The sequence below is a fragment of the Candidatus Palauibacter polyketidifaciens genome (assembly GCF_947581785.1).
Taxonomy (GTDB): Bacteria; Gemmatimonadota; Gemmatimonadetes; order Palauibacterales; family Palauibacteraceae; genus Palauibacter; species Palauibacter polyketidifaciens.
On sequence record NZ_CANPVO010000039.1, the window covers coordinates 1 to 115,343 of the forward strand.

Below are 115,343 nucleotides of genomic sequence, written 5' to 3' on the forward strand. Positions count from 1 at the left end.
TACGACGCCGTCACCCCGCCCGTGGTCGGGTTCGTGAGGACGCTCACGTAGGGGATGCCGGCCCTCGCGAGTTGCTCGAGCGCGGCCGCCGTCTTTCCCATCTGCATGAGGGAGAGGATCCCTTCCTGCATCCGCGCTCCGCCCGAAGCGGAGATGATGATGAGCGGGACTCGCCGCTCGAGGGATCGGTCGGCGAGGCGACGGATCTTCTCACCCACCACCGAACCCATCGACCCGCCGATGAAGCGGAAATCCATGGTCCCGAGGTGGACTTCCCTGCCCCCGATCTCACCCCGCCCGGTCCGAATGGCATCCTGGTCGCCGCCTCGCTGCTCCGCCTGCACGATGCGTTCGGCATAGCTGCGGGAATCGACGAACCCGAGCGGGTCGGCGGAGCGCAGGTGCCCATCGTGGAGTTCGGTGAGACCTTCGCCGTCGAGCAGCATCGCCTCGTAGGACTCCGCAGTAATGCGAAAATGATGGCCGCAGTGAGGACAGACGTGGAGATTCTCCTCCAGCCGTCCGCTGTAGAGGATCTCGCCGCATCCCGCGCACCGATCCCACACGTCGCCCGGAAGCTCACGCTTCTGTGAGACCAGCTTGCGCTTTGGTTTGCTGAACCAGGACACTCAGGCCTCCCAGGCCACGCGCTGTACGATCCCGAAGCCCGCGTAAAGCACGAGCAGGAAGCTCCCCCCGTAGCTCAGGAGCGGCAAGGGCAGTCCGATCACCGGCATCATGCCGACCGCCATCCCCAGGTTCACCACGATGTGCGTCAGAAGGACCGCAAAGAGGCAGAATGCGATGAGGCTTCCGAACCGGTCGTCCATCGAGGCTGCGACCTGAAGCACGCGCCAGAGGAGGAAGGCGAAGAGCACCAGGAACAGCGTCACGCCGATGAATCCGAACTCCTCGCCCACGACGGAGAAGATGAAGTCCGTATGCTGCTCCGGGAGGAAGGCGAGCCGCTTCTGGGGGCCGTTTGCGAAGCCGGCGCCGATGAATCCGCCGGAGCCGATCGCGACCTTCGACTGGATGAGGTGCCAGCCGGCGCCGAGGGGATCGATATCCGGATCCAGGAAGACGAGGAGCCGGTTCCGCTGATAGTCGGCGAGCGAATCCCATATGCGGAGCGTGAGCGCGCCCGTGAAGACGTTCGCGAGGAGCACGCCCACCGCCTCCAGGATGAAGAGGCGGTGCACGTACAGGCCGGCGGCGACGACGAGGAACCCGAGACCCCACGCGATCCAGTTGAAGCCGAGCAGGAGACTGAGTCCCGGCGACGCGAGCAGGAAGATCTTGAACAGCGGGATGCCGCTCCAGTACAGCGCGGCGAGCAGGAGCGCTCCGAAGATCATCGCACTCCCGAGGTCCGGTTGCAGCAGCACGAGCGCGAACGGGACGAGCGTGATGACGGCGGGCTTCAGAAGTTCCAACAGCCGCTCGTACGGTCCCGGCGCCCCCCCCATCACGCGCGCCAGCATGAGGATCGTCCCCAGTTTCGCGACCTCCGCCGGCTGCAGCCGCCCGGGGCCGAGTTCGAGCCAGCTCCCGTTCGGACCCGTCCCGATGAACAGCACGAGGATGAGGAGGAGTACGCTGATCCCGTAGGCCCACGGCGCCAGCCACTCGAGGAAACGGAGCGAGAAGCGGGAGGTCACGGCGAGCGCGACGATCGCCACACCGAACCAGTAGAGCTGGCGAACCCAGATCCCGGTGGCCAGCGACGGCACGTCGACGAGGCCGGCCGAGTAGATCATCGCGATCCCGAGTCCGGTCATGAACAGCACCAGCGCGAGGAGCGTCGGGTCTCCCACGCCCGGGATTCGCAGCCGGGCGATCATCCGCCCGCCCGCGTCGGAAGCGCTTCCGCCGGACGGACGCCGGGCGAGTCCTCCGGCGGCAGCCCGAGCGTCTGGAGGTGACGGTCCACGATCCCGGCCGCGAGAGGCACGGCGAGCGACGGGGCCCCGTCGGGGTGCCCGTGCTCCACGACCGCCGCGATGACGATTCGCGGGTCGTAGGCCGGTGCGAACCCCACGAACCAGGAATGGGGCTCGCCGTGCGGGTTCTGGGCCGTGCCGGTCTTCCCGGCCAGGGTCCAGCGGGCCAGGCGGTTGCCGTACGCGGTGCCGCCGGGCTCGTTCACGACCCGCGCCAGCGCGTCGACGAGCTCGCGCCGCTGGACCTCCGGGAGATCGAGCGTCCAGTCCGCGCGCTGCTGCGCGAGCATCTCATCCCGTACGAGGTGGGGTATGACGGGCGCCCTCCCCGTCGCCAGCGCCGCGTAGAACTGGGCCATGGCGAGCAGCGTCTGCTCGTTTTCTCCCTGCCCGATCGAGAGGTTCCACACGACGGCTTCGGTCCACCTGCCGCGCCCCAGCCGGTCGTCGTACCACTGTCGGGAGTCGGGGAAGAGGCCCGACCTTTCGGAAGGAAGGTCGATCCCCGTCGTGCGCCCGAAACCGAACTCCCCCACCCCCGCGAGGAGCGGGTCGAGGCCGATCCGCTGCCCCGCCTGGTAGAACCAGACGTTGCACGAGTGCTTGATCGCTTCGGAGAGGTTCAGGCGACCGTGTCCCCTCGACAGCCAGCAACGGAAGTAGCGGGTGTGATACCAGAGCCCGCCATCGCATGTGTCGGCGTGGTAGGTCTCGATCGCGAGGTCGGCCGTCTTCATCCCGATGGTCGACATGACGAGCTTCCATGTGGATCCCGGAGGGTAGGAAGCCATGGAGACCCGGTCCAGCAGTGGCTCGTCCGGGTGTTCGCGAAGCGCGTTCCACAGGTCCAGGGGGATGCCGCCGATGAACGCGTTGGGGTCGAAGGTGGGGTGGCTGTAGAGCAGGAGCACCTCTCCGGTGACCGGGTCCAGCGCCACGACGCCGCCCCGCATCCCTTCGGGAAACACCGAATCCGCGTACATCTGCAGGTCGAGATCGATGCCGAGATGCAGGTCATCTCCGGGCACCGGAGGCTGCGCCTGCGCGACCCCCAGATCCCGCACGACGGAACCCAGGGCGTTCACTTCCGCGTAGCGGATCCCGTCACGCCCGGCCAGCCTGTGCTCGTACTGCTGCTCGAGCCCCGCCTTTCCGACCGACTGGCCGGATTCGTAGCCGGCGTACTCGGTTCGAGCCAGCTCTTCCTGACTGATCTCCCCCACGTAACCGATCATGTGCGCGACCGCGGGCCCCGCCGGATAGCGCCGGTGCGGCCTCTGATCCACCACGACGCGCCGAAACCGGGGTCGGCGCTCCTCGATGAACGCGACCTGCTCGAAGTTCGCGTTCTCGCGCACGACGAGCGCCTCGCCCGGACGGTCCCGATTGCGCGACAGCAACGCGGCGCGCCGCTCGGGCGACAGTTCCAGCCGCTCCGCGAGGCGATCGAGTCCGGCGGAGATGGAATCGCGGGGACCGGGCAGCATCGACACATCGTACCCGGGCACGTTGTCCGCGATGGCCCGTCCGTGGCGGTCGTAGATGGTCCCGCGCGGCGCCGGAACCGTGATGGTCCGCAGCCGGTTCTCGCTCGAACGGAGCGTGTACAGATCGCTGCTGAAGATCTGGAGATTGATGAACCCGGCGGCGACGATCGAAAGGCAGAAGAAGATCGCGCGCGCCGCCCAGCGGCCTCGCTGTTTTCGGATCGAGCGGTGTTCGTTGTCCCCCTTCACATCCTCCCCTTCACCTCGTGGCGGCCGAAACCAGCCTTTCCGCGACCCAGCACCCCGCCGTTGTCAGCGCGGCCGATCCGACACTGTCGACGAGCAGGGCGCCTGCCGACCAGTCTCCGACGACGATGATCGCGACCGCAGACCGCAGGAGCCACGTCCCGACGAAGACGAAGACCGGCGTGACCCTGTCCGAGTCCGAATAGATCAGGTGTCGCACCCAGCCGACGAGCGCCCCGGTCAACGAGAAGAGTAACATCGTGAGGCCCATCGGTCCCAGCGAGATCGATGCTTCCATGAGGCCGATCACGCACCCGAAACCCGCGGCCCGTCCCCATCGGAGTTGCAACGAGCCCAGTATCAGGCCGCCGGCGACGAGGTCGGGCACCACCGGCCAGCGGCTCCAGAGCGGATGCAGGGCGAAGTGCAGAAGCAGCAGGAGCGCGGCGACAAACCACTTTCCGGCCGGACTCATCGACGGACCGAAGCGGTGTCGGTTGGCGCGGGCTCGGGTTCCGTCGGCGCAGAGTCGAGCTCGGTCAGTGCAGACGCCGTGTCCGCCTCGACGTTGGCCGGCAATGCCGGCCGATTCCACACGAACACGTCCCTGACCTCTTCCGGACGCACGGAGGGCTCCACGAAATAGCGCTTCATCCAACCCGCTTCCGCCTCCGCGGGTTCGCGGATGTGCCCGACAGGCACGCCCGGCGGATAGACGCCGGAGAGCCCCGTCGTGACGAGCAGGGTCCCCGCCGGGATGTCCGCCTGGAAGGGCGCCCCCTCGAGGAGGAGCACCGGCTGCCCCCCGTCCGCGCGCTCCGGCCGCACGAGCCCCGTTACGCCTTCGCCTTCGGCCAGAACGCTGACCCGGAAGTCGGGATGGCTCCAGAACTCGCCCCGCCCCCCGCGGCCGTGAGGGGCCCTGACGACGCCGACCAGCCCGATCCCGGTGAAGACGGCGACAGGAAACTCGCGACCTCGAAAATCAGGTCCCGACAACACGAACAGGTCCGGATTGCCGACGTTGGGGCGTCCCGGGTAGACGACCGCCGCCTCGACCGAGCCCGCGGGAAGCGCCGCGAGAACCTGCGCCGAAGACTCTTCCCCGACCGGCGCCGCCCGGTCCCGGTAGCGCAGCAGGAGTTCCGTGAGGGAGTCCCGCTCCGCCAGCAGGCCCTCGACGCGGCGCTCCATCTGTCCCCGCTCGGCGGCGAGGCGATGGAGCAAAAGGAACGGGTAAAGAGCGGTAGCGCGGACTGCGGATTCCACCTGGCTCTCGAGTGCGCTGGACAAACCCGCGGCGATGCCGCTGAGGCTGAGGGCGAGGGAGAAGAAGACCACATCGAGCAGCTTGCGGCCCCGCGGCCGGACGCCCTGGTAACTCACAGGGGGCGATTCAGAACGGGCTCGGCGTCAACTCGTGAGAACTCCACGATACCGTCCAAATTCCTCGAGGATTTTCCCGCAACCCCGAACGACACACGTAAGCGGTTCCGCATCGACGTGGATGGGGAGTCCCGTCTCCTCGCCCAGCAACGTATCCAGCCCCCGCACGAGGGCGCCCCCCCCCGTCATGACGACCCCCCGATCCACGATATCGGAGGCGAGTTCCGGCGGCGTGATCTCCAGCGCCCGCCGCACCGCCGCCACGATCTGCTGGATCGGCTCCTGCAGACACTCGCGGACTTCGGCCGAATGGATCCGCACGGTCTTCGGAATGCCGGAGACGAGATCCCGCCCCTTGACCAGCATCTCCTTGTCGTCGTCCGTGGGATAGGCCGAGCCGATCTGGATCTTCACGGCTTCCGCCGTCGGCTCGCCTATGAGGAGGTTGTAGTTCTTGCGGAGGAAGGAGACGATCGTCGAGTCCAGTTCGTCCCCGCCGACCCGGATCGACGTGTCCGCGACCGATCCCGAAAGCGCGATCACGGCGATTTCGCTCGTCCCGCCGCCGACATCGATGATCATGTTGCCCGTCGGCGTCTCCACCGGCAGTCCGACGCCGACGGCCGCCGCCATCGGTTCCGCCACCATGTAGACTTCCTTGGCGCCGGCGGCGTGCGCGCTGGACCGGACGGCCCGGCGTTCGAGTTCCGTGATCCCGGACGGTACGCCGACCACGACGAGCGGTCGAATCTTGAAGAACCGCGTGGTTATCACTTCCTTGAGGAAGTAGCGGATCATCATTTCCGTGATGTCCACGTCGGCAATGACGCCGTCCTTCAGCGGTCGGACCGCTTCGATCCCGCTCGGCGTGCGGCCGAGCATGCGCTTGGCCGCGAGGCCGATCCCTTCAATGCGTCCGGTTTCCTTTCGAACCGCGACGACCGACGGTTCGTTGAGGACGATACCCTCGCCTTCAACGTGAACGAGGGTGTTCGCGGTCCCCAGATCCACTCCGATCTTGCTGATCGGCAGGAAGTTACCCCGCAGCGACCACGTTGCCATCTAGAAGGCCGCCCTTCCGGGCCGGCGCAAGATCGGTGGGCTGAAGGACACGGGTGGGACCCCTCCAAAGCGGCGAATCTTCCCGGAGACAGCCAGTCCGGGTGAAGGACGCCGAAATGTAAACGGACTTTCGAATGCAGGAAAGTCGCCGCGCGGCTCCTCAGGCGGCCCGTGGCACAACCTGGCGCCGGCGCCGGGAGCGGTGCGGGGTTCGCCCGATAAGCCCCCCCGGCGGACGGGACTCACGCGGCGGGCACCTCGAGGGGCGTGTATTCGAGATCGAACGCCTGCGCGACCGCCTCGTACGTGACCCGCCCTCCCGCGATATTGACTCCCAGGGCAAGGTCCGGGTCCTCGTCGCATGCAGCCTTCCACCCGCGATTCGCCAGGTTCAGCACGTAGGGGAACGTCGCGTTCGTCAGGGCCAGAGTGGAGGTTCTCGGGACGGCCCCCGGCATGTTCGCCACGCAGTAATGGATGACTCCGTGGACGGTGTAGATGGGGTCGTTGTGGGTCGTCGGGCGGGCGGATTCGACACAGCCGCCCTGATCCACGGCCACGTCGACGATGACGGAACCGTCCTTCATCCGCCGCAGGTCGTCGTGTCGCACGAGCTTCGGCGCCTTTCCGCCCGGGACGAGCACGGCGCCGATCACGACATCCGCGCGTTCGATCTGCTCCAGGATCGAGTGGCGATTCGAGTACAGCGTGTCCACGTTGGCCGGCATGACCTCCGCCAGGTATCTGAGGCGCGGGAGATTGACGTCGAGAACCGTCACGTGGGCGCCGAAACCCGCCGCGATCGTCGCTGCGTTCGCGCCGACGACGCCTCCTCCGAGGATGACGACTTCGGCCGGGAGGACCCCCGGCACGCCGCCGAGAAGGATCCCGTACCCGCCCGCGATCCGCTCCAGGTTCTTGGCTGCCTGCTGGATCGCCATGCGCCCCGCCACCTCGGACATCGGCGTGAGAAGGGGGAGTTCGCCGGTCGGAAGCTGGACCGTCTCGTAGGCGATCGCGACGCAGCCGCTCTCCAGCGTACGGTGCGTAAGGCGTTCGTCCGCCGCGAAGTGGAAGTAGGTGAAGATGACCTGGCCGACCCGCATCCGGTCGTATTCGGATTCGATGGGCTCCTTGACCTTCACGACGAGTTCGGCCCGGTTCCATACCTCGTCCGCCGTCCCCAGCACCTGCGCCCCCGCGGCGACGTACATGTCGTCCGGAAAGCCGCTGCGCAGCCCCGCGTCACGTTCGACGCACACCTCGTGGCCGGCCGCGACGAGGGCGGTCGCGCCGGCCGGAACGAGGGCGACGCGGTTTTCGTCCGTCTTTATCTCCTTTGGTACGCCAACAATCATCTTCGCTCCCTCCCAGGCGCCAACTCGAGCGTCGCGAGCCGTTCGGGTGAAAAATATGCGGCGGCCTCGAGACATTGCGCACGGTCCACCGCGTCGATTCTCGCCGCCACCTCGTCCAGGGTGCGATACTCGTGGCCGTACAGGGCAACCCCGGCAAGCCGGTTCATTCGGCTTGCCGGCGATTCGAGCGAGATCAGGACCTGTCCCTTCAGCTGACTGCGGGTGTCGTCCAGCTCCTGACGCGTCAATCCCTCCCGCGCGAGAAGGGCCAGTTCCTCATCCAGCGCCTCGCGCGCATCCTTCGCGGTCTCGGGCCGGGTCCCGACGTAGGCGCCGACGTGGCCCGCCTGCTCGTGGAAGCCGTGGAAGCTGTACACGGCGTAGGCGAGGCCGCGCGTTTCCCGGATTCTCTGGAAGAGCCGCGAACTCATTCCGCCGCCGAGAGCGGTCGCCGTCACATGGATGGCGTAGCGAAGAGGATCGCGGTACGGCACCGAGAGTCCTCCCGTCACGATGTGCGTCTGTCGGCCGCCCTCGCGCCGCATGCGCCGGAAGCCCGATTCGCCGACCGGCGACGGCGGGTCGGGCGGTCCGGGGGCGGCGGCGCGGTCGGGGACCCAGCGGGCGAGTCCCTCCACGAGATCCTCGTGCTCCACCGCTCCCGCCGCCGCCACGACGACGTTCCCCGGCCGGTACGCGCGTTCGTGCACCTCGGCCACCGCGGACACGGTGAGTCCCCCCACCGACTCGCGGGTGCCGAGGATCGGTTCGCCATACGGATGTCCGCCATAGAGAGAGCGCGCGTGCGCCTCGAAGGCGATGTCCTCAGGCACCTCCGCCGCGGAGGCGATCTCTTCCAGCACGACCTCCCGCTCCACGTCCAGGTCCCGTTCCGAGAGCCGTGGAAAGAAGCAGAGATCGCACAGCACGTCGAGCGCGGCATGGAGAGCCCCCGCGGGCACGCGCGCCTGGAATGCGGTGAACTCGTGGGTCGTATAGGCGTCGAGCGCGCCGCCGAGGCGTTCCAGCTCCCAGGCAAGATCGCGCGCGGACCGCCGGCGCGTCCCCTTGAAGACCATGTGCTCCAGCAGATGGGACACGCCGCCGTGCGCGGCCCCCTCGTGAACGCGACCCTGTCGCACCCAGAGGCCGATGGCGACGGAGCGCACGGAATCCATGCGCTCGCTGAGCACGACAGGGCCATCCGGGAGACAGGTTCGGTACACCTCCCGGTCGAGCCGCCCTCCCGTGCCGGCGAGCAGTCGCAGTTCCCGAGCCGGCCCGCGCGCAGGCGGGCCGGGACGTGACGTGGTCAGGCCTACTCGGCGGGGGCGAGGGCCGCGCGCCGGGAGAGCTTGAGACGGCCGCGGTCATCCACGGCGAGCAGCTTCACCTTCACCTCGTCGCCGGGGCTCACCACATCCTCCGTTTTGGCGGTGCGACCCTCCTCGAGTTCCGAGATGTGGCACAGACCCTCGACACCGGGGATGATCTCGACGAAGGCGCCGAAGTCCGTGGTGTTCTTTACGACGCCTCGGTAGACCCGCCCGACCTCCGGCTCCTGAACGATGCCCTCCACCATCTCGCGCGCATGCTGCGCACCCGCGCCCGAGGGCGCCGCGATGGTGACCGTGCCCGAGTCGTCGATGTTGACCTCGGTCCCCGTCTCCTCCTGGATCATCCGGATCGTCTTCCCCTTCGGCCCGATGACCTCGCCGATCTTCTGCGGGTTGATCTGCAGGGTGACGATCCGCGGCGCGTGCGGCGACATCTCTTCGCGGGCCGCCTCGAGCGTCTCGTTCATCGCCTCGAGGATCCGCAGCCGGGCTTCGCGCGCCCGGGCCAACGCCTCCCGCAGCGTGTCGACGGAGAGCCCGTCGGCCTTGATGTCCATCTGGACGGCCGTGATCCCGCGCTGGGTGCCGGCGATCTTGAAGTCCATGTCGCCGAGGGCATCCTCCACGCCGAGGATGTCGGTCAGCACCTCGACCTTGTCACCCTCCTTGACGAGCCCCATCGCGATCCCCGCGCACGGAGCCCGCATCGGAACGCCGGCGTCCATGAGGGAGAGCGATCCGCCGCAGACCGAAGCCATCGAACTCGACCCGTTCGACTCCAGGATATCGGAGACGACCCTGATCGTGTACGGAAAGTCCTCGTACGCCGGAAGCAGGGCCTGGAGCGCGCGCTCGGCGAGCATGCCGTGGCCCGTCTCGCGGCGGCTCGTGCCCCGGAACATCCGCACTTCGCCGGTGGAAAAGCCGGGGAAGTTGTAGTGGAGCATGAAGGACTTCGACGTCTCTTCGCGCACATCGACGGAATCGATCCGCTGCTCGTCCCTCACCGTTCCGAGCGTCGTCACTGCAAGCGCCTGCGTCTGGCCGCGCGTGAAGAGCGCCGAACCGTGCGTTCGCGGCAGGAGGCCGACGTCGCAGGTGATGTCGCGGACGTCGTTCATGCCGCGACCGTCGATCCGTTCGCCGTCTTCGAGAATGCGGCGGCGCATGATCCCCTTCTCCAGCTTGCGCAGGGCTGCGCCGACATCGCCGGAGCAGTCGGGGTGGTCCGCCTCGAGCCGCTCGGTGAGAGCCTGGCGCAGCGCCGACAGGACGCGCCCGCGCTCTTCCTTGTCCGCGATCCTCAGCGCATCCCCGACCTGTCCGGCCGCCTGCTCCGTGACCTTGCTCACGACCTCCGGATCGGGTCCGACGGGCTCGTACTCGAACGTGTCCGGGGCTCCGGCCATCCGAACCAGCTCGCGCTGAAGCCCGATCAGCTCGACGATCGCCTTCTGCCCCACCTGCATCGCCTCGAGGAATTCGTCCTCGGTGGCTTCGAGGCAGGCGCCCTCGACCATCACGATCGAGTCCTCGGATCCGGCGACCACGATCTCCAGGTCGCACATCTCGAGGTCGTCGAAGGTCGGGTTGACGAGCCAGTCGCCGTCGCGGCGCGCGACGCGGACGCCGGCGATGGGCCCGCCCCACGGGATCGGAGACAGGAGGAGCGCGGTCGAGGCGCCCAGCATGCCGATGACATCGGCGTCGTTCTCCTGGTCGGCCGAGATGATGAAACAGACGACCTGCGTGTCGTTCCGGTAATCCTCCGGGAAGAGCGGCCTGAGCGGCCGGTCGATCTGCCGTGCCGAGATCGTTTCCTTCTCGCCGGGCCGGGTTTCCCGCTTGATGAACCCGCCGGGGAACTTGCCCGCGGCGTAAGTCTTCTCGCGGTACTCGACCGTGAGGGGGAAGAAGGGGAGATGCGTCGGCTTGCGGTCCGCCGTGGCGGTGACGAGCACTGCGGTCTCCCCGTACTGCACATAGACGGCGCCATCGGCCTGCCGGGCCATTCTGCCCGTCTCCAGGATCAGGGGCCGTCCGTGGAATTCAGTTTCGATTCGGTGTGTCATTCTGTTCTTCTCTTCTTCTTTCGAGTGTGGCGCCGCGGGATTCCGCGCGCCGCGCCGGCCTCTCATCGGACCGGACGTTCATGGTTTCTTTTCGACTCTGGCTTCTTCGATTCAGCACCCCGGCTGGGGGGATCCGGCGCGGTACGAGGGAAGGAAAGCGGGGGCCCGACGATGCGGGCCGGCGGAAGCGGAGGCGGAAGTCTGCGGAGCGGGCCGGCGCCTCAATGGCGTAGCCCGAGCTCCTCGATGACCGCTCGGTAGCGGTCGAGATCCGTCCGGCGGAGGTAATTCAGCAATCGACGGCGCCGGCCTACCATCTTCAGTAGTCCGCGACGGCTGTGATGATCCTTCGGATGATCCCGGAAATGCCCGGTCAACTCCTCGATGCGAGCCGTGAGCAGTGCGATCTGCACCGGAGCCGACCCCTGGTCGTTCTCGCGCCGCGAGAACCCTTCTATGATTTCCTGCTTCTTTGTCTTTTCCACGTCTCTCTATTATCCCTCGATCCGCCGCTCCGCTTTAGCCCGCGGAGCGACCGGCAAGATGGCGGTGCTCCGCCGTGCCGCTTCACATACAGTCCATAAAACTAGAATCTACACGCGTCTCTGTAAAGGTAAGCTCGTGCGCTCACCTGCCGGACGGGTTCGTCACCGGGCAATCGGGACCGGCGAGGGCGGGCTCGAAGATCACGGCGCGGGCGATCCCGCCTTCTTCCCGCACACCGAACAGGAGCTGATCATCTCCCGAGCCCCTGAGCGCCTCATCACGCCGGGTACGCGCGATGAGTGCACCGCTCGCGGGATCGATCACATCCAGGATGGTGTCGAGGAGCCGGTCGAGGTCGAGCGGCGACGGCGCGGCGGCGGCGTTCGCCTCCCGGTTCTCGTCGGCGACCCAGGTGCCCGCCCACAGCAGGCCGCGGTCGACACGAAGACTGATGACGATGGAGGGGGCCGGCGCCGTCACGGGCGCCCCGGGCTGCGGCGGTCCGGGGTCGAACCACTGCGGGTCCCCGCCCAGACGTATGACCGGCTCGCTCCCGCCTTCCGGATCCCACGCCTCGAACCCGTATTCCCCGGCCCGGGTCGTCCACACCCTGCCCTGCCCGTCCAGGGCGATGGGGGCGCGAAAGAAGTTCACGACCCACGACGCGACGGGCACGGCACCGAGGCTCGCAAGTCGGACTCCATCGCTGCCGACGATTTCCGTCGTCGCACTCAGTCGATCGTCGATCTGGCCGAACCCCGAGATGGCGTGACGTTCCCCGGCTGCGAGGGCCACGAAATCGAGCCCGTGAAGGCTTCGGATATCCGTCGTTTCGAGCAGTCCCCCCTCCTGGGACACCTGCGTGATGCGGCGGTTGACGAGGTCCAGAACCCACAGGCTTCCGTCCGGCCCGACACGGATCCGGCCGGGCACGCGGAATTCGCCCGGACCATCGCCTCCCCGGCCGAAACGATCGCGGAACCCACCCTCCTCGTCGAACACAAGCAGTTGTCCGCGGTTCTCGACGCTCGCCACGATGTATTCGCCCGCCGCTGTGCGCGTGATTTCCGGACGGCTGCCGATCGTTCCCGGATCGCCGGGTCCGCCGAGTCGAAGGACTTCGCGGAGTTCAACGGCACATGCCCCCGGACCTTCGACCATCGGGATGAGCGACTGGGCAAGCGTCGGCGACGGCATGGCCGCGCAGGCCGCGAGCGCCAGGCGCCACGGGTTTCCCGGTCGAACCATCGGCGTCCGCCTCATGACCGCCGCCTCCTGAAGTACTCGAGGCCGTCCGCGAGGTCCCGGCGCATCTGCGCGGCGAGATCGTCTCCCGACGCGAAGGTCCGCACCTCGCGCAGCCGGTGTAGGACGTCGACGATCACGCACTCTCCGTAGATGTCACGCTCGAAATCGATGAGAAAGAGTTCGATGGCCGGTGGAGAGCCCGCAAAGGTCGGCCGGGCGCCGAGGTGCAGCAGTCCATCGGCGACTCCGGAGCCGAGCGTGGCGCGCACCGTGTAGATGCCCTCGGCAGGAAGGAGTTTGTCGGGAGGGGGATGCGTGAGATTGGCGGTCGGAAAACCGAGCGTCCTGCCCCGTCCCAACCCCCGGATCACGGTGCCGCGGAACGAATACGGACGACCGAGGCCCGCGGCCGCGCCCTCCATGTCGCCCGCCGACACCGCCTCCCGAACCCGGGTGGATGAGGCGGGGGATCCGCCCGCCTCGACGCCTCCGACGACGGAGACCTCGAACCCGTGGACTCTACCCAGCCGCTCGAGCACGGAGACGTCCCCGGCGCGCCCGCGCCCGAACCCGTGGTCGTACCCGATCACGATCTCCGCCGGGCGAAACCGCGGCACGATGAGGTCCTCCACGAACGCTTCGGGAGAGTAACGGGAGAACTCGCGCGTGAAGGAGATGAAGGCGGCGTAGTCGAGGCCGAGCTGGGCGAGAATGTCCTTCTTCTCGTCCGGTAGCGTGAGGAGGGCAGGGGCGACTTCGGGACGCACGATGCTCAATGGGTGCGGGTCGAACGTGAGGAGCACGGCATGACCATTTCGTGCGCGTGCGCGCCTCCGAACGTCGCTCAGGATCGCCTGGTGTCCGAGATGGACCCCGTCGAAGGTCCCCACGGAGACGACGGTGCCCCGAACGTACGGAGGGAGCCCGCTCACGCGGGGAACACCTTCTTCGGATGGAGGCGACCGCCGCGCTCCTCGGCGATGGCCAGGAGGTCGTCGGAGGCGTACAGCGCGACCGGGTTCGCGGTGCCCTCTCCCGAGTTGCGCGCGCTCCCCGGCGGGGGCAGCACCTCTCCGCGCTCGACCGATCGTCCGTGCCGGACCTCGTCCCGCTCTCCGCCGTTCAATTCGCGCCGCCACAGCCACGGCAGCGCGGCCATCCCGGAGCGCCAGGCCGTGGACGCCGCGGCCACGGCTTCCGCCGCCGCATTGGGAGAGGTCGCCTCGCCCACCCCGAAGGGGCCGATCGCGGTGCGGCGCAACTCCGTCAGGTGCGCCCCCGGCCCGAGATCTCTCCCGATGTCGCGGGCCAGCGCACGCACGTAGGTGCCGGTGGACACGCTCGCGCGGAAGCGAACCCGGGGCAGATCGATCTCCGTCACCGCGATCTCGTGGACCGTCACCTCGCGTGCTTCGAGCCGGGGACGCTCCCCGCGGCGGGCCACCGCGTAGGCGCGCTCACCACCCGCACGGCGCGCGGAGTAGGCCGAGGGCACCTGTCGTCCGACGCCCTCGCGAGCCGCCAGGGAAGCCAGGATCGCCTCCGCATCCAGCTCCTGCCAGGCGGCGTCTTCCGATACGGTTTTTCCCGTGAGATCGTCCGTGTCCGTCTCCCGCCCGAGCGCCATCGTCGCATCGTAGGACTTCGGGAGTTCGTGGTAGAGATCGGCGAGTCGAGTGAAGGATCCGACGAGCGACAGGAGGAGCCCCGTCGCGAAGGGGTCGAGCGTCCCGGTGTGGCCGACCCGGCGCACGCCCAGCCTCCGGCGGACCCGAAGGACGATGTCGTGTGAGGTAGCTCCCGCCGGCTTGTCGACGAGGAGCAGACCGGCTTCATTCGTCACGCGATCCCTCGTCCCCGCGAGCCTGGCGCAGCAGTTCCTCGATCCGGCTCGCGTGCTCGGGCGTTTCGTCGGGCAGGAAGCGAAATTCGGGGATCTTCCGCAACCGGAGCGACCGGCCGAGTTCCCGTCGTATGAACCCCACCGCGTGTTCCAGACCCTCGATGCCTTCCGATACGTCCTCGTCGGAGCGAATGTAGACGGTGGCGAAAGAGAGATCCTTCGTCGCCCGCACATCGGTCACGACCACGCCGTCGAGACGCGGGTCCTTGAGCGACCCGAGAAGGAGGCGCGTGAGTTCTCGCCGGAACAGTTCGCCCAGCCGTTCGCTCCGGTGACGATGGGTCACGCGCTCCCCCGCGCCGGGCAGCCGGCCTTCACAGGAACTCTGTCTCGGACTCGACGACGTGCGCCCGCGGGTCGGACCTCAGAAAAAGGTCGACGCGTCCGAGAACGGACTCGGCGTGCCGACGTTCGCCCGATACGACGCAGGCCGTGATCTCGGCCATCGAGGCCCGGTCGCGAAGCCCGGTCTCGGCGGCGGAAACCCGGAACTTCAGGATCGTGCGCTCACGCAGACCGCGGATCACCGAACGCTTCGCCTTGAGCGACCGGCAGCCCGGGAGGTGAAATACCCAGCGGCGCACCCCGATGACGGCCATAACGCCCCGCGGAAGGTCAGCCCGCCGGTGCTCCGGAGAGGGTGCGCGCGACCTCCACCACCTCGTAGCACTCGATCACATCGCCGACCTTGATGTCGTTGTAGTTCTCGATCGAGATGCCGCACTCGTACCCGTCCTTCACCTCGCGCACATCCTCCTTGAACCGCCGCAGGCTGTCGATCCGACCCTGGTAGATCTGGATCTGGTCGCGCAGGAGGCGGATCGGAAGGTTGCGGCGCATCGTGCCGGACTGGACGTAGCAGCCGGCGATCGTCCCCGCCTTCGGGACGCGGAAGAGCTCACGGATCTCGGCCATGCCGACCGTGATCTCGCGCTGCTCGGGCGCGAGCAGGCCTTCGAGCGCGAGACGGATCTCCTCGACTGCTTCGTAGATCACGTTATAGATCCGGATCTCGATCGACTCCCGTTCCGCGGCGACCACCGCTCCGGCGTCGGGCCGGACGTGGAAGCCGACGATGATCGCCTCCGAAGTCGAGGCCAGAAGAATGTCGGACTCGTTGATGCCGCCGACCGCCCGGTGGATGACCTCGACCGAAACCTCGTCGGTGGACAGCCGCTCGAGGCTGTCGGAGAGCGCCTGGACCGACCCATCCGTATCGCCCTTGATGACGACGTTCAGGCGCGCGCCCTTGCCCGCCTTGACCGCGGCGAAGACATCCTCGAGCCGCGTCCCGGTCGCCCGGCGGCGGATGTCCTTCTCCCGCTCGAGTTGCTGGCGCCGCGAGACGATCTCGCGAACTCTCGCCGCGGAAAGGGCGACGAGCGAATCCCCAGCCTGCGGTACGCCCTCCATCCCGAGCACCCGCACGGGGATCCCCGGGCCGGCGCTCGTGACTTTTCGGCCCCGCTCATCGAGGAGCGCGCGGACACGCCCGCCGTAGAGTCCGCAGACGAAGTCGGCGCCGACCTCCAGCGTCCCCCGCTCCACGAGCACGGTCGCAACCGGACCCATGCCGCGGTCGAGCTGCGCCTCGACGACGGTCCCGCGGGCCTCTCTCTCCGGGTTCGCCTTCAGCTCGAGGATCTCCGCCTGCAGAAGGACCTTCTCCAGAAGGTCGTCCAGCCCTTCGCCCGTCTTCGCCGAGACCTCCGCGCCGAGGATCTCGCCGCCGAAGTCCTCGAGGACGACTTCGCGCGCCAGGAGTTCCCGCTTGACGCGATCGACGTCCGCCGACGGGAGGTCGACCTTGTTCACCGCGACGACGATCGGCACCGACGCGTTCCGGGCGTGGCTGATCGCTTCGATCGTCTGAGGCATCACGGAGTCGTCGGCAGCCACCACGAGGATCACGATGTCCGTGACTTCCGCGCCGCGCGCCCGCATCGCCGTGAACGCCTCGTGGCCTGGCGTGTCGAGGAAGGTGATCGTCCGGCCCCCGGCGAGGACCACGTGGTACGCGCCGATGTGCTGGGTGATGCCTCCCGCCTCTCCCGCGATCACGTTCGTGCTCCGGATACGGTCGAGCAGCGAGGTCTTTCCATGGTCGACGTGGCCCATCACGGTCACGATCGGCGGCCGGGACACCAACTGGCTCTCGTCCTCGGGCACGTCTTCGTCGTCGCTCGCGAGGTCCGCCTCGAAGCCCTCCTCCCGGATCGCCGTGAAGCCGGCCTCTTCGCAGATCAGTTCGATCTGGCCGAAGTCGAGCCGCTGATTGATCGTCACCATGAGGCCGAGGTTCTTGAACGCCGAAGTGATGATGGCCTGCGGCGGGACCTCGATCAGGTCGGCGAGTTCGGACACGGTGAGGAACTCGTTGACCCGAACCGTCGCCTTCTCCGTGCGCTGTTCGAGTTCGCGCTGCTCGCGCTCCGCCTCGCGCTGCTGTTGCTGCGTTTCGCGCCGCCGCTTCCGCGGCGAGGACTGCCCCATCGCGGCGAGCGTCTTGCGGAAATTCTGCTGGACGGCGTTTCGATCCACGCGCCGCCGCTTCTTCCCGTCTCCGCCGCGCGATTTCTTGCGACCGTCGACGGTGTAGCCTTCGGCCGAGATTCGCACCTTGCCGCCGGGACCCGCCGAAGCTCTTGGGCCGGAGGGCGCGGAGGGAGCCGCGGGCGACGGCATGTCACGGCGGACCGGCTTCGGCCGACGCGCGGGGCGCGCCGGAGCGTCCGGCTCCTCCGCTGCCGCTTCCGTCTCCGCCGGTTCCGCTTCGGGTTCGGCGATTTCCGTCTCCGCCGACTCCGCCGTCTCGACGGGCGCTTCGGCCGCCGCCGGCTCGTCCGCCTCCGGAGCCGGCGCCTCGGGTTCATCGGCGAGCTCCCGAGCGATTTCGGCTTCAGGCTCGACTTCGGGCTCAGGCTGCGGCGTCTCGGTCACAACATCGGGCTCGGGCCCGATCTCGGTCCCGACCGCGGTCTCGGCCTCCGCCGGAGATTCGATTTCCGGCACATCGGTGGCCGCAGCAGCCTCCTCTTCCGCAATCTCGGGGGGCGGCTGGACCTCTTCTTCAGCCTCGATCTCCGTGGTCGCGGTCGTGAGCGACGCGGGAGCGGCCCTCCGCCGGCGACGGCGTCGCCGCACGGGAGCCGCGGTACCGGTAACGGCCTCACCCCGCCGCTCGCGCTCGAGCCGCGCATGGAGACGCGCCACACTCGCGGAGTCCACGCTCGACATGTGGCTTCGCACGGGCACATCCATCTCACGCAGCAACTGGATGAGGTGACTCGTATCGAGTCTCAGTTCCTCTGCGACCTCGAAGACACGCTTCATTGTCCAGGCACCTGCCCTTCCGGATCTCCTTGCGACCCGGAGCTCTCGTCACGCCGCGAGGGCGCGCGCTCCCCTTCGAGAATCCGCTGCGCCAGCGCCGAATCCGTGACGCCGACCACAGCTACGTCGTTCCGTCCGAGCGCCCGTCCGAGCGCTCTGCGGCTCGCGACCGTTACACGCGACGCCCGCCGCGCCTGTGGAGTCAGGCGGCCCAGCGCATGCCTCGATGCGTCGCCCGCAACCACGAGCAGGGCGAGCCTTCCCCTGCGCGCCGCGATATCCACGGCCCGCGTTCCGAGAGCGACCCGGCCCGCGCGCGTCGCGATCCCGAGCAGGCTCAGCGTACCCCCGGCCCGAGCCCGACCTCCGCCGCGCTTCAGGAGGTCCCCTCGCCCGAGGCCGCCGCGCTCATCGCGTCGGCCGCTTCCGCGGATGCCGCCTCCGCAGGCGCGTCCGGTACCGCCGCCTCCGAGGGTGCATCCGGCGCCTCCGCCTCCGCGGACGCCTCGACAGCCGTCTTCGCAGCCGCGGCGACCTCGGCCTGCGCCTCGTCCACGACGGTGAGTTCGTCGATGAGCGATTCCAGTGTGTCCGCCTCATCGGGCCCGATCCCCGGGACCTGAAGGAAATCGCTTCGATCCATGTCGAGGAGTCCGTAAAAGCTGCTGACCCCGGCCGCCTCGAGCGCCGCGAGCGTCGCCGGGGCGATCCCCTCGAGCTCGGAGAGCGGGAAGTCGGACATTTCGTACTCGTCGTCGCCTCCGAACAGGCCGGCCTCTCCGCCGCGCTCCATCCAGTCACGGCTGGAATACAGATCGATCTGCCAACCGATGAGCTGTGACGCCAACCGCACGTTCTGCCCGTTCCGTCCGATCGCCAGCGACAGCTGGTCCTCGTCCACGATCGCCGTAATGACGTGCCGCTCCTGATCCGAGATCACCTTGGCGACCCGGGCCGGAGCCAGGGCTCGGCGCGCGAAGATCTCAGGGTCCGGGTGCCACGGCACGATGTCGATGCGTTCCCCGCTCAACTCCGACACGACCGCCTGCACGCGCGACCCTTTGAGACCGACGCAGGCCCCGACCGGGTCGACCGACTCATCGCGGGATGCGACGGCCACCTTGGTGCGTCCGCCCGCTTCACGGACGATCTCCTTGATGTCAACGATATTCTGGTAGATCTCCGGCACTTCGAGCGCGAACAACGAAGCGACGAACTGGGGATCCGCCCGCGACAGGATGAGCCGCGGGCCGCGCGGCGTCTCCTCCAGCAGCTTCAACACGGCGCGGATCGGCTCGCCCTGGCGGAAGCGTTCCCGCGGGTTCTGTTCCCGCCACGGGATGATCGCCTCGGCCTCACGGGACCGGTTCAGCATGACGACGAGTTTTCCGCGCTCGCTCGCCTGCACTTCGCCGGAAACGAGGTCTCCCACCCGGTCGTTGAATTCCATGCGGATCCGGTCGCGTTCCCCCTCGCGGATGCGCTGGATGATCCTCTGCTTCGCGGCCATGACCGCGCTGCGCCCGAAATCCCTGAAGTCGACGGGGATCTCCATGAGGTCGCCCACCTGGAAATCGGGGTCATCCCAGCGGGCCTGCTCGAGCGTCACTTCCCGGGCCGGATCCTCGACTTCCTCGACGACTTCCTTGAGGACGACGATCGAGATGTCGCCCTCCTCGGTGACGTCGATTTCCGCTTCGACCGGACCGCCGAAACGACGGGCGAGCGCCGCATGGATCCCTTCGCGGATGAGATCATGCAACTCCAGCTCCGTCAGCGACTTGTTCGCCGCCATCATGCGGAATGCTTCAACGATCGGGATCTGATCGCTCATTGCGTCTCTCTATCTCCCACCCACGCCCCGAGCCGCGTCCCAGTCGTAGACCAGGCGGGCGGAGGCCACGAGCTCCAGCGGGATCTCCACACGATCCCCTTCGATCTCCAGCGCGAACGTCCCGGGAAGTCCGTCCACCGTCCCGAGCAGCGTCCCTTCCAGTTTTCGGCCGCGATCGGCCAGGGGGCCGTAACCCCTGACGCGGATCCGCGCCCCGGCGAAGCGGTCGTAGTCCGCGGCCCTGACCAGCGGCCGGTCCACTCCGGGCGACGACACTTCGAGCACCCAGTCGTCGGCCGCCCCATCTTCAAGTGCGCCACGCAGTTCCCTCGTCACCGCGACGCAATCGTCGACGGTGACGCCCGACCGCGCGGACGACGGACCCGGCCGATCGATCCGGAGCCTGAGCAACGGCCGGCGACGGCCTCCGCCCCGCTCCATCTGCACGACCTCGAAGCCGAGGGCTTCGACGGCGCGTTCGATGTCCGCCGAGTCCAGCATGACCGACCCTTTCGGCGAATCCGGTTCGCCCTACTGCAAAAAAAAGTGGGGCCCGTACAGCTTCCCCACTTCGAGTAACGCAATCGCCCGCCGGCCCGCGCGGACGTATGTGGACATGCGACCCGGAACATACGGCGGGGGCCGACCGGCGGCAACAGCCCGGACCGCTTGTCGACACCTCGGGCTCAGCCGCTCCGCAGCCCGAGGAAGGCGGCCATCCGTCCCGCCGCCCCGCCGCTCGCGCGGTGCGAATGGAGGTCGCCGGGACCGCAGGAGGTGCAGTAGCGGGAACTCGAGAGGGCGTCGGGTGCGACGCCAGCCGTCGCGGCCTGGGCGGCGAGGATCTCCCTCAGATCGAGCCGCGCGCGCGTGCCGCCGAGGCCGAAAGCGGAAAGCACTGGGGTGTCGACCTCGTAGCAGCGCCCGCAGATCGCGGGCCCGAGATGGACGCGGAGATCCCCGATGGCGCCGGATGGACGGCGGTCGAGGCCGCGAACGAGCCGGGAGATCGCGCGCGGCAGGATGCCGGCCGCGGCCCCGCGCCACCCGGCGTGGATCAGCCCGATGCGCCCGAGTTCGCGCGACCACAGGTAGACGGGCACGCAATCGGCGGCCGTCGCGGCGAGGAGCCAGCCGGGCCCGTCGACGAGCTGGCCGTCCACGCGACCCGGCCGGTCGACGGTGCAGACCGCCGGGTCCGCGGCGGGCGCGCCTCTGATCTCCCGGAGATCCGTGCCGTGGACCTGAGTCGGTACCGATACCCGGCGGAAGCCGAGTTCCCGGGCGAGATCCGCGTAGACCGCGGCCACGCGCTCCGGTGGGACATCCGCGACCGCGAGATCCCCGCGCTCCGCCGTCGTGATCCCGCACACGACGGTCGGATCGAGCGATTCCCACTGCGACAACCGCAGCAGGCCATCCTTCGGGGTCTCCGCGACCTCCGTCATGCCCCTTCCGGCCCGACGCGTTCGATGCGGGCCCCCAGCGACGCGAGACGCTCGTGGATGCGCTCGTAGCCACGCTCGATCTGCCCGATGTTGTGCACGCGACTCGTGCCTTCCGCCGCAAGCGCCGCGATGAGGAGCGCCATGCCGGCCCGGATGTCGGGGCTCTCGAGGATGGCCGCGCGGAGCGGCGAAGGCCCCACGACGACGGCCCTGTGCGGATCGCAGAGGACGATGCGTGCGCCCATCGCGATCACCTTGTCGACGAAGAACATCCGCGACTCGAACATCTTCTCGTGGATGAGGACGGTGCCGCGGCACTGGGTCGCGGCCACCAGCGCGATGCTGATCAGATCCGCGGGGAACGCCGGCCAGGGCCCGTCGTCGATCTTCGGGATCTGGCCGCCGAGGTCGGGCTGGATCTCGAGTTCTCCCGCTCCGCGCACGACGAGCCGGTCATCGCGCCACGCGAATTCGAGACCGAGGCGCTGGAATCCGACGCGCAGCGGGTCGAAGTGGATCTGGTCCACTCCGGCGATCCCGAGCGTCGAGCCCGTCGCCGCCGTCAGGCCGATCACGCTTCCGATCTCGATGTGATCCGGTCCGATCCGGAACGTCCCGCCTCCAAGATCCTCCACGCCTTCGATGACGAGCCGCGAGGTCCCGATGCCGTCGATGCGGGCGCCGAGCGCGACGAGAAAGCGGCACAGATCCTGCACGTGGGGTTCCGTGGCGGCGTTGCGGAGCTCCGTCGTCCCCATCGCCGTCGCCGCCGCGAGCACGGCGTTCTCCGTACCCGTCACGGACGGCTCATCCAGAAAGATGGAAGCGCCGCGGAGACGCGGAGCGCGCAGGAAGTAGCGGTCTCCGACGTCGACGGTCGCGCCGAGCGCCCGCAATGCGAGCATGTGGGTGTCCAGACGGCGGCGCCCGATGAAATCCCCTCCGGGGTGCGGGAGTTGGCACGTCCCCAGCCGGGCGAGCATGGGGCCCGCGAGCAGTACCGATCCGCGGATCCGGCCGGCCAGATCCGCGTCCGGGTTCGCCTCCGGGTTCACGCCGGCGGCGTCGAGTTCGAGCACGCCCGGCGACGTCCAGCCGCCCTCAACGCCGAGACTGCGGAGGAGGTCGAGCAACGTCTCCACATCGGTGATGCGCGGGACGTTCTCGAGTCGCACCGGCTCGCGCGCGAGGAGCGTGGCGGCGAGGATCGGGAGGGCGGCGTTCTTGTTTCCGGCCGGCGTGAACACGCCGCTCAGCTCGTTTCCACCCTCGATCCGATAGTGCATCGCGCCTCCTCCCGCCCGTTCCCGCATCCGGCCTTGCAGCCCGTGGCAAACCCGCTGCTGCGTTCGAGCGGCGGTGACGCAGGGTTTTGCCACGGACTGCCAGCCGGCACCGCGCGCCAAAGTAGCCGGCGGGCCGAGGGCGGCAAACGTCGCGGCAAACGCGGTTGAGCCCCACGGGAACCAGACCTATACTCTCCTCCCGTAGTCCTTCCGACCGTCCTCCGAAGGAGCCGCAGTGACCACATTCGAGATCGCGGTCGTCGCCGGGATGGCGGTCTGGCTCGTCGTCGCGCTGGCGATTCTCATCGTCCTTCTGCACGCGATCCGCCTGTTGCGGGAGACCCGGCAGCCGCTGGGACAGATCTCGGGCACGGTCAGCGACCTGAGCGACCGCCTCAAACCGGTGCTGCACAACGTCGAACAGGCGAGCGACCAGGCTCGACGCATCGCGAGCCGGCTCCGGGACGACGCGGACGGCGTGGGAGAGGCGCTGAAGAGCGCGAGCGAAGCCACCGGCCGCATGGTGGATCTGGTCGAGGAGCGGGTCGTGGAGGTCGCGGCGCTGCTCGCGGTCGTCCAGGAGGAGGCCGAGGAGACCTTCCTCACGACGGCCTCTCTGCTGCGCGGATTCCGGCGCGGCAAGGACAACGTCTCGACGGCGAAGCGGGTGGCTCGAGCCCTGGGAGACCGCGGCGGAGAGTGACCTAGGCCGGGCGCAACCCGGCGTACGCCACGACGACCTTCTTCCGGCCGACCTCCTCGAAGGCGATGTCGGCCTTGGCCTCTCTCCCGAAGCCGTAGACCTGCAGCACCTCGCCGGCCCCGAAGCGCGGATGTATCACACGCACACCCGGCGTGAGCGCGAGCGGCACCTGTGAATCTTCGTAGTCATACTCGAGTTCGCCCGGAGGTGCCGACCTTCCATCCCCGGCGGAGCCCCCGGGACCGCCGACGCGGCCGGATCCACGCTCCACCCTCCTCTGCCAGGCGAAGGTCCGGTCGGGTTCCACCGCGCCCGCCCGGCGGGCGCGACGCCGCCTCCAATGCGGCGCGGCGAGGCGCGGGAGTACGTGTTCCTCCGGGAGTTCATCGATGAAGCTCGATGGGGCCGAGCGGCTCGCCATCCCCGCGCGCCAGCGGTGGTCCGCGTACGTCAGGCTCAGCCGGTCCATCGCGCGCGTGACTCCGACGTAGAACAGACGCCGTTCCTCCTCCAGCCCGCCCGGCGCCTCCATTGCCCGCGAGAGGGGAAAGAGCCCCTCCTCCAGCCCGCCCAGGAAGATCACGGGGAACTCGAGTCCCTTCGCGTTGTGCAGCGTGATCATCGTCACCGCTTCGCCATCGAAGTCGGCCTCATCCAGATCGGAACGCAGCGAAACGGATTGCAGAAACAACTCGAGATCCGTGGCCTCGTCATCGGGGTCCTCCACATCGTCGCGCTCGAACGCCTCCGCCGCCGCGAACAGCTCGCTCACGTTCTCGAGCCGGTCTGCGCCGTCCTCCTCCTCCGCCAGCGCCGTGGCCAGGCCGAAGGTCGCGACGCACGCCTCGAGCGCTTCCCGGGCGCTGCAGGCGGGGAGCGAGGCCCGCACGGCGGCGAGCCCGTCGGCGAACCGCCTCAGGCCGCGCGCCGCCATCTTCGGGATGCCGTCTTCGTGCCGCGCCCGCGCCGCGACGAGTGCAAGGGGTTCGACGGTCTCTCCCGCGTCGCCGGCCGAGCGGGCGAGTTCCTCCAGCCGCTCCAGACTCTTCGCCCCGACCCCGCGCCTCGGCCACCCCACGGTACGCAGGAAGGCGACGTCGTCCGCCGGATTCACGAGAAGGCGCAGGTAGGCGATGACATCCTTCACCTCGCGACGTTCGTAGAACGGGACGCCTCCGACGATCCGGTACGGAATGCCGGACCGCCGGAACGCCTCCTCGAACGCCCGCGACTGGGCGTTGGTCCGGTAGAGCACCGCGAACTCGTTCAGGCCGCGCGTGCCGCGGCCGGCCTCGATCTGCGACGACACCCACGCCGCCTCGGCCCGCTCGTCATCGCAGCGGACGACCTCGATCGGATCGCCGGCCTCCCGCTCCGTGTGCAGCCGCTTCGGTTTCCTCGCGAGGTTCCGGGAGATGACGGAGTTCGCGACCTCGAGGATCGACGCCGTCGAACGATAGTTGCGCTCCAGCCGCACGACGTGCGCGCCCTGGAAGTCGGCCTCGAAGTCGAGGATGTTCCGGATGTCCGCTCCGCGCCATCCGTACACCGCCTGATCGTCATCCCCCACGACGCACAGGTTCCCGTGTTTCGAGGCCAGCGCCTTCACCATCCGGTACTGGGCGTGGTTCGTGTCCTGGTATTCGTCCACGAGCACGTACGCGAAGCGGGCGGCGTAGCGATCCCGCACGCCGTCCACGGTCTCGAGCAGGCGCACCGTCTCGAAGAGGAGGTCGTCGAAGTCGTAGGCGTTGCGCCGCGCAAGTTCGCGCTGGTACGCGGGATAGACCTTCGCCACGACCTCGGCGAGCAGGTCGAAGGCCTCGGACTCGTACTCGGCGGGCCCCATGAGCGCGTTCTTCGCGCCGGAGATCCGGCCGCGCAGGGCTCGGGGCGCCCAACGTTTGGGGTCGTAGCCCGCCGACTCCATCACGTCCTTCAGCGTGCGGATGGAATCATCCTCATCATAGATCGTGAAGGCGCGCGTGCGCGACGTGTGCGGAGCCTCGATGCGAAGGATGCGGGCGGCGACCGAGTGGAAGGTGCCGATCCACAGGCCCCGCGTGGAACGGCCGATGAGCCCCTCGATCCGCTCCCGCATCTCGCCGGCGGCCTTGTTCGTGAAGGTGACGGCGAGAAGGCGCGTCGGCTCCAGCCCTTCCTCGATGAGGCGGGCGGCCCGGGCCGTGAGCACCCGCGTCTTGCCGGAGCCCGCGCCGGCGAGGACGAGCAGCGGCCCTTCGCCGTGTTCGACCGCGTCCCGCTGCTCCGGGTTGAGGCGGAGTCCCCTCACGTCCCCCGTTTCCCGGGACGGTAGCGCGGGAGTTCGATTCGGAAGCTCGCGCCCCGCCCCGTGTCCTCAAGGCGGATGGAGCCATCGTGCATGTCTTCGATGATGCGCCGCACGAGGGAGAGGCCGACGCCCCAGCCACGCTTCTTCGTCGTGACGCCGATGTTGAAGATCTTGTCCCGGAGCGCGGGAGGGATCCCCGGCCCGGTGTCGAGCACCCGGAACACGGAACGCTTGCCGTTCGGTCCGAGATGGGAGATCACGATCCGGCCGCCCTCCGGGGCCAGCGCGTCGATCGCGTTCTTGATCAGATTCTCGAACGCCCACTCCAGGAGCGTCGCGTTGCCCAGCACCTCCGGCGGTTCGGGTTCCATCTCCACCGCGATCTCGATCTTGCCGGTGCGGGAGAGCGTGGGCAGGCGGGCCTCGAAGTACTGTCGGAGATGGACGACCGTGGCGCGCACGGACATGGGCTCCAGCTTCGGCTTGTGGCCGATGAGTTCGAAGCGGCGCGAGACCTTCTGCAGGCGTGTCACATCCGCCGCCATCTCGTCGATGAGGTCGGGCTCCCCGACTTCCGATCCGCGGGGGCGCGGCCGGGCCTCGAGCACCTCCAGCCAGCCGACAAGCGAGCTGAGCGGGGTCCCCATCTGATGGGCCGATTCCCTGGCCATGGCGGACCAGATGCGCTCCCGCTCGCTCCGGAAGGAGAGGAAGAGGAGCCAGCCACCGCTGCCGAGGATCGCGAGGAGCGACGCCGCCTGCAGCCAGGGGATCAGACGGAGGCGGCTCGTGAATTCGGGATCGCCGAAGTGGACCTGGAGGCCGGACGCCTCGAAGGGCGGCCTCAACGCGTCGAGTTCGGCCACGAATTCGCGCAGCGCCTGGTCGTCCGGGTCGCCGGTCGGGCCGAGCGGGAAGTCGTCGGGCAGGTGCGCGGAGCTGCTCGGATTGCCGAGGGTGTCCGTGATCACGATGGGGATGCGCAGGCGCCGGACCTGGGCGCCCACCTGCTGCGAGGCCTGATTCCAGAGCTCGTTCTGTTCCTCGACCGTGAGATTGCCCGCCGCGGCCGCCGTGCTCACCGCCATCAACTGCCCGAGGACCGCAGCGTCGAGGCGGCGCTCCTCGGCCTGCTGACGCGAGAAGATGGCGGACCAGACGAGGACACCCGTGGACAGCACCGCGAGCAGAAGCGCGCCGCCGCGCCGGTTCCAGAGCCGGATCACCGGCAGAACTCGAGCCGCTCGAACCCGAGGTAGGGGTGGAGAACCTCCGGCAGCAGGATCCCCTCGCCGTCGCGGAAGCCGGTCTCGAGCAGCACCACGATGAGCCGGGCGAGGGCAAGCGCCGAACCGTTCAGCGTATGCACGTGGGCGGGGCGTCCGCCGCCCTCTGGCCGGAAGCGGATATCGGCGCGGCGCGCCTGAAAGTCCCCGTACGATGAACAGCTGGACACCTCGAGCCATGCCTCGACGCCGGGAGCCCAGATCTCCAGGTCGTACGTGATCGCGTTCGCGAAGCCGAGATCCCCCAGCGGAAGCAGGACCCGCCGGTACGGGACCTCCAGCAGCTCGAGCACGCGCTCCGCATGGCGGGTCAGGAGTTCCAGCTGCGCCTCCGACTCCTCGGGCCGACAGATGCGGACGACCTCGACCTTGTCGAACTGATGGACCCGCAGGAGCCCGCGCGTATCGCGGCCCGCCGCCCCGGCTTCCCGCCGGAAGCAGGGGGTGTGCGCGACGTACGCGAGCGGCAGGTCGCCCGCGGCCAGCATCTCTCCGCGGTGCAGATTCGTGAGTGGCACCTCGGCCGTGGGCACGAGGAAGAGGTCGTCGGGGTCCGTCCGGTAGGCGTCGTCCTCGAACTTCGGGATGTGCCCCGTCCCCGTCATCGAATCCCGGGAGACGACGAAGGGGGGCAGGACCTCCAGGTATCCGTGCTCGCGCACGTGAAGGTCCAGCATGAACTGGACGAGCGCGCGGCTGAGCCGGGCGCCGCCCCCGACGAGGAGGGGAAAGCCGGAGCCCGCGATCTTCGCCCCACGCTCGATATCCAGCGCCGGCGTCCGCCCTCCGGGGAGTGCGGAACCGCCGGGTTCCGAATGGCCGTGCGTCGCCCCGAGGTCCCAGTGCGGCGGCACTTCGTCCTTCTGCGGGGTGCCCCATTCCGCGACCGTCGGCCCTTCCCCTTCCTCGCCGGGCGGGACGCGGGGATCCGGGATGTTCGGGATCTGCAGGAGGTGATCGCGCAGCTCCGCCTCGGTGCGCGCGAGGTCGGCGTCGAGGACCTTGATCCGCGCGGCCACGCGGCGCATCGCGTCGATCTCCGCCGACGCGTCCTCGCCCCTGCCCTTCGCGGCGCCGATCGCCTTCGATGCGGTGTTCCGCTCGGCCTTGAGGACTTCCACTTCCCGGATCAGGCGGCGGCGGACTTCATCCGCCCTCAACGTCTCCTCGACGAGACCCGCCGCGTGCTCGTCGCCACGTTTCCGCATGGCATCGCGGACGAGGTCGGCGTCGTCGCGGAGGGTTCTGAGGTCAAGCATGTCGCTGCGGGGCGTAACCGGCCGGACAGGACGTCACAGGGAACCGTGCGTTCCCGCTTCGAGAACGATGTCTCCGCAGTTCGGGTTGACCAGATGGCGGAAGGTGATCGTTCCCGCTTCGGGATCGATGGAGAGAACCTGCAGCTTCGCATAGCGGCTGCAGGCGAGAAAATTGTTCGGGTCGACGCGACTGCGGGCGATGAGCACGTCCCCCGGCTGGACGGCGAGGGGCGCGTTCAGGGTGTACCCGTCCTCCGGAGCTTCGAGCACGGCGTCGAAGCGCTCGCCGGTGAGCTGCAGGCCTGAGTCCGTCACGCTGTCCGCGACCGCCGAGAACGGGACGAGTTCCGGCGCTCCGTCCCGGATCTGGAAGAGGAAGTCCCAGTTCAGCGTCTGGTCCACCCGGGCCGGAACCGCGAGTACGATATCGAAAGCCGGAGGATCTTCGAGGCGAGCCGTGACGTAGTCATACAGCGTGACCTCCGTCGGCGTGAGCGGAACATCGCCGAGGAAGGCATCGAACGGATCGTCGCAGGCGGTCGCCGCGAGCGCGAGGATCAGCGCTCCGAGCCGTGCGGGCGTACGGATTCGGTGTCGGGAGAGCATGGCGCGAAAACTGTCGCCCGAGCGGGACTCGGGCAAGAAAAAACACCCGGACGAAGGGGGATCGAGCGGCCGGAGCGGCAACGTGGCGCGGCACCCGCGGCGTCCGTAGCTTGGCCGCGTCGCGGCCGGCCCGCGGCGGGAAGATCCCGCGCATGCAACGGGCGGTTCGGAGGACGGGAGGGAGGCTCTGTCGGTGCACCTCGAGGCGTACTGCGCGGTCCTCGCAGGCGGGATCGGCCGCCGGTTCTGGCCCGCTTCGACCCCGGCCCGTCCCAAGCAACTCCTGCCCCTCGCGGGCCCGGACCCGCTCATCGACGATACGCTCGCCCGTGCCGTCGCGCTGGTGGGCGCCCCGCGCGTCCGGGTCGTCGCAGCCGAACCCCTGGTGGAACTCATGCGCCCGAGTCTGGATGCGGCGGGTGTCGATGCGCTTGTCGAACCGAAGGCGCGGGGAACGGGCCCGGCCCTCGTCTGGGCGGCCTCCGAGATCGAGCGGGCTCAGCCGGGGGCCCTGATGATCTCCATGCACGCGGACCACCGCATCGAGCCCGTGGAGGCCCTCGAAGAGACGCTGCAGCCAGCGCTCCGGGCGGCCCGGGAAGGATACCTGTGCTGCGTCGGCGTGCGGCCGGACCGCGCGGAGACCGGATTCGGATACCTGGAGACCGGGCGAGAGGCGACCTCCGGCGCACGGGAGGTGCGGCGTTTCGTGGAGAAGCCGGGACCCGCGCGAGCCCGGGAATACCTGAAATCGGGACGCTTCCTGTGGAACTCCGGCATCTTCGCGTGGCGGGCGACCGATCTGATCGAGGCCGCCCGACGCTGCGCGCGCGAACTCGCGGGGGCGTGGCCGGCCCTCGAGCGCGGCGATGCGGAGGAGTTCTTCGCGCGTGCCGAGCCGGTCGCGATCGACGTCTGCGTAATGGAGCGAGCCGAACACGTGGCCGCCGTCGAGGCCCGGTTCGCCTGGGACGATCTCGGCGTGTGGAGCGCGCTCCTGCGCGCCCGGCAGGTGGACGAGGCCGGGAACGCCTCGGTCGGCTCTACGCGTCTCCTCGACGCGGCGAACAACGTCGTGTGGACGGAGTCCCGCCGGGCCACGGTCATCGGGGTGTCGGGCCTCGTCATCGTGGAGGCGAACGGAGAACTCCTCGTGATGCCGCGCGAAGAGGCCGCGGGACTCGACGCTCGCCTGCGAAAGATCGACACGGACGCATCCTCCGCCGAACCGCCGCGTTGACGACGCTGGTCATGTTCGACGACGAGCGGGCGAACGGATGGGCTCCTTTCGCGCTCACCCGGCCGTGCGGCGAACTCGTCTTCGGCCGCTGGACGTTGCGCGAGCGGCTGGAGCGGGTCGCGCGAATGCGCGTCGCCGGTCACGTGACGCGCCCCTGGCTGCGCCGGTATGCGGAGCCCGGAGCGCCGGGTTGCCTGGACGCGGGCGGGCTGGACGCGCCGTGCACCGTATGGAACGCCCGGGCCGTGCCGTCACTCGAAACGGCGTGGAACGACGCGCCCGCGAACCTCTGGGTCGCCGGCGAACTGGCGGGCGTCCGCTTGGGCTCCGGCGCGGAGCCGCCGCGAGCGGACTGGTTCGCCGCTCCGCGCCCGCGGCCCGGGCTGCCGGACCGCGAGGTGCCCGGCGGGTGGCTGCGGAACCCGTGGGACCTCGTGTCGGCGGGGCCCGACCGGCTGGCCGCCGACCTGGCGGCCGGCTCGGGCCCGGAAGCGGCGGCGCTACCGAGCGGTTGCTGGCGCCTTGGCGACGCCCCGATCCGCCTCGGCAAGGGGGCGCTCGTCGAACCCGGCGTGCTATTCGATGCGCGCGAAGGCCCGGTCGAACTCGGTCCCGGAGTCGAGGTCCGCGCCGGCACCCGCCTCGGCGGGCCGCTCTACGCGGGGGCCGACTCACAGCTCCTCGGCGGCCACATCTCGCGCTTTTGGGGGGGACCCGCCTCCCGCGTGCGGGGCGAAGTCGACCGCGTGACGATGCTGGGCCACTCGAACAAGGCGCACGACGGGTTCCTCGGACATGCGTACCTCGGCTCCTGGGTCAACCTCGGCGCGGCCACGGTAAACAGCGATCTCAAACACACCTACGGCTCGATCCGGGTGGGACCGCCGGGCGCACGGCGGGATACCGGACTCATGAAGTTCGGCTGTCTGCTCGGCGATCACGTGAAGACCGGCATCGGCACTCGACTCGAGACCGGCACGGTCGTCGGCGCCGGCTCGAGCCTGTTCGGAGCGGAGCCGCCACCTCGGTGGGTGGAACCCTTCTCGTGGGGAGGAGGCCGGAGCCCCGAGCTCCACCGCCGCGGCGATTTCCTCTCCACCGCCGTCCGGGTTGTCGAGCGCCGGGGCCTCGAAGGGACCCCGGAACTCCGGGACTGGCTGGGCGACGTCTGGGACGAGGCCCGCCGCTCGTGAGCCTGACCGTCGCGTCGCTGGGCTCGGGGAGCCGCGGCAACGCTTTTCTCGTGGAGAGCGACCGCGCCCGCGTGCTCGTCGATGCGGGGTTCTCCGGGGTTCAACTTGCCCGCCGACTCGCCGAACTCGATGTGGAGCCGGAAGCCGTCGACCTCGTCGTGGTCACGCACGAGCACCGGGATCACTCCGCGGGCGCCGGCATCGGAGCACGCCGCTGGGGCTGGCGTCTCGCCATGAACGCGCCTACCCGCCGCGCCTGCGCTCCGCTACTGCGCGGGCAGGAGCAATGCGAGGACCTGCCGCGCACGGGACTCGAGGTCGGCGACCTCGCGATCGAGGCCGCCCCCACCGCGCACGACGCCGCGAAACCCGTCGCCGTCACGGTGCTGCACGGAGCCACGGGCCTGCGGGTGGGGATCGCGACGGACCTCGGGAGACCGACGACACCCGTCCGCGCGGCGCTCCAGGAGTGCGCCTTTCTCGTCATGGAAGCGAACCACGATGAACACCGTCTTCGGGCGGCGTCCTATCCCTGGCGGGTCAAGCAGCGGATCGGAGGCAGTCGAGGACACCTCTCCAACCGCCACGCGGCCGAGTTCGCGCGCGAACTCGCGCACCCCGGGCTGGGCGGGATTCTGCTTGCCCACCTGAGCCAGGAGTGCAACGACCGGGAACTCGCTCTGGAAAGAGTCGCGGAAGGCCTCGCGCCGACGGCGTACGATGGGCTGTTGGACGTCGCCGCGCAGGAGGAGCCCGGCCCCCGCTATGACGTCGTCGCGCTCGCGAGGACCCGCGCCGCCGCCGAACAACTCTCTCTCCCCATCTGATCCCGGCCCGGCACGCGGTCCGCGCGTCGCCACTCTCGGCGCTGACGCAGGGTCTTGCCACGGACTGCTATCTGAGGATCACCCTGAGCACGTCGTTTCCCACGGCCCACACCATGAGGGCGAGGACAAAAACCATCCCCACCGTCGTGAACCGCATGCGCGCCTGGACGCTGAGCGCCCGGCCGCGGACCGCCTCGATCCCCAGGAAGAGGAGGTGTCCCCCATCGAGGACGGGAATCGGCAGCAGATTGAAGATGGCGAGATTGATGCTGATGATCGCCATGAAACTCAGGAGTTCCCAGAATCCCGCACGCGCCGCGCGTCCGGAGATCTCCCCGATCAGAATCGGGCCGCCGACCTCTCGCGCCGAACTCCGTCCCGTGACGAGGTCTCCGAGGAACTGAAGGACGGCGCCGCCCCAGTAGGCCGCGTTCGACCAGCCGCGCCCCAGGGCGGCGATGGGGTCCGCTCGACCTCCATCGGCGCCGACGGAGATCCCGATGCGCCCGACCGTCCTCGATTCTCCCGTGAGATCCGAGTATTGCTCGACCGCGTCGGGCGTCGCGACGAAGGTGAGCTGCTCCCCTCCCCGCTCCACGACGATGTCGACGGGCTCGCCGGCCCGGCGCTCGATCCGCATCGTCACCTGGGCGGGGTCGTGCACCGCGCCGCCGTCCACGCGCAGGACCAGATCGTCGCTCCGAAGTCCCGCCTCCGCAGCGGGTGACCCGGGCGCGACCTCGGCGATCCGCGGCTCGAACACGCCGCGCCCCATCGCGATCGCGGCGAAGGCGACGACCGCGAACATCCAGTTCATGATGACGCCGGCCGAGATGGCGAAGAAGCGGGCCCAGAGCGGCTTCCCGTCGAAGTCTCCGGGCCCCGGACGCGCTTCGCTCCGTGCCGTGTGCTCGGGGGCACGCCCGCCGCCGCCCTCGAGCGTCGACGTCACCTCCTCGTCCGCCATCCCGGCCATCTTGACGTAGCCGCCGAGGGGGATCCAAGAGAGGACATACTCCGTTTCACCGCGCCGAAACCCCACCATCTTCGGGCCCAGGCCGATCGAAAACCGCGGCACGTCGATCCCGACGCTCTTCGCGGCAGCAAAATGCCCCAGCTCGTGCACGAAGATGAGCACGCCCAGGACAATGAGGGTTACCAGAATCGTTACGATCACTCAGCGTCTCCCGACTTGGACTCCCCGTATGGACCGCGGGCGATGGCGCGCGCCCCCGCGTCGACGCGCCGCGCATCCTCCACCGATTCGATGGCGCGCGACGAGAACCGTTCAAGTGTACGAAGCACGACGTCGGCGAGTTCCCTGAAGCCGACGCCCCCGGAGAGAAACCTCTCGACGGCGACCTCGTTGGCCGCGTTGAAGGCCACCGGAAACTCGCCTCCCGCCCTTCCCGCCGCGACCCCCGCGCGGAAGAGGGGAAAATCGTCCTCCCGCACCGGTTCGAACTCCAGAGGACCATCCCGCACAGGGTCGAACCCCGCCTCCTGCCGCTGGTCGTCCAGCCGGTCGGGGTAGCCGAGAGCCCACAGGATCGGGATCTCCATCGAGGGTCGGCCCAATTGCGCAAGCGAGGAGCCGTCCCTGAATTCGACGAGGGAATGAACGATCGATGTGGGATGCACGACGACCTCGATCCGCTCGTAGGGGAGGTCGAACAGCGTGTGCGCCTCGATGACCTCGAGCGCCTTGTTCGCCAGCGTGGCGGAGTCAATTGTGATCTTGGCTCCCATCGACCACGTGGGATGACGCAGGGCATCGGCCGGCTTGACGGTGGCGAGCCGATCCGCCGGCCACTCGCGGAAGGGACCGCCCGAGGCCGTGAGGGTGACGCGCGCCACCTCCGACACCGGACGCCCGGCCAGACACTGGTGGACCGCGGAGTGCTCGCTGTCCACCGGCAGGAGTTCACCGCCTCCACGGCGCAGCGCACGCATCACGAGCTCTCCGCCCGCCACGAGCGACTCCTTGTTGGCGAGTGCCAGCCGCTTCCCCGCTCCAAGCGCCGCCAGCGTCGCATCGAGCCCTGCGAACCCGACGATCGCATTGAGAACGACGTCGATCCCCGGCGATCCGGCCGCCTCCGCGAGCGCATCGGCGCCAAACCGCCACTCGCCGGCCCATCGCGGCGCGAAGTCGTCCGGGGGCGGGGTCCCGAGCACGACGAAATCGGGATCCCGGTCGAGCGCGAGCGCGTCGAGCGCCTCCCAGCTGCGGTTCGCCGTCAGGACGGCCGCACGAAACTGCGCCGGGTGGCGGCGGATCACTTCGAGCGTGCCCGCGCCGACGGATCCCGTGGCGCCGAGGACGGCGACGCGCTTCACGCGAAGAGGAAGAGGAAGAGGAACGCGGCCGGGACCGCCCACAGGATGGAATCGAGCCGATCCAGCATCCCGCCGTGCCCCGGAAGCAGACGCGATGAGTCCTTTACGCCGCACTCGCGCTTGAGGGCGGATTCCACGAGATCGCCGACGATCGCCAATGCCGTCACGACGAATCCGAAGGCCAGCGTGGGCGCCAGCTCCAGCGTCCAGAGCTCCCGAAGGAGGAATCGCGGATAGAGGACAGCGGTGGCGAGGCCCGCCAGCAGCGCACTCACGGCGCCCGCTACCGTCTTGTTCGGGCTTATGCGCGGGGCGAGCGGGCGCTTCCCGAGAGTGCGTCCGCCGAGGTACGCCGCGGTGTCGGCGAGCCAGGTGATGACGACCGGGAAGAAGAAGAGGAGCGTACCGGCCATCCGCCCGGCGCTCGCATCGGCGCCGGCCGGCAGCAGGAGTTCGCCTTCGCGCAGGGGGAGCCCCAGGGCGAGCAGCCCCCCGACGTAGAAGACTCCGAACGCCGTGCAGGCGGCGGCCCGGATCGGCCGCTCCGAGAGGTCCGCGGTCGTGAGCGCGAGCACGGGGAAGAGGAGCATCAGGCCCACCGCATAGAATCCACCGCTCTCGAGACCGCCCGCGAAGACGGCGAAGGGGAAGAGAAACGCGGCCACCGCTCCCGACAGGCCGAGGACCCGTGTCCCGGTACCGCGCATCATCGCGGCGAATTCCCGGTAACCGAGCGCGGCCGCAACCCCCAGCCCGGTGACGAAGACCACCCCGCCGGCGTAGGTCGCCAGCGCGCAGAGGGGGACTCCGACACCCGCGACCGCGAGTCTCTTGTGGAGGTTGGAACTCATGTCGGACCCGGTCCCCTCACGTCTTCACCAGCCCGAATCTCCGCTCGCGGCGCCGGTAGTCGACGAGCGCGCCGAAGAGGTGCTCCCGGGTGAAGTCGGGCCACAGGACGTCCGTCACGAAGAGTTCCGCGTACGCTAGCTGCCAGAGGAGGAAGTTGGAGATGCGCTGCTCCCCCGAGGTCCGGATCAGGAGGTCGGGATCCGGCCAGTCCCTCGTCAGGAGTTCCGACGCGAAGAGTTCGGCGTCGATCTCCTCCGGAGCCAGGTCGCCTTCCAGGCAACGCTGTGCGAGCGTTCGCGCCACACCCGCGAGCTCCGCCCGCGATCCGTAGCTGATCGCGAGGTGCACTTCCAGTGCCGTTCCGCCCTCCGTCGAGGCCTCGAGTTCGGAGATCGCCCGGCGGGCCTCGCCGGGAAGCCGCAGCCGGTCACCGAACACGGTGACGCGGACTCCGTGCCTGACCAGAGCTTCGCGCTGACTACGCACATACTCCTGGAGGAGCGTCATCAACGCTTCCACCTCCATCGAAGGCCGGAACCAGTTTTCGTCCGAGAAGGCGTACAGGGTGAGGTGGGCCACGCCGGCCTCCACCGACCCTTCGATGATCTCGCGCACCGCCGTCATGCCCGCGCGGTGCCCCTCCCATCTCGGCAGGCCACGCAGTCTCGCCCAGCGGCCGTTCCCGTCCATGATGACGGCGACATGGGTCGGCACTTCCCCCTGCCGGACGGTTTCCAGGGCCGCCGTCATGCCGTTCTTCTCCCCGCTCATGCGGCCCAAGCTCGCCCCGCACGGGCGAGGGTGTCAAAACGGGCGGCGATCAGTCGATCTCCGCCCCGCCTCGCGCGACGCGCCGCATGCGGGGCGCCCCACCGAGGAAGGAATAGGCCTCGTATCCCGCGCGCTGCATGACCTCGGCCAGGTAGGCCGTTCGCACACCCTCCGTACAGCAGAGCACGTAGGTCGCGTCGCGATCGAGTTCGCCGAAATCCCGCTCGAGTTGCGGGAGATCGCGGCGGGTCGCGCCCGGCCAGTGCCAGGCCTCGAAGGCGTCGCAGGCGCGGGTGTCGAGGATGACCGCGCCGTCGGGCACCTCGACCACGTACAGGGACGCTCCGACCATGGACTCCGGACGCAGGGCCCGCACATCGTGCACGGACGCGCCGGCGACCGCCTCGCCCAGTTCCTCGAAACCCACGGCCGACTCCTGCGCCTCGGCGGCCTCCGGCGACGATGCGGTGACCGGCCGCTGCGGCACGAGGTCGCAGTACTCGCGCACACGGGCGGACAGATCGTACGTGCCGATCTCCCGCGCCCGGTCGAGAATCTCCTCCTTGTGGAATCCGAGCAGGGGTCGGAGCACCGGGAGCGACGAGGCATTCTCGATCGCGCGGAGATTGCGGAGCGTCTGCGAGGAGACCTGCCCGACCGACTCGCCCGTGACGATCGCGTCGGCACCGATGCGTTCCCCGATCCTCGCGGCGGCGCGGTACATCATCCGCTTGAGGACGACCTGCAGGTATGCGGGCTTGGCGCGGGCCCGCATGGCCTCGACGACCGGACCGAACTCGAGGACGTGCAGCCGGGGCCGCGTTCCGTAGCTCCAGCGATCCGCCAGCACCTTCGTCACCTCCACGACCATCCGCTCGTACGCGCTTCCGCCGAGGTTGCAGAAGGCGTAGTCGAGGCGAATCCCCCGGCGCAGCGCCATCCAGGCGGCCACGGCCGAATCGAAACCGCCGGAGATGAGGGCGAGCGCATGTCCTTGAACTCCGAGCGGCAGGCCGGACGGTCCCCGCACCCTGTCCTCGTGAAAGAACACCCGGTCATCGCGGACCTCGACGAACACGGTGATGTCCGGATCCCCGAGGTCCACGGTGGCGCCGGGATTGAGGGCCGCCCCGAGACGCTGCTGGATATCCGAGGACGAGAAGCCATGTGAACCGGAACGGCGCGCCCGCACCGCATAGCTCCGGCCCCGCACGGACTCGGAGAAGAGGGCCGTGCCCGTGGCAACGATCATGTCGAGATCCGCCTCGCACTCGCCGGCAAGCAGGGAACAACTGGACACGCCGAAGGTGCGCAGCAGGGGGTCGAGAAAGGCCGTGTTCGGGCCTTCAATATGGAAACGGCTCCAGCCTGGCTCGAGGACGGCGTCGATCCCTTCGGACTCGAACGCGTCACGCAGGTTCGTCGCGAGCCGGTTCTGGAAGCGCGACCGCGTCCGGCGCGCCTTCGTCGAGAGCTCGCCGGAGAATCGTACGAGGACCCGAACGGGCCCGTCTCCGAGTTCGTGTTGCGCCGCCATAACGAGTGGCAGGGGGGGGATTTGAACCCCCGACCCAGGGCTTATGAGTCCCTTGCTCTACCAGGCTGAGCTACCCTGCCGGTGTCGTGTCCCGGAAATTCGCGAGCTACCGAGAGTGCCGAGGCGCCGGATTCCGCAAGGCGCTCCGACGAGTAATGGTAGCGCCATTTCGAGGAGGAGCAACGTCGCGGAGCCGGATGCACCGGCGCTCGAATAGCCGTGGTATTTCCGGGAAACGACCCAAATAGGTCCGCTATCCTACACGTCGTGGCGCGCGGGGCAAGCCGCCGGCCCCGGGTGCGTCCGGGCGTTACGGGTCTTGCCACATCTCAGGGTACGTTCACATGCGGGGGCGTCGCGGAGCCGGGGGGCTCCCGGTCTCCGAGGTCGACGAACCGCACCAGGATCTCTTGCGGCCGGACGAAGCCGTACCGTTCCCGAGCGACGCGCTCGATCGCCCAGGCGTTCGACACGAGACTGTCGGCCCAGGCTCGGATCGACGCGAGTTCATCGTTGCGGGCCGTCATCTCCGCTTCCCTCGACTCGATTTCACCCTCCAGTCGGACCAGATCGGCTCTCGTGTATTCTCCACCCACCATCCAGTAGTACCCCGCTCCGATGAGGGCGATGAAGGTGATGGCGCGCGTGAGCCGACGGTTGGCCGCCTCCGCCATCACCGGCCTCCGTACACGGCGGCCCCCGGATAGGTCGCCCTCGGGCCGAGCTGTTCCTCGATCCGCAGCAGCTGGTTGTACTTCGCGACGCGTTCCGACCGGCACGCGCTTCCCGTCTTGATCTGCCCGGCGTTCGTCGCCACCGCGAGGTCCGCGATGAACGTGTCGGCGGTTTCCCCGGAGCGGTGCGAAATGACGATGCCGAAGTTCGCCTCCGCAGCCATCCCGATCGCGTCCAGCGTCTCGCTCACGGTCCCGATCTGATTGAGCTTGATGAGGATCGCGTTCCCGATTCCGGCCTCGATACCGCGCGCCAGACGATCGACGCTGGTTACGAAGAGGTCGTCCCCGACGAGCTGAACGCGACCTCCGACCCGGGACGTGAGGGTCGCCCACCCCTCCCAGTCGTCTTCGTGGAGTCCGTCTTCGATCGAGACGATGGGGTATGCGTCCAGCCAGTCCTCGTAGAGCGACACGAGGTCCCGCGCGCCGAGTTCTCCGGCTTCACCGGCGCTCTCGAGCCGGTACGCTCCGGCCCGTGCGTCGTAGAACTCCGATGCGGCACAGTCGAGAGAGAGCGCGACCTCGGAGCCGGGCTCGTAACCCGCGTCGACGATCGCGGCCATGATGAGGTCCAGGGCTTCACGGTTCGAAGACAGGTCCGGAGCCACCCCGCCCTCGTCCCCAACGGCGGTCGCATACCCTGCGTCCGAGAGCCGGCGTTTCAGCGTGTGGAACACCTCCACACCAACCCGGAGACCCTCGGAAAAACTCGGCGCGCCAAGCGGCAGAATCATGAACTCCTGTATGTCGACCGTGTTGTTCGCGTGGGCGCCGCCATTGAGAATATTCAGCATCGGGACCGGGAGGACGCGCGGATCACCGGCACCGAGGTGTCGGAACAGAGGCGTCCCCGCCGAGGCGGCGGCCGCGCGCGCCGTCGCCATGGAGACGGCAAGGATCGCATTCGCTCCGAGGCGGCCCTTGTTCGGCGTGCCGTCGAGCGCGATGAGCGTGGAGTCGAGCCCGCGCTGGTCCGAGGCGTCGCGTCCTCGCACGGCTGACGCAATCTCCCCGTTGACGTGCGCGACCGCACGTTGCACGCCCTTGCCCTTGTAGCGCGCGGGGTCACGGTCGCGCAGCTCCACCGATTCGTGGTCCCCCGTCGATGCGCCGCTGGGGACGGCGGCGCGGCCGATTGCGCCGTCTTCGAGATGCACGTCGGCCTCGACCGTAGGATTGCCCCGCGAATCGACGATCTCGCGGCCGACGACCCGGACGATGGCCGTCACGGGACGCTTCGGCGTCGGTGATGTATGGGGCGGTTCATGCAGGCGAGTCCCCTCCCCCCCGGCGATCCGGACGATCGCGTCTTCCTCCACCCGTGCCGGAAGATAGGGCCCCGCGGCCCCGGAACAAGTCGCGCGCGGACCCACCTGCAGGCTATTCGGACGCGCCGCCGCCCGATCCTGCCTCCGGGAGCATCCCCTCGATGGCGGCGCGGGTCTTCCGCACCAACGTCTTCCGGTCGGCCGGCTCCGCTCCTTCCCGCCGAATCGCCGGCCCCAGCCGCACCGTGATGGATCCCGGCCGTACCCGCTTCGCGCCGGGCGGATAGATGTGCTGGCCCCCATCGAGCGCCGCGGGCACCAGGGGCGCCGGCGTCGCCAGGGCAAGGGCGAAGGAGCCGCGCCGGAAACGCCCCAGTTGGCCGTCACGCGACCGGGTCCCCTCCGGAAACAGCACGAGAGTCAGCTGCTCGGCCTGCATCCGGTCGCCTGCCTCCCGAAGCGTTTCCCTCGCGCTGCGGGCCCGGTCGCGGTCGATGAGCACGTGCCCCGCGGAACGCATCCCCACCGAGAGCATCGGAATGTTCCCCAACTCACGCTTCGCGATGAAGCGCACGGACGCGGGGAGGCACGCGATGAGCGCCCAGATGTCGAAGTACGACTGGTGGTTCGCGACGATGATCTGGGTTCCGGAAGGATGGAGATGCTCGAGACCGTGCACCTTGACGCGCACGCCGGCGGCCACGAGCGCCGAGCGAGCCCAGCCGCGATTGGCACGATCCATCCAGGCCCGACCGCCGCCGACGAGGGCAACCACCGCCGCCATGGCCCCGAAGAAGATCGTCGCTAGCACGAGCGCGACGTAGAAGATCGTCGTCCTGATCAACGCCCGGCCCCGAAATGATCGAACCCCGCGGGCAGCGTCGGATTCAACCGCCCGCTCACGGTCAGCCCCTCCCCTTCGCGCGCCCTCCCGACCCGCGTGAGCGGGTGGTCGAAGGCGACGGCGAACGCCCGCTCCGTCCCCCGCATGGCGCCAGCCGGCACGGCGAAGAGCAGTTCGTAGTCCTCACCGCCGGCAAGGAGGAGTTGTTCCGCCGCCGGCGTCTGACGAAATCCCTCGAGGGCGGGGGCGGACGGGAGGCGATCCGCCTCGATTTCCAGGGCGACGCCGGAAGCCGCCGCGAGGTTGCGCGCATCCCGCATCATACCGTCCGAAAGATCGATCGCCGCGTGGATCCGGACCCGGTCCCGCAGCCACAGCATTTCCTCGATCCTGGGGCGGGGGCGGTCGAAGGCCCGGCGGGCCCGTGGGTCCGGCTCCAGCCCCCGCTCCAGATCGCGCAGGGCGGCCGCGGCCGCCCCGAGTTCGCCGGTCACCCATAACTCGTCGCCCGGGCGCACCCCGCCCCGCGTCGTCGGTGCCGCCGCACAGCCGAGGACGGTGATGTCGAGAAAGGCGGGGCCCGGCGACGCGACCAGGTCGCCGCCGAGGATCTGCGCGCCGACGCGCCCGACGATCTCTCCCACGCCTCGTCCCAGGGCCGCGGCGATCCCGACGTCCAGTTCGGGGGGCAGCGCCGCCGCCACGACGAGGCCGATGGGAGTCGCGGCCATGGCCGCGAGATCGCTCAGCGCCGACGCAGCCGCACGGTACCCGATCGTCTCCCACGTCATCCATTCGCGGCGAAAGTGGACCCCCTCCACGCTCGCGTCGCAGCTCACCACGACCTGAGTATCATCCGGAGGACGAAAGGCCGCGGCGTCATCCCCCACCGGCAACGTGATGGTGACCGCGGGGTCCCCGCGGGCGGCAGGCGCGCCCGCTCCGTCCAGGAAGGCCCGAATGCGCGCGGTTTCGGGCCCCTCGGCGAGCGCCGGACCGGTGACGTTCATCCGACCCGGTCCCCGGTCGCAACCGAGGGCAACGCGGGGAGGGCGAGGTTGACGCCCGGCCAGGCTCCGGATCGCAATCTTCCCAGCACCCGGCGCGCCTCCGGCAGCGCCTCCGGCACGTCCGCCGCGGACCCGCCGATCTCGTCCACGCCGCGCAGAATGGCAAGCGCCGTGAGCGTCAGGGCGGCAGACGCCGCGTCGGCGGGGCCGAGGCCCGACGCGAGGCAGGCGCCGCAGACGCCGGTCAGCACGTCCCCCATGCCGCCGCTCGCGAACGCCGGACTCACGAGCGTCGTCGCACGCAGTTCACCGCCGGGCCGCGCCACCCAGGTCGGGGCGCCCTTGAGCAGCACGGTCGCCTGCGTCGCGTCGGCCAGCCGCCGGGACGCAGCCGGCGCATCCTCGCGTACCTCTTCGACGGATGTTCCGAGCAAGCGGGCCATCTCGCCGGGATGCGGCGTCAGGAGGACGGATCGCAGCGGAGCCGGCGGACCGAGCGGCGCCCCTGTCTCCGCCGCCTCAGCCGAAAGCACGTTCAGAGCGTCCGCATCGATGACCAGCGGAACGGACCCTTCCTCCAGCACGCGTTGCATCAACTCCGTGCGCTCCGGCCCCGTTCCCAGACCCGGTCCGACCGCGACCGCGCCGGCCCAGCTCAGCGCCGACCGCACCGCCTCGGACGCGGACCAGTCCACGAATACGGCCTCCGGCACGCTGGTCTGCACGACCTCCCGGTTCTCCGGGGCGCTCACGACGCGCACAATGCCGACTCCCCCCCGGATCGCCGCGCGGGCCGCGAGCACCACGGCCCCGGCCATGCCCCGCTCCCCGCCCACGATCGCGAGATAGCCCGCGTCGCCCTTGTGGCCGTCCGCGGGCCGCACTCCGAGCAGGCCGGCCACCCACGCCGCCGTCACTGCCCGCGCCGTCGGCGCCGCCGCGGGTGGCGGAAAGCCGATTTCCACGGAGACCAGGTCGCCGATGCGTTCGCGAGCCGGGAACCTCAGGAGACCCATCTTCGGCCACCCGAAGGTGACGGTCAGGTCGGCCCGGATCGCGGCACCCGGCACGCGGCCCGTGGTAAAGTCCACGCCGCTGGGACCATCCGCGGAGACCACGGCGGCCCGGGCGGCGTTCACGCGCTCGATCATCCTCGCCTGGGGCGGGCGGGGCGCCGTCGTCAGGCCCGTCCCCAGGATGCCATCGATGACGATGTCCGCTGCCGCGAGTTCCCGCTCCAGCGCTTCCGACGGCTCGAGCGTCAGCTTCCAGCCCGCGAGGACATCCGGATCCGGGGCGCGGCTCCCGCATTGGACGAACCCGACGGATCGCCCCCAGGCGGAAAGAGTCCGTCCGGCCACGAGGGCGTCCGCGCCGTTGTGGCCGCTTCCCGCAAGCACCGCGACCCGGCCGGCCGGGAACCGTTCGTGCACGTGCCGCGCCAGGGCTCGACCCGCGTTTTCGATCAGCGCGCGTTCGGGTATCGCCCCCGATTCGACGGCGACGCGATCGATCTCCGCCATCTCGACCGCGGTGGGCAGCCACACCTCGCGCGCGGCAAAGCGCCACCAGTCCGCTGGCGAGAAGGTGGGAACCCGGCTGGCGGAACTCCGCGCGATATCGACGGAGCTTTCGCCGGGGAGGTTACTTGTAGGACTGCTGGACGTTGCGCCCGAAGCTGATCTCACCGTTGTCGATCCGGATGTTGAACCCGCAGTCGGGGTTCGAGCAGACCCATGCCTTGTACCGGATCGGCGCCCCGTCGCGTCCGTAGTCCGAAAGCGGGAGCAGGACCCCCTTCGTGCAACTCAAGCACTCCGTGAACGACCCCGAATCGGCCACGCGTTCACCCCCTCCCCTTCCAGTTCCTCCCCTACGCGCTCCAGGGGTAGCTGTCCTCAAAAGCTTCGTCGAAGCTGAAGAGCCCCTCGAAGTCCTCTCGCGAATCGTCGGGTTGTTTGATCAGCACTCCACATTCAACCAGCGCGAAGACGATCTCGCCGATGTCCGTTGTGCCGTGCACACCCCAGTGTTCGAGTACGGTCCGCGCCAGAGGGCCGAACCGCTCCAGGGCGAGTTCCCGGACCGCGTCGGCCACTTCGGCGCCGCTGATGTGACGAGGCAGCTCGAGGCTGGACAGCCGGCGCTGGAGAGCGGAGAGCAAAAACAGGTATGCGGCTTCCGTATACCTGGGGTTGCCCTTCCTGATGCCCGTCAGAACCCCCGCTGTGTCCACCTCGTCTCACCTCGTCACAGGCCCCTTTTTCCGGCCCTGGTGCGCACTGCCCGCAAGGACATGAAGGGCAAAGTTAGACGGGGGAAAAAGTTGGCGTCAAGCTAGGCTCTCGCCGCGAACGCGGTCATCCTGCGGATAAAGCGGGAAATCCGCGCACAACGCGCGGACCTCGGAGTCCACCGCCGAAAGCGTCGCATCATCACCTTCGGAGCGCAGCGCGCGGTGCATGAGGTCGGCGATTCTCTCCATTTCGTTCTCGCCCATGGAGCGGGTCGACACCGCCGCCGTCCCGATCCTTATGCCGGACGCCACGAAGGGCGACCGGGTCTCGAACGGCACGGTGTTCTTGTTGACGGTGATGCCCGCCCGACCCAGGAGAGCCTCCGCATCCCTGCCGGTGAGATCCGTCGTCCGGAGGTCCACGAGGAGGAGGTGCGTGTCCGTCCCTCCCGCCACGAGGTCATAGCCGTGTTCAGCGAGCCGCCGTCCCAGAGCGCGGGCGTTGCGCACGACGAGATCCGAGTACTCGCCGAACTCGGGACGCAAGGCCTCCCCGAGAGCGACCGCCTTTGCGGCGATCACATGCATCAGGGGACCGCCCTGGAGTCCGGGGAACACGGCCTTGTCGACCGCCTTCGCGTGCTCCTCGCGGCACAGGATGAGTCCGCCCCGCGGCCCGCGCAGCGTCTTGTGCGTCGTCGTCGTCACGACATCCGCGTGCGGCACCGGGGACGGATGGTGTCCCGTCGCCACGAGACCCGCGATGTGCGCCATGTCCACGAGGACGCGGGCGCCGCATTCCTCGGCGATTTCCGCGAAACGCCCGAAATCGATCCGTCGCGGGTAGGCGCTGGCGCCCGCAATGATGACGGAAGGACGCACCTCCAGCGCGGTCGCCCGGAGCGCGTCGTAGTCGATCGTCCGATCCGAGGCGCGCACTCCATAGGGGACGACGCGGTACCAGAGACCCGAGAAGTTGACGTGCGAACCGTGCGTCAGGTGCCCCCCGTGCGAGAGATCCATCCCGAGGAGCGTCGCCCCGGGTTCGGTGAGCGCCTGAAGCGCCGTCATGTTCGCACCGGAGCCGCTGTGCGTCTGGACGTTGCTGTGGTCCGCCCCGAACAGCCGGTGCGCTCGCTCGCGGGCGAGATTCTCGACCTCGTCCACGAACTCGCAGCCGCCGTAGTAGCGGCGCCCGGGATAGCCCTCCGCGTACTTGTTCGTCAGCACGCAGCCGGTCGCCTCGAGCACCCCCCGGGACACGAAGTTCTCGCTCGCGATCAACTCGAGACCCGTGCGCTGTCTCTCGAGCTCCCGGTCGATCGAAGCGGCCACCGCGGGGTCCGTCTCGCGGAGCGGGCGTGGGTCCAGGGCGCCGATGGCTCTGCGTTCGGCCGTCGCACTCACACGTATCCCCTCTCTCTGTAGAGTTGCCGCGCGATCAGGCTGCGGTGCATTTCGTTGGCTCCCTCGTAGATCTCGGTGACCTTCGCGTCCCGGAAGAGACGTTCCACGGGGTATTCCCGCGAGTATCCGTAGCCCCCGAACACCTGGACGGCGTCGCGGGCGTTCGTCATCGCGGTCTCGCTCGCGAACAATTTGGCCACGCTGGAGAGACGGCGCGCCCGCGGGTCGCCCAATGTGTGCGCGGCGGCCGCACGCTCGAGCAGCCCCCGCGCGGCCTCGAGCCGGGTCACCATGTCGCCGAGCTTGAACTCCATCCCCTGAAACTCCCGCAGTGAGCGCCCGAACTGGCGTCGAGTATCCGCGTATTCGAACGCCGCGTCCACCGCGGCCGAGGCGATCCCGAGCGCCTGTGCCGCGATCCCGAGCCGGCCCGCCTCGAGGCCTTCGAGCGCGTAGCTGAAGCCCCGGTTTACCTCTCCAACCATAAGGTCTTGCGACAAAAAGACATCCTTCAGCGACAAAGCGACCGTTTCCGAACCTCGCTGTCCCATCTTTCGCTCTTTCCTGCCGACGGACAATCCCTCCGTCCCGGCCGGCAGGAGAAAGGCGCTGATGCCGCGCGATCCACGCCGGTCATTCACCGTATCCGTCCTCGCGAAGATCAACACGACATCCGCGGACGCGCCGTTCGTCACCCACATCTTCTCGCCGTTGATGATCCAGCCGCCGTCGACGGGCGTGGCCTGCGTCCGAAGCGCCGCGGCATCCGTACCGGCGCCGGCTTCGGAGAGAGAGAAGGCGCCGAGCACCTGCCCGCTGGCCATCCTGGGGAGCCACTCCTCCCGCTGTGTCTCGCTCCCGTGGCGCAGCAGAATCGCAGCGGCGAGCGAATTGTGAATGCTGACGGAGACCGCGACCCCGGCATCGCCCCACGCGAGTTCCTCCAGCACGTAGAGGTACGTGACGAGATCGAGCCCGAGACCGTCGTACCGCTTCGGCACCCGCATGGCGAGGAAGCCGAGCTCGCCCAGTTCCCGATGGATCGCGGCATCGAAGCGGTCCTCGTTCGCGTCCCGGGCTTCCGCCGTGGGCTGAAGCCGCTCTTCGGCGAACTGGCGAGCGAGCGTGAGAATCTGTTCCGCCTCGGAGGAGAGTTCGAGGGCAGACCAGGAGCGGCGGCCGGTCATCATGCCGCGGTGTAGTCGTAGAAGCCGCGACCGGACTTCCGGCCCAGCCGTCCGGCGGCGACGTACTTCGCGAGCAGCGGACAGGGGCGGTACTTGGAGTCGCCGAGTTCCGCGTGCAGGACCCGCATGATCGCGAGGCACGTGTCCAGTCCGATGAGGTCGGCGAGCGCAAGCGGTCCCATGGGATGGTTCATGCCGAGCTTCATCACGGTGTCCACCGCCTCGGCCTCCGCCACTCCCTCCATGAGACAGTACACGGCTTCGTTGATCATCGGCATCAGAATCCGGTTCGCGACGAAACCGGGATAGTCGTTCACCAGGACCGCCGTCTTCGAGAGCCGCGCACAGAGGCCGAGGGTGAGGTCGGCCGTGTCGTCGGTGGTCTCGAGCCCCCGAATGACCTCGACGAGGCGCATGACGGGCACGGGGTTCATGAAGTGCATCCCGATCACGCGCCCCGGGTCGGCGGCGTGCGAGGCGATGAGGGTGATGGAGATCGAACTCGTGTTCGACGCGAGCAGCGTTTCCGGACTCACGACGGCGGACAACTCCTCGAAGAGCCTGAACTTGAGCGTCGGGTCCTCACTGGCGGCCTCCACGACGACTTCCGCGTCCTCGAGCGCCGTCAGCGACCGCTCCGTCGCGACCCGGTCGAGCGCCGCTTCGGCCTCTTCCGTGGAGATTCGCTCCCGGCGGGTCTGGCGCGCGAGGTCTCGCTCGATGGAGGCCCGCGCCCGGCCGAGCGCTTCCGGCGCCACGTCCACGAGGCGGACCTCGATGCCGGCGAGCGCGAAGACGTGGGCGATGCCGCTTCCCATCGTCCCCGCACCGACGACGCCGACCCGCGACACCTCACCCGCTCGCATCGAGGCTCCCATCATTATCGTCGGGGCTTCCCGTCGTCGTCGACAACCGGGAACCGGATGGGCTTCGCGACCCCGCGACCCGCCACAGCCACGCGGTCCCGAGTACGGTCACGAAGGTGATCATCAGCGCCCCCTCCGGCCCGAAGGCACCGCCCGTCCACAGTACCGGGCCCGTGACGGCGGCTTCGAGGCCGGAGACCGACACGTCGAGCCCGCTCACGGGCAGACCGCTCGCGGCCATCACCCAATTCCAGCCGAAGTGGAGCCCCGTGACGAACCACAGGCTGCCCGAACGCCAGTACGCCACGCCGAGCAACACGCCTGCAAGCGTCAGGTTGACGAGCGCGAGCGGCGTCACCCCCGGGTTGGCGCCGTGCACGAGGCCGAACGCCACCGAGGTCGCGACCACGGCGGGAACGGGCCCGAACCGGACGTGGAGGACGCGGAAGGGATACCCCCGAAAAAGGAGTTCCTCCGTGAACGCAGCCACCAGCAGGAGGGCCGAGACCTGCACCCCCTCGAGGACCGGTGCGGGCGACACGGTCCACGAGACCCAGCCCGGTGCGACCAGAGCGAGAATGGCGGCGCCGATGATCGCAACTCCCGCCAGCACGCCGGAACCGAGTTCCGCGAGGCCCGGAGGTCCGGGCCTCAACCCGAGCGCGGACAGCGGACGCCTGTCGACGCCGACCGCCAGCAGCCAAGTGGCCGCACACGCCGCGAGCAGCACGGGCGTGACGGTCCGCCAGTCGACGGACTCCGCCGCCTCGGCACCCGGAAGGCCCGCGATGAGCGCGGTCGCGAACCCGAACACGAGTCCGAAGGCGATGAAGAAACCGGCGAATGCCGCCAGCCGTCCGGCCCAGGCCCAGCCTTCGGGCTTCACGTTCATCGCCGCTCCACGCTCAGCGCGACGGCGTTGCCTCCGCCAAGACACAGGGTGGCCATCCCCTGCTCGATGTCGCGGTCCCGCATCGCATGGAGGAGCGTCGTGAGGATCTTCGCGCCCGAAGCCCCGATCGGGTGGCCGAGGGCGATCGCCCCGCCGCGGACGTTCACGCGATCGAGATCCAGCCCCAGTTCGCGGGCGTCCGCGAGACACTGCACGGCGAACGCCTCGTTCATCTCCACGAGTCCGTAATCGGCGACCACCGTCCCATCGAGGGTCATGAGCCTCCGCACGGCATCGACGGGCGCGAAGAAGAGGTCGCGGGGCGCCATCGCACCCACGGAGTAGGCCCGGATCCGCCCGAGAACCGGAAGGCCGTGCGCCGCGGCGTACGCCTCGGACGTGACGAGCGTGGCCGCCCCCCCGTCGTTGAGGCCGGGCGCGTTTCCGGCCGTGACGCTGGGCTCGGTGACCTCCGGTGGAGCATCGCCCGCGAAGGCGGGCTTCAGCTTTGCGAGCGCCTCGAGCGACGTGCCGCGACGCGGAGGCTCGTCCGTCTCGATCGTCACGGTCCCCTTGCGCGTCTCGATGTGGACGGGGACGACTTCTTCGGCGAATTCCCCCCCATCGATCGCGCGGATGGCCTTCTCGTGGCTACCGAGCGCGAAGGCGTCCTGGTCCTCGCGGTTCACGCCCGCCTTGTGGGCCGTGTACTCGGCGTGGCCGCCCATGTGACAGGTACCGAAGGCGCACCACAGACCGTCGTGTATGAGACCATCGACGAGCGACCGGTCCCCGAACTTCACTCCCTCGCGGTGTCCCCGGAGGAGATAGGGGGCGTTCGACATCGACTCCATCCCCCCGGCGACGACGACCCGGGCGTCGCCGGCCTTTATCGCCTGCGCCGCCAGCATGACGGCTTTCAGGCCGGAACCGCAGACCTTGTTCACGGTCACCGCCGGAACCGTCACGGGTACTCCGCCCCGGATCGCCGCCTGGCGGGCGGGCGCCTGTCCGACCCCCGCCTGCACGACATTCCCCATGATCACGTCGTCGATCTCCTCCGGGTCGACTCCGGCCCGATCGACCGCCGCCGAGATCGCGAGACCGCCGAGGTCCGGGGCCGCGAGGGACGAGAGTCCGCCCATGAAGCGACCCGTGGGGAGCCGCGCGGCGGAGACGATCACCGGGGTTCTTTCGCTATCGCTCATTGTTCCATCACTCATGCAGTCGTTCGTGTGGTTCAACCCGTTCGGAAGGCCGATCCCGCCGCCTGGCGCGCCCGCGTCGCGGAACCGGCCCGAGAGCTTTTCGGAGCGCGGACCACGTCGTCCAGCCCCGCCGTTCCGCATCCTCGAGCATGCGGACGAGGATACGCGCCGTCGCGACCGCGTCGCCCCGAGCCCGGTGCCGTTCGCGGATCTCGATCCCATAATAGTCGGCGACCGAGTCCAGGCCTCGACGCTCGAGTCCCGGCAGCAGTCGGCGCGCCATGTGAACCGTGCACAGCCGAGGTCCCCTTGGGAGGCCGGCCCCTGCCCGCCGCATCTCGGCACGCACGAAGCCCCAATCGTAGGCCGCGTTATGTGCGACGAAAACCCGGCCGCGGAGGTGCTCGCGCACCGGATCGCAGATCTGGGAGAAGCTCGGTGCTCCGTGCGTCATCTCCGTGCGGATGCCGGTGAGGCGCGTGATCCACGGCGGAATCGCCACGCCGGCATCCACGAGCGTCGAATAGCATCCGCCGATGGCGCCACGATCCACGTTCACGATCGCGATCTCCACCACCCGGCCGTGCCCCCCCGCGACACCGCCGTTGGTCTCGACGTCCACGACCGCGTATCGGAGGTCCCGGAGCCCCCTGGCCGCCGGATTGCGGGTCCGCCGGCTTCCCCCGGCAAGCCGCCAGGCATCGCCGTCCTCCCCGTCGCGGGCGACCTCGGGAATCCCTTCGAGCAACTGTGCGACGAGCCGCCCGGCCATGGTCGGCGGACACCCGTGCATGCCGAAAACCTCGGCGGCGAGATCCACGGACGAGCGGGGACCGTCCTCGAGCCGGCGCAGCGCCTTGCGCACCAGCACCCCGTCGGGCGCGAAGTGCATGCCCGTCATGCATCGCTCCCGGTACGCCGACCCGCCTCGGACATCAGATAGCTCAAGCCTTCCAGTTCGAGCACGATGTCCACGGTCCGGATCGGCACGCCGTTCACCTCGGAGAGTTCGATCGGCGCGAAGTTGAGGATCGCGCCCACGCCCGAGCGCTCGAGTTCCGCGGCGACCTCGGCGGCGACCTCCGTGGGGGTCGCGACGACCCCGATCTCCGCTCCGCACTCGGCGATGACCGGCCGGAGTTCCCTCATGGGGCGAATCCTGAGCCCGTGCGCCCGCGTCCCGATCTTCGCCTCGTCGACGTCGAAGGCCGCGACGACATCGAATCCGCGCGCCGCAAGCCCGCCATACCCGAGGAGCGCGGACCCGATCTTGCCGACACCCACCAGCGCGAGCCGCCAACTGCGTGAAAGCCCGAGGATGTTCTCCAGCGCCCGCACGAGCCCGTCGACCGAGTATCCGCGCCCGCGTTTGCCGAACGAGCCGAAGTGGCTCAGATCCTTCCGGACCTGGGCCGAGGTGGCCCCTGAAGGTTCGGCAAGCTGCGAACTGGACACGAACTCCACGCCGGCTCGCTCGAGGTCGCGCAACATGCGGAGATACAGGGAGAGGCGCCGAACCGTCGAATCGGAAATTCTGCCGCTCATGCCTGCCCTTGTGAAAGGTTTCACAAACCAAGATAGGGCCGGCCCGTGCTCAACTCAACGCGACGCGCCCCCTTCCTTTCCCGCCCGAAGCGCCGCCGCGAGGCGCACGAAAGTCGGAGGATCCAGCATCTCGGGCCGCACCGCGGGATCGATCGAGAGTCGCCCCAATACCGCCTCCACATCTCCGGCGAAACTCAGCTCCGGAGCCGTGCGCAGCGTCTTCTGCAGTTGCTTCCGGCGGCGGTTGAAGCACGCCCGCGTCAGCGTCCTGAGCGACGCGCGGTCCACGCCGGCGGCGTCCGGCCGCGGCTCCAGCCGAACCACCGCCGAATCGACCGCGGGGACGGGACGGAACGCCTGGCGGCCCACGCGGAAGGCAACCGAGGCGACGGCGATCGCCTGCACCCCGACGGAGAGCGCGCCGTACGCCTTGATGCCCGGCGGCGCGACGATGCGTTCCGCCACCTCTCTCTGCACCGTGAGCACGATCCGGCTGGCCGCCGGCTCGAGTTCGAGAAAGGCGAAGACGAGGGGCGACGTGATGTTGTAGGGGACGTTCGACACCACGCGCACCGTAGCGGCATCCCGCACGAACTCCGAGAGTCCGATGCGAAGTGCGTCGCCCTCCACGACATCCACATCCGCCCGGTCCCCCCAGCGGGCGCGGAGCCCACCCGCAAGATCGCGATCCTTCTCGACGAGGACGAGGCGACGGCAACGGCCGACGAGGTATTGGCTGAGCTCTCCGTGCCCCGGTCCAACCTCGAGCACGACATCCCTGGGCCGCGGGTCGAGTTCCCGCACGATCTTGCGCTGGATGTTCGGGTCGACCAGGAAGTTCTGGCCGAGCGCACGCTTCGGCCGGGTGCGTTCGGCCTTCCCGGCGCTCACAGGGAAGCCGCGACGGCCGTCCGATCGTCCAGCCTCATCTCGTCATCGCTATCCGCGAAGAGAGCCGTCACGAGGAGTTCGGGGTCGAGGTCCCCGCGGTCGATACACCTCCGCACCCGGGCATCCGGCGTCTCGAGAGGATCGCTGAGCTCGGCGAGGCCATCGGTGAACGCCAGCAGCGTTTCTCCGGCAGACGGCACCCGTGCCTGCCGGTACGACCGGACCGTGGCCACGCCGACAGGGGGATCCAGGGCGGCGAGACGGCGCGTCCCGTCCGATCCGAGCAGGTACGCATACGGGTGACCGGCGTTCGCGTAGCGCAGTTCTCCGCGCTCGGGATCGATGACTCCGTAGAAGAGCGTCATGTACATCTCGGTCGCGTCGAGCGCCGCCCGGAGCTGCCCGTGCATGGCGTCCAGGACGGCCGCGGGTTCGGCCTCCACGCGCGTCGCCAGGACCACGGCACTCAGCGTACGGGCCATGATGAGCGCGGCGGAGGGGCCGTGCGAGCTCACGTCGCCGAGCATGACTCCCAGGCAGCCGTCCGCGAGGCGGACGAGATAGTAGAAGTCGCCGCCCAGAGAGAGCGCCGGATCGCAGCGGGCCGCTATCCGTCCGAGATCGCGAAAGTCCTCGGGGGGCGGCAGGAGTTTCAGTTGCAGATCCCGGGCGATCTCCAATTCGGCCAGCACGCGCTCCCGGCGCAACCGTCGTGCGAGGAGCCGCTCCCGCGAATGTTCGCCCTCGGCCACGGCGCCGATCCAGCCCGCGAGCAGCGTCGCGGCAGCATCGCCGCTGCTCGCCGGATCGTGGACGAGCCGCAGCCGTCCCGCATCGCCCAGCGGCCACGCCTCCCGAACCTCACGCGGGCCGTTCGACTCCTCGTCGTTCGCCCAGCTGTCGAACAGCACCTGCGAGCCGTCCTCGAACCGCCGGTCGAGGCGAAATCTGAGACCGGTGACATCGGCGAAACGCCGCAGGAGAGGTTCGATCCTCACAAGGGGATCCGGCGCGCCCCGGAACGAGAGCGTGACCCTGTTTCCGGTCTCGTTGAACGTCACGTCGTCGGCCAGCTGCCTCAGAAGAAAGAGGCCGCGCCCGCGGGGCCGCCCGATGCCCTCCGCCGAGATCGGGTCCGGCACGGCATCGGGATCGAAACCGCTCCCCTCGTCCGAGACCTTCACGCGCAGGCCGTCCGCGTGTGTTTTCGCGGAAACCCGCACGACGGCGCCGGGACGGTCGCCGCCCCCCCACAGGATCGCGTTGGCCACGGCCTCGCCGAGCGCGACCCGGAGTCGGAACGCCGTCTCGCCATCCAGATCGGCGAGGTGCCGGCATGCCACGACGACCCGCTCCACCACGGCGCGCTGGTAGCGCACGCTCGAGGGAAACACGACGCGTATGTGCCCCGACTCATCGACGTCCAGGTTCAGGTCGGGCGCCTCCGCGGGCGAGGTGTGTTTCTGCCACACGAGCCCGAGTTCGGCCGCGTTGAGCGGATAGAAGAGGTAGTCCGTCCAGTCTTCTGCCAGCGCCGAGCCCAGACGGTCGATCCATGCGCCATCGACGAGCGCCACGAGGGCCGACGCAGCGCCGAAGCGGCGGTGCAGGTACGGCATCGTCGCGCGCGGTTCGGCGATGTCCACCAGGATGAGATCCGTCGGGAGCACCGTCAGAGGGCGCCCGAAGAGCCCTCTCACTTCGGGAGGCGGATCGATCTCGGCGGCGGCGTCCGCGACGGCCTGGAGGATGTCCGGCCGGCTGGAGAGGACCAGGATGCGGGCCGCGTCTCCGTCCTTCATTCCGGAGCTGGGGCTCCGGTCAGGATTCGCCGAGCGCCGCTGCCCGGGATTCGGCGATCTCGAACAGCGAGTCCAGCCTGGTCAGGGCGAAGAGCCGCTGAAGATCCTCGTTCAGCCCGGCCAGCGTCAGGCGGCCGCCCGCGTCGCGGATGTGCTTGGAGAGGCTGACGAGTACCCCGAGGCCGGAGGAGTCGATGTAGTCGGCCTCGGTGAAATCGATGACGAAATCGGCGTCCCCGTCCGCCAGGCGCGCGAGCACGCGCTCCTTGAATTCGCCGCGGTTGTTGATCGTGAGCTGTCCGCCCACGGCGACGAGGGTAGTGGCTCCCGCCGTTTCGATCGAAAACGTCATCCTTCGCTCCCGGGTGACATGAGGGCTGTAATGCAAGCGACATCCACGATATCGGAGACGGAGGCGCCGCGGGAGAGGTCGTTCAGCGGTCGCCGCAGCCCCTGAAGGATCGGCCCCAGCGCGCGCGCCCCGGCGAGTCGCTCGAGCAGTTTGTACGCGATGTTCGCGGCGTCGAGGCCGGGGAAGACGAGCAGGTTCGCGCGCCCGGCCACCGGAGACCCGGGAGCCTTCAGCGCGGCGACGTCCGATACGAGCGCCGCGTCGGCCTGCAGTTCACCGTCCGCCGCGACTTCGGGGCGAAGGCGGCGGAAGATGTCCAGCGCCTCCCGCACACGCTCGACCGCCGGCCCCGCGGCCGAGCCAAGCGTGGAATACGAGAGAAACGCAACGACCGGTTCTTCCCCCGCAACGGCTCTGTGCGCGTCGCAGGCCGCCGAAGCACTCTCCGCCATCTGGGCCGGGGTCGGCGCCGGGACGACCGCGGCGTCCGTAAGCGTGAGCACCCGCTCGGCGGGAGCGGGAAAGATCATGTGGAAGGCGGCCGAGACGGTCTCCACGCCATCGGCGAGACCGACGACCCGCAGACCGGCCCGGATGACGTCCGCCGTCGCATGCACGGCCCCCGCCACGACCCCGTCCAGTTCCCCGGCCGCGAGGCGTTGCGCGGCCTTCGCGAGGCCATCCGCGCCGGCGCGGATCTCGACGGGGCGTACCCACTCTTCCTCCCGCAACCGGCGAATCGCCCGCGCGGTGCGGGTCTCGTCCGCCTCCGGAAAACCGATGCGCCGCTCGAGGGCGCCGGCCCGCGTCCTCAGTCGGTCGATGAAGCCGGATGGGATCGGCTGAGACGTCACCTTGCAGTCCCGGTTGCTAGCGCTCGAACGCGAGGTCCATGCGGGCCTTCACGACCGGGCTCACGAAGTCCGTCACATCTCCGCCCAGACGTCCGACTTCGCGCACGAGCGAGGAGCTCAGGAACGTGTGACGCGTGGCGGGCGCCATGAAGAGAACCTCGACTTCGGGCCAGAGGGAGCGGTTCATGAGCGCCATCTGAAACTCGTACTCGAAGTCGCTCACGGCCCGCAGCCCGCGGACGATGATCCGGGCCTCGCGCGACCGCGCGAAGTTCACGAGCAGGCCGGAGAACGACGTCGCCTCGACCCTCGGTTCGTCCGCAAACACCTCGCGGATCAGATCGACGCGATCGTCGATCCCGAACAGTCCCGACTTCGCCTGCGTGGCCGTCTCCGCCACGGCGACGATCAGCCGGTCCACGATCCGCAGGCTCCTGCGTACGATGTCCTCGTGTCCGACCGTCAACGGGTCGAAGGACCCGGGATACACGGCGACGGCGTTGTTCATCGAGTTCCCCGTCAGAGTGTTCGGGTTGACGCGTCGGCCGGAGCCCGGAACCGGCTGACGCAGGTGTCACCGTATTCCCTCGTCCAGTCGGCCGCCGTCGCCCACTCGGCGTCCGGGCGGTGCTCGACCCACAGTTGTGAGGCGAACGGACGGATCCGGAAGCGCTCGACGAGCTGCGCGCCGCCGGCGGACGCGTACGGTGGATCCGCGAAGACCAGATCGAAGAGCGCGCCCGGACCGGCCATATCGTGCGGTGCGTCCTGACCGTCGACCCATGCGATGGCATCGTCCCGCACCACCCGCGATCGGTCTTCGAGATCGAGCATGGCGACATTGCGGCGCAGCAGCGCAACCGCCCGGCGATCCGACTCGACAAAATGGACGTGCGCCGCGCCCCGCGACAGCGCTTCGATCCCCAGCGCTCCGGAGCCGGCGTAGAGATCGGCGACCCTGGCGCCGTCGACATCCCCCGCGAGCGCGGAAAACCAGGCCTCCCGCACCCGCCCCGCCGTCGGACGCGTGCGCCGTCCACGGGGGGCCTCGATGAAGCGGCCGCCCAGGTCCCCGGCGATGATGCGAAGCCTGCGCGTCAGGCGAGAGATCCCGGGTAGAGGATGATCCCGCAACCCTCGCAGATGGCGAGATGCCGCCGCGCCCGAATCTCGGTCTGCTGCTGCTTCGGTATCGCCGTATAGCAGCGGCCGCATACCCCATCGACGGTGAGTTCGGCGAGCGCGGCCTGACGCCCACCTCCGCCCGCCGTGCGGTACAACTGCAGCGCCCGGCGGTCCAGCCGGCTCTCCTGCGTCCTCCGACTCACGCCGCAGTGCTGGAGATCCCCCTCGAGCGTCGCCCGCAGCCCTTCCACGGCGGTGCTCCGCTCCGCCAATTGCGCGGTCGCCTCCCCGAGCTCCGCTTCCGCGGCCTTCAACGCCCCGCGCGCGGTCTCCACATCCTGCATCGCGTCGAGCTGGTCATCTTCCGCCGCACGCAGGTTGCGCCGGGCCGTGTCCGTTTCGCTCCGAACCGCGAGATGCTGCTGCATGTTCGCGACTGCGACGGATCGCGCCTCCAGACGTTTGAGCGTCGCTCTGCCCGCCTCCACGGCTCGATGGAACTGCCTGACGCGCCCTTCCGCCTCCTCCACCTCCGCCCGGATCCGCGCGACCCGGGCTTCCAGCGTCTCCACGGTTTCCCGGAGTCCGGCCACCTCTCCGCCGAGACTCTCGAGTTCATCTTCTATCTTCAGGATCCTGTGATCGATTTCCTGAAGGGTGAGTAACTCCTCGACGATATCAGTCCCTTGCATACTCTCCCCGGCTGTCATCGCTGCGTGGCCGTAGTCCGCCCTGCTTCAGCGGCCGGCATGAACGCTCCCGACTCGCCCGCGGCCCGAAGTTCGCGCACGAGTTCCTGTTTCTCGTCCAACAATCGACGTTGCTGCTCCGGCTCCGCAAGCTCGATCGCGCGGCCGATCTCCTCGATCCGTTCACGATGCCGCCGGTAGAGGAGGCGACGCACCACGGCGTCGAAGACCCGGGCGGCGTCCGGGAGCTCCCGATCGGACTCTCGCAGCGTCTTCGCCAGTTCCCCGGCGGCGGCGGAGGCGGACGCCCAGTCGGGAGAATCGACCCCCTCGTCCGATGCCGCCGCCAGGATCTCGAACAGCTCGCGCGACCGCGGGTCGGACATGTGACCGGGCGCGAGCCCGACGCGCACGGCCTGCCGCGTGAGCGTCGGGTCACGAACGAGCAGGAGGAGGAAATCGTACTCCGTGCGCGAGGCCGGCGAGGGTCCACGCCGGGCGCGTCCCGGTTCGGCGGCCGGGGAACGGCGTCGAGGTGGGGAACGCTCGAGGCGCGCGATCTCGTCCACGAGCGTCTCGCGCCGTATCCCCAGGCCTTCCACCGCCCGGTCCACGTAAATGTCGCGGAGCGCCGGATCGGAGACCGCCCGCAGCGTACTGAGCAGGCCATCCACCGCCCGACGCCGTCCCTCCACCCGATCCAGGTATCCCTCGCGGCGAAGGATCTGGAGCTTGCGCTCGAGAAGATCCACCGCATCGTCCAGAAGCTGCCGGATGGCGGACGGACCGTCCCGGCGGATGAGGGAGTCGGGATCTTCCCCGGACGGGAGCGACACGACCATCGGGTGAACCCCCGCGGCCAACAGGATGTCCCCGGTCCTGAACGTCGCGCGCAGCCCGGCGAGATCGCTGTCGTAGAGCAGGTAGGCCCGTTTCGTGTATCGGCCGATGCGGCGAGCCTGGTCCGCCGTGAAGGATGTCCCCAGCCCGGCGACCGCAAAGCCGAGGCCGGCCCGGTGCAGTGCGATGACATCGGTGAACCCCTCCGCGACCGCGGCGTGGCCCTCGCGTCGCATGGCGTGCCGCGCCCGGTTGAGTCCGTACAGCTCTTTTCCCTTGTGGAAGACGGGCGATTCGGGCGAATTGATGTATTTGGGCGCATCGGAGGCGGCATCGAGGATGCGGCCACCGAAGCCGATCGGGCGGTCGCGCAGATCATGGATCGTGAACATGAGACGCCCGCGAAAACGGTCGTACGGCTCTTCCGCTCTCTCGCTCGTCGCAAGAAGCCCGAGCTCGAGCAGCGCCCGCTCCTCGATCCCGTGCCGGGCCGCGGCGGTGCGGAGCGCACGCCATTCGTCGTCTGCGTAGCCCAGCCCGAAGTCGAGCGCCTCCTCCAGCGAAAGTCCGCGCCCCTGGAGATAGGCGCGTGCGCCGGCGCCGGCCGGTTCGCGCAGCCGGTCCCGGAACCACTCGGCCGCGAAGGCGAGCACTCCGCGAAGCGGCGCATACGGATCCTCGCGTCGCTCCTCCCGGTCGGGAACCTCGATCCCGACTCTCGCGCCCACGAAGCGCACCGCCTCCGGGAAATCGAACCCGAGGTGCTTCATGATGAAGCCGAAGACGTCCCCGCCCTCCCCGCAGACGAAGCACTTGAAGATCTGGCGCTGCGGGTCGACGGCGAAGTTCGGACCGTCTCCGCCGTGCAGCGGGCAGGGTCCGCGATAGCTCTTCCCCGATCGTCGAAGCTGAACGTACTCTCCCACGATCTCGAGGATGTCGGCCCGTGCGCGGATGTCCTCTACGAGGCTGTCGCTCACCACGATTCCACCCCTACCGCCCGCAAGTCTCGCTCACTCGAACTCCACGACCGTGACGCCTGTTCCCCCTTCGTTCGATTCGCCGGCCCTGAGGATCCGGATCCGGGGATCCCCGGCGAGCAGCTGCCCGACCCGCTCCCTCAGCGCGCCCGTTCCCTTGCCGTGAATGATTTTTAGCCACGGGAGATCGCCGACCACCGCCGCATCGACGGCCGGGTTGAGCATTCCCTCGACCTCGTCGACGCGCAGGCCCCTCAGGTCGACCTCCGTGGCGGCGGTGAAATCCGGTCGGCGCTGCGCGGAGCCCGCGGCTTCGTGCAGCCGGGCCGGGCCGGACGAACGGGTCTCCGGTGCAGAATGGGGAGTCAGGTCCCGCAGCGGTACCGTCAGCCGCAGTTCACCGACCTCGATGACGCCGCGATCCTGCCGGATTTCAACGAGGCGCGCCGGCCGGTCGGACGCGTTCCACCGCACGGCATCGCCGACTCGCACCGCTCGCGCCACCGATGGAGGCTCGGACTCGCCCAGGGCACGAAGAGCGCGGGAAGACGTCCGGAGCGCCCGCTCCACCTCCCCCCGCGCGGCCCGCTTCGACTCCCGGCGGCGCACCTCATCCCCCGTGGCGAATTCGGACTCGAGGCGTGAGATCGCCGCTTCCACCTGCTTTCGCGCCTCGCGAAGAACCGCAAGCCGCTCCGCCTCCCGTTCAAGAGCGGCGGCGCGCTCCGAGTCGGCCAGGGCAGTCTCCCGGGACGCGAGATCGCGTTCACGGTCGGCCGTCTCTCCGGCCCGGCGCTCAAGCTGCGTACGAAGGTCTTCGACCTCGCTCCGTTCGGTCTCGAGCCGGGCGAGGAGCGTGTCCAGCGACACGTGCTCGGGTCCGAGCCGGTCGCGCGCAGCGGCGAGTACGTCTTCGGGGACGCCCAGCCGCGCCGCGATCACCAGCGCGTAACTGCGTCCGGGCCGGTCCCTTACGAGACGGTACGTCGGTTCGAGCCGTGTTCCATCGAATTCCAGCGAGGCGTTCACGGCAGCGGCCTTCTCGTCGCCGAGGCGCTTGAGGTCGCCGAGGTGCGTCGTGGCGACCGTGAGACGTGCCTGTCGAGCCAGCCGCCGCAACGATGCCGCCGCAAGCGCGCCCCCCTCGGCCGGGTCCGTGGCGCTGCCGATCTCGTCGAAGAGGACGATGTCCCGGTCGCCGGCCTCGTGCAGGATCTCGGCCAGGTTGCGCGCCTGCGCACCGAAGGTGGAGAGCGAAGCCTCGATCGACTGTTCGTCCCCGATGACCGCGAAGAAGCGACGGAAGAAGGGGATCCGGCTCCCGTCGCCGAGCGGCGGCAGGACCCCGCTCTGCGCGAGCGCGGACAGCAGGCCGAGCGTCTTGAGAAACACCGTCTTCCCCCCCGCGTTCGGGCCCGAAACGAGGAGGACGCGCTCGCCCGCCGAGAGATCGAGGTCGAACGGGACCGCTCCGCCGGCATCGAGGACGAGGAGAGGATGACGGGCGCCGCGGATGCGGATCCCCTCCGAAGGCCCCTCGCTGAAGGCCGGGGGCGATGCGTCCATCTCGCCCGCAAAGAGCGCGCGGGCGCGAAGCGAGTCCAGTTCTACTAGGGCGGTGTACGAGACGGCGAGTTCCGACGCGCGAGCGCGCGCGGCAGAGGACAGGTCGCGCAGAATCCGGTCCACCTCGCGGGCCTCGCGGAGTTCCAGCTCGCGGATCTCGTTCATCGCCTCGATCGCGCGCGATGGCTCGACAAACAGGGTCCGGCGGCTGGCGGAAGCGTCGTGCACGAGACCGCCCGCGATTCCCTTCCCCTCGCGGCGTACCGGGATGCAGTAGCGGCCGTTTCGGACGGTGACCGAGGCGTCGGGCACGCGAACGCGCTCCGGAAGCTCGCGGGCGTAGCGCGTAAGCTCGTCGACGAGCCGGCCACGTCGCGTCGCGAGCGCGCGACGGATGCGCCCAAGTTCCGGAGAGGCCCCATCCGCGACCGCTCCCGTCGCGTCGAAGGTGCGCGCAATCCGTTTCTCGAGGGCCGCCTCACCCCACAACCGGCTCACATGCTCCGCGGGGAGGCCGTCGGGATCGAGACGCGCGTCCAGTCGCCGCACGGCGCGTGCGACCGCCATGACCTGCGCGCATGCAAGCAACTGAGGCGGCTCCAGCGGCGCGTCTTCGATCGCGAGCCGCCGGAGGGCCCCGTCCAGCGGCGCGATCGTGTCCAGCGCCCAACCATCTCCGCTCTCGATGAGCCGCCGAAGCTCGTGCACCGCCGCGAGCGAGCGGACCGCGGAAGACGCGTCCGCAAGCGGCCGGAGTGCGTGTACCGCGGCGCAGCCCGCTTCCGACACGGCGCGTTCGCCGATCGCCGCCAGCACGCGGTCGAACTCGATGACTCGGAGCGCGTGATCCACGGCGGCTACCCCGGCGGCCAACCCATGCGGCGGGCACCCAGCACGTGGAAGTGCAGGTGAGGCACGGCCTGGCCACCGTCTTCGCCGACATTCGTGACAACGCGGTATCCGTCCTCCAGCCCCTCCGAGCCGGCGACGGCTGCGCACGCGAGAAGGAGTTGCGTTCCGAGCGGCCCGTCCGACAGAGCCGAGAGGCTCGACACGTGCGCCCGCGGAATGACGAGCACATGCACCGGCGCCTGGGGTTCGAGATCCCGGAACGCCACCCAGTCGCTCGTCTCGGCAACCACGTCCGCCGGGATCGCCCCCGAAGCAATGCCGCAGAACACGCAGTCCGTCATGTCGACCTCTCGTCGTCCGCCTCGTTTTCGTCGTCCGCCAGAAGGGCCGCGGCCGCGGCGACGACGACCACTGCCGCCGTTTCGAACCTCAGTGTCGCCGAGTTCAGGGAAACGAGCCTGAAGCCCGCTTCCAGGCAGCGACGCCGCTCGGGACCCGTCAGGCCGCCCTCCGGCCCGACCGCGACGGTCAACGGGCGTCCGGCACCTCCGCCCTCCGAGCCACGGGGGATCGCGCCACGGAGCCCTTGCCGCCCCTCCGCGTCCGCGAGCCACCCGTCCCCCCCATGGCGCCGGAAGGCCTCCCGGGGTTCCACGGGGCCTTCCAGCCGAGTGAGCCAACCTCGGCCCGATTGCTTCAGCGCAGCCCTCGCGCGGGCCTCCGCCCGCCGCAGAAAGCCCTCGGCGCGGCCGGCATCGGCCACGGAGCGCGACCGCTCCCACTCGATCCACGTGATCGTGGCGGCGCCGAGTTCCACGACCTTCTCCACGAGCCAGAGGGAGCGATCGCGATTCGCCACGGGAGCCCAGAGGTGAAGCGGGAGTGCGGGTACAGGCGGGCGCGGGGCGAGCAGCCGGCAGCTTGCGCCGCGCCGGTCCAGTGTAACGAGTTCCGCCTCCCAGCGGCGTCCGGCGCCGTCGATGACCTGGAGACGGCAGCCGGGGCGAATCCGGGCGGCGCGGAGATGGCCCACCTCGTCGCTCGCGAGTTCGGCCCGCGCGCCGACCGCCAGGCCCGCAAGACCGTCGGCGAAGAACGTTGGATCGCTCACGAAGGGCAACGTATCCGCCGCCGACGGGCCATCGCCACCAGCCCTCGCGCGCTTCCGCGACGGAGCCTTTTCCGGTGGCGCCTCGAACCCTTATGTTCGCTCCGCCGAAGCGGCCCGCCCAGCACGAGTTGTCTCGCGCGGCCTCCGGCTTCCCGGCGTTGGGCCAGCTAGCAGCCCGTGGCAGGACCCTGCGTCAGCGGCGAGAGCGGTGAAGCGCTTGCCTGACAAGGAGCGACGAGAGAGCATAGCCGTTGCTATGTGATCGAGGAGCGCCGCTCGAACGCAGCAGGGCTTTTGCCACTGGCTGCCCAGGGCGATTCAAACTCGTGCGAGGGGGCGATTGAACGAGACAAGGACCGCCGAAGCCAATTACGGGTCCGCTGCTCCGAGCGCGGATCCCCTCGTAGAATCCCAGTCCATCGACACGATCCGCACGCTCGCCATGGACGCTGTCCAGCGAGCCCGCTCCGGGCATCCCGGCACGGCGATGGCGCTCGCCCCCGTGGCATACGCCCTCTGGATGCGCCACATGCGGTACAGCCCGCGAGACCCCGCCTGGTTCGGCCGGGACCGGTTCGTGCTCTCCGCCGGCCACGCGGCGATCCTCCAGTACGCCGTCCTCCACCTCACCGGGTTCGACCTGCCCCTGCGGGAGATCCGCAACTTCCGGCGAGCGGGGAGCTGCACGGCGGGGCACCCCGAGTACGGCCACGTCCCGGGCGTCGAGACGACGACCGGTCCCCTGGGCCAGGGCGTCGCGAACTCCGTGGGGATGGCGATCGCCGAAGCGCATCTCGCGGCGGTGTTCAATCGGCCGGGCCACTCGATCGTCGATCACCGGACCTACGTCATCTGCAGCGACGGCGACCTCATGGAGGGCGTCTCCTACGAAGCCGCCTCGCTGGCCGGACACCTGGGACTCGGCAAGCTCGCCTGGCTCTACGACGACAACAGGATCACGATCGATGGCGACGTCAACCTCGCCTTTTCCGAGGACGTGAGCGGGCGATTCGAGTCTTTGGGGTGGCACGTGCAGTCCGTCGGGGACGCGAACGACCTGGCGGCGCTCGACGCGGCCCTCGAAGGCGCGCGGAGCGTGGAGGACCGCCCGTCCCTGATCATCGTCCGCTCGCACATCGGCTACGGCGCCCCCAACAAGCAGGACACGGCCGCGGCGCACGGCGCGCCGCTGGGCGAGGAGGAGGTCCGGCTCACCAAGGCCGTGTACGGCTGGCCGACCGAGCCGCCGTTCCTCGTGCCGGACGCCGTCCGGAGCCACATGGGTGGGCAGGTCGCACGCGGCGAAGCGCTCGCCGCCGAATGGAGGGAGCGCTTCGAACGATACCGCGCGGAGCACCCGAAGCTTGCGACGGAACTCGAACGCCGCATCCGGTCGGAACTGCCGGCGGCGTGGGATGAGGAACTGCCGGATTTCGGCCCCGACGACGATCCGATCGCTACGAGGGCCGCCTCCGGCCGGGCTCTGACCGCGCTCGCGCCGCGCCTCCCCGAACTCATCGGCGGAAGCGCCGACCTGTCGGGCTCGAACAACACGTTGATCGACTCGCCGAACTTTTCCAGGGACGCGCCCGAGGGCCGCAACCTCCGGTGGGGCATCCGCGAGCACGCGATGGCTTCCATCGCGAACGGACTTGTCCTCCACGGAGGCATCCGGCCATACATCGCCACCTTCTTCACGTTCACGGACTACGCCCGGCCGTCGATGCGGCTCGCCGCCCTGATGGGACTGCCCAACATCTACGTGATGACGCACGACTCCATCGGCCTCGGGGCCGACGGGCCGACGCACCAGCCGATCGAGCACCTCGCCTCCTTCCGCGCGATGCCCGGCGTCGTCGTGCTGCGCCCCGCAGACCCGGAGGAGACCGCTCAGGCGTGGCGCGTGGCGATCGAGCGAGGCTCGGGGCCCACGATTCTCGTGCTCACGCGCCAGAAGGTTCCCCATCTCGCCCGCACCGCCGGCGCTGCCCGCGAGGGGGTGGGGCGCGGCGCCTACGTCCTCAGACCGGAGCCGGGCCCCCTTCAGGTCGTCCTCATCGGTACCGGTTCTGAACTGCAGGTGGCGGTCGAAGCGGCGGAAGCCCTCGAGGCCCGTAGCATATCGGCGCGTGTGGTCTCGTTTCCGAGTTGGGAACTGTTCCGGGCGCAGCCGCCGGCCTACCGGGAAGAGGTCCTTCCCCCCGGGATTCCGCGGGTCGCGATCGAAGCCGGCGCCACCCTCGGGTGGACGGAATGGGTGGGGCGGGATGGCGCCGTGATCGGAATCGACCGCTTCGGACAGTCCGCGTCGGCGGCGGACAACTTTGCCCGCTTCGGATTCACTGCAGAGGCCCTCGTCACGCAGGTTCTGGAGGCGCTCGCGGCGGAGCGACCGGCGTGAGGCTCGCGGTCGGGGCGGATCACGCGGGCGTAGGCTACAAGGATATTCTCGCCGCGGAGCTTCGCGATGCGGGCCACGAAGTCGTCGACATCGGCACGCACGGGACGGACTCCGTCGACTACCCCGACTTCGCCTTCGCCGTCGCCGAGCGGGTGGCTCGCGGCGACGTGGAGCGGGGGATCGTCATCTGCGGATCCGCCGTCGGCGTCTGTATCGCTGCAAACAAGGTGCCGGGGGTACGCGCGGGCGTCTGCCACGACACGTATTCGGCGGCGCAGGGCGTCGATCACGACGACATGAACGTCCTCTGCATGGGGGAGCGCGTGATCGGGATCGCCCTCGCACGCGCGATCGCGGACGCCTTCCTGGCCGCGGATTTTTCGGCCGACCCGAGGCATCGACGCCGGCTCGAGAAGGTACTGGACATCGAAGCCCGACACCTGAAATCGGGCACCTGAGACACATGATGGGGAGGGGAGAGAGATGAGCGCGCTGCTTCAGCTTCAGGAGCACGGCCAGAGCTATTGGCTCGACAACCTGACGCGCGGGATGCTGGTCGACGGAGGGCTGGCTCGCCGGGTCGAGACGGAAGGGTTGAGGGGGGTCACGTCGAACCCCGCGATCTTCCACAACGCCATCACGGGCAGCGCGCAGTACGATGCGGACATCGCCCGCTTCACCGCCGCGGGTCTCGGCGTCGAGGACGTCTACGACCGGCTCACGATCGCCGACGTCCAGGGCGCGTGCGACATCCTGCGGGGCGTGTGGCAGAGTTCCGGCGGCGTCGACGGATATGTTTCCCTCGAAGTGTCTCCCCACCTCGCGAACGACACGGAGGGCACGGTACGGGAGGCGCGCCGCCTCCACGATGAGGTGGCCCGCGAGAACGTCCTCATCAAGATCCCCGGCACGCCGGCCGGAGTCCCGGCCATCCGGCAGGCACTGTTCGAGGGCGTGAACGTGAACGTCACGCTCCTCTTCTCCATCGCCGCGTACGAGGCGGTGGCGGACGCCCACACGGAGGCGCTGGAGCAGCGGCTCGAAGCGGGCCGGTCGGTTGACCATGTCGCCTCGGTAGCCAGCTTCTTCGTGAGCCGGATCGACGGGCTGACCGACCGGAGGATCGAGGCGCTGGCCGACCAGGCCGAGGGCGACGCCGCTCGCTGCGAGGCCCTGCTCGGCAAGGCGGCGATCGCCAACGCGAAACTCGCCTACGTCGGCTTCCAGCAGCGGCTGGCCACGGATCGCTGGGCCCGTCTCGCACGGCTCGGCGCCCGTCCGCAACGCATGCTGTGGGCGAGCACGAGCACGAAGAACCCTGCGTATTCCGACGTGATGTATGTCGAGCCGCTCATCGGCGACCTGACCGTCAACACGCTGCCGGAGAAGACGATCGACGCCTTCAGAGATCACGGACGCGTAGCCGGCACCCTGACCGAGGGGGTCGACGAGGCCCGTCGCACGATGGTGGAGTTGGCGGCCGTCGGGATCGAGTTGGACGAGGTCACGGACCAGCTTCTGGCAGAGGGCGTCGAGAAGTTCGCCGTCCCCTTCGATCAACTCCTCGCGAGCCTCGCGGAGCGGATGGCACGGCAGCCGGCCGCGGCCGTGGCATCAGGGTCCGCTACGCCGTAAACGCCGCCTTTACTCGCTCCCAGAAGCTCTGATCCTCGCCCCGGCGCGGCTCGGGCGGCGCATCTTCGACCTCTCGCAGCGACTCCAGGATCTCGCGCTGACGCCGGGACAGTTCGCTCGGCGTCCAGGTGTGTACCCGCACCAACTGGTCCCCGTTGCCCGCGGCCCGCAAACGCGGCATCCCCTGGCCACGGAGCCTCAGGACCTGTCCCGCCTGGATTCCGGCGGGCACCTTCAAGCGGGCCTGTCCGAGGATCGTCGGCACGTCGAGTTCGTCGCCCAGCGCCGCCTGCGAGAAGGTGACGGGCAGGTCGAGGACGAGGTCATCGCCCCTGCGCTCGAAGCGGTCGTGGGGCTCGACCTCCACCTGCACGATGAGGTCCCCCGGCGGTCCGCCGCGCGGCCCCGCATTGCCGCGCCCGCGCAGCTTCAGGTAGTCGTCGGACGAAATCCCCGCGGGAATCTCGATGTCGACGGACCGGTCGACCCGCACGCGCCCGGTTCGCCCGCAGTCGCGGCATTCATCCGCGATCCAGGTGCCCTCGCCGCCGCAGGCGGAGCAGGGACGCACCGAGACGAACTGTCCCAGCATCGAGCGCTGGACCATGCGAATCTCGCCCGTGCCCTGGCACGTCCCGCATGTGGAGGCCGTGCTCCCCGGTTCGGCGCCCGTCCCATCGCAGGGCTCGCACCGATCCAGGGCGGAGACGCGGAGGGAGCGCCGGGCCCCCTCGGCCGCCTCTTCAAGCGTGATCGTGACGGCGACCTTGAGGGTGGAGCCGCGGCGCGGCTGGTTCGGGGACCGCGCATCTCCGAAGAGGTCGCCGAAGCCGCCGCCCCCGAAGCCGGCCCCGCCGAACTCCCGCATGAAGACGTCGAACGCGTCCGAGAAGTTGTTGAACCCCGAGAACGGCGCCTCGCCTCCGCCGCCGCGCCGTACGCCGGCCTCGCCGTATTGATCGTACAGCTCCCGCTTTCCCGGGTCCCGGAGCACTTCCCACGCCTCCGTCACCTCCTTGAACCGCTCCTCCGCGTCGGACGCGGAATTGCGGTCCGGATGGTATTCCATGGCGAGGCGGCGGTACGCCCGCTTCAGTTCGTCCGCATCCGCATCGCGGGCGACCCCGAGCAGATCGTAGTAGTCGCGGTTCACGGAGTCAGCCGCGTGAGAAGATCGGAGGTCCAGTCGACGATGGAGACGACCTTGTCATAGGGCATGCGCGTCGGCCCGATCACGCCGACCGTGCCCTGCAGACTGCCGACGGCATAGTTGGCCGTGACGATGGTCAGATCATCGAGTTCGGGCTGGCCGTGCTCGGCGCCGATCGTGACGTGAGGGCCATCCGAGCTGCCGCGATCCCCCAGCACCGAGGCGAGCAACTCCCGGCGCTCCGTAAGGAGCAGGAGTTCGCGCAGGCGCTGGCTCGTCGTGAATTCCGGCTGCTCGGTCAGCGCCGCGGCGCTCCCGAGGTGGATCTCGCGCTCGCGGCGAGCCCACTCGAAGATGTCCGGACCGCTGTGCACGAAGATGTTCATCAGTTCCTGCGCCCCGCGGTTGTGGAAGCTCAGGTCGCCGAGTCGCTCGCGCAGCGTCGCCTGGATCTCGGAGATGGCGCTGCCCGCCAACCGCTCGTTCAGCGCCTGCGACACCGCCTGGAGCGTCGCCCGCGGCACTCGCGCCGTCACGTCCACGTACACGGTGCGAACCACGCCGGACTCGATCGTGAACACGAGGAGTACCTTCTCGCTCGAGAGCGGTACGAGTTCGAGACGCTCGAGCGTGGCCGTGGCGAGCGTCGGACCGACCGCGAGGCCGAGTTCTCCGGTCAGGAGGCTGAGGACGCGTGCCGCCTTGCCCATGAGATCCTCGACGCCGCCGGTGTCGGCGTCCCCCAACTCGCGTTCGATCTTCGCCCGGTCCCGCTTCCGGATGCTGCCCCATCGCATGAGCGCATCGACGTAGTACCGGTAGGCGAGGTCCGTGGGAAGCCGTCCGGCGGAGGTGTAGGGGTGGGTGAGCAGACCCTTGCTCTCGAGGTCCGCCATCGTGTTTCGAATCGTCGCGGGCGACACGCCGAGCGCGTACTCCTTCCCGATCCTTCGCGAGCCGGCCGGGGCGGCCGTGCGGACGAAGGAGTCGATGACCGCGGCGAGGACAGCCCGTTCGCGCTCTGTCAGAGTTGGCAGGGTCATGCTCTCTCAGCCCCGGCGAGTTCGGCGGCGATCGCATCCAGGCGGAGCCAGCCTTCGATCGTTGCCATCCAGCGTCCGTTCCGCTCCTCCAGCCACCCGGCCTCGGCCCAATCGTCCAGGCGGAGGCCCTCCGACGAGACCTTCCGCACGAAATCGGGCGTCAATCCGCGATTCGTACGAAGGCCCAGCCAGATCCGTTCCAGTTCCTCCTCTTCAGGCCCCACGCGTTCCCAGCCTTCGAGCGGGCCCTGGCCCGTCTGTAGCGCGCGTTCATACCGGTCCCAGCGAAAGACGTTCCAACTGCGGATCGGTGGAAGAAATCCATGCGCGGACGGGCCGAGGGCAAGATACGATGTTCGGTTCCAGTACGACCAGTTGTGGCGGCACTGCGCGCCCGGCCGGGCGAAGTTGGACACCTCGTACTGCTCATACCCGGCCGCGCGCAGGTCGCGCGACAGGAGTCGGTACTCGTCGGCGTAGTGCTCCTCGTCCGGCGCTCCCACCCGGCCCAGGCGAATCCATTCGGCCAACGGCGTGCGAGGTTCCACGGTGAGGCCGTAGAGACTCAGGTGAGACACGTCGAGCGCGGCCGCCGCCTCCACCTCCGCCCCGAGATCCCGCTTCACTTCCGGGGGCAGGCCGAAGATGAGGTCCACGCTCACACGTTCGAATCCGGCGTCCATCGCCTCCGTGACGGCCTCCGTGGCCCGGCGCCGGTCGTGAAGCCGACCCAGCCAGGTCAGGACGGCATCGTCCAGAGCCTGCACACCGAGACTCAGCCGGTTCACGCCCGTCGCCCGCCAGCTGGAACCGAGATGCGCATCGAAGGACGCCGGGTTCGCCTCGGCCGTCCATTCCGTGCGCGCGGGGTCGATTCGGAACCAGGCGGAGATTCGCGAGGCCAGCCCCTCCATCCCGGCAGGCCCCATGAGTGAAGGCGTCCCGCCTCCCACGAAGATCGTGTCGAGCGTGTCTCCCGGATCCCATCCGTTGCGCTCGAACCACCAGGCGAGTTCGACCTCGATAGCGGCGAGCCAGCGGGAGACCGGCGGGTCCGACGCGCGCTGGACGGAGAAATCGCAGTAGTGGCAGCGATGCGCGCAGAACGGGAAGTGCACATAGAGGGAGCGGGGGGGGCGCTCGGCGGACATCAGCGGCCGCCCCGCCGCCGGACGGCGGCGAAGTTCCCTCCCGGCCGACGCTCGACCCACCCTTCGAGTTCCAGCCGCCCCAGCCCGCCAAGCACCTTCGTGACGGGCATCTCGAGACCCACGGCCAATTCATCCGGCGAGCGGGGTCCCCGGGAGAGCGCTCCAAGCAGACGCCTGTCGCCGGATGATCCGTCGACCGCCGGCGCGGATCCTTTTTCCGATGGTGGCGCCTGCGGCTCGAGGCGCAGCCAGCCCAGGGCATCGAAGACGTCCTGCACGCCGGCCACGAGCCCCGCGCCCTGACGCAGGAGGCGAAGACACCCGGCCGCGCCCGGATCATCGATCCGCCCGGGCACGGCGAGGACTTCGCGCCCCAGGTCCAGGGCATGGTCCGCCGTGTTCAGGGCCCCGCTCTTTCCGCCCGCCTCCACGACGATGATGCCACGGGCGAGGGCGGCGATGACCCGGTTGCGGCGCGGGAACGCCGAACGCGTCGGCGGCGCCCCCGGCTCGAACTCGCTCAGCAGGATGCCGTGCGAACGCATCCTCCGGTACAGGTCCCGGTTGTCCGCGGGGTATTCGCGATCGTGTCCGGTTCCGAGAACCCCGACGGTCCGCCCGCCGACATCGAGGGCCCCGGCGTGGGCCGCCGCATCGATGCCGCGGGCCATGCCGCTGACCACCGTCCAGCCCCAGCGTCCGAGTTCCCTCCCCAGCGTGTATGCCGTGCGCAGCCCGTAGGACGACGCGGCACGCGTGCCCACGACGGCGATCGTCCGCTCGGAGTCCAGCGCCCCGGCGCCGCGCTTGAAGAGAATGGGGGGCGGATCGAGGAGATCGCGCAGCCCCTCGGGATATGCGGCCTCTCCACAGTCGGTGTACCCCGCCACGGAGAGCCCCTTCGCGCCCGCTTCGCGCAGCAATGACCGCGCCGCCCTCTCGCCGTCGGCGCCGAGGGCCCGGACCGTCCTTGCGCTCGGAACCCGCCGGCCCCGGCCGAGCGCGCGCAGTTCGTCCGGCGCGGCGCGCTTCGCCACCGCGAGCGCCACCGACGCCCCGCCATGGCGGTCGATGAGACGCCGGACGCCGCGCGGCCCGATGCCGGGAGCCCGGGCCAGCACGACGAGCGCCACCAGCTCCCTCTCCATCGCGCGCCCCGCCCCGGAACGTCTCCCGGTCACGGCCGCCACGCTTCGCTGCTCCCGAACGGGTCCGCTTCGGCCTCCTCCGCCGCAGCCTCCTTCTCCCTCTGCACGCGCGTCCAGAGACCCTCGAGCGCGCGGTCGAGACCGGCCCCGGTCACGGCCGAGATCGTGAACTGGCCCCAGCTCCCGGGAGCAGCGACCGACACCGGCGGTTCCGCCGCGGCGGGATTCAAATCGGCCTTCGTCAGCAGAACGCAGTGCGATATTCCGGCCAGCGCCGCGTCGTGCGCACGCAGTTCCTCGCGCAGCAGGTCGTACGTCGCCTGCGGATCTTCGTCGTCCAGCGGCACCAGGAGCGCGAGGGTGCGCGTCCGTTCGATGTGCCGAAGGAACTGCGTGCCCAGGCCGCGCCCCTCGTGCGCTCCTTCGATGATGCCCGGGATGTCCGCCATCACGAACGAACGATGCCCGCTCAGCCCCACGACCCCCAGGTTCGGCGTCAGCGTGGAGAAGGGGTAGTCGGCGATCCGCGGTTTCGCCGCCGTTACACGGGCGAGGAGCGTCGATTTTCCCGCGTTGGGCTCCCCCACCAGACCCACATCGGCGATGAGCTTGAGTTCGAGTTCGATGTGCCGCTCCTCCCCCCACTCCCCGGGCTCCCATTCGCGCGGCGTCTGGCGCGTGGGCGAGGCGAAGCTCGCGTTGCCCCTTCCCCCGCGACCGCCCCGGGCGACGACGAGTTCATCGCCCTCCTCGAGCAGTTCGCCGATCCCCTCACCCGTCTCGACATCGCGCACGAGCGTCCCGAGAGGCACCGGCAGCCGCAGGTCCTCTCCCGAGGCGCCGTCCCGCCTCTTCCCCTCCCCGTGTCCGGCGCGGCCGGCCTTGTAGTGCGCTCGGTACGAGTAGTCGAGCAACGTGTCGAGTCGCCGATCCGCAACGAGGATCACGCCGCCGCCGTTTCCGCCCCGACCGCCGGCGGGCCCTCCGCGGGGCACCCCCTTCTCGCGCCGGAAGGCAACGGCGCCCGCGCCACCCGCCCCTCCGGTTACGTGTATCCTGGCTACGTCGACGAACAAGATTCCTCCTCCACGTTCCGCCCCCCCTCTCGTCCCGCGCGACCCACGACCTTCCCCCAGGTCGCGAGCAGCCTTGCAGGGTCCGTCCCCGCAGACCCCTCCGACCCGGTGGGCGCCCGCGCGGCCGCGCGGACTCCGACGCGCAGCGCCGCCTCCACCCGCCCCGGCGGGGTGCCGACGTTCAGCGCGCCGTGCAGGTGGGCGCGGAGCTGCCGCTCGTGCCCGGCCGCGGCCAGCAGCGCCACGATGCACAGCTCGCGCGTCTCCACCGGGAGCCCGGCGCGCGACAGCGTGCGCCCATACCCGTGCTCGACCATCCAGCCGTCCAGCGCCGGGTGCAGCCGACGAACATGGTCGCGAAGCCGGTCGTACACATCCCCATACACGGCCCGGCAGAGCGCCTCCCCGGCTCCGGGCCGATCCACCGCCGCCACGGTACCGGCAGTCTCGCCGCCCGCGATTTCCCTCCACGCGATGAAGGCATCGAGCACCGTGGGGAAACCCACGAACAGGTGCGCCTGCAGGAGCGCCTCCTCGACCTCGGCGCGAGCCGCGTGCGCGGCGGCCGCCTCGAGCGCCGAGCGCCATCCCTCCACGTCCGGGCGCGCCAGGGCCGCCGAAAGCTCGACGAGCGCCCCTGTCCGTGCGTCGAGTCCCACCTCAGCCTCCATGACCTTGCACCGACAGCACGCCGACCTCCTCCCCGCACGTGTTCCGGACTACGGGCTGCGCGAAGCCCTCCAGCCGCTCGATCTCCGCGGGCGCGAGCAACGACAGCGTGGCAAGCCCGTGCACGACCGCCGGCCCCAGCGGCCGCGTGGCCCCATCCAGCACCTTGAAGGCCGCACCCCACCCTTCCTCGGCGCTCGCAAGGCAGAAAACGCCTTCCGCCCCTTCCTTGGCGAGAATCCGGCCCGAACTCGCCCGCATCAGGTTCGCGGAGAGCGCCGTGGGACCCGACACCAATGTCGGGTGCGTCGTCATCGCGGTCACAACCGATCGCACGGCCGCCTCCGACGAGGCACCGAACGCCGCGAACACCCGCGCCATATCCCGCAGAGAAAGGGCCGGGGTCGGCAGGCCGCAGCCATCCGTGCCCCACGGCAGACGCTCGCAGTCTTCACCCAGCCACGCCGAGAGTTCGCGGCGGATCGTCCGCTGCAGAGGGTGCTCCGGTTCGTGGTAGCCCGCCACGGGCCAGCCGCGAGCGACACAGAGCGCCAGCAGCGCCGCATGCTGACCTGAACAGTTGTTGTGGATCCGTCCCGGAAGGCGCCCTTCCCGATCCATCCCCCGGGCCGCCCCATCGTCGAACGGCCGATGCGGTCCGCATGCGAACATTTCCGGCGTCAGCTTCACCGCGTCGATCACCGACTGCACGACCCCCAGGTGTCGCGGGGTGCCGTGATGGGAAGCGCACGCCAGCGCAAGCGCCTCCGCCCCGAGCCCGAGGCGTCCGAGCACGCCGTCCCGGACGACCGGAAGGATCTGGAGCGGTTTCATCGAAGAACGCCAGAAGGCCGTCAGCCGAGGATCGCCGAAGGCGTGGCGGCTACCCGGCGAACCGGATTCGTGGACGATGCCGTACACGAGATGCGACGATTCCCGCGTTCCGGCCCGATCCAACGTGACGCGGATCGGTTCCATCACCCCTCCGGTGCCGCGGTCGGCGGCGCGAGCCGGGCCCAGGCTCCGGCGGTCGCGCTACCTTCGATCAGGTCGCCGGTCATGCGGGCCAGGTCCGCCGGACGGTCCACATCGTACCAGGACGGCAGTTCTGCACAATCGAGCCGCAGCGACGCGGCGCGCGCGCGCGTCCAGGAGCACAGCCCGGACGTCGACCACGGCGCTCCGGCGAAGAGACCGCGGGCCCGCGGCCACGCCGACCCGCGCAGTCCGACCGCGTAGTATCCGCCGTCCAGGCTCGGGCCAAGGGCCACCGGGCTGCCCGCCAGCGCGTCGAAGGCCCGCACGACGAAGTCGAGCGGGAGGGTCGGATGGTCGCTTCCGACCGCAACGGCGCAATCCGCCCCCTCGTCGAAGGCGCGGTTGAACGCGATCTCAAGCCGATCACCCAGCGAACCTTCGGGTTGCAGCCGGATTCGAGCCGCGGGATATCTCGAGCCCAGCCGCTCCATCGCTCCCGGACGATCGGGCACCCACAACTCCACGGCGATCCCGTCCGGCGCGAGCTTCATGGCGTCGTCGAGGAACGCCTCGTACAGGAGGGCGCTCTCCTCCCTCGTCAGTACGGGCTGGAGGCGCGTCTTGACGTGGCCCGGCTCGGGCAGGCGGCCGAAGACGAGGAGTCTTCGACACAAACGTTTCCGGTTCAAGGCAGGGGGTTCAGGCGCACCGACCCGCCGTCTAGCGGGTGTTGACCTCGATTACCCCGCCCTCGGCGCCCGGCCGGCGATAGCGGGCCGGAACCATGCTCTGGTGGTACAACCGGATCGACACGATTTCCTCGGCTGGAATCCGACGAAGTGTCGTGACGGCATCGTTCTGGTTGAAGTCGCCGTCCACAACGAGGAGCGGAATGTGGTACGACTGCGACATGCGCGGCCGGGGTTGCACCCTGCCGCTTCCGTCCCGCGTCCACGGGTTGTCGTTGCCACCCCGGAAGCCGATCCGGTCTTCGAATATGATCAGCTCCCGGTGATGCGTGAGCGCCTCGTAGGCCGACCGATATCCGGCCTCGCGGATCTCGCTGCCGGTGATGATGAGCCGCGTGTACGTTCCGGGGCGAGGGTTGCTGGCGCACGCCATTGCCGCCATCAGGGCCATCGTCGTTGCAATCACGGCCGATCGTCGCGTGCGCTCTCTCATCACTCGTCTCCTCGCCTCTTGAATCGCCCTGCCGCCTACTGGTGATCCCCGTCGGACTGCCCGCTCTCCGCGCCGTCCCCACCCCGCTCCTCAGCGACACGCGCCGCGACGGTGAGCAGCGCGTCCGGCGAATCGGCCTCCATCAGAAGGTCCATTGCGACCTTGATCTGCGCGTCACGCACGGCCCGGCTGCGGAGCTGCGGCACCTCCCCGAACTCCGCGCCCGCCAGCTCATCCGCGATGAGCCAGTCGACGTAGGTCCGGGACTGGTCGAAGAGTTCCCTCTCGATCTCGGCTCCCGCGTCGACCAGCGCCGCCCAGACTTCGTCCCGCATCCCCTGCGTGACGGAGAAACCCTCGTTGAAATCGTGCTCGTTCGAATACTCGACCGCCCACCGGAAGACGACGTTCCGCGGGATCGCCCCCGAGCGCGTCGCGAGGCGCCGCAGTTCCTGCTCCTCGGTGGACAGCGTGTCGCGGTAGACGATCAGGTCCGGCGTGATCCCGCCGCCCCCGTACACCGTCCGGCCGCCCGTCGTCGTGAACTCCTCCCGGTCTTCCGCCTCCGGTCGCGATGCGATCGGTTCGCCGGAAATCGCCACGGCGCTCGCAGCCAGGTCGCGAAGCGCGCTCGCCCGGTCGAAATCCTTCGTGATGGAGCGCCCCGCCGGAGTGTACCAGCGGGCCGTCGTGACCTTCATGCTGTTGTCCCCGGAGAGCCGATACAGGGTCTGCACGGAACCTTTGCCGAACGTCGTCGTGCCCACGACGACCGCACGGTCGTGGTCCTGCAGAGCACCGGCAACGATCTCGGAAGCGCTCGCGCTCAGGCCATCCACGACGACGACGATGGGAATATCGGCGTAGCGGTCCTCGGTGGAGGCGCGGAACAGGTAATTCTGCTCGTCCAGCCGGGAACGCGTTTCCACCACGGACCGGCCGCGCTCCAGGAAGAGATCCGTGACATCGATTCCCGCAGGCAGCAGGCCGCCGGGATTCCGTCGCAGGTCCAGGATCAATCCGCCCGCCCCTTCATCGACGAGGCGGTCCAGCGTCGCGACGAGCTCTTCCTTCGCCTCGCGGCTGAACCCGCGCAGCGTCACGTAGCCGATATCGCCGTCCAGGACGAAACCCTGCGCCTGCGCCACCTGAATGACGTCGCGCACGATTCGGATCGCGAGCGGCCGGTCCACGCCTACCCGCGCGATCGTGATGTCGACCGGCGCCCCCTTCTCGCCCCGCAGCGTGTCCACGGCCTTGTCCACCGACCAGCCCTCGGCCGATTCGCCCTCGACCTCGATGATGCGGTCGCCGACTTCGAGTCCCTCGCGCAGGGCCGGTGAGTTCGGGAGCACCTGAACGACCGTGATCCAGTCATCCTTCACGTCGATCCGGACGCCGAGTCCACCGTAGTTGCCCGTCGTGGTGAGACGGAGATCCTCGGAATCCCGGGGTTCCAGGAAGGTCGTGTACGGGTCGCCCAGGTTCTCAAGCATCCCGTCGATCGCCATGCGATACAGATCCTCCGGCGGGACCTCGTCGACGAAACGGGCGGAGATCAGGCGGTGGATTTCTTCCAGCAGGCGACGGCTATCCCCGCCGCTCGCGGCTCCGCCCTGATTTATCAGCCAGCCGCCGGTCGCGAGGGCGATGGCGCCGACCAGCACTCCGGTCGTCCAGGATCGCTCCAGTCTCATGCATCCTCCGTGGTGGCAGCCCCGCATCGCATCGGGCCGCGTTCGAGCGGCACTCCGCCGCTACCGTCAATGTCACACGACAGGGTCAACGAGGAAAGTTCGCCCCCCGGAGCCGGTGCGGGAATCGCTCCTCCAGAAGCCCCAGAACCCGGCCTTCCACCTCATCCGGAGTCCCCGAGCCGTCGACGACCACGATCCGCTCCTCCGCCGCCGCGAACTCCCGGTACCCTTCACGCACGCGCTCGCGGAACGATCGTTTCTCGAGCTCGATTCGGTCGGGAGCGGGCCCGAAGAAGGCCAGTTGGCCAGGATCTTGCTGATCCTGCCCCTGGCGACCCAATCCCACCTTCACCGGTACGTCGAGCACGAGGTAGAGATCCGGAAGGAGACCGCCCGTCGCGGCGCGGGTGACCCGTTCGATCGTCTGCGCGGCGACTCCGCGCGCCCACCCCTGGTAGACCCGCGTGGAAAGCTCGAAGCGGTCACAGAGGACGACCTCCCCGCGCTCCAGCGCGGGCCGGATCACCTCCTCGACGTGGACACGGCGGGACGCCGAAAAGAGCAGGAGTTCGGCGATCCCGTCGAGCCGCAGTTCCGGCCGGTCGAGGAGCACGCTCCGAATCGCTTCCGCCGCCGCCGTGCCTCCGGGTTCCCGCGTCACCAGGTGGGGCACGCCGGACGCGGACAGCCGTTCGGCCAGCCGGCCGATCTGGAGCGACTTTCCCGCCCCCTCCGGTCCCTCGAATACGAGGAAGCACCCCTTCATTCAGTCGTAATACTCCACTCCGAGGTGCGTGATCTGCTCCTCCCCCTTCAGCCATCGCAACGTGTTCTTGAGCTTCCAGTGCTGGATGAAAATGTCGTGTTCCGGATACAGGTCCGGTGCCGTCTGCGGCGCCTTGAAGTAGAAGGACAGCCATTCCTGGACTCCCGACAGTCCGGAGCGCGCCGCGAGGTCGAGAAAGAGCGCCAGGTCGAGCACGATGGGCGCCGCCAGAATGGAGTCGCGGCACAGAAAATCGATCTTGATCTGCATGCCGTACCCCATCCAGCCGAATATGTCGAGATTATCCCAGCCTTCCTTGTTATCGCCGCGCGGCGGATAGTAGTTGATGCGGACCTTGTGATACATCTCTCCATAGAGGTCCGGATACATGTCCGGCTGCAGGATATATTCGAGAGCCCCGAGTTTCGATTCTTCCTTCGTCTTGAAACTCTCCGGGTCGTCGAGCACCTCGCCGTCCCGGTTGCCGAGGATATTCGTCGAGAACCAGCCGTTGAGACCGAGCATGCGCGCCTTGAGACCCGGAGCCAGGATCGTCTTCATCAGCGTCTGGCCGGTCTTGAAGTCCTTCCCTGCGATCGCGACGCCCCGTTCGGCGGCGAGCGCGAGAAGCGCGGGAATGTCGCAGGTCAGATTCGGCGCCCCGTTCGCGAACGGCACCCCCTCCATGAGCGCGGCCCACGCATAGAGCATCGAGGGCGCGATGTCGGGGTGGTTCTCCTCCATCGCGCGCTCGAAGGAGGCCGGGCTGTCGTGCACCGGGCTCGCCCTCATGAAGATCTCGGTCGAAGCCGCCCACACCATCACGAGGCGGTCGCAGCCGTTCTCCGCCTTGAACCGGCGGATGTCCTCGCGGAGCTGCTCGGCGAGTTCCCGCTTGTTCGCGCCCGTCTTCACGTTCGAGCCGTCGAGCTTCTTCACGTAGGCGCGGTCGAAGGCGGCCGGCATCGGTTCGATTCCCCGCATGAAGTCCGCAAGCGGATCGATGTCCTCCGGCCGGAGGACGCCGCACACCTTGGCGGACTCGTAGGCGTTGTCGGGAATCGGATCCCAGGCGCCGAAGACGAGATCGTCCAGCTCCGCCAGCGGCACGAAATCGCGGATGAACGGGGTGCGGTTCTCCGTCCGCTTCCCGAGCCGGATCGTGTTCATCTGCGTGAGCGATCCGATGGGTCGGTTCCGTCCCCGGCGCGCCGCCTCCACGCCCGCGATGAAGGTGGTCGAGACCGCTCCGAGCCCTACGAGGAGAACGCCGAGCGTCCCTTCGGCGGAGGCAATGGTTGCAGGTGATCTATCCGATTCCACGATGCTGGTTCACTCCGTATCTGGTTCAGTTCGATTCCCGGGGCGGCTCGCCATCGGGCCGCGTATTCCGGTACACCCACCAGATCCGCTGGAAGGCGGTCAGGTTGGTGAGAATCGCGAGGACGATGATCACGACCCTGAGTACGAGGCCCTGGTGACCGAACATGGTCGTCTCGCCGAAGATGAGCGCGGCGAAGCCGATCAGGATGACCCGTTCCGGGCGCTGCATGAGCCCGACGTAGCAGGCGATGCCGAGCGCCTCGGCCCGGGCGCGGGTGTAGCTGATCATCAGCGAACCGGCGAGCGCGAGCACGATCCAGTAGATCATCCCCACGTCGCCCAGTTCGAGACGGTAGTCGTTGTACAGGGATAGGAGACCCAGGTACACGACGATCTCGGACAGCCGGTCGAGCGTCGAATCGTAGAAGGCGCCGAAGGACGAGGCGAGTCCCGTGCGGCGCGCGACCGTGCCATCGAACAGGTCGAACACGCCGCCGAGGAGGACGAGGAAGCCGGCCGTGCTCACATGATGCTGATGAAAGAAGTAGCCGGAACTGCAGGTGATGACGAAACCGAGCGTGCTGATGACGTTGGGGTGGACACGGCGTCTCGTGAGCCACGCCATGGCCGGCTCGAAGACCGCGCGCAGCGCGCGTTCCCCCAGATCGCGAGCCGCCTTCATGTCGGGAGGATGATCCGGCTTTCCTCGCCCTTCCGGACCCCCTCGCCGATCGCTCGATCCACCCGCTCCATGAGCTTCTCGAAGTTCGCCTGAGAGGAGATGAGCGCCTGGTAGCGGGTGTTCGTCTGGACCTTCTCCTGCAGTTCGGCGAACTCCCGTTCCTGCTCCTCGCTCGGCTGCTCGCCGCGGCCGACCGCCTCCACGAGCGTGCTCTGCAGGTCGCGCAGACGGTTGAGCAGTTCCGTCGCGTCCCGATCCTCGTCGATCTCGCGTCGGGCCGCGCGCAGGTAGGCGTATTCGGGCAACTGCGAGATGATGCGCCCCACCTCCTGCGCCTTCTCCAGCATGCGGTCTCGCTCGTCCATGTCTCCGGCTCGAAACGGAATCAGGAAGCACCCCGGGCCGACACGTCGGGTCGGCAGCGGGCGGAGGCGCGAATCGTCCGTCCCTTCCCCGCTCGCCATACACGGGCCCGGGCCGACGATTCGATGCCCGAGTATAACCCGGCCCCGACCCCCACGCGACTTGAACGACCGGGGGGTGGCGCTAGCAGGAGTCGGTCTTCCGCGCGCTTGCAAAGCGGGGGCGGCCGGCGAGGTCGGTCCCGATCCGACTGTCGGAAAGCGCGGCTTCGGCCTTCAGAAGCCGGAGGACGGAGGAGCCCTGCGACATCCCGATCTCGAGGAAGAGCGCGCCGCCTTCGCGGAGCCGGCCCGGGGCGCCGGCCACAACGGTTCGAATGACCTCCAGTCCGTCTTCCCCGGCGTCCAGTGCGACGCGAGGCTCGTGTTCCCGGACCAGGGGGTCGAGGTCGGTCCATTCCGAGGTCGTGACGTAGGGCGGGTTGGAGATGATGAGGTCGAAGCGCTCTTCGGGGACGAGGGCGGACCAGATGTCGGGAGGACAGGCGCGCAGTTCGAGGTTCTCGACGTTTGCACGGCGGGCGTTCTCGCGGGCGAGTTCGAGTGCGTCCTCGGACACGTCGAGTCCGATAACGCGGTCGGCGATCCCCTCGTCCAGGAGCGCGATCGCGATGGCGCCCGATCCGACGCCGATATCGAGCGCATCGACGGCTGCGCCACGGTCGCGGCACCAAGTGGCGACGAGGTCGAGGAGCTGCTCGGTCTCCGGGCGCGGGATGAGAGCGCGGCCGTCCGACACGAGGCGTACGCGCCGGAAATCGACCGTGCCCTCGATGTGCTGGAGCGGCTGACCCTCCAGACGGCGGGAGACTGCGCGCGCCACGGACGCCGCGCCGGCCGGATCGACCCGCTCTCCGCCGGAGACGGCGAGTTCGCTCCGAGACAGGCCGAGCGCCGCGGCCACGAGCCGCTCGGCTTCGACCCGCGGGGCCTCCAGCCCGGCCAGCTCGAGTTCGCGCCGCACGCCCTGAACGATCTCGCGGCGCGTCGGACCCGCCGGACGGCGCCCGGCCCCACCCGGGCGCGGTTCCGTCACGCGCCCGCCGCCGCCATCCGCTCCTCCGTCCCGGCCAGTCGCAGCGCCTCCACAACCTCTCCCAGGTCGCCGGCGAGGATGGCCTCCAGCCGGTGGCTCGTGAAGTGGATTCGGTGATCCGTCACGCGGTTCTGCGGGAAGTTGTAGGTGCGGATCTTCATCGAGCGGTCACCCGTCCCCACCTGCGTGCGCCGCTCGCGGGCCCGCTCCGCCTCCTGCTCGGCGACCAGCCGGTCCAGCAACCGGCTCCGAAGCACCTTCAGCGCCCGCGCCTTGTTCTTGTGCTGCGACTTCTCGTCCTGGCACGACACCACGAGCCCGGTCGGCCGGTGCGTGATCCGAACGGCGGAGTCGGTGGTGTTCACGGACTGTCCACCGGGCCCCGAGGAGCGAAACACGTCGATCTTGAGGTCGGCCGGGTCGATCTCGATGTCCACTTCCTCCGCTTCGGGGAGGACGGCCACCGTCGCGGCGGAGGTATGTAGCCGGCCCTGGCTTTCGGTTTCGGGCACGCGCTGGACGCGGTGGACGCCGGACTCGTAGCGCAGACGGCCGTAGGCATCGGATCCGCGCACGACGAAGACGATCTCCTTGAGGCCGCCCAGCGTGCCCGCGCTCGTACTGATGAGTTCCACGTCCCAGCCGGACTCCGCGGCGAAGCGCGTGTACATCCGGTACAGGTCCGCCGCGAAGAGCGCGGCTTCGTCTCCCCCGGTGCCGGCGCGGATCTCCACCACGGCGGGCCGGTCGTCGAGCGGGTCCTTCGGAACGAGGAGCCGGCGGAGTTCTTCCCGCGCCTTCTCCCGCTCCGCCTCCAACTCGGCGACCTCGGCCGCGGCCATTTCGGCCAGCTCGCCGTCGGATTCCGCCGCGACTTCCCGCGCCTGGCGCAGGTCGTCGAGGAGCTTGAAGTGGCGCTTCGCCGCGTGCACCACCGGCTCCAGCGCCGAGTGTTCGCGCGCCAGGTCCCGCAGGAGCGCCATATCCGACAGCACTTCGGGCTCCGCCATCCGGCGCGCCAGCGTCTCCTGCCGCTCGGCGGCGTCGCGCAGACGATCCTCGAGCGTGTCCCGATCCGACATCATTCGTTCCCTACATGAAAACGGGGTCCGCGAGGAACCCCGTCACTTGAAATGCGGTGTCGAGCGCCGGAGGCCTCCGGCTCAGGCATCCGCTGCCACTGCCTCCTCTTCCGCAGCCTCTTCCTTCTCCACCGCGTCCTTCTCCTCGCTGCGGGTGTTCCGATCGCCGTACTTGGCGATGAACCGCTCCACGCGTCCCGCCGTGTCGACGAGCTTCTGCCGCCCGGTGAAGAAGGGGTGGCAGTGCGAACAGATCTCGACGTGGATCTCGCCCACCGTCGACGCGGTCTCCGTCTCCCGGCCGCACGCACAGGTGATCTTCGCGGGTGCGTACTCCGGATGTATGCCTGCCTTCATGTCTTCCCCACACGCTGGTTGTCGGCCTCCGGCGGAGGCGTCTGCGGAACAGCCATGTAATCTAGCCGAAGCGCCGCGCCCGCTGCAAATGCGAGGCGGACTTCCGGCTGTGCGTCCCGGAGATGCAGCCGGCGGTCGCGGCGAGTAGACTCCTCCCATGACCCGGGCTGCGCTGATCACACTACTCGACTTCCACTACTGGGCCCGCGACGGGACGCTCGATGCCGTCGAGCGGATCGCGCCCGAAGATTTCCGCCGGGACCTGGGGAGCAGCTTCGGCTCCATCCGCGACACGCTCGCGCACGTCGTATCGGCCGAATGGGTCTGGTGCTCACGCTGGCGGGGACACTTCCCGACGGAGCACCTCCCCGCCGCCGACTTCGAGACGGCGGACGACATTCGCGCGCGCTGGCTGGAGGAAGAGGCGCGCGTCCGCCGATTCGTCGCGGAACTCGGCCCCGAAGACATCCACCGCGTGATCGACTACCGGTTCTTCGATGGCGAACCGATGCGTGCCGTGTTCTGGCACATGCTGCAGCACGTCGTCAACCACGCCACGTACCACCGCGGGCAGGTGACGACGATGCTCCGCCAGCTCGGCGCCGACCCGCCCCGAAATCCGGGCCTCATCGGCTTCTATCTCGAGCAGAGCTAGTGTAGTGTCGCATAAATCCTCGAGTCACCGAGAGTGCCGGGGCGCCGGCTCCCGCAAGGCGCTCCGACGAGGAATAGCAGAGCTATTGCGAGGAGGAGCAACGCCGCGGGGACGGATGCAGCGGCGCTCGAATGACCGCAGGATTTGTGCGATACTACACTAGTTCGGCGTCAGCATCAGGCGGTCGGCGACGGCGGCTTCCACGCGCTCGCGGGAGTAATAGAGCGGGAAGAAGCGGTCCTTCGCCCAGCCCTCGAACAGGTTCCGGTACATGGGATCGTCGGGATCTCCACCCTGCCCCGGCGTGTTCGTGAACACGGCCGTGTCCCAGTCCCCCGCCTCCGCGATGATCCGGAAGGACGGGCCTGACGTCTGATTGTCCCCGCCTCCGGTCTGGTTCACGGTGAAGCCGTTGCCGCCGCGCGGGAGCGGTCCCACCTCGAGGCGCGCCCGCATCTCGGCGTTCACGATCCCGGACAGCGGGTGCCGGAACCGGGCGTGCTTGAAGCGCACGTCGCCGTAGCGCCAGGGGTCGCCGCCGAACCGATCCTCCAGCCCCTCCAGGGCGTCGCCCAGCGTGCGGGCGAGGAAGGCGTCGCGGCCGGCCACGGGATCCCCGTCTCCGAGGGGCGCGAACCACGCGGGCGGCGAGCCTAGCCAGTCGATGATCTTCTTCATGGAGAGGCGGCCGAGCGACCCGCGGACTTCGGCGGGGACGGCGAGCGGCGCCATCTGTCGCTGGAGCTCGCGCTCCCACGACACGTAGATCGCGGCTTCGCGGGACTCCGGGGCCAGCGCGAAGTCCCAGTCGAGCAGCTCGCCCCGGGCCGCCTCCGCCCCCGCGGGCAGCTCGACGCCGCGCAGCATCGGCACCAGCGAGCGCGCGGGGAGCGACACGTAGTCCGTCGCGAGCTGCATCATCTCCGCCATCGTGAAGCGCTTCCCCGAAGCGAGGACTTCGTCGATGCGCGCGCTCCGGAACGGGTCGCTCCAGCTCCAACCGACGGCGTCGCGGTGTTCGTAGCCGGGGGGAACGAGGTTCTGGTTCGCCGTCGACCAGAAGCCCTTCTCGGGGTTGAACACGTGCGGCTTGTGCCGGATCTCGAGGTAGCCGTCCCACTCGTAGCGGCCGTCCCCCGGTACCGGGACGAGACCCGACCAGTTGCGGCGGATGGGCGCGATCCCCACGGACTGCCAGCCGATGTTCCCCTCCACGTCGGCCCACACCATGTTCTCGCCGGGGATGTTCGAGTAGTTGCAGGCGTCCCGGAACTCCTTCCACGTCTTCGCCTGGTTCATGCGCAGGCTCGCGAGGTACGGCGCGCCGCCGATCTCCATCCACCCCGCGCGCACCGCGTAAGCCAGATCGTTGTCCCGATCCTCGTATACGATGGGCCCGTGCCGCGTGTACCGGTGCCGCACCCGCTCGGCCGCGCGCCCTTCGACCGGGATCTCATCGTCGATGACCCGCATCTCCTCCCAGTCGCCGCGGTACCAGTAGCGGTCCGGGTCGTCGGGGTGCGTGCGGTAGACGTAGAGATCCTCGGCGTCCGTCTGGAAGACGGTGAGTCCCCATGCACCGTACCCGTTGTGCCCGATCGAGATGCCGGGGAGGACCGGCTCGCCCCCGCCGATCACATTCCAGCCCGGTCCGACGAGGTGGACGAGATAGCGCAGCGACGGTGCCGCCTGTACCCGGTGCGGGTCGTTCGCCATGACCGCGTGTCCGCTCAGAGTGCGGTGCCCCGCCACGACCCAGTTGTTGCTTCCCGTCCCCATCCGCTCCGCCTCGAGGCGCTCCGCCTCGTACGCTTCGGCCTCGGCTTCCTCCCGCAGCGTCCGCAGGGCGAAGGCTTCCCCGTCGGAGGCGGTGGCGCGGAAGCGGGGCTCGATGTCCTCGGGCTGGAACCGGATGGACCCGCGGAAGGCGCGGTACACGTCGAGGATCTCGCGCCGGAGGAGCGAGCCGTCGATCGCGGGATCGAGATCGATGTCCGGCTCTCCCGGATGGAAGTAGGAGACCTCCTTCACCTTCTCCGCCCCCACCTCCGCAACGGCGATCCCCAGATCCAGCTCCTGCCCGATGTTCATGAGCAGACCCTGGTGGCGGGAGATGACGACGTCCGGGGTCCACGGCTGCGGACGGATCCCGAGCATCTCGAACTCGACCGGAAGGAGGCCCGGATCGCGTTCCGTCTCGGCAATGTACGCGTTGATCCCGTCCGTGAAGGCCTGGATGATCTCCGCGCCGCGCGGGTGATAGTGATTCAGTTCGGCTTCGAGGTCGCCGCGGAAGCGGAACAGCCGCGCCCCGCGGTCGCGCTCCAGTTCACGGGGACCGAGGATTTCGGAAACCGTGCCCGTGGCTTGGCGCCGCCAGAGTTCGAACTGGAAGAGGCGGTCGCGCGCGGCGCTGTAACCCTGCGCGAAGAAGAGGTCGTGCTCCGTCTCCGCGTAGATGTGGCTGACGCCCCACAAGTCCTTGAGGATCTCGACCCCGGCCTCGAGCCCCGGAACCCGCAGGGTCTCCGTATCCACCGGATCGAAGGCGGCGACCCGATCCGGAAGGCCGCCTCGAAGGTCGTCGACGGTCGGCGCGCCGGGCGGGTGTCCACCGGAGCCCCGCAGGACCGGCAGGAGGAGGATGAGCGCGAACAGCGTGACGGATCGAACCCGCATCGGATTCTCCTTGGGTGGTCTTCTCGTGAGTCCGGCTACGACCCCGTGGCTCTCTTCTTCGCCGGCTCCTTCCCGGCCTCGTCGTCGGTCTCCCTCCCGTCGGACCCCGAGACGCTCGCCTTGAGCGCGGCCATGAGGTCGATGACCTTCGCCGTCGTTTCCTCCTCGACCGGCGCGGTGATCTCCGTCCCGTCGGCTACCTTGCGCTCGATCGCCGCGAGCATGCGCTGCCCGACCTCATCCTCGTACTTCGACGGGTCGAAGTCCTCCGAAGCGATCTGCTCGATCAGTTGTACGGCGAGGCCGAGTTCCGCATCGGCGACCTCGCCCTCTCCCGACGGCACGTCGGCGATGTCCCGCACCTCATGTGCGTAGTGCAGCTGTTCGAGAACGAGGTGATCGCCCACCGGCCGCACGAGGACGAGATACTGCTTGCCGCGCGCCGCATATTTCGCGAGGGCGGCCCATCCCGTCTTCTTCATGGCGGCGCCGAGGAGCCGGTAGGCCTTGTCCCCTCCGCGCGCAGGTCCGAGATAGTACGTCTTCCCGATGTAGGCCCGTTCGACCTGGTCCAGCGGCACGAACTCGACGATCTCGACCGCCTGCGTCGCCTCCGCCTCGAGCGCCTTCAGCTCCTCAGGCTTGAAGGTCACGTACTGGTCCTTCGCGAACTGGTATCCCTTGATGAGATCGCTGCGCTGGACCGGCTCCCCCGTCTTCGCATCCACGTACTGCTGCTTCACGCGGGTTCCGTCGGGGGAGAGGAAGTTGAAGCGGACCTTCTGCGAGTTTTCGGCGGACGAGTAGAGCTGGCACGGGATCGAAACGAGCCCGAACGAGACCGTCGCCGTTGCGATGGGTCGAGGTGACATCCTGCGCCTCTCCGTGTTCGCGCCGGACCACCCGGCGCGGTATCAACCCCGGCGTGATGCCGGACCGGGGGGCCGAATTATAGTTTCCGGGCCGGATTGTGCATACCGCTCCGGCGTACACCGCCCGGAGGGTCGAAAGCAGCGTCGAGGGACAGGGCCGCGAGCATGCCCCGAAGAAAACTCGAGGAATACCGGGACAAACGCGCTTCCGAGCGCACGCCGGAGCCCTTCGGCGGCGCGCCCGGGACGGGGGTCGGCGTGTTCGTCGTCCAGTTGCACGCGGCGACGCGCCGGCACTACGACCTCCGCCTGGAAATCGGGGGCGTCCTCGTTTCGTGGGCCGTCCCCAGGGGCATCTCCCCCGATCCGGCGGACAAGAAGCTCGCGATGCACGTCGAGGACCACCCGATCGAGTACATCGAGTTCGAGGGCGTGATTCCGAAGGGCGAGTACGGCGGCGGCGAGATGATCGTGTGGGACATCGGCCGCTGCATCATGCTCGAAGATCCGGAGGAGGGACTGGAGGCGGGCAAGCTCCTGTTCGAGCTTCGGGGCCACAAGCTCAGGGGCGTATGGACGCTGGTGCGGCTGGCGAAGGGGGAGACCGGCCGGGAATGGCTCCTCATCCGCGAGCGGCGCGGCGGACACCCGATCCTGGAGGACGGATCGCTCCCCGAAACGTCCATCCTGTCCGGCCTCACGGTCGAGGAGATGGCCGAGCGCGAGCGCGGTTGGTATCCCGGAGAGAATCTGACCGCGGCCCTCGAGCGGGCCGGCGCGCCGGAGCGGCCGGTCGATCCCGCCGACGTGCGGTTCATGCTCGCCCAACCCCGGGAGGAAGCGTTCGACGATCCCGCCTGGCACTTCGAGCTGAAGCTCGACGGCTACCGCATGCTGGCCTCGGCCGTCGACGGAGCGGCCAGCCTCCTGACCCGGAACGGGCACGACGCGCTCCCCACCTTCCCGGACATCGCTCGCGCCCTCCGCAAGCTCCCCTTCCGGCGCGTGGTGCTGGATGGGGAGGTCGTCGTTCACGACGCCGCGGGATACCCCAGCTTCCGGCGCCTGCAGAAGCGGGCCAGACTCTCGCGCCCACTGGATGTGCGGCACGCCTCGTTCGACGCGCCGGCCAGCTTCTACGCCTTCGACCTGCTCGCCTTCGACGACCGCGATCTACGCGATCTCCCGCTCTCCGAGCGGCGCACCCTCCTGCGCGGCGTGGTACCCGAGGCGGGCCCGATCCGGCTCAGCGAACACTTCGAGGAGTGCGGGAAGGCCCTCTTCCGGCAGGTGCAGGAGATGGGACTCGAGGGGATCATGGCCAAGCGCGCCGACTCCCGGTACACCGGCGGCCGGGCTCCCGACTGGCGGAAGATCCACGCCGCGCGCGAGGCCCGTTTCGTCATCGTCGGCTTCACGAGTCCCGCCGGCTCGCGGACGGGCTTCGGCGCGCTCCACCTCGGCGCGTACGGCCCCGCCGGCGTCGCATCCCCCGCCAACCCCGCATCGGGCACCGCCGCGGACGACGACGGCCTCGCCCTCCATTACATCGGTCGCGTGGGAACGGGCTTCGACGACGAGACGCTGGCGAAACTCCGGACCCGGCTCGACGCGCTGGAGGCGGCCGGACCCGCATTCGCGACGCCGGCCCCCGCCGGAGACGATCACAACTGGGTCGAACCCGAACTCGTGGCGGAGGTCCGTTACAAGGAAATCACCGAGGGCGGCCTGCTGCGGCATGCCGTCTTCCTCGGCGTCCTGCCGACCCCGGAGGAGGAATCCGGGGACGAGGATCGCGAATACGTGGTTCCCACCGACTGTCGGCTGCCCCGGGATCCGCGCGCGGCGCTGGCCGATCCCGTGCGCGTGGACACGTCGCCCCCGCCCGTGGAGGAGTTGCAACTCTCGAACCTCGACAAGGTCTTCTGGCCGGACGAGGGATACACGAAGGGCGACCTGATCGCGTACTACCGGGACATCGCCCCGTGGCTGCTGAAGTTCCTCGAGGACCGGCCTCTGGTGCTCACCCGCTATCCGGACGGGATCGGCGGGAAGTCCTTCTTTCAGAAGAACGCGCCGGGGTTCCAGCCCGAGTGGGTGCGCACGGAGGCGATCTGGAGCCGCGGCTCCGAGCGCGACATCCACTATTTCATCGCCGACGACCCGGCGGTGCTCGTGTACATCGCGAACCTCGGCGCGATTCCGCTCCACGCGTGGGCGAGCCGCGTCGGGAGCCTGGACCGCCCCGACTGGTGCCTCCTCGACCTCGACCCCAAGCACAAGCGCGACGGCGAGGAGGTGTACGCCCCGTTCCGGGACGTGATCGACGTGGCGCGCGCGATCGGCGCGCTGTGCGAGGAGATCGGACTCCCCAGCTATCCCAAGACGAGCGGCTCGTCGGGGATCCACGTGATGATTCCGCTCGGCGGACAGCTCGACTACGAACAGTCGCGCACCCTCGCGCAACTGCTCGCGACGGCGGTGGTGGCGGAGATCCCCGACCGGGCCACGATCGTCCGGAACCCCTCGCGGCGCGAAGGCAGGGTCTACATCGACTACGTGCAAAACGGGCGCGGGCGGCTCGTCGTGGCGCCGTATTCCGTGCGGTCGCGCGCGGGCGCCACCGTGTCCGCGCCGCTGCGCTGGACGGAAGTGAAGGAGGGACTCTCGATGGAAGACTTCACGATCCGAACGATGCCGGAGCGCGCCCGGTCGCTGGACCCCGACCCGCTTCTCCGCGTGCTGTCGGAGGAACCCGATCTCATGGCCGCGCTCGACGCGCTGCAGCGGAGGATCGGCGGATGAGCGCGCAGGGCAGCCGGGCGAGCGCCGCTGAGGGCCGCGCGCACCGGTCGCCCGGGCGGCTGGCCGGGATTCCGGGGTTCGACATCGACGGGGTGGCGCGGGCGGCGGAGAGCGATCCCCGCATCCTCCGGCTCGAAAACCTCGACACCGACCTGAGGCCCCCCGCGGCGGCCGTGGCCGCCACCCGCGCCGCGCTCGAATCGCCGGCCGCCAACAGCTATCTGCCCTTCACGGGCCGGGCCGGCCTGCGCGCGGCGGCCGCCCGGCACGTCGGCCGGCTCTCCGGGCGGGACTACGACCCGGACCGGGAGTGCGTGATCACCGCGGGCGGCACGGAGGGCCTGCTCAACGCCCTGCTCGCCACGGTGGACCCGGGCGACGAAGTCGTCGTCACCGACCCCACGTACGCCGGCATGCTCCAGCGCGTGCGGCTGGCGGGTGCGCGCCCCCGGCTCGCGCCCTGGGTCTTCGATCCCGCGCGGGGCTGGCGCCTCGACCTCGACGCCCTCGCCGCGCGCGTCCGCGACCGGACCCGGGCGCTTTTCATCATGAACCCGTCGATGCCGTCCGGCGGCGTGCTCGACGCCGGCGACTGGGCCGTCGTGGCGGAACTGTGCGAGCGTCACGACCTGTGGCTCATCTACAACGCGGCGATGGAACGCATCCTCTACGACGGCCGCCCCTACCTGCACCCCGCCGGCCTCCCGGGCATGCGGGAACGCACGCTCACGGTCGGCTCGGTCTCCAAGGAGCACCGCATGATCGGCTGGCGCACGGGCTGGATCGTCGGGCCGGCCGCCGCCATGGCGGATGTCGCCAAGGTCGGGATCTACAACGTCGTGACGGGCGTCGGGATCGGGCAGCCCGGCGCGCTGGCGGCGCTGACCGCCGCGGACGAAGCGGAGGACGTGGCGGCTTGCGTACGACGCTGGGAGCGGCGCCGCCACGCGGTACTCGACGCGCTCCGCGACTACCCGGTCCGCCCCGCCGCGGGCGGCTGGTCGCTCCTCGTCGACACCCGCCCCCTCGGCCTCACCGCCCGCGAACTCTCCGCGCGACTCCTCACCCAGGCCGCCGTCGCCGCCACCCCCATGGACGCCTGGGGCGGCCCCGACGCCCGGCACCAACTCCGCCTCGTCTTCAGCAACGAACCCAGCATGCGGCTCCAAATCCTCGGAGACCGCCTCTCCAAGGTCCTGTAGCTCGGGCGGAACCCGTGCTCGACAAAAGTCAGTTAGTTCGATATGTTTCTGACACTTTTGCGACCCTCATCACCGGCCGGAACCCGAACGGATGCGACAAATGTCAAGCCTGCCACGTCAAATCGCCGAATACGCGGCCACACTCCCCGAGGGAGCACCCATTTGCCCGGGCTCACTGCTCCATCTCGGGAACCGGGCGGCCGTCGACCAGGCGTTGTCGCGCCTCGCCCGGCGGGGACAGTTGATGCGGATCTTTCGAGGCGTGTACGTGCGTCCAGTGGTAACCCGGTTCGGCATATTGGCGCCCTCGGTCGAAAAGGTCGTCGCGGCGCTAGCCGCCCTCTGGGGGGAAACCATCGTCCCTTGCACGGGCGCTGCAGCCAACGTTCTCGGCCTCACTACCCAGGTGCCGGTTCGACTCGTATACCTCACTTCCGGGCCGAGTCGCACGCTCCGGCTTCAGGCGCTCGTCATCCAACTTCGGCATGCACCGCGGTGGCAACTCGTCGCTCCGGGGCGGCCGGCGGGCCTCGCCGTCCGCGCCATGGCGTGGCTGGGTCGCACGGAGGCGGCGCGAGGCCTCGACGTCATCGCTCGTCGACTTTCGCCGGCAGATCTGGCCGAACTGGCGGAGGCACGCCCCATTCTGCCGTCCTGGATCGCTACTCCGGTGAGCAACCTGCTGGCTCGTGGGTGACGTTCCCTATCGGACCCTCTCGCGGTCCGACCGAGCCAAGGCGCTCAGGGCCGCCTCGATTCGCGGCGGACGGCCCGTTCACCTGCTGGAGAAGGACGTTTGGGTCGTTCAGGTCCTATCGGTGCTGTTCGGTGCGCCGTTCGGGCGCCATCTGACCTTCAAGGGAGGGACGTCGCTGGCAAAGGCGTATCGTGTGATTCGACGGTTCTCCGAAGATATCGACGTCACATACGACATCCGGCAGTTGGTTCCCGACTTGGTGGCCGATGCCGACGAGGAGGCGTTACCCCCCACCCGCAGTCAGGAGCAGCGCTGGACGAAGGCCATTCGCACCCGACTGGCGGAATGGGCGGCGGATGATGCTCTGCCTACGATCCGCGATGCGCTGGCGCGGAGGAAATACTCCGCCCGCGTTCGCTCCGATGGGGACCGGATCCATGTAAGTTATGAACCGCTCTTCGCCGACGGCGGTTTTGTCCGGCCGGAAGTGCTGGTGGAGTTCGGAGCCCGCGCGACGGGCGAACCGCGTCGAGAGCGGGTCATCGAGTGCGACGCCGCCGAATTCTTGCCCGACGTTCGCCTCCCTTCGGCGCAACCCTCCGTGATGTTGGCCGAGCGTACCTTCTGGGAGAAGGCCACGGCGATACATGTCTTCTGCCGCCGGCTCCGACAGCGGGGGACGCGCCTCTCCAGACACTGGCACGACCTGGTGCGGCTGGACGACGCCGGCTACGCCGAGAAAGCGTTGGCGGATCGGGCACTGGCTGGTTCCGTGGCTCGCCACAAGTCGCTTTTCTTCAGGGAACGGGATACCTCGGGGGGATGGATCGACTACGAAGCCGCGGTTTCGGGCGGGCTTCAACTATGCCCGGACGGTCCCTTCAGGGAAGCTCTCGCCGCCGACTATGAACAGATGATGGGCAGCGGCATGCTGTTCGATGATGAGGAAGCGTTCGAGGAGATCATCAACCGATGCGCCGATATCGAGGAAAGGGCGAATCGCTGCTAGTCGTCGAGACGGAGAGCGAGGAGGTTGGGCCAGAGTTTGCCGGTGACGAGGAAGACGCCCGTCTCGGGAACGTACGCGATGCCGTTGAGCACCGCTTCCGGGTCTCCGGGCTTGCCGGCGCTGAGCGGGATGCTCGACAGGTCGATTTCGCCGAGGACCTCGCCGGTGGCCTTGTCGATTCGGACGATGATATCCGTCTGGTAGACGTTGGCGTAGATCCAGTCGCCTACGCACTCCAGTTCGTTCAGCCGACGCTGCGGAGACCCGTCGCGCGTGACCTCCACCGTCTCCGTGACCGCGAACGTCTGTGGGTCCCGACGTTCGAGCGCGCTCGACCCATCGGACATCCAGAGGGCCTCGCCATCGTAGCAGAGCCCCCAGCCTTCGCCCTCGTAGGCGTACTCGCGGAGCACCTCGAACGTCTCTGCATCGTAGACGAAGGCCCGGCCGGACTTCCACGTGAGCTGCACGAGTTCCGAGTCCACCCGGGCGAGGCCTTCGCCGAAGAGCGCGGAGTCGACCGCGACGCTCGCCAGGACTTCGCCCGTCGGCACGTCGACCCGTCGCACGCTCGATTCCCCGTAGCGACCGGTGCTCTCGAGGAGCGCTCCGTCGTGAAAGAGGAGCCCCTGCGTGTACGCGGCCGGATCGTGCGGGAACGTTCCCAGGACCTCGTACCCGATAGCCGGCACCGTCGAGGACGTGCAGCCGGTCAGAGCGCAAAGGGCGAGCGTCCACAGGCCGGAGGAACCGGATCGCCGCGTCGGCCGCGGCGTCACTTGTCGGATCGTCACGGCATCAGATGAGATCGAGGACCGTTTCCACGGCTCGGCGACCCTCGGCGGACGCGCCGGTCCAGTTCTGGTGCCCGCGCAGTTCGGAATGTCCGATCGCGACGCGGCCGAAGGGCTCGCGAATCACATCCGGCGGGGCCGGGGCCCCGTCGCGCCCGAAGAAGAAGCCGGGTCCGGGCGCCACGTAGGCGTGCCCCCAGCGGTTGAGCACGAGGCCGGCGATATCCCCCGCCGGATCGAAGCCGCCCTCGGCGAAGAGTTCGACCATCTGCGCGCGCAGCCGTCGCTCGTACTCCGCGAAGGACGCGCTCAGCATCTCCGTGCGACCCGCCATCCCCTGCTCCGCCGGCGAGGTCCCCGGCGACTCGAAGGTGATGTAGAAGGTCAGCATCGTCGGGTGATCCGGGGCGTGGACCGGCCGGTAGTCCCCCGCGTACATGGGTCGCCGGATGTTGCACGAGAAGCCGAGATCGCCCTCGTAGAAGCAGCCGGCGATCCCCAGGCGGTCGAGGAAGCGCCAGTTCCGGAGCGCCACGTTCGCGACGAGGATCGGCCCGTGGCGGAAGCTCTCATAGGCGGCGCGATGTCCGTCCGGCAGGTCGGCCGCAATGTAGCGGTTCATCCAGCCCCCGCTCGCGAGCACGACCCCGTCCGCCTCGACGGAGTGCGCCCGCCCCTCGTGCACGTAGGTCACGCGCGCGCGGCCATCGCCGGCCCCTGCGTGGCGCACGTCGATCGCGGTACACCCCAGCCGCAGCCGCACGGGCTGATCCGGCCGGTCGAGGGCGCCGAAGTCGATTGCCCCGTTGAGCACGTCCCCCAGCGTCCGTTCGCCCGCGATCCCGTCCGGCACGACGTCCTTCACGAAGTAGCGGGCGATCCCCGCGTTCCCGCCCGGGAAGGAGTGGAAGGTCATGCCGTCGTAGCGCGACGGCAGCCCGAACCCGGGCAGGTCGAAGTGCATCCCCCACCAGGCCGAGATCGCGTCGCACCCGAGTCCGATAATGCTGGCGAGGATCGGGTCCACGTACGCCGTCACCTCGGGCGGCAGGCCGAGCACGTCCTCGTAGTAGGCCTTGAGCGTCATGCCGTCGAGCCACGGCCCGGGATTGTCCGGCCCCCCGGGCGCGTCCCGAGGCACGTGGTCCGTGACGCGCGCGTTCCGCCAACGTTCGAAGCCCTCCCGCACCTCCGGCGTCCACGGCGCGCGGGACATGTCCCCGAAGAGACCGTTGACCCAGGCGCGCGAGCCGCCGGACCAGCCGGGACGCCCACCGCCGCGCGTCCCGCCAAAATAGTGCCCGATGGAGAACTGGTCCTGCACCCAGTGCATGAAGCCGTAGTTCTCGAGCGGCGCCTTCACCTGCCCCGCGTCCGGCGCGTACTCGAACTCGCGCGGGATGCCCAGCGTGGTGAAGTAGTCGTCCGGCTCTCCGGTGGGCGGGCGGATGCCGAAGTCGTTGGACCCCTGCGGCCCGGCCAGGCGCACGCCGTCCACCATCATGTCGTTTCGTTTCGCCTCGCCGCCGAACACGGGGTGGTTCTCGATGACGAGACAGCGTCCGGAAGGTCGATGCCGCTTGAAGTGGTGCGCGGCGGAGAGGCCCGCGAGGCCGCCGCCCACGATCACGACGTCGAAGCGTTCTCCGGTGTCCGTGACCTCCCCTCCCGGAACCCGCCCATCGCGGACCCAGTGCGCGTCACGGACGACCTCCGGCGTATTCCCGTGCGAGGGCGCATAGTCCCCCACGCCGCCGGGACCGTACCAGTCCGGCCCGAGCGCGTCGGACCACGGATCCGAAGCCATCCCCGGGACCGCGCCGGCGCTCGCGCCCTCCGAGCCGCCCGGCCCGCACCCGAGGAGCGCAGAACCCGCGATCCCGGTCCCCGCCAACTGGACGAAGTCGCGGCGCGTGATCTCCCGGTCCAGTCCGAGTTCCCTGTCCGACCTGCGGATCCTGCCGCGGCTCATCGCGTCCTCACTGCGTCGTCGTCCCGCCCGGCCGGTAGCGCTCGAACCAGGCGAGGATGTGCTGCACCTTGCTGATGAGGCCGCTCGGACGCGCGCCGATGCTGTGGTTCGCCTCGGGAATCCGCACGAGCACCGACGGCACCTTCCGGATCTTCAGCGCCTGGTAGAACTGCTCCGACTCCGACATCGGCGTCCGCCAGTCGACCTCGCCCGTGATGAGCATCGTCGGCGTCGTCACGTTCGCGATGTGGTGGACCGGCGAGCGCTCCATGTAGTGCTCGAGGTTGTCCCAGGGCGCGCCCGGGAACCAGTAGTTGAGGCCGCCGCTCCCGCCCATGTCCGCGGTCAGAACCCAGCTGTACCAGTTGATGACGGGCTTCTGCGACGCGGCCGCGGCGAAGCGGTCCGTGTGCGTCACGATCCAGGCCGTGAGCACCCCGCCTCCGGACCCTCCGGTGACGAAGAGCTGATCCTCATCGATGTACCCGCGCGAAATCACTTCATCGACGCCCGACATCAGGTCATCGAAATCGTAGCTCGGGTAGGCGTGGTGGATCTCGTTGCCGAAATCCTCGCCGTAGCTCGTGCTGCCGCGCGGGTTCGTGTAGAGGACGACGTACCCCGCCGTCGCAAAGAGCTGGACTTCGGCGCTGAAGCGGTCGCCGTAGTTCGCAAATGGACCACCGTGGATCTCGAGCAGGAGCGGATATTTGCGGCTCGGGTCGAAGTCCGGCGGCTTCACGATCCAGCCCTGGATGTCCAGCCCGTCGTGCGAGGACTTGTACCAGACCTCCTCCGTCTCCCCGATCGCCTTCTGCGCGAAGAGGTCCTCGTTCAGATGCGTAAGGCGCTGCCAGTCGCCGCCGCGATTCGTCACGGCGAGGTCCGAGGGGTGGTCCGGCGTCCCGTAGGTGAAGGCGAAACGGTCGTTCCCGGAGGTGGAGAAGGTGCCGCCTCCGTAGGGACGGCCGATCGACAGACCCTGAACGCTGGAGACGATATCCGTCACGGTCCCATCGAGATCGACGTGGGCCAGCCGCGTGTTCCCTTCGGTGTCGTACTGGAAGAAGAGCCCCGCCCCATCGCTCGCCCAGTGCAGGTTCCCGATCGAGCGGTCGAGGTCGTCGGCGATGAGGCGTGAGCCGGACCCGTCCCGGCTCATCACGTAGAGCTTCGACACCTGGTGTCCGAGGTAACGGTCGTCGTAGCCCGTGTAAGCGATCATGCCGCCGTCGGGCGACACCGCCGGACTCGAGTCGGGTCCGCGCCGGTCGGTCAGTTGCCGCACCGCGCCGTCGGCCACGGAGAACTCGAAGATCTCGGAGTCCCGCACGTACTCCCAGTCGTCGCGCCGGGTGGCCGAGATCAGCAGGTGCTGAGAATCGGGCGTCCACTCGGGCGTCCCGCCGTGGTTGTAGGGGCCGTGCGTGACCTGGCGCGGCGTCCCCCCCTCCGCGGGAAGGACGAAGACGTGGGAGTATCCGACCGGCAGGAAGCCCTGGCTGTCCGACCGGTAATAGAGGCGCTCGTACGTCGTGGCGGGGGGCGCCCACGTCGCGCCTTCCGGCTTCGCGGGCATCTGCGCGAAGGGCGGCGGCGTGTCCGGGACGAACATGCTGAAGGCGATCGTGCTTCCGTCGGGCGACCAGGAGAGCCCGCCCGGGCCTCGGTCCAGTTGCGTGAGCAGGGCCGTCTGCCCGGTGTCCATCCAGCGCAGGTAGAGCTGCGCCTTCCCGTGTTCGTCGCTCGCGACGTAGAGGAGCCGGGTGCCGTCCGGCGACCAGCGCGGAGACGAGAAGTTCCTCTGTCCGGTGAGGAGCGGGCGGTGGTTGGAACCGTCGTAGTCGACGATCCACAGGTTGCTTCGCTGACGGTCCGTCATGATGTCCATCGAGGACCGCACATAGACGACCCGGGAACCGTCTGGCGAGATCCTGGGGTCGCCGGCGATTTCGAGTTCAAAGACGTCCGCCGGGCCAAAGTGGTCCGGATCCCGGTCCTGACCGGCAAGCGGCGCGGCGGGAGCGACGATGGCGAGCGTGAGCGCGGCGGTGGTCACCCGGAAGGCGACCGGCGAGCTGACGACCCTGTGTTCTCGTGACGACGTCATGATTCCTCCTGGACTGCATTCGATCCCTGCGGGACGTCCCGTGGCAGTCAAGGTAGCGCCTTTCCCGCCGCCGGATAGGTTGCGCGGCATGAACCAACGCGAGTTTTCGGTGCCGGAAACGATCCGCTGGGCCCCCGGGGGCCGGAGCGCGCTCATCCTCGACCAGACGCTCCTTCCCGGCGTCCATGAGGAGAAGGAACTCTCGACCCTCGACGACTTCATCGAGGCGATCGTCAGCCTGCGCGTGCGGGGGGCGCCGCTCATCGGGATCACCGCCGCGATCGGTCTCGCGGCTCTGGCGCGCCGGTCCGCCGCCGAAGGGGTCTCGGCGGACGGGTTGCGGGACCGGTTCGCCGGCTGGGCCGAGCGGCTCGCGGACGCCCGGCCCACGGCGGTCAACCTCGTCTGGGCGGTCCGCCGACTGAGGGACCGGCTGGAGACGGCCACCGGCGACGCGGGAGAACTGGCCGCGGCACTGGCGGCGGAGGCCGACGCCATCCACGAGGAGGATCGTCGCATGTGCCGCGCGATCGGCCAGCACGCGGCGCCGCTGCTCGCGGGCGGCGAGTCGGTGATCACCCACTGCAACGCGGGGTCGCTCGCGACGGGCGGCATCGGGACGGCCCTCGCCCCGGTCTATGTCGCGGCCGAGGCCGGTCGCCGGGTCCGAGTCTTCGCCGACGAGACCCGCCCGCTCCTCCAGGGGAGCCGTCTCACAGCCTGGGAGCTTTCCCGTGCCGGGATCGAAGTCACCGTGCTGGCCGACAACATGGCCGGGTCGCTCTTCACCACGGACCCGCCGGACATCGCCTTCGTGGGCTCCGACCGCATCGCGGCCAACGGCGACGTGGCGAACAAGATCGGCACCTACCCGCTGGCCGTGCTCGCCCACCGCCACGGCGTTCCGTTCTACGTTCTCGCACCGACTTCCACCGTCGACCTCGGCTCCCCCACCGGCAGGGACATCCCGATCGAGCACCGCGACCCGGATGAGGTCCGCCGCGGCTTCGGCCCCCTCCTCGCCCCCGAGGAGGCCGGCGTGTACAGCCCGGCCTTCGACATCACGCCACGCGAACTCGTGACCGGCATCGTCACCGAACGCGGCATCCACCGCCCGCCCTACACCGATTCCCTCGCCGCCGCCGTCCACGCCGCCGAAGCGGAGCGACGGCACCCGGGAACCTAGTCGGCCCTTCCCGCCGGAGTCCGCCGAAAGCGGCGCGAACCCGCTTGCCGATCACGGCGCGAGGCTGCTGCCGCTATCCGCCGTGGCCCAGAATGGGGAGATAGGCTTTCCAGGGCCCTACCTCGTCCTCGAACTGGTGCGCGACGACCCGCACGATCTGGGCGATGTGGTTCAGGTCGTGGACGGCCCAGGTGGCGAGGAGTTGCCGCAGCGTGACTTCGCCCAGCTCCGGGTGAAGTCCCCCCGCGTCCAGATCGACCGCGCCTTCCACCACTTCCCGTAGCGCTGCGAGGCCGGTCTCGCGCAGGGTCTCGAACTCGGTGAGCAGTTCATCGAGCGAGCGGCCCTGGGTTCGCTCGATGTGCGCGAACCGATCGAACGGCGGGAACGCCCGGTCGCGTCCGTGTTCGAGGATCCAGCGCGCCCGCGGAATCCAGTCGTCGATCTCGCCCTGGATGAGATGTCCGAGCACGCTGAAGGGGCTGAACGTCCCTTCGCCCTCGTCCGCGTGCAGGAGATCCTCCGGCAGATCCTCGAGCAGCACTCGCACGGTGCCGGGCGTGCGGGCGAGGAGCGTGAGGATGTCCTCGGCCAGTGCCTCGTCCTCGATGATCGTTTCGTTTGTCGTTTCTTCCGTCACCCGGACGCCTCCGGTCGCGGTACGTGGAACCCGTCGCGGACCGGCGCGGAAGACCGGCCGCCGACGGGGGCGGATCGCGGCTCGAAACGGAACCGTCGACGGCCGCCTTTGCAACGGAACTCCGGAACCGCATCCTCCTTCGATCCGAAACCCCGCTCCGCGCGGGGCTGGCCGCCCGTGGCAAACAAGGCGAGATCTTCCGGCGTGAGCGACACGACACCTCCCCAGCACCCATCCCGAGCACCGGGCTCCAGCCGGTTCGTGGAGCGGCTGCGCGGGGACACGCCGACGATGACGGTGGAACTTCGGCCGCCGCGAAGCGGACTCACGCGCGGCGGCGCGATGGACATGTGGATCGACCTCTCGCATGCCATCCGGGGCCTCGCGGCGCGCGACGCCTTTCTCATGCTCACGGACAGCGCCGTGGGCGAGGAGGAGGAGGAGAACCTCCAGCACCTGACGGCCAACCTCGCGAACGAGGTCGACCCCTGGCGGGTGGTCCCCTTCCTGACCTGCCTCCACCCGCTCGACTACTGCCTGCGCTATGTCGACCGCGCACGAGCCCGCGGCGTCGAGAGTGTCACGGTGACGGGCGGAGACAAGGTGCGGGGGGCCGAGCGCTGCGTTCCCCACGGTTATCGGCTCCGGCAGAAGTTCCGTGAGCGGACGCGGAGCCTGTCCCTCGGCGGCTGGGTCAATCTCCACCGTCCCATCGCCGAACAGATCGACTTCGCCACGGACCCGGAGTACGAGGCGGACTACTACCTCACGCAGGTGGTCTCCCACCACGACCTGGGGCGGGCGGAGCGCTGGCTGGAAGGCGTCGGGCGCGCGGGCCTCGGGATCCCCGGCTCGTTCGGCGTCTTCTACTACCGTAACGGCCGGCGGACGGTGTTGGAACGACTGTCCCGTTTCTTCCCCGTACCCGTCGACGCGGTGGCTTCGGCCTTCGAGTCCGGAGTCACGCCGGAGCGGCACTGCGCGGAGACGATCGTCGCCCTCCGGCGTCTCGGGGCCGCGCACGCCTACCTTTGCAACCTCGCCCCGCACCGCGCCGCCACCCAGTTCGACCGCATCATGGCCGAGGTCGCGGCCCTCGAGCCCGGCGCGCGTTGATTACGTCGCTGCGGGCACGTGACGTTCCCGCGGGAACGTCCCAACCCGACTATTCGGTTGCGTCGAACCGGTTCAGCTTGCCGGACCAGTCGAGAATGCGCCGGTCGGCTGTGAGCAATTCATGCCCCTCCAGAGCCGTGGCAACGATGAGCCGGTCGGCCGGGTCGCCGTGCAAGCCCGGGAGCCGCCCCGCCCGCACGCCTATCAGTCCGCTGACCGGGATTTCGACGAGTCCCTGCGCGAGGAGATCGCGACGCAGGGCCTCCGGTTCCATGAGAAGGTCAAGCCGCCCGCTGTGGACGCGCATCGCGATCTCCCAGAAGGATATGGCTGAGATCGCCGCCCGCCTCCGGGGTAGCGCCCGCTCGATCATCCGCCGGGCGCGCCGCCCGAGCCGACGGTCGCCGCGCCCGTGCCACAGCAGGACGTGTGTGTCGAGCAGGATCAAAACAGATCCTCGTCGGCGTCGTCTCCGTCATCCCACCACTCTCTAGGCATGGGGCCCACGATATCGCCACGGATCCGGATCACGTCGCGATACAGTCCGAATAGCGTCTCCGGTCTCTCCGCACAGGGCACGAGCTTCGACACGGGGCGGCCGTTCTTCGTGATCACGATTTCCTCGCCGGTCTCGGCGACTTCATCCATGAGCTTCAGACACTTTGCCTTGAACTCCGATGCCTTGATCGTCCGCGGGACGCCTGCGGGCCGTTCGTGGTCTGATTCCATCCGTCCGCTCCGAGTCTGTCCGATAGCCTCAACGCACCGTCAATAGAACCATGGTCATGACCATGGTCAAATTATCCTCGAGCCCGAGCCCAGGCCGGTGCGCGAGCCGATGCCCGCGACGGCATGGGCGACGGCACAGCGGTTGGGCGAAGTGAGGTGTTACCCGACTGTCGGTGCGGTACACGTACGCTTGCGACACGGACACGCTGTTGGTACGGGTACGCTTGCTGCCTCGGTTACAACCCCAGCACGAGGACGATCCGAAGATGTTCACTCGACGCGACTGGCTCCGCTCCACCGCCGCCGCGGGCGCGGCACTCTCCCTCAACCCCCGCATCCTGCGCGCGTTCGCGGGACAGGAGATGATCACGCGACCCATCCCCTCCACCGGGGAGGAACTTCCGATCGTCGGCCTCGGGAGTTCGGCAACCTTTCAGCGCGTGGCGCTCAGCGACGACCACACCCAGATCGAAGGCGTCATGCAGGCGCTGGTGGACGGCGGCGGCTCGGTGTTCGACACCGCACCCAGCTACGGACGCGGGGCGTCCGAGAGGGCGGCGGGAGACATCTGCCAGCGGCTCGGGATCTCCGACCGCATCTTCTGGGCGACGAAGGTGAACGTGGCCGGGCGGGGCGGGGGCTCCGCGGATCCGGACGCCGCTCGGGCCCAGATCGAGCGCTCGTTCGAGTACTTCGGCATCCCCGTCATCGACTGCATCCAGGTCCACAACCTGGGCGATCCGCCGGTGCAGGTGGGGATCCTCGAGGAGATGAAGGCGGCCGGGCGCGTCCGCTACATCGGGATCACCTCCACGAGCAAGCGGCAGTATCCCGCGCTCATTCAGTCCATGCAGGACTATCCCCTCGACTTCATCGGCATCGACTACGCGGTGGACAACGTGAGCGCGGCCGACGAGATCCTGCCGCTCGCGGCGGAACGGAACATCGGCGTGCTCGTCTACGTGCCGTTCGGGCGCACGCGGCTATGGTCGCGCGTGGGGGACCGCGAGGTGCCGGAGTGGGCGAGCGAGTTCGACGCCCATTCGTGGGCCCAGTTCTTCATCAAGTTCGCGGCCGCGCACCCCGCCGTGACCGTGGTGACGCCGGCCACGAGCCGCGCGGAGCACATGGTGGACAACCTGGGCGGTGGGATGGGACGACTCCCGGACGAGGACCAGCAGCAGCGCATGATCGAGTACGTGAGCCAGCTCCCCGAAGCCGGCTGAACAACCCGCTCAAAACGGCCCGAGCCTGAGCGGAGGCCCGGGAGGACGTTCCCGCGGGAACGCCTTCCCGGGCTTTCAGTCGCTTTGAGGCGTCTTCGGTCGTTTCAGGAGACGAGTTCGACCGATTCGTCCGCCGGATCCACCGGGGCGAGTCCCAGCCGCTCCAACTCCCGGTTCACGGCCGCCAGCTCCATGCGCCATACCTCGTCGAGGCGGGTCGTGTAGCCCTCGAGTTCGGCCACCATGATCTCGAACACCTCGTACATCCCGCTCCCGGGCCGGCCGTCGCCGCGCTCCGACATCGAGAGCAGGTTCGCGAGCCGGTTGTTCACCCGGATCGGGAAGTTCAGCGGATCCTGGTTGCTGCGGTTCCGCACCTGGTAGATATCGCCCTCCACCGCGGAAGCCGCCGTCCTAAGCGCCTCCGCGACCTCCGCGAGCGCGGCGTCGTCCGAGGCCTCGAGCCGGTCGTCGAGCTGTGACTTCACGCGCCGGATCGCGATCACCGACGAGTTGGCCTCGTCCACCCGCGCCCGGATCCGCATCCCGAACTCGAACTGCTCCTGCATGTCCTCGTCCGTCACGTCCTCGATCCAGGGGTGGCGGGCGATCTCGATCTGCGTCGTTTGCACCTCGCCGTCCGCCGTCAGGCGCACGGTGTACATCCCCGGCGGCACGGCGGGCGACATCGTGCGCACGCCCCACAGGATCATGCCGGGGAAGGTCGCGGCGGGCGCGGTGCGAAGATCCCACTGGAGCATGTTGAGCCCCGCCTCGGCCGGCATCGCGGGTCCGGCCCAGCGGTCGCGGGCCGGGGCCGGCGCCGCTTCGCCCTCCGCGGCCGTCGAGTCCCCTTCGGCGGCCGGGTCGGGGCGCTCGGCCGGCTCGTAGGTGCGCAGCACCGTCCCCGCCGCATCCAGAATCTCGAGCCGCGCCTCCTCCGGCGCCTCCCGGAACCACCACGAGAGCGTGGCGCCGTTGGCGGAGCGGTGCGCGGTGGCCGGATCGAACAGCGCGACCGCCTCCTCGGTCAGCCCGGGGCGCGCCTGCCGCAGCGGCGCCAGGTTGTCGAGCACCCAGAACCCGCGGCCGTGGCTCGCGATCGCCAGTTCGTTGTGCTCCACGATCACGTCCGACACCGGCAGGTCCGGGAACCCCGGGTTCAACTCCTGCCAGTTCGCGCCGTCGTCGTACGACACGTACATGCCGTGCTGCGTCCCGGCATACAGCATTTCCTCCCGGTTCGGGTCCTCGCGCACCGCGTGCACGTACGCCTCATCCCGGATCCCGTCCACGATCTTCGTCCAGCTCGCCCCGTAGTCGTCCGTCTTCCAGATGTAGGGGGAGCGGTCGTTCAGGAGCGGCTTCCGCACGGAGATGTACGCCCGGCCCGCATCGAACGCCGAGGCGTCGATCTGGCTGACGCGCCCGAAGTCCGGCATGTCCGGCGGCGTCACGTTCGTCCACGTCGCGCCGCCGTCGCGCGTTACGTGCACGAGGCCGTCGTCCGACCCCGCCCAGATCACGTCGATGTCCACCTTGCCCGGCCCGACCGAGAAGATGGTTGCGTAGACCTCGGGTCCGTTCATGTCCCCGGTGATCGGCCCGCCGGAATGTCCCAGCGTCATCGGATCGGCGCGCGTGAGGTCGCCGCTGATCGCCTCCCAGTCGTCGCCCCCGTTCGTCGTCTTCCAGAGCCGGTTCGACGACGCGTAGAGGACGTTCGGATCGAGGGAGGAGAAGATGATGGGGAACGTCCACTGCCAGCGCTCCACCATCTCGCTCGCCGGCTCGCCCGAGTAGAACCAGGGATAGGGGTTCACCTCGCGCGACGTGCCGAGACGGCGGTTGAAGCGGTCGATGTAGCGCCCGTTGTTCGTCCCCGAGAAGAAGATGTCGATATCCTTCGGGTCCGGCGCGATGTAGCCCGGCTCTCCGCCCCCGGCCCGGTACGCCACGTCCATCGAACCCTCGGTGATGCTCGCGGGCTGGCCGCCGCCGAACCCGGGCGCCTGGCCGAAGCCGAGCCGGTTCGCGTTCCAGGCGGAGGGCAGGCAGAGCGTCGAGTTGTCCTGCTGCGAGCCGCAGACGTGGAAGGGCACGTGGGCCGTCGTCACGCCGTGGTAGAACTGGGCGGTCGAGAACTCCTGGTCCGTCCAGTGCTGCCCCGTGTCGAAGCTGACCGCGCCGCCGCCGTCGTTCGCCACGACGAGGTGGGCGGGATCCTCCGGGCTGATCCAGAGGTCGTGGAAGTCCCCGTGCGTCCCGTTGTTGATGACCTCGTACGTCGCACCGCCGTCCGTCGAGCGGAAGAAAGAGGTGTTCTGCACGTACACGACGTCGGGATCGTGGTGGTCGGCAAAGACGTGCGTGTAGTAGAAGGCCCGCTGCCGGATGCGGCGCTCGTCGTTGATCAGTTCCCACGTGTCCCCGCCGTCGTCGCTGCTGAACAGCCCCCCGTCGGCGTGCTCGAACAGGGCGTACACGCGCTCCGAATCCGCGCTCGACACGGCCAGCCCGATCTTCCCCACGACCCCCGACTCCGGCATGCCCGGGTTCCGGGTAATCTCCGTCCAGGTGTCGCCCCCGTCGGTGCTCTTGAACATCCCGCTTCCGGGGCCGCCGGAGGACATCGTGTACTCCTTGCGGAAGGCCTCCCACAGCGCGACGTAGATCACGTCGGGGTTGTTGCGGTCGAGGGCGATGTCGACGGCGCCCGTGCGCTCATCGCGGAAGAGGATGCGCTCCCATGTGTCGCCGCCATCCGTGCTCCGGAAGAGGCCCCGCTCTTCGCTCGGCACGCTGTATTTTCCGAACGACGCGACATAGACGATGTTCGGATCCGTGGGATGGATCCGGATGTTTGCGATTGCGTCGGATTCGGAGAACCCGACGTGTTCCCACGTCTCGCCCGCGTCCCGGCTCCGGTACACGCCGTCCCCCGGCATGATGTTGCCGCGGATGCAGGTTTCCCCCATGCCGATGAAGATGAGGTCCGGCTCGGTCTCGGAGACGGCGACCGCCCCGACCGACGCCGACGTGATCTTGAAATCGGTGACCGGGAACCAGTTCTCGCCCCCGTCCGTCGTCTTCCACAATCCCCCGCCGGTCGCCCCGAAGTAGCCCTCCAGCGGCCGCCCCACGACGCCGCTCGTGGCGATCGAACGCCCGCCCCGGTCGGGACCGAGATTCCGCCATCGGTATCCCGCCAGAAACGCGGAATCCAGCGTGACCGCCCCGGGGGCGACTTCCTGCGCCGCGAGCGGGCGCGAGTGGCCGGGACCGGCGAACGGTACGAACAGGGAGAATGCCAGCAGTGAAGCGAAGAGACGCGGGATGCGGTTCATGGCGTGGCTCCGGGCGTAGTCGACGATGACGGCTGATCGTCCGCCGAAGATACACAGCTGGAAGGACAGCGGAAGGCGGCTCGAGGGGGCGCCGGGGTCACGACAACCCGGCGACCGAAGTATGTTGCCGGATGAAGGAAACCAACGACGGCGTGCTGGAGTTTCCGGCGGCGACCGGGTCCCGCGCGCGCGGACGGGTCAGGGTCGGCTACCTCGGGCCGCCCGGAACATTCAGCGAGCAGGCGGCGCGGACCTACGACCGGGCGGCGCGCCACGTCGCGTTCCGGGACATTGCGGGCGTCGTGCAGGCGGCGGACAGCGGGGACGTCGACGAGGCCATCGTCCCGCTGGAGAACAGCACGGAGGGCCCCGTCACGCTCACGACGGACCTCCTCGTCCACCACACGGACCTCCGGATCCGGCGCGAAGTCATCCTTCCGATCCACCACTGTCTGCTGACGGAGGGCAGCGTCGATCTCGACGAGGTGAAGGTCGTCTATTCCCATCCGCAGGCGATCGCCCAGTGCCGCGCATCTCTGGCGCGCCTGGTACCGAACGCGGAAGCCGTGGCGTCGCTGAGCACCGTGAGCGCGGTGCAGGACATGCAGATCGAGGGGCCGGGGGCGGCGGCCATATCGAGCTGGCGGGCGGCCGAGGTCCTCGGCGCCTTCGTGCGCGCATCCCCCATCGAGGACGTGCCGGGAAACCGCACCCGGTTCGTCGTGCTGGCGCGGAAGGACCACGAGCCGACCGGGAGGGACAAGTCGTCGATCTGCTTCGACTTCGCGGCGGACGGACCGGGCACGCTCTACCTGTCGCTCGGTGAACTGGCGGACCGCGGGATCAACATGCTCAAGATCGAATCCCGGCCCGCGAAGAGCAGCCTCGGGCGGTACATCTTCCTCATCGACCTGGAGGGGCACCGCACGGACCCGCTCGTGGCGGAAGCGCTGGACCGAATCAGGGAGCGTGCGTCGTCCTTCAAGATCCTGGGTTCCTACCCGAAGGCGGCGACACCGGAAACCTGAGAAACCGGGTTCGTTATCCCGCGACCCTCGGCGGCGTTCCCAGTCGCGTCAGATTCGTCCCGAGGACGCCCTCCACGGCGGCGGCCCGGGCGAGGAGTTCGAGGTCCGTGCCGGAGGGTCCCATCAACTGCAGACCCACGGGCATGCCTTCACCGTCCAGCCCGGCGGGAAGCGAGATCGCGCACATGTCGAGCATGCTGGCGGGGCAGGTGCCGGAGAGCATGGCGCGGTTAGCCTTCCGGTAGGCGTTGAGTCGGGCGAGCGCCGCGAGCGGCGGCGGCGAGATCGGGAGCGTGGGCGCGGCGAGGAGGTCGATCCGTTCCGCGTCGAGCCGGGCGTGAAGGTCGGTCGAGAGTCGGCGGCGGTGCTGGTGAGCGGCGATATACTCGAGCGCCGGCACCCCGGTCGCCGCCTCCAGCCGCGTTCCGATGATGGGATCCAGCAGCGGAATCCAGGCCGGCAGTTCACGTTGCAGGAACCCCACGAATTCGGGCTGGACGATGGGTCCGGAGAGGTAGCGTTCCGCGGCTTCGTCCAACTCGGGAGCGTCGAGCTCGAGCACGTCCGCGCCGGCGGCGCGCAGCTCTTCCAGCGCACCCTCGACCACGGCGGCGATCGCGGAGTCGGCATCCGTCCACAGACGGCAAGCGGGAACCCCGATCCTCAGCCCCGAAACCTCTTCCGGGACCGGGTCGGCCGGCGCGTCGCCGGTGCGCGCGAGCGAGTCGATCGCGCGGAAGGCGTAGCGCAGGTCCTCCACGGTGTGGGCGAGCATCCCCACCGTGTCGAGTGAGGGGCTGAGAGGGACGACGCCGGTCGTCGGCCAGCGGCCGGTGGTGGGACGGAGGCCCACGACGCCGGTCGCCGACGCGGGGATGCGGATCGACCCCCCCGTGTCCGTGCCGAGGGCGATCCGGGCCGAACCTTCCCACAGACTCACCCCGGCGCCCGCCGACGACCCTCCCGGGGCCCGGTGATCGACCGGATCCCACGGGTTCACGGGCGTCCCCGTGTTGGGGTTCAGCCCGACTCCGCCGAAGGCGAACTCGACGGTGTGCGTCTTGCCCGTGAAGATGGCGCCCATCCCGCGCAGCGACGCCACGAGGAACCCTTCGGGCCAAGGGGGGAGCTCCCGCTTCGTGCCGGCGTACAGCGAGTATCCGTCGAGGGCATACAGATCCTTGACGGATACCGTGACGCCGGCGAGGGGGCCCGGATCGTGGCCGCGGCCGGCGGCGTCGTCGATGGCGTCGGCCTGCCGCCGCAGCGCCCCGGCGTCGAACGCGATGTACGCGTTCAGATCGCTGGCCTCGTGGCGACGGATCGCGGCGTCCGCCTCGCCGCGCGCCCCCCCGAGACCCCCTCGGACGTCCGCCGCGACGCGTCGAATGGGCGTGTGAGTCACTGGTGTCATGTCCCGAAAGTACCTCGGGTTATTCGATCCGGTACTTCATGCTGGCGCTCACCGCCCAGTATCCAAGCCGAGAAAAATCCAGCGTGGAGACGTAGGGTGTGACCCCGTCCGCGTGCACGGGCGCGTGGCTTCGAATCGTCGTCCACTGCGCGTCCACGCTGAAGTCGGGGGCCTGCACCCAGCGGCCCTTCAGGCCGATGGAGACCTGATCGGAGAGGGCGTAGTCCACGCCGGCCAGGAGCTGGAATCCCAGTCCGATCTCGGCGACGTCCGTCGACAGCTCGCTGACCGTTCCCGCCGCCGCGCGCTGCCAGTCGGGCGACGCGCCAGGCTCGGCGCGCGATCCGCCGAAGACCTCGAGGTAACCCTCCGCGATCGACTTGCGTGCGAAGCCGAGGTAGTAGCGGTAGGCGACCTGGGAGAGCCCCCCTCCCACCCCGAGGTAGGGCGTCAGGCGGCCCCCCGTCGGCAGCGACCAGGTGAGGTTGGCGAAGAACTGCCGACCCCGGAACTCGGAGATGTCCCCCCAGGGCGGGCGACCGGGACTCCATTCCGTCTCCTTACCGGTGATCGCGGCTCCCGCCTGCGTACCGAGCATCAGCAACGTGTTGTGGATGATCTGGTGCCGCTGCAGCGCCTCCAATTCGACACTGAGCGGCCCGAGCGAGTACCCGACGGCAACGCTGCCGGTGAGGCCCCACTCCGGGTCGTAGGAATACACACCGCCCAGGTCCGAGCCGGCGAGGCAGCCCGCGTCCCGGGGCGCGTCGGCCAGATTCGGGTACAGCAGCCGATCGCAACGGGTGGGGCTGTTGGGCCCGGACAGCGTCGACTCGGTAGCGGCTCCCTGCGCGAAGCCGACCCCCATGGACACGTAGAGCCCGCGCGACCCCTGCGCGGAAAGGGTCGAAGCCCCGGCGAGCATCGCCGCGGCGAGGAAGGTCCCGGCCGCGAAGATCCGCCGCCGGCTTGATCCTGAATATCGCATCATCGTTTCTGCTCTCATATGGAGTTTGTGGCTGCTTCCAGAGGGAGGCAGCGGAAATGGCCTACACTAAAGTTCCGCGAGCACCGCAGCGGCCCGATCAACCTCGTTTCCGGGCGTGCTGACGAGCGCGCCCGCCACGTGAGGCCGGATCGCATCCAGCACCTCGCGGGCCACGGCGACACCCTCGCGCGCGGCCGCTTCGACGCCGTGCGCCTGTGCCCCCGCCATACGCTCCAGCACCTCCAGCGGTACATCCACGCCGGGCACCTCGTGCGCCAGAAACTCGGCGTTCTCCAGCGACAGAGGGGGCCACAGGCCCACGAGGAGCGGGACGCCGAAGCCCTCGATCTCGCGCGCGAAGGCGAGGAAGTTCTCCAGGTCGAAGATGGGTTGCGTGACGGCGAAGTCCGCGCCCGCCTCGGCCTTCCAGGCAAAGCGCCGGATCTCTTCCTCCGGGTCGACGGCGCCGGGGTTCACGGCAACGCCCTTCACGAACGAGGTCGGGGCCCCGATCGAACTCCCGCCCGGATCGAGGCCGAGGTTTAGCTGCCGGACGATGTTCGTGAGTCCGATGCTGTCGATGTCGTACACGCCGCCGGTGTCGTAGGGTCCGCCGCGCGGGGGATCGCCGGTGATGAGGAAGACGTTGCGGAGACCGGCCGCGGCGGCGCCCAGGAGGTCGCTCAGCATGCCGAGCATGTTGCGGTCGCGGCAACTGTAGTGCGGGACCGTCTCCATGCCGAGTTCGCGCTCGACGACGATCGCGGCGGGAAGCGAGGCGACGCGGCTCCGGTGGGCGGGGCCGTCGACGATGTGGACGGTGTGCACGCCGGCGTCGCGGAGCCGGGCGGCTCCCGCCACCAGTTCGCCCGGGTCCCACCCGTGCGGCGGCGTCAACTCCGCCGCCCCGACGAACTCGCCGCGCGCCAGGCGACGTCCGAGTGCCGAGCGGTCCGCGAGCGGAGGTGGCTCCGCCGCTTCGCGGCCCCCCGCGTCGCTCGGGGAGGAGACGGATACGCGAGCCGGCCCGGGGCCGTCGGTGCCGAGCAGCGTCGCCGTCAGTCGCGTGTGTTCGGGCGACGTGCCGCAGCACCCTCCCACGAAGCGGGCCCCCGTCTCCACCATGCGCCGTGCGTAGCGGGCCATGTATTCCGGACTCGCGAGGTAGATCTTCCGGTCCCCGATGTCGCGCGGCAGCCCCGCGTTGGGCGACGCGGACACCGGCCGCGATGTCGCCGCCACCATCCGCTCGACGCCCAACAACATCGAGGAGGGCCCGACCGAACAGTTGAGGCCGATGACGTCCGCCCCCGCCCCCTCCAGCGCCGCCGCCGCGGCTTCGATCGTGGCACCGTACTCCGTGTGGCCCGCGTCCCCGAAGGTCATCTGCGCGAAGACCGGCGCATCCCCCGCGACCCTCCGCACCGCCCGCACGGCCTGCAGCAGTTCGTCGAGATCGGAGAACGTCTCGAGCATGAAGCCGTCGACGCCGCCTTCCGCGAGCCCGGCGACCTGTCGTCCGAAGAGGTCGGCCGCCTCATCCACTGACGTGGGGCCCCAGGGTTCGATGCGGATGCCGAGCGGGCCGATCGCCCCGAGCACTTCGGCGCGCCCTCCGGCCGCCTGCCGGGCCAGGCGCGCGGCCCTCACGTTGATCTCGTGCACGGACGGCTCGAGGCCGAACGGTTCGAGTTTGACGGGGTTCGCCCCGAAGGTGTTCGTCTCGATGAGTTCCGCCCCGGCCCGCACGTAGTCGGCGTGGACGCCAAGTACGAGGTCGGGCTCCGAGAGGTTCAGTTCGTCGTAACACTGGTTCACGAAGACGCCGCTCTCGTAGAGCACCGTGCCCATCGCACCATCGATCAGGTGGACCCCGTCTCCCGCGATCCACTCCCTCAGCCGGCCGCTCATGCCGTCGCCTCCGGAACCGGATCCCGGTCGTACGCGAGGTTCGGCGAAAGGCGGCGCTCCGCCTCGGTGAGCGAGATTCCGCTGCGTGCGGCGTAGTCCTCCACCTGGTCGGCCCCGATGCGGCCGAGGCCGAAGTACCGGGCCTCCGGCCGCGCGAAGTACCACCCGGACACCGAGGCGGCGGGGTGCATGGCGTAGTTTTCCGTGAGGGCGATCCCGATTCGACGCTCCACCTCGAGAAGGTCGAAGAGGAGCGCCTTCTGCGAGTGGTCTGGACACGCCGGATAACCGGGGGCCGGACGGATCCCGACGTAGCGCTCCGCGATCCGCGCCTCGTTGTCGAGCCCTTCGTGCGGGGCGTATCCCCAGATTTCCTTCCGCACGATCTCGTGCAGACGCTCCGCCAGCGCCTCGGCCAGCCGGTCGGCGAGTGACTTCGCGAGGAGGCTCTGGTAATCGTCCGCCGCCGCCTCGAAGCGGGCGCAGAGGGCCTCCAGGCCGATCCCGGCCGTCACGGCGAAGGCGCCGCTCCAGTCGGTGGCGCCCGAGATCTCGGGCAGGACGAAATCGGCCAGGCTGACGTTCGCACCCGATGAGCGGTCCATCTGCTGCCGGAGGTGCGGAACCCGCAGCAACTCGCGGCGGCCGCCCTCCGGAGAGAAGAGGACGAGGTCGTCGCCCCGCGCGCTGGCCGGATACAGCCCCGCGACCGCCCGCGCCGTCAGGGACTCGTCGGCGACGATCCGGTCGAGCAGCCCGCGGGCATCATCGTACAGCGACCGCGCCGCCGCCCCTCGTTCGGGATGGTCGAGCAGCGTGGGGAAGCGTCCCTTCATCTCCCATGTCTGGAAGAAGGGGGTCCAGTCGATGTATTCGACCAGTTCCTCCAACGGGAACGGGTCGTACACGTGCACGCCGGGTTCCCGGGGGGACGGCACCGCCACGGCCGCGTCGACCGAAAGCCGGTTCGCGCGGGCCCGCTCGAGCGTGGCGAGCGGGCGCCTCCCCTCGCGGTACTCGGCCCGCACGCGCCGGTACTCGGCGCGGGTCCGCTCCACGAACTCCGCTCCGTCGCCGCCCAGGAGCTTGCCCACGACCCCGACGGCCCGCGAAGCGTCGAGCACGTGCACGGTCGCCCCCGAGTACCGTTCCTCGATCTTGACGGCGGTATGCTTCCGCGAGGTCGTCGCGCCTCCGATGAGGAGGGGCACCGCGAACGCCTCCCGTTCCATCTCGCTCGCCACCCGCACCATCTCGTCGAGCGACGGCGTGATCAGGCCGCTGAGCCCGATCGCGTCCGCGCCGTGGGCCCTCGCCTCCGCAAGAATGCGGTCCGGGGGGACCATGACGCCGAGATCCACGGTGTCGTAGCCGTTACACTGCAGCACGACGCCGACGATGTTCTTCCCGATGTCGTGGACGTCCCCCTTCACCGTCGCGAGGAGAATCGTCCCCTTCCCCTTCCGGGCCACCACTTGGGAACCGGAGTTGGCACCCGCCGCGGAGGTCGCCCGTGCCGCCTTCTCCGCCTCCAGGTGAGGGACGAGGAAGGCGACGGCCCGCTTCATCACGCGCGCCGACTTCACGACCTGGGGCAGGAACATGCGACCGCTCCCGAACAGGTCGCCGACGCGGTTCATCCCCGCCATGAGCGGCCCCTCGATGACCTCCAGCGCCTTGCCGTACAGGAGACGGGCCTCCTCGGCGTCCTCTTCGATGTGTTCGACGATCCCTTCCACGAGCGCGTGCTCGAGCCGCGTCTCGACGCCCTCCGAACGCCAGGCGTCGTCCACCCGCGTCTCGATCCCTTCGTCCCGGATCCGGCCCGCGAGATCCGTCAGCCGCTCGGTCGCGTCGGGCCGGCGGGCGAGGAGCACATCCTCCACCGCTTCGAGCAGTTCCGGGTCGATGTCGTCATAGAGCGGAAGCCGTCCCGCGTTCACGATCCCCATGTCGAGTCCGGCCGCGATCGCGTGGTACAGGAAGGCCGTGTGCATCGCCTCCCTCACGGCGTCGTTTCCCCGATAGGAGAAGGAGATGTTGCTGATTCCGCCGCTCGTCATCGCGCCGGGGAGTTCGTTCTTGATCCGGCGGACGGCCTCGATGAAGGCGACCCCGTACCCGTCGTGTTCCGCGATCCCCGTGCCCACGGCGAAGACGTTGGGATCGAAGATGATCTCCCCCGGACGGAACCCGGCGCCGAGCAGGAGGCGGTAGGCGCGGGCGCAGATCTCCAGCTTGCGGTCCACAGTGTCCGCCTGCCCCCGTTCGTCGAAGGCCATGACGATGACGCCGGCCCCGTAGCGGCGGATGAGGGCCGCCTGCTCGAGAAACGCCTCCTCCCCCTCCTTGAGCGAGATCGAGTTCACGACCGCCCTTCCCTGCGTACACTTCAGCCCCGCCTCGATGACCTCCCAGCGCGAGGAGTCGATGACCGTCGGGACGCGGGCGATGTCGGGTTCCGCCGCGATGAGGTTCAGGAAGCGCGTCATCGCGGCCTCGGAGTCCAGGAGACCCTCGTCCATGTTCACGTCGAGGAGTTGCGCGCCGTTCAGCACCTGGTCGCGCGCGACCTCGACTGCTTCGTCGAAGGCGTCCTCACGGATCAGCCGCGCGAAGCGGGCCGAACCCGTGACGTTGGTGCGCTCGCCGATGTTCACGAACAGCGTGTCGGGCCGGATCGCGAGCGGCTCGAGACCCGAGAAGCGGGGCAGCGGATCGATCAGGGGCACGGGTCGCGGCGGCACACCGTTCATGCGCTCCGCGATCGCCCGGATGTGTTCCAGCTCCGTCCCGCAGCAGCCGCCGACGAGGTTGAGGAGCCCGCGATCCGCGAAATTGCCCAGCAGGTCGGACATATGGGCCGGCGTATCGTCGTATCCGCCGAACTCGTTCGGCAGGCCCGCGTTGGGGTGGCAGCCCACGGGAACGTCGGCCACGGCGGAGAGTTCCGCGACGTAGGGCTCGAGTTCCTCGGCTCCGAGCGCGCAGTTGAGACCGACGAAGAGGGGGTCGGCGTGACGGATCGAGAGCCAGAACGCCTCGACCGTCTGCCCCGAGAGCGTGCGTCCCGACAGGTCCGTGATCGTCCCCGACACGGCGATGGGGATCTCTTCGCCAAGCTCCGCGCCGACTTCGAGGATGCCGCAGATCGCGGCCTTCGCGTTGAGCGTGTCGAACACCGTCTCGACGAGCAGCACGTCGGCGCCGCCTTCCAGCAGCCCCTCCGCCTGCAGGCGGTACGCGGCGGCCAGTTCATCGAAGGTGACGGCGCGGAAGGCGGGGTCCTCCACGTCCGGAGAGAGGGACGCCGTCCGGTTCGTCGGACCCAGGCACCCGAGTACGAAGCGGGGACGGGTCGGGTCCCTGCGCGTGAAGTCGTCGGCGGCCCGGCGTGCGAGCCGCGCGGCCGCCACGTTGACTTCGCGGATCAGGTGCTCGTTGCCGTGTTCGGGCGAGATGCCGTAGTCCGCCTGGGAGATGGCCTGGGCGTTGAACGTGTTCGTCGTGATGAGATCGGCCCCGGCCTCCAGGTAGCTGCGGTGGAGGGACGCGATGTCGTCGGGACGGGTGACGCACAGCACGTCGTGGTTCCCGAACAGCGGCTGCGGATGGCCCGCGAGCGGGCCCGCGCGATAGGCCGCCTCGTCGAGGCCCAGCCGCTGGATCATCGTTCCCGTGCCGCCATCCATCAGGAGGATGCGCCGGTCGAGCGCCTCCCGAATCTGTGCGACGCGTTTTCTTCGGCCTTCGGACACGACGTTCACCCCAAAAAAAAGCCCGGTCGCCAAAGAATCGCGCCCGGGGCGTGGCTCTTTAGCGATTGTTTTGCGTGGCTGCAATCCGCCTCAAATCACCACGTCCGGATTCCCCCGGCAGACGCCAAACTAGCGCTCTCGCGGCGCCGACGAAACTTGGATCGGACTCCATTAAACGATGTCGCGGGAAGATGTGTCTGGCCTTACATGCAAAACTGGCGTCTGGCGAGCCGCGCGGTGCTCCTCTCCGCGGCTCTCGCGATAAACGGGGTGGGGTGGGGGCTTCACGGGCAGCAGGAGGGGCTCTCACCGCCCGAAGGACCCGAAGCGACCGTCTTCAGGGGAGGCGTGTATCCGGCGGCCGTGGACGCGGTGCGCCGCGAGGGCGCGCTCTCGATCGACGGCCGACTCGACGACCCGGCGTGGCAACCGGCCCCCATCATCACGGACTTCGTCCAGGGCGTCCCGCTGGAGGGAGCGGATCCGTCGGAGCCCACCGAGGTCCGGGTCGTGTTCGACGACGGCGCGATCTACGTCGCCGCCCGCTTGTACGAGAGCGACCCAAGCGTGATCCGGGCGCGTCTCACCCGCCGGGATGAACGGGGTTCCTTCGATTCCTTCAAGCTCTCCCTCGATCCGAACCGGGACGGGCTGACCGGCTACGAGTTCGAGGTCAGCGCCGCCGGCGCCGAGACGGACCGGTACCTGTTCGGCGATACGCAGGAAGACGTGAACTGGGACGCGATCTGGGACTCCGCGGTGCAGGTCGACGACCGAGGGTGGACGGTGGAGATGCGGATCCCGCTCTCCCAGATCCGCTACGAAGCCCGCCCCGGCATGCAGACGTGGGGCATCAACTTCGAGCGGCGGCGTCTCGAGACGAACGAAACGGACTACTTCGCCCTGCAGTCGCGCACGGCCCGGGGGCGAGTCAGCCAGTTCGGCACGATCGACGGCCTGCAACTCCCCCGATCGAGCCGGAGGTTCGAGGTCCGGCCCTTCGCCGTGTCCCAGTACCACACCGCCCCCGCGACGCCCGGGAACCCGCTGTTCGACGGCACCGAGATGGAGCCGCGCGGGGGGCTCGACATGAGCATGGGGATCGGCTCCGCCTTCAGCCTCGATGCGACGGTTTATCCCGACTTCGGCCAGGTGGAGGTGGACCCCGAGGTCATCAACCTCACGGCGTTCGAGACGTTTTTCCCGGAGAAGCGCCCCTTCTTCGTACGCGACGCGCAGATCTTCACCTTCGCCGGCTCGCGCGGCGGCCGCTTCGGTGGCGGCAAGGCGCTCTTCTTCAGCCGGCGGATCGGACGGGAACCGCGGGGATCCGGACCTTACGAGGCGGACTTTCACGACGAGCCCCACGTGACGTCGATCCTGGGGGCGGCGAAGCTCACGGGCAGAACCCGGAGTGGTCTCTCCGTAGGCGCCCTGGCGGCGGTCACCGGACAGGAGATGGGGCAGGCGTTTTTTGCCGAGGATGATTCCCTCGGAAGGTTCGTGGCCGAGCCCCAGGCCGAGCACGCGGTCGTTCGGCTGCAGCAGGATTTCCGCGGGGGCGCGAGCAAGATCGGCGTGATCGGCACCGGGCTCAAGCGGGAGCTCCCGGGAGACGGATCGTTCGATTTCCTCCCCTCCGAGGCGTTCAGTTTCGGGGTCGATTTCGAACACCAGTGGGGCGGACGCCGCGGCCGCGACTATCGTCTGTGGGGGTTCTACTCGGGCAGTCTGGTCCAGGGATCGAGCGATGCGCTCCTCCGGCTGCAGCGCAATCCCACGCATTACTTCCAGCGCCCCGACGCGACC

Annotated in this window: 101 protein-coding genes, 1 tRNA gene and 1 riboswitch (1 of these 103 running past the window's edge); of the genes, 17 read left to right on the forward strand and 85 right to left on the reverse strand. The window is 69.3% G+C overall.

Annotated elements, in window-relative coordinates; genetic code table 11:
- The 20 genes from RN729_RS10500 to murA all read right to left on the reverse strand — a co-directional run.
- Positions 1-629 (reverse strand): acetyl-CoA carboxylase carboxyltransferase subunit beta (locus RN729_RS10500; protein ID WP_310784554.1); only part of this gene is annotated, 629 nt, incomplete at its 3' end.
- Entirely contained in the window at positions 630-1,844 is a 1,215-nt protein-coding gene (gene rodA, locus RN729_RS10505) for a rod shape-determining protein RodA (protein ID WP_310784556.1), read from the reverse strand. It lies immediately after the preceding gene.
- Complete coding sequence (gene mrdA, locus RN729_RS10510) at positions 1,841-3,679, reverse strand: penicillin-binding protein 2 (protein WP_310784558.1); 1,839 nt, start codon at positions 3,677-3,679, stop codon at positions 1,841-1,843. Before mrdA ends, rodA begins: the two co-directional genes overlap by 4 nt.
- Before the next feature lie 10 nt (positions 3,680-3,689).
- Positions 3,690-4,151: a rod shape-determining protein MreD gene (gene mreD / locus RN729_RS10515; protein ID WP_310784560.1), complete on the reverse strand. Its 462-nt coding sequence runs from the start codon at positions 4,149-4,151 to the stop codon at positions 3,690-3,692.
- A complete protein-coding gene (locus RN729_RS10520; RefSeq protein ID WP_310784561.1) occupies positions 4,148-5,062 on the reverse strand; it encodes a rod shape-determining protein MreC in 915 nt (304 codons plus the stop codon). The genes mreD and RN729_RS10520 overlap by 4 nt, the downstream gene beginning before the upstream one ends.
- Before the next feature lie 27 nt (positions 5,063-5,089).
- On the reverse strand, positions 5,090-6,124 hold the full coding sequence (locus RN729_RS10525; protein WP_310784563.1) for a rod shape-determining protein: 1,035 nt from the start codon (positions 6,122-6,124) through the stop codon (positions 5,090-5,092).
- Positions 6,125-6,366: 242 nt separating this feature from the next.
- Positions 6,367-7,482: an alanine dehydrogenase gene (gene ald / locus RN729_RS10530; protein ID WP_310784565.1), complete on the reverse strand. Its 1,116-nt coding sequence runs from the start codon at positions 7,480-7,482 to the stop codon at positions 6,367-6,369.
- A complete protein-coding gene (locus RN729_RS10535) occupies positions 7,479-8,675 on the reverse strand; it encodes a pitrilysin family protein (RefSeq protein ID WP_310784567.1) in 1,197 nt (398 codons plus the stop codon). Before RN729_RS10535 ends, ald begins: the two co-directional genes overlap by 4 nt.
- Positions 8,676-8,800: 125 nt before the next feature.
- Positions 8,801-10,891, reverse strand: a complete 2,091-nt coding sequence (locus RN729_RS10540) for a polyribonucleotide nucleotidyltransferase (RefSeq protein WP_310784569.1) — start codon at positions 10,889-10,891, stop codon at positions 8,801-8,803.
- 221 nt (positions 10,892-11,112) lie between these two features.
- Positions 11,113-11,376, reverse strand: a complete 264-nt coding sequence (rpsO, locus tag RN729_RS10545; RefSeq protein ID WP_310784571.1) for a 30S ribosomal protein S15 — start codon at positions 11,374-11,376, stop codon at positions 11,113-11,115.
- A 142-nt stretch (positions 11,377-11,518) separates the two neighbouring features.
- Positions 11,519-12,640 carry a 6-bladed beta-propeller gene (locus tag RN729_RS10550; RefSeq protein WP_310784573.1) on the reverse strand — a complete coding sequence of 374 codons (1,122 nt, stop codon included), beginning with the start codon at positions 12,638-12,640 and terminating at the stop codon, positions 11,519-11,521.
- A complete protein-coding gene (ribF, locus tag RN729_RS10555; protein WP_310784575.1) occupies positions 12,637-13,557 on the reverse strand; it encodes a riboflavin biosynthesis protein RibF in 921 nt (306 codons plus the stop codon). Before ribF ends, RN729_RS10550 begins: the two co-directional genes overlap by 4 nt.
- Complete coding sequence (gene truB, locus RN729_RS10560; RefSeq protein WP_310784577.1) at positions 13,554-14,468, reverse strand: tRNA pseudouridine(55) synthase TruB; 915 nt, start codon at positions 14,466-14,468, stop codon at positions 13,554-13,556. Before truB ends, ribF begins: the two co-directional genes overlap by 4 nt.
- Positions 14,458-14,814 (reverse strand): 30S ribosome-binding factor RbfA, encoded by a 357-nt coding sequence (gene rbfA, locus RN729_RS10565; RefSeq protein WP_310784579.1) that lies wholly within the window; start codon positions 14,812-14,814, stop codon positions 14,458-14,460. The genes truB and rbfA overlap by 11 nt, the downstream gene beginning before the upstream one ends.
- Before the next feature lie 28 nt (positions 14,815-14,842).
- Positions 14,843-15,127, reverse strand: a complete 285-nt coding sequence (locus RN729_RS10570) for a DUF503 domain-containing protein (RefSeq protein ID WP_310784581.1) — start codon at positions 15,125-15,127, stop codon at positions 14,843-14,845.
- 16 nt (positions 15,128-15,143) lie between these two features.
- Entirely contained in the window at positions 15,144-17,861 is a 2,718-nt protein-coding gene (gene infB / locus RN729_RS10575) for a translation initiation factor IF-2 (protein ID WP_310784583.1), read from the reverse strand.
- Positions 17,862-18,237: 376 nt separating this feature from the next.
- Complete coding sequence (nusA, locus tag RN729_RS10580; protein ID WP_310784585.1) at positions 18,238-19,695, reverse strand: transcription termination factor NusA; 1,458 nt, start codon at positions 19,693-19,695, stop codon at positions 18,238-18,240.
- A 9-nt stretch (positions 19,696-19,704) separates the two neighbouring features.
- Positions 19,705-20,196: a ribosome maturation factor RimP gene (rimP, locus tag RN729_RS10585; RefSeq protein ID WP_310784587.1), complete on the reverse strand. Its 492-nt coding sequence runs from the start codon at positions 20,194-20,196 to the stop codon at positions 19,705-19,707.
- Between the two features lie 185 nt (positions 20,197-20,381).
- Positions 20,382-21,143, reverse strand: coding sequence for a laccase domain-containing protein (locus tag RN729_RS10590; protein WP_310784589.1), 762 nt, complete (start codon positions 21,141-21,143; stop codon positions 20,382-20,384).
- A complete protein-coding gene (gene murA, locus RN729_RS10595) occupies positions 21,140-22,429 on the reverse strand; it encodes a UDP-N-acetylglucosamine 1-carboxyvinyltransferase (RefSeq protein WP_310784591.1) in 1,290 nt (429 codons plus the stop codon). The genes RN729_RS10590 and murA overlap by 4 nt, the downstream gene beginning before the upstream one ends.
- A 235-nt stretch (positions 22,430-22,664) precedes the next feature.
- On the opposite strand from murA, the gene RN729_RS10600 reads away from it, so the two are divergent.
- Entirely contained in the window at positions 22,665-23,132 is a 468-nt protein-coding gene (locus tag RN729_RS10600; protein ID WP_310784592.1) for a hypothetical protein, read from the forward strand.
- Position 23,133: 1 nt separating this feature from the next.
- On the opposite strand, the gene RN729_RS10605 is transcribed toward RN729_RS10600, so the two are convergent.
- The 4 genes from RN729_RS10605 to RN729_RS10620 are packed head-to-tail and all read right to left on the reverse strand — an operon-like array spanning position 23,134 to position 28,612.
- Positions 23,134-25,425 carry a UvrD-helicase domain-containing protein gene (locus RN729_RS10605; protein ID WP_310784593.1) on the reverse strand — a complete coding sequence of 764 codons (2,292 nt, stop codon included), beginning with the start codon at positions 25,423-25,425 and terminating at the stop codon, positions 23,134-23,136.
- A complete protein-coding gene (locus tag RN729_RS10610; RefSeq protein WP_310784595.1) occupies positions 25,422-26,651 on the reverse strand; it encodes a HAMP domain-containing sensor histidine kinase in 1,230 nt (409 codons plus the stop codon). The genes RN729_RS10605 and RN729_RS10610 overlap by 4 nt, the downstream gene beginning before the upstream one ends.
- Positions 26,648-27,970 (reverse strand): serine--tRNA ligase, encoded by a 1,323-nt coding sequence (gene serS, locus RN729_RS10615; protein WP_310784597.1) that lies wholly within the window; start codon positions 27,968-27,970, stop codon positions 26,648-26,650. The genes RN729_RS10610 and serS overlap by 4 nt, the downstream gene beginning before the upstream one ends.
- A gap of 33 nt (positions 27,971-28,003) precedes the next feature.
- A complete protein-coding gene (locus RN729_RS10620; RefSeq protein ID WP_310784599.1) occupies positions 28,004-28,612 on the reverse strand; it encodes a hypothetical protein in 609 nt (202 codons plus the stop codon).
- A 157-nt stretch (positions 28,613-28,769) separates the two neighbouring features.
- On the opposite strand from RN729_RS10620, the gene RN729_RS10625 reads away from it, so the two are divergent.
- Genes RN729_RS10625 through RN729_RS10635 form a run of 3 tightly spaced genes read left to right on the forward strand, consistent with a single transcriptional unit; the run spans position 28,770 to position 31,836 of the window.
- On the forward strand, positions 28,770-29,816 hold the full coding sequence (locus tag RN729_RS10625) for a sugar phosphate nucleotidyltransferase (protein WP_310784601.1): 1,047 nt from the start codon (positions 28,770-28,772) through the stop codon (positions 29,814-29,816).
- Complete coding sequence (locus tag RN729_RS10630) at positions 29,813-31,009, forward strand: putative sugar nucleotidyl transferase (RefSeq protein WP_310784603.1); 1,197 nt, start codon at positions 29,813-29,815, stop codon at positions 31,007-31,009. The genes RN729_RS10625 and RN729_RS10630 overlap by 4 nt, the downstream gene beginning before the upstream one ends.
- Positions 31,006-31,836: an MBL fold metallo-hydrolase gene (locus RN729_RS10635; RefSeq protein WP_310784605.1), complete on the forward strand. Its 831-nt coding sequence runs from the start codon at positions 31,006-31,008 to the stop codon at positions 31,834-31,836. Before RN729_RS10630 ends, RN729_RS10635 begins: the two co-directional genes overlap by 4 nt.
- A gap of 67 nt (positions 31,837-31,903) precedes the next feature.
- Here the strand turns inward: RN729_RS10635 and rseP are convergent, their stop codons facing one another.
- The 31 genes from rseP to RN729_RS10790 form a co-directional block, all read right to left on the reverse strand.
- The gene (gene rseP / locus RN729_RS10640) at positions 31,904-33,013 is read right to left on the reverse strand and encodes an RIP metalloprotease RseP (RefSeq protein ID WP_310784607.1); all 1,110 of its coding nucleotides are present in this window, start codon (positions 33,011-33,013) and stop codon (positions 31,904-31,906) included.
- Entirely contained in the window at positions 33,010-34,176 is a 1,167-nt protein-coding gene (gene dxr, locus RN729_RS10645) for a 1-deoxy-D-xylulose-5-phosphate reductoisomerase (protein WP_310784609.1), read from the reverse strand. The genes rseP and dxr overlap by 4 nt, the downstream gene beginning before the upstream one ends.
- Positions 34,173-35,027, reverse strand: coding sequence for a phosphatidate cytidylyltransferase (locus tag RN729_RS10650; RefSeq protein ID WP_310784611.1), 855 nt, complete (start codon positions 35,025-35,027; stop codon positions 34,173-34,175). Before RN729_RS10650 ends, dxr begins: the two co-directional genes overlap by 4 nt.
- A 16-nt stretch (positions 35,028-35,043) precedes the next feature.
- Complete coding sequence (gene uppS / locus RN729_RS10655; RefSeq protein WP_310784613.1) at positions 35,044-35,778, reverse strand: polyprenyl diphosphate synthase; 735 nt, start codon at positions 35,776-35,778, stop codon at positions 35,044-35,046.
- Positions 35,779-35,848: 70 nt separating this feature from the next.
- Positions 35,849-37,336, reverse strand: coding sequence for a tRNA uracil 4-sulfurtransferase ThiI (gene thiI, locus RN729_RS10660; protein WP_310784615.1), 1,488 nt, complete (start codon positions 37,334-37,336; stop codon positions 35,849-35,851).
- Positions 37,337-37,342: 6 nt separating this feature from the next.
- Positions 37,343-37,416, reverse strand: a tRNA-Met gene (locus RN729_RS10665).
- A 249-nt stretch (positions 37,417-37,665) separates the two neighbouring features.
- Positions 37,666-38,010: a septum formation initiator family protein gene (locus tag RN729_RS10670; RefSeq protein ID WP_310784617.1), complete on the reverse strand. Its 345-nt coding sequence runs from the start codon at positions 38,008-38,010 to the stop codon at positions 37,666-37,668.
- Positions 38,010-39,302: a phosphopyruvate hydratase gene (gene eno, locus RN729_RS10675; protein WP_310784619.1), complete on the reverse strand. Its 1,293-nt coding sequence runs from the start codon at positions 39,300-39,302 to the stop codon at positions 38,010-38,012. Before eno ends, RN729_RS10670 begins: the two co-directional genes overlap by 1 nt.
- A gap of 151 nt (positions 39,303-39,453) precedes the next feature.
- Positions 39,454-40,185, reverse strand: a complete 732-nt coding sequence (locus RN729_RS10680; protein WP_310784621.1) for a lysophospholipid acyltransferase family protein — start codon at positions 40,183-40,185, stop codon at positions 39,454-39,456.
- Entirely contained in the window at positions 40,182-41,195 is a 1,014-nt protein-coding gene (gene thiL / locus RN729_RS10685; protein ID WP_310784623.1) for a thiamine-phosphate kinase, read from the reverse strand. Before thiL ends, RN729_RS10680 begins: the two co-directional genes overlap by 4 nt.
- Positions 41,192-42,718 (reverse strand): NAD(P)H-hydrate dehydratase, encoded by a 1,527-nt coding sequence (locus RN729_RS10690; RefSeq protein WP_310784625.1) that lies wholly within the window; start codon positions 42,716-42,718, stop codon positions 41,192-41,194. Before RN729_RS10690 ends, thiL begins: the two co-directional genes overlap by 4 nt.
- 121 nt (positions 42,719-42,839) lie before the next feature.
- Complete coding sequence (locus RN729_RS10695; RefSeq protein WP_310758706.1) at positions 42,840-43,037, reverse strand: hypothetical protein; 198 nt, start codon at positions 43,035-43,037, stop codon at positions 42,840-42,842.
- A 31-nt stretch (positions 43,038-43,068) separates the two neighbouring features.
- On the reverse strand, positions 43,069-43,431 hold the full coding sequence (locus RN729_RS10700) for a Minf_1886 family protein (RefSeq protein WP_310780407.1): 363 nt from the start codon (positions 43,429-43,431) through the stop codon (positions 43,069-43,071).
- A 96-nt stretch (positions 43,432-43,527) separates the two neighbouring features.
- Positions 43,528-44,838 (reverse strand): serine hydroxymethyltransferase, encoded by a 1,311-nt coding sequence (glyA, locus tag RN729_RS10705; protein ID WP_310784627.1) that lies wholly within the window; start codon positions 44,836-44,838, stop codon positions 43,528-43,530.
- On the reverse strand, positions 44,835-46,028 hold the full coding sequence (locus RN729_RS10710; protein ID WP_310784629.1) for an acyl-CoA dehydrogenase family protein: 1,194 nt from the start codon (positions 46,026-46,028) through the stop codon (positions 44,835-44,837). Before RN729_RS10710 ends, glyA begins: the two co-directional genes overlap by 4 nt.
- Positions 46,025-46,891: a 3-hydroxybutyryl-CoA dehydrogenase gene (locus tag RN729_RS10715; protein WP_310784631.1), complete on the reverse strand. Its 867-nt coding sequence runs from the start codon at positions 46,889-46,891 to the stop codon at positions 46,025-46,027. The genes RN729_RS10710 and RN729_RS10715 overlap by 4 nt, the downstream gene beginning before the upstream one ends.
- Positions 46,878-47,783, reverse strand: a complete 906-nt coding sequence (locus tag RN729_RS10720; RefSeq protein WP_310784633.1) for a CPBP family intramembrane glutamic endopeptidase — start codon at positions 47,781-47,783, stop codon at positions 46,878-46,880. The genes RN729_RS10715 and RN729_RS10720 overlap by 14 nt, the downstream gene beginning before the upstream one ends.
- Entirely contained in the window at positions 47,780-48,991 is a 1,212-nt protein-coding gene (locus RN729_RS10725) for an acetyl-CoA C-acyltransferase (RefSeq protein WP_310784634.1), read from the reverse strand. The genes RN729_RS10720 and RN729_RS10725 overlap by 4 nt, the downstream gene beginning before the upstream one ends.
- Positions 48,992-48,998: 7 nt before the next feature.
- Positions 48,999-49,892, reverse strand: a complete 894-nt coding sequence (locus tag RN729_RS10730) for a 3'-5' exonuclease (RefSeq protein WP_310784636.1) — start codon at positions 49,890-49,892, stop codon at positions 48,999-49,001.
- Positions 49,889-50,536, reverse strand: a complete 648-nt coding sequence (locus tag RN729_RS10735; RefSeq protein WP_310784638.1) for a redox-sensing transcriptional repressor Rex — start codon at positions 50,534-50,536, stop codon at positions 49,889-49,891. Before RN729_RS10735 ends, RN729_RS10730 begins: the two co-directional genes overlap by 4 nt.
- 54 nt (positions 50,537-50,590) lie before the next feature.
- Positions 50,591-51,427, reverse strand: a complete 837-nt coding sequence (gene rsmA, locus RN729_RS10740; protein ID WP_310784640.1) for a 16S rRNA (adenine(1518)-N(6)/adenine(1519)-N(6))-dimethyltransferase RsmA — start codon at positions 51,425-51,427, stop codon at positions 50,591-50,593.
- A complete protein-coding gene (locus RN729_RS10745; protein ID WP_310784642.1) occupies positions 51,424-53,229 on the reverse strand; it encodes a SpoIIE family protein phosphatase in 1,806 nt (601 codons plus the stop codon). Before RN729_RS10745 ends, rsmA begins: the two co-directional genes overlap by 4 nt.
- Before the next feature lie 19 nt (positions 53,230-53,248).
- The gene (locus RN729_RS10750) at positions 53,249-53,581 is read right to left on the reverse strand and encodes an STAS domain-containing protein (protein ID WP_310784644.1); all 333 of its coding nucleotides are present in this window, start codon (positions 53,579-53,581) and stop codon (positions 53,249-53,251) included.
- Positions 53,578-54,435, reverse strand: coding sequence for a phosphate acyltransferase (locus RN729_RS10755; RefSeq protein WP_310784645.1), 858 nt, complete (start codon positions 54,433-54,435; stop codon positions 53,578-53,580). The genes RN729_RS10750 and RN729_RS10755 overlap by 4 nt, the downstream gene beginning before the upstream one ends.
- Positions 54,436-54,451: 16 nt before the next feature.
- A complete protein-coding gene (gene coaD / locus RN729_RS10760; protein ID WP_310784646.1) occupies positions 54,452-54,943 on the reverse strand; it encodes a pantetheine-phosphate adenylyltransferase in 492 nt (163 codons plus the stop codon).
- Between the two features lie 11 nt (positions 54,944-54,954).
- Positions 54,955-55,536 carry a 16S rRNA (guanine(966)-N(2))-methyltransferase RsmD gene (gene rsmD / locus RN729_RS10765; protein ID WP_343218922.1) on the reverse strand — a complete coding sequence of 194 codons (582 nt, stop codon included), beginning with the start codon at positions 55,534-55,536 and terminating at the stop codon, positions 54,955-54,957.
- On the reverse strand, positions 55,533-56,252 hold the full coding sequence (locus RN729_RS10770) for a hypothetical protein (RefSeq protein WP_310784737.1): 720 nt from the start codon (positions 56,250-56,252) through the stop codon (positions 55,533-55,535). Before RN729_RS10770 ends, rsmD begins: the two co-directional genes overlap by 4 nt.
- A 14-nt stretch (positions 56,253-56,266) precedes the next feature.
- Positions 56,267-58,069: a DNA primase gene (gene dnaG / locus RN729_RS10775; RefSeq protein WP_310784648.1), complete on the reverse strand. Its 1,803-nt coding sequence runs from the start codon at positions 58,067-58,069 to the stop codon at positions 56,267-56,269.
- Between the two features lie 33 nt (positions 58,070-58,102).
- On the reverse strand, positions 58,103-60,487 hold the full coding sequence (locus RN729_RS10780) for a Smr/MutS family protein (protein WP_310784649.1): 2,385 nt from the start codon (positions 60,485-60,487) through the stop codon (positions 58,103-58,105).
- A gap of 5 nt (positions 60,488-60,492) precedes the next feature.
- A complete protein-coding gene (locus tag RN729_RS10785; protein WP_310784651.1) occupies positions 60,493-60,828 on the reverse strand; it encodes a histidine triad nucleotide-binding protein in 336 nt (111 codons plus the stop codon).
- A complete protein-coding gene (locus tag RN729_RS10790) occupies positions 60,825-61,598 on the reverse strand; it encodes an RsmE family RNA methyltransferase (protein ID WP_310784653.1) in 774 nt (257 codons plus the stop codon). The genes RN729_RS10785 and RN729_RS10790 overlap by 4 nt, the downstream gene beginning before the upstream one ends.
- Positions 61,599-61,938: 340 nt before the next feature.
- Here RN729_RS10790 and tkt point away from each other — a divergent pair, with 340 nt between their 5' ends.
- From tkt to tal, 3 genes are read left to right on the forward strand one after another with little or no spacing between them, the layout of a single operon-like run.
- Complete coding sequence (gene tkt / locus RN729_RS10795; RefSeq protein ID WP_310784655.1) at positions 61,939-63,999, forward strand: transketolase; 2,061 nt, start codon at positions 61,939-61,941, stop codon at positions 63,997-63,999.
- Positions 63,996-64,457: a ribose 5-phosphate isomerase B gene (gene rpiB, locus RN729_RS10800; RefSeq protein ID WP_310784657.1), complete on the forward strand. Its 462-nt coding sequence runs from the start codon at positions 63,996-63,998 to the stop codon at positions 64,455-64,457. The genes tkt and rpiB overlap by 4 nt, the downstream gene beginning before the upstream one ends.
- 25 nt (positions 64,458-64,482) lie before the next feature.
- Complete coding sequence (tal, locus tag RN729_RS10805; RefSeq protein WP_310784659.1) at positions 64,483-65,634, forward strand: transaldolase; 1,152 nt, start codon at positions 64,483-64,485, stop codon at positions 65,632-65,634.
- On the opposite strand, the gene dnaJ is transcribed toward tal, so the two are convergent.
- From dnaJ to rpmE, 17 genes are all read right to left on the reverse strand, one after another.
- Complete coding sequence (gene dnaJ, locus RN729_RS10810; protein ID WP_310784661.1) at positions 65,624-66,787, reverse strand: molecular chaperone DnaJ; 1,164 nt, start codon at positions 66,785-66,787, stop codon at positions 65,624-65,626. The two genes, tal and dnaJ, sit on opposite strands and share 11 nt — an antisense overlap.
- Positions 66,784-67,827, reverse strand: a complete 1,044-nt coding sequence (gene hrcA / locus RN729_RS10815) for a heat-inducible transcriptional repressor HrcA (protein ID WP_310784662.1) — start codon at positions 67,825-67,827, stop codon at positions 66,784-66,786. The genes dnaJ and hrcA overlap by 4 nt, the downstream gene beginning before the upstream one ends.
- Positions 67,824-68,978, reverse strand: coding sequence for a radical SAM family heme chaperone HemW (gene hemW, locus RN729_RS10820; RefSeq protein WP_310784664.1), 1,155 nt, complete (start codon positions 68,976-68,978; stop codon positions 67,824-67,826). The genes hrcA and hemW overlap by 4 nt, the downstream gene beginning before the upstream one ends.
- Positions 68,978-70,168, reverse strand: coding sequence for a DNA-processing protein DprA (gene dprA / locus RN729_RS10825; RefSeq protein WP_310784666.1), 1,191 nt, complete (start codon positions 70,166-70,168; stop codon positions 68,978-68,980). The genes hemW and dprA overlap by 1 nt, the downstream gene beginning before the upstream one ends.
- Entirely contained in the window at positions 70,156-71,205 is a 1,050-nt protein-coding gene (gene obgE / locus RN729_RS10830; RefSeq protein ID WP_343218923.1) for a GTPase ObgE, read from the reverse strand. The genes dprA and obgE overlap by 13 nt, the downstream gene beginning before the upstream one ends.
- On the reverse strand, positions 71,187-71,861 hold the full coding sequence (locus tag RN729_RS10835) for a carboxymuconolactone decarboxylase family protein (RefSeq protein ID WP_310784670.1): 675 nt from the start codon (positions 71,859-71,861) through the stop codon (positions 71,187-71,189). Before RN729_RS10835 ends, obgE begins: the two co-directional genes overlap by 19 nt.
- A gap of 1 nt (position 71,862) precedes the next feature.
- On the reverse strand, positions 71,863-72,849 hold the full coding sequence (locus RN729_RS10840; protein WP_310784671.1) for an asparaginase: 987 nt from the start codon (positions 72,847-72,849) through the stop codon (positions 71,863-71,865).
- Positions 72,849-73,523, reverse strand: a complete 675-nt coding sequence (locus tag RN729_RS10845) for a TIGR04282 family arsenosugar biosynthesis glycosyltransferase (RefSeq protein ID WP_310784673.1) — start codon at positions 73,521-73,523, stop codon at positions 72,849-72,851. The genes RN729_RS10840 and RN729_RS10845 overlap by 1 nt, the downstream gene beginning before the upstream one ends.
- 46 nt (positions 73,524-73,569) lie before the next feature.
- Entirely contained in the window at positions 73,570-74,031 is a 462-nt protein-coding gene (locus RN729_RS10850) for a hypothetical protein (RefSeq protein WP_310784675.1), read from the reverse strand.
- Positions 74,032-74,066: 35 nt separating this feature from the next.
- Positions 74,067-75,728, reverse strand: coding sequence for a S41 family peptidase (locus RN729_RS10855; protein ID WP_310784677.1), 1,662 nt, complete (start codon positions 75,726-75,728; stop codon positions 74,067-74,069).
- An 85-nt stretch (positions 75,729-75,813) separates the two neighbouring features.
- On the reverse strand, positions 75,814-76,494 hold the full coding sequence (gene tmk / locus RN729_RS10860; protein ID WP_310784679.1) for a dTMP kinase: 681 nt from the start codon (positions 76,492-76,494) through the stop codon (positions 75,814-75,816).
- Complete coding sequence (locus tag RN729_RS10865; protein ID WP_343218924.1) at positions 76,495-77,820, reverse strand: inositol-3-phosphate synthase; 1,326 nt, start codon at positions 77,818-77,820, stop codon at positions 76,495-76,497.
- 22 nt (positions 77,821-77,842) lie between these two features.
- Positions 77,843-78,499 (reverse strand): CDP-alcohol phosphatidyltransferase family protein, encoded by a 657-nt coding sequence (locus RN729_RS10870; RefSeq protein ID WP_310784683.1) that lies wholly within the window; start codon positions 78,497-78,499, stop codon positions 77,843-77,845.
- Positions 78,496-78,864, reverse strand: a complete 369-nt coding sequence (locus RN729_RS10875) for a YlbF family regulator (RefSeq protein ID WP_310784685.1) — start codon at positions 78,862-78,864, stop codon at positions 78,496-78,498. The genes RN729_RS10870 and RN729_RS10875 overlap by 4 nt, the downstream gene beginning before the upstream one ends.
- A gap of 181 nt (positions 78,865-79,045) precedes the next feature.
- The gene (gene prmC / locus RN729_RS10880) at positions 79,046-79,957 is read right to left on the reverse strand and encodes a peptide chain release factor N(5)-glutamine methyltransferase (RefSeq protein WP_310784687.1); all 912 of its coding nucleotides are present in this window, start codon (positions 79,955-79,957) and stop codon (positions 79,046-79,048) included.
- Positions 79,954-81,039, reverse strand: a complete 1,086-nt coding sequence (gene prfA / locus RN729_RS10885; RefSeq protein WP_343218925.1) for a peptide chain release factor 1 — start codon at positions 81,037-81,039, stop codon at positions 79,954-79,956. The genes prmC and prfA overlap by 4 nt, the downstream gene beginning before the upstream one ends.
- Positions 81,040-81,120: 81 nt before the next feature.
- Positions 81,121-81,396, reverse strand: a complete 276-nt coding sequence (gene rpmE / locus RN729_RS10890; RefSeq protein ID WP_343218920.1) for a 50S ribosomal protein L31 — start codon at positions 81,394-81,396, stop codon at positions 81,121-81,123.
- 157 nt (positions 81,397-81,553) lie between these two features.
- Between rpmE and RN729_RS10895 the strand changes: the two genes are divergently transcribed.
- Complete coding sequence (locus tag RN729_RS10895; protein ID WP_310784691.1) at positions 81,554-82,051, forward strand: DinB family protein; 498 nt, start codon at positions 81,554-81,556, stop codon at positions 82,049-82,051.
- 159 nt (positions 82,052-82,210) lie between these two features.
- On the opposite strand, the gene RN729_RS10900 is transcribed toward RN729_RS10895, so the two are convergent.
- Complete coding sequence (locus RN729_RS10900) at positions 82,211-84,730, reverse strand: penicillin acylase family protein (protein ID WP_310784693.1); 2,520 nt, start codon at positions 84,728-84,730, stop codon at positions 82,211-82,213.
- A 35-nt stretch (positions 84,731-84,765) separates the two neighbouring features.
- Complete coding sequence (locus RN729_RS10905) at positions 84,766-85,602, reverse strand: Ku protein (protein WP_310784695.1); 837 nt, start codon at positions 85,600-85,602, stop codon at positions 84,766-84,768.
- A gap of 165 nt (positions 85,603-85,767) precedes the next feature.
- On the opposite strand from RN729_RS10905, the gene ligD reads away from it, so the two are divergent.
- From ligD to RN729_RS10920, 4 genes are all read left to right on the forward strand, one after another.
- Positions 85,768-88,407 carry a DNA ligase D gene (gene ligD, locus RN729_RS10910; RefSeq protein WP_310784697.1) on the forward strand — a complete coding sequence of 880 codons (2,640 nt, stop codon included), beginning with the start codon at positions 85,768-85,770 and terminating at the stop codon, positions 88,405-88,407.
- Positions 88,404-89,609 (forward strand): pyridoxal phosphate-dependent aminotransferase, encoded by a 1,206-nt coding sequence (locus tag RN729_RS10915; RefSeq protein ID WP_310784699.1) that lies wholly within the window; start codon positions 88,404-88,406, stop codon positions 89,607-89,609. The genes ligD and RN729_RS10915 overlap by 4 nt, the downstream gene beginning before the upstream one ends.
- Before the next feature lie 100 nt (positions 89,610-89,709).
- The gene (locus RN729_RS14000; RefSeq protein WP_343218921.1) at positions 89,710-90,306 is read left to right on the forward strand and encodes a DUF6088 family protein; all 597 of its coding nucleotides are present in this window, start codon (positions 89,710-89,712) and stop codon (positions 90,304-90,306) included.
- Positions 90,299-91,315, forward strand: coding sequence for a nucleotidyl transferase AbiEii/AbiGii toxin family protein (locus RN729_RS10920; protein ID WP_310784700.1), 1,017 nt, complete (start codon positions 90,299-90,301; stop codon positions 91,313-91,315). The genes RN729_RS14000 and RN729_RS10920 overlap by 8 nt, the downstream gene beginning before the upstream one ends.
- Here RN729_RS10920 and RN729_RS10925 read toward each other — a convergent pair.
- Genes RN729_RS10925 through RN729_RS10935 form a run of 3 tightly spaced genes read right to left on the reverse strand, consistent with a single transcriptional unit; the run spans position 91,312 to position 96,191 of the window.
- Positions 91,312-92,109: a glutaminyl-peptide cyclotransferase gene (locus RN729_RS10925; RefSeq protein WP_310784702.1), complete on the reverse strand. Its 798-nt coding sequence runs from the start codon at positions 92,107-92,109 to the stop codon at positions 91,312-91,314. The two genes, RN729_RS10920 and RN729_RS10925, sit on opposite strands and share 4 nt — an antisense overlap.
- Positions 92,110-92,113: 4 nt before the next feature.
- A complete protein-coding gene (locus RN729_RS10930; RefSeq protein WP_310784704.1) occupies positions 92,114-94,081 on the reverse strand; it encodes an NAD(P)/FAD-dependent oxidoreductase in 1,968 nt (655 codons plus the stop codon).
- Between the two features lie 7 nt (positions 94,082-94,088).
- The gene (locus tag RN729_RS10935; RefSeq protein WP_310784706.1) at positions 94,089-96,191 is read right to left on the reverse strand and encodes a S9 family peptidase; all 2,103 of its coding nucleotides are present in this window, start codon (positions 96,189-96,191) and stop codon (positions 94,089-94,091) included.
- A gap of 88 nt (positions 96,192-96,279) precedes the next feature.
- Here RN729_RS10935 and mtnA point away from each other — a divergent pair, with 88 nt between their 5' ends.
- Complete coding sequence (gene mtnA, locus RN729_RS10940) at positions 96,280-97,377, forward strand: S-methyl-5-thioribose-1-phosphate isomerase (RefSeq protein ID WP_310784708.1); 1,098 nt, start codon at positions 96,280-96,282, stop codon at positions 97,375-97,377.
- A 73-nt stretch (positions 97,378-97,450) separates the two neighbouring features.
- On the opposite strand, the gene RN729_RS10945 is transcribed toward mtnA, so the two are convergent.
- Positions 97,451-98,017 carry a DinB family protein gene (locus tag RN729_RS10945; protein WP_310784710.1) on the reverse strand — a complete coding sequence of 189 codons (567 nt, stop codon included), beginning with the start codon at positions 98,015-98,017 and terminating at the stop codon, positions 97,451-97,453.
- 204 nt (positions 98,018-98,221) lie between these two features.
- Here RN729_RS10945 and RN729_RS10950 point away from each other — a divergent pair, with 204 nt between their 5' ends.
- On the forward strand, positions 98,222-99,133 hold the full coding sequence (locus tag RN729_RS10950; protein WP_310784712.1) for a hypothetical protein: 912 nt from the start codon (positions 98,222-98,224) through the stop codon (positions 99,131-99,133).
- Between the two features lie 49 nt (positions 99,134-99,182).
- Here the strand turns inward: RN729_RS10950 and RN729_RS10955 are convergent, their stop codons facing one another.
- Together RN729_RS10955 and RN729_RS10960 are read right to left on the reverse strand one after the other, a co-directional pair.
- The gene (locus RN729_RS10955; protein ID WP_310784713.1) at positions 99,183-99,581 is read right to left on the reverse strand and encodes a type II toxin-antitoxin system VapC family toxin; all 399 of its coding nucleotides are present in this window, start codon (positions 99,579-99,581) and stop codon (positions 99,183-99,185) included.
- On the reverse strand, positions 99,578-99,862 hold the full coding sequence (locus RN729_RS10960; protein WP_310784715.1) for a type II toxin-antitoxin system Phd/YefM family antitoxin: 285 nt from the start codon (positions 99,860-99,862) through the stop codon (positions 99,578-99,580). Before RN729_RS10960 ends, RN729_RS10955 begins: the two co-directional genes overlap by 4 nt.
- Before the next feature lie 266 nt (positions 99,863-100,128).
- Between RN729_RS10960 and RN729_RS10965 the strand changes: the two genes are divergently transcribed.
- The gene (locus RN729_RS10965) at positions 100,129-101,088 is read left to right on the forward strand and encodes an aldo/keto reductase (RefSeq protein ID WP_310784717.1); all 960 of its coding nucleotides are present in this window, start codon (positions 100,129-100,131) and stop codon (positions 101,086-101,088) included.
- Positions 101,089-101,192: 104 nt separating this feature from the next.
- Here the strand turns inward: RN729_RS10965 and RN729_RS10970 are convergent, their stop codons facing one another.
- The gene (locus tag RN729_RS10970; protein WP_310784719.1) at positions 101,193-104,435 is read right to left on the reverse strand and encodes a hypothetical protein; all 3,243 of its coding nucleotides are present in this window, start codon (positions 104,433-104,435) and stop codon (positions 101,193-101,195) included.
- A gap of 131 nt (positions 104,436-104,566) precedes the next feature.
- On the opposite strand from RN729_RS10970, the gene pheA reads away from it, so the two are divergent.
- Positions 104,567-105,463, forward strand: a complete 897-nt coding sequence (gene pheA / locus RN729_RS10975) for a prephenate dehydratase (RefSeq protein WP_310784721.1) — start codon at positions 104,567-104,569, stop codon at positions 105,461-105,463.
- A gap of 13 nt (positions 105,464-105,476) precedes the next feature.
- On the opposite strand, the gene RN729_RS10980 is transcribed toward pheA, so the two are convergent.
- From RN729_RS10980 to metH, 4 genes are all read right to left on the reverse strand, one after another.
- Positions 105,477-106,877, reverse strand: a complete 1,401-nt coding sequence (locus RN729_RS10980) for an amidase (RefSeq protein ID WP_310784722.1) — start codon at positions 106,875-106,877, stop codon at positions 105,477-105,479.
- Positions 106,878-106,896: 19 nt separating this feature from the next.
- Positions 106,897-107,868 carry an outer membrane beta-barrel protein gene (locus RN729_RS10985; RefSeq protein WP_310784723.1) on the reverse strand — a complete coding sequence of 324 codons (972 nt, stop codon included), beginning with the start codon at positions 107,866-107,868 and terminating at the stop codon, positions 106,897-106,899.
- A gap of 63 nt (positions 107,869-107,931) precedes the next feature.
- Positions 107,932-109,776, reverse strand: coding sequence for a bifunctional homocysteine S-methyltransferase/methylenetetrahydrofolate reductase (locus tag RN729_RS10990; protein WP_310784725.1), 1,845 nt, complete (start codon positions 109,774-109,776; stop codon positions 107,932-107,934).
- The gene (gene metH / locus RN729_RS10995; protein ID WP_310784727.1) at positions 109,773-113,534 is read right to left on the reverse strand and encodes a methionine synthase; all 3,762 of its coding nucleotides are present in this window, start codon (positions 113,532-113,534) and stop codon (positions 109,773-109,775) included. The genes RN729_RS10990 and metH overlap by 4 nt, the downstream gene beginning before the upstream one ends.
- A gap of 38 nt (positions 113,535-113,572) precedes the next feature.
- Positions 113,573-113,646: riboswitch (SAM riboswitch) on the reverse strand.
- Between the two features lie 95 nt (positions 113,647-113,741).
- On the opposite strand from metH, the gene RN729_RS11000 reads away from it, so the two are divergent.
- Positions 113,742-115,343: the 5' portion of a DUF5916 domain-containing protein gene (locus RN729_RS11000; protein ID WP_310784729.1), read on the forward strand. The gene runs 1,197 nt beyond the window's last position; 1,602 of the gene's 2,799 nt are visible here — the first part of the coding sequence; the start codon lies at positions 113,742-113,744; its stop codon lies off the right edge, out of view.

Coding starts and splice junctions, on each gene's coding strand:
- rodA (WP_310784556.1), bottom strand. CDS start 1,844: ATGATCGCCCGGCTGCGAATCCCGGGCGTGGGAGACCCGACGCTCCTC.
- mreD (WP_310784560.1), bottom strand. CDS start 4,151: ATGAGTCCGGCCGGAAAGTGGTTTGTCGCCGCGCTCCTGCTGCTTCTG.
- RN729_RS10525 (WP_310784563.1), bottom strand. CDS start 6,124: ATGGCAACGTGGTCGCTGCGGGGTAACTTCCTGCCGATCAGCAAGATC.
- ald (WP_310784565.1), bottom strand. CDS start 7,482: ATGATTGTTGGCGTACCAAAGGAGATAAAGACGGACGAAAACCGCGTC.
- RN729_RS10540 (WP_310784569.1), bottom strand. CDS start 10,891: ATGACACACCGAATCGAAACTGAATTCCACGGACGGCCCCTGATCCTG.
- RN729_RS10550 (WP_310784573.1), bottom strand. CDS start 12,640: ATGAGGCGGACGCCGATGGTTCGACCGGGAAACCCGTGGCGCCTGGCG.
- RN729_RS10570 (WP_310784581.1), bottom strand. CDS start 15,127: ATGGCCGTCATCGGGGTGCGCCGCTGGGTATTTCACCTCCCGGGCTGC.
- infB (WP_310784583.1), bottom strand. CDS start 17,861: ATGAAGCGTGTCTTCGAGGTCGCAGAGGAACTGAGACTCGATACGAGT.
- nusA (WP_310784585.1), bottom strand. CDS start 19,695: ATGAGCGATCAGATCCCGATCGTTGAAGCATTCCGCATGATGGCGGCG.
- rimP (WP_310784587.1), bottom strand. CDS start 20,196: ATGCTGGACTCGGCGGACATCGAACGCGCCGTCGAAGCCCTCGGCTTC.
- RN729_RS10590 (WP_310784589.1), bottom strand. CDS start 21,143: ATGACGGAGGTCGCGGAGACCCCGAAGGATGGCCTGCTGCGGTTGTCG.
- murA (WP_310784591.1), bottom strand. CDS start 22,429: ATGCACTATCGGATCGAGGGTGGAAACGAGCTGAGCGGCGTGTTCACG.
- serS (WP_310784597.1), bottom strand. CDS start 27,970: ATGCTTGACCTCAGAACCCTCCGCGACGACGCCGACCTCGTCCGCGAT.
- RN729_RS10650 (WP_310784611.1), bottom strand. CDS start 35,027: ATGAGTTCCAACCTCCACAAGAGACTCGCGGTCGCGGGTGTCGGAGTC.
- uppS (WP_310784613.1), bottom strand. CDS start 35,778: ATGACGGCGGCCCTGGAAACCGTCCGGCAGGGGGAAGTGCCGACCCAT.
- thiI (WP_310784615.1), bottom strand. CDS start 37,336: ATGGCGGCGCAACACGAACTCGGAGACGGGCCCGTTCGGGTCCTCGTA.
- RN729_RS10670 (WP_310784617.1), bottom strand. CDS start 38,010: ATGGCGGAGGCGGCCAACCGTCGGCTCACGCGCGCCATCACCTTCATC.
- thiL (WP_310784623.1), bottom strand. CDS start 41,195: ATGAACGTCACCGGTCCGGCGCTCGCCGAGGGGCCCGAAACCGCGCGC.
- RN729_RS10690 (WP_310784625.1), bottom strand. CDS start 42,718: ATGGCGGAGATCGATCGCGTCGCCGTCGAATCGGGGGCGATACCCGAA.
- RN729_RS10710 (WP_310784629.1), bottom strand. CDS start 46,028: ATGATGACCGGCCGCCGCTCCTGGTCTGCCCTCGAACTCTCCTCCGAG.
- RN729_RS10715 (WP_310784631.1), bottom strand. CDS start 46,891: ATGCGAGCGGGTGAGGTGTCGCGGGTCGGCGTCGTCGGTGCGGGGACG.
- RN729_RS10720 (WP_310784633.1), bottom strand. CDS start 47,783: ATGAACGTGAAGCCCGAAGGCTGGGCCTGGGCCGGACGGCTGGCGGCA.
- RN729_RS10725 (WP_310784634.1), bottom strand. CDS start 48,991: ATGAGCGATAGCGAAAGAACCCCGGTGATCGTCTCCGCCGCGCGGCTC.
- RN729_RS10730 (WP_310784636.1), bottom strand. CDS start 49,892: ATGACGGGCATGCACTTCGCGCCCGACGGGGTGCTGGTGCGCAAGGCG.
- RN729_RS10735 (WP_310784638.1), bottom strand. CDS start 50,536: ATGAGCGGCAGAATTTCCGATTCGACGGTTCGGCGCCTCTCCCTGTAT.
- RN729_RS10745 (WP_310784642.1), bottom strand. CDS start 53,229: ATGAAGGACGGAGACGCGGCCCGCATCCTGGTCCTCTCCAGCCGGCCG.
- RN729_RS10750 (WP_310784644.1), bottom strand. CDS start 53,581: ATGACGTTTTCGATCGAAACGGCGGGAGCCACTACCCTCGTCGCCGTG.
- coaD (WP_310784646.1), bottom strand. CDS start 54,943: ATGAACAACGCCGTCGCCGTGTATCCCGGGTCCTTCGACCCGTTGACG.
- RN729_RS10770 (WP_310784737.1), bottom strand. CDS start 56,252: ATGCAAGGGACTGATATCGTCGAGGAGTTACTCACCCTTCAGGAAATC.
- RN729_RS10785 (WP_310784651.1), bottom strand. CDS start 60,828: ATGACGGACTGCGTGTTCTGCGGCATTGCTTCGGGGGCGATCCCGGCG.
- tal (WP_310784659.1), top strand. CDS start 64,483: ATGAGCGCGCTGCTTCAGCTTCAGGAGCACGGCCAGAGCTATTGGCTC.
- hrcA (WP_310784662.1), bottom strand. CDS start 67,827: ATGACCCTGCCAACTCTGACAGAGCGCGAACGGGCTGTCCTCGCCGCG.
- hemW (WP_310784664.1), bottom strand. CDS start 68,978: ATGTCCGCCGAGCGCCCCCCCCGCTCCCTCTATGTGCACTTCCCGTTC.
- RN729_RS10840 (WP_310784671.1), bottom strand. CDS start 72,849: ATGGAACCGATCCGCGTCACGTTGGATCGGGCCGGAACGCGGGAATCG.
- RN729_RS10850 (WP_310784675.1), bottom strand. CDS start 74,031: ATGAGAGAGCGCACGCGACGATCGGCCGTGATTGCAACGACGATGGCC.
- RN729_RS10855 (WP_310784677.1), bottom strand. CDS start 75,728: ATGAGACTGGAGCGATCCTGGACGACCGGAGTGCTGGTCGGCGCCATC.
- tmk (WP_310784679.1), bottom strand. CDS start 76,494: ATGAAGGGGTGCTTCCTCGTATTCGAGGGACCGGAGGGGGCGGGAAAG.
- RN729_RS10870 (WP_310784683.1), bottom strand. CDS start 78,499: ATGAAGGCGGCTCGCGATCTGGGGGAACGCGCGCTGCGCGCGGTCTTC.
- RN729_RS10875 (WP_310784685.1), bottom strand. CDS start 78,864: ATGGACGAGCGAGACCGCATGCTGGAGAAGGCGCAGGAGGTGGGGCGC.
- prfA (WP_343218925.1), bottom strand. CDS start 81,039: ATGTCGGATCGGGACACGCTCGAGGATCGTCTGCGCGACGCCGCCGAG.
- rpmE (WP_343218920.1), bottom strand. CDS start 81,396: ATGAAGGCAGGCATACATCCGGAGTACGCACCCGCGAAGATCACCTGT.
- RN729_RS10895 (WP_310784691.1), top strand. CDS start 81,554: ATGACCCGGGCTGCGCTGATCACACTACTCGACTTCCACTACTGGGCC.
- RN729_RS10900 (WP_310784693.1), bottom strand. CDS start 84,730: ATGCGGGTTCGATCCGTCACGCTGTTCGCGCTCATCCTCCTCCTGCCG.
- RN729_RS10905 (WP_310784695.1), bottom strand. CDS start 85,602: ATGTCACCTCGACCCATCGCAACGGCGACGGTCTCGTTCGGGCTCGTT.
- ligD (WP_310784697.1), top strand. CDS start 85,768: ATGCCCCGAAGAAAACTCGAGGAATACCGGGACAAACGCGCTTCCGAG.
- RN729_RS10915 (WP_310784699.1), top strand. CDS start 88,404: ATGAGCGCGCAGGGCAGCCGGGCGAGCGCCGCTGAGGGCCGCGCGCAC.
- RN729_RS14000 (WP_343218921.1), top strand. CDS start 89,710: ATGTCAAGCCTGCCACGTCAAATCGCCGAATACGCGGCCACACTCCCC.
- RN729_RS10930 (WP_310784704.1), bottom strand. CDS start 94,081: ATGAGCCGCGGCAGGATCCGCAGGTCGGACAGGGAACTCGGACTGGAC.
- RN729_RS10935 (WP_310784706.1), bottom strand. CDS start 96,191: ATGACGTCGTCACGAGAACACAGGGTCGTCAGCTCGCCGGTCGCCTTC.
- mtnA (WP_310784708.1), top strand. CDS start 96,280: ATGAACCAACGCGAGTTTTCGGTGCCGGAAACGATCCGCTGGGCCCCC.
- RN729_RS10960 (WP_310784715.1), bottom strand. CDS start 99,862: ATGGAATCAGACCACGAACGGCCCGCAGGCGTCCCGCGGACGATCAAG.
- RN729_RS10965 (WP_310784717.1), top strand. CDS start 100,129: ATGTTCACTCGACGCGACTGGCTCCGCTCCACCGCCGCCGCGGGCGCG.
- RN729_RS10970 (WP_310784719.1), bottom strand. CDS start 104,435: ATGAACCGCATCCCGCGTCTCTTCGCTTCACTGCTGGCATTCTCCCTG.
- pheA (WP_310784721.1), top strand. CDS start 104,567: ATGAAGGAAACCAACGACGGCGTGCTGGAGTTTCCGGCGGCGACCGGG.
- RN729_RS10980 (WP_310784722.1), bottom strand. CDS start 106,877: ATGACACCAGTGACTCACACGCCCATTCGACGCGTCGCGGCGGACGTC.
- RN729_RS10985 (WP_310784723.1), bottom strand. CDS start 107,868: ATGATGCGATATTCAGGATCAAGCCGGCGGCGGATCTTCGCGGCCGGG.
- RN729_RS10990 (WP_310784725.1), bottom strand. CDS start 109,776: ATGAGCGGCCGGCTGAGGGAGTGGATCGCGGGAGACGGGGTCCACCTG.